General features: G+C 66.6%; 88 protein-coding genes, 4 pseudogenes and 1 riboswitch. Of the genes and pseudogenes, 50 read left to right on the top strand and 42 right to left on the bottom strand.

Annotated elements, in window-relative coordinates; translation table 11 throughout:
- Positions 1–231: 231 nt before the first annotated feature.
- From MKP05_RS15955 to MKP05_RS15930, 6 genes are all read right to left on the bottom strand, one after another.
- Complete coding sequence (locus tag MKP05_RS15955; RefSeq protein WP_240569229.1) at positions 232–1,473, bottom strand: NAD(P)/FAD-dependent oxidoreductase; 1,242 nt, start codon at positions 1,471–1,473, stop codon at positions 232–234.
- A 282-nt stretch (positions 1,474–1,755) separates the two neighbouring features.
- On the bottom strand, positions 1,756–1,932 hold the full coding sequence (locus MKP05_RS15950) for a DUF1289 domain-containing protein (RefSeq protein WP_240569228.1): 177 nt from the start codon (positions 1,930–1,932) through the stop codon (positions 1,756–1,758).
- Entirely contained in the window at positions 1,933–2,298 is a 366-nt protein-coding gene (locus MKP05_RS15945) for a hypothetical protein (RefSeq protein WP_240569227.1), read from the bottom strand.
- A gap of 58 nt (positions 2,299–2,356) precedes the next feature.
- Entirely contained in the window at positions 2,357–2,917 is a 561-nt protein-coding gene (locus tag MKP05_RS15940) for a tetratricopeptide repeat protein (protein WP_240569226.1), read from the bottom strand.
- Positions 2,914–3,447, bottom strand: a complete 534-nt coding sequence (locus MKP05_RS15935; RefSeq protein ID WP_240569225.1) for a hypothetical protein — start codon at positions 3,445–3,447, stop codon at positions 2,914–2,916. The genes MKP05_RS15940 and MKP05_RS15935 overlap by 4 nt, the downstream gene beginning before the upstream one ends.
- Entirely contained in the window at positions 3,444–3,932 is a 489-nt protein-coding gene (locus MKP05_RS15930; RefSeq protein ID WP_240569224.1) for a PAAR domain-containing protein, read from the bottom strand. The genes MKP05_RS15935 and MKP05_RS15930 overlap by 4 nt, the downstream gene beginning before the upstream one ends.
- Before the next feature lie 612 nt (positions 3,933–4,544).
- Here MKP05_RS15930 and MKP05_RS15925 point away from each other — a divergent pair.
- Positions 4,545–5,159, top strand: a complete 615-nt coding sequence (locus tag MKP05_RS15925; protein WP_240569223.1) for a LysE family translocator — start codon at positions 4,545–4,547, stop codon at positions 5,157–5,159.
- A 125-nt stretch (positions 5,160–5,284) separates the two neighbouring features.
- Here MKP05_RS15925 and MKP05_RS15920 read toward each other — a convergent pair whose 3' ends face one another.
- A complete protein-coding gene (locus MKP05_RS15920) occupies positions 5,285–6,283 on the bottom strand; it encodes an NADP-dependent oxidoreductase (protein ID WP_240569222.1) in 999 nt (332 codons plus the stop codon).
- A gap of 417 nt (positions 6,284–6,700) precedes the next feature.
- A complete protein-coding gene (locus tag MKP05_RS15915) occupies positions 6,701–7,000 on the bottom strand; it encodes a hypothetical protein (RefSeq protein ID WP_240569221.1) in 300 nt (99 codons plus the stop codon).
- Between the two features lie 353 nt (positions 7,001–7,353).
- Between MKP05_RS15915 and MKP05_RS15910 the strand changes: the two genes are divergently transcribed.
- Positions 7,354–8,133: a DUF899 domain-containing protein gene (locus tag MKP05_RS15910; RefSeq protein WP_240569220.1), complete on the top strand. Its 780-nt coding sequence runs from the start codon at positions 7,354–7,356 to the stop codon at positions 8,131–8,133.
- A 1-nt stretch (position 8,134) separates the two neighbouring features.
- Here the strand turns inward: MKP05_RS15910 and MKP05_RS15905 are convergent, their stop codons facing one another.
- A complete protein-coding gene (locus MKP05_RS15905) occupies positions 8,135–9,055 on the bottom strand; it encodes a LysR family transcriptional regulator (protein ID WP_240569219.1) in 921 nt (306 codons plus the stop codon).
- Positions 9,056–9,133: 78 nt separating this feature from the next.
- On the opposite strand from MKP05_RS15905, the gene MKP05_RS15900 reads away from it, so the two are divergent.
- From MKP05_RS15900 to MKP05_RS15880, 5 genes are all read left to right on the top strand, one after another.
- Positions 9,134–10,060: a DMT family transporter gene (locus tag MKP05_RS15900; RefSeq protein WP_240569218.1), complete on the top strand. Its 927-nt coding sequence runs from the start codon at positions 9,134–9,136 to the stop codon at positions 10,058–10,060.
- 317 nt (positions 10,061–10,377) lie between these two features.
- On the top strand, positions 10,378–10,896 hold the full coding sequence (locus tag MKP05_RS15895; protein WP_240569217.1) for a GNAT family N-acetyltransferase: 519 nt from the start codon (positions 10,378–10,380) through the stop codon (positions 10,894–10,896).
- 264 nt (positions 10,897–11,160) lie between these two features.
- A complete protein-coding gene (locus tag MKP05_RS15890) occupies positions 11,161–11,685 on the top strand; it encodes a helix-turn-helix transcriptional regulator (RefSeq protein ID WP_240569216.1) in 525 nt (174 codons plus the stop codon).
- A gap of 290 nt (positions 11,686–11,975) precedes the next feature.
- A complete protein-coding gene (locus MKP05_RS15885; protein WP_240569215.1) occupies positions 11,976–12,437 on the top strand; it encodes a YchJ family protein in 462 nt (153 codons plus the stop codon).
- Positions 12,434–13,273, top strand: coding sequence for a CheR family methyltransferase (locus tag MKP05_RS15880; protein WP_338072360.1), 840 nt, complete (start codon positions 12,434–12,436; stop codon positions 13,271–13,273). The genes MKP05_RS15885 and MKP05_RS15880 overlap by 4 nt, the downstream gene beginning before the upstream one ends.
- On the opposite strand, the pseudogene MKP05_RS15875 reads toward MKP05_RS15880, so the two are convergent.
- Positions 13,240–13,341, bottom strand: a pseudogene (locus tag MKP05_RS15875) (transposase); the annotation flags it as partial. The gene MKP05_RS15880 and the pseudogene MKP05_RS15875 overlap by 34 nt on opposite strands.
- Before the next feature lie 108 nt (positions 13,342–13,449).
- On the opposite strand from MKP05_RS15875, the gene MKP05_RS15870 reads away from it, so the two are divergent.
- Positions 13,450–13,950 (top strand): OsmC family protein, encoded by a 501-nt coding sequence (locus MKP05_RS15870; protein WP_240569214.1) that lies wholly within the window; start codon positions 13,450–13,452, stop codon positions 13,948–13,950.
- 229 nt (positions 13,951–14,179) lie between these two features.
- Here MKP05_RS15870 and MKP05_RS15865 read toward each other — a convergent pair whose 3' ends face one another.
- Positions 14,180–14,401 carry a helix-turn-helix domain-containing protein gene (locus MKP05_RS15865; protein ID WP_240569213.1) on the bottom strand — a complete coding sequence of 74 codons (222 nt, stop codon included), beginning with the start codon at positions 14,399–14,401 and terminating at the stop codon, positions 14,180–14,182.
- Complete coding sequence (locus MKP05_RS15860) at positions 14,391–14,762, bottom strand: winged helix-turn-helix transcriptional regulator (RefSeq protein ID WP_240569212.1); 372 nt, start codon at positions 14,760–14,762, stop codon at positions 14,391–14,393. Before MKP05_RS15860 ends, MKP05_RS15865 begins: the two co-directional genes overlap by 11 nt.
- 147 nt (positions 14,763–14,909) lie before the next feature.
- On the opposite strand from MKP05_RS15860, the gene MKP05_RS15855 reads away from it, so the two are divergent.
- The 3 genes from MKP05_RS15855 to MKP05_RS15845 all read left to right on the top strand — a co-directional run bounded on the left by MKP05_RS15855 (position 14,910) and on the right by MKP05_RS15845 (position 17,238).
- Positions 14,910–15,521 carry an NAD(P)-dependent oxidoreductase gene (locus tag MKP05_RS15855; RefSeq protein ID WP_240569211.1) on the top strand — a complete coding sequence of 204 codons (612 nt, stop codon included), beginning with the start codon at positions 14,910–14,912 and terminating at the stop codon, positions 15,519–15,521.
- 175 nt (positions 15,522–15,696) lie between these two features.
- Positions 15,697–16,572 carry a glutathione-dependent disulfide-bond oxidoreductase gene (gene yghU, locus MKP05_RS15850; RefSeq protein ID WP_240569210.1) on the top strand — a complete coding sequence of 292 codons (876 nt, stop codon included), beginning with the start codon at positions 15,697–15,699 and terminating at the stop codon, positions 16,570–16,572.
- Between the two features lie 231 nt (positions 16,573–16,803).
- Positions 16,804–17,238 (top strand): YciI family protein, encoded by a 435-nt coding sequence (locus MKP05_RS15845; RefSeq protein WP_240569209.1) that lies wholly within the window; start codon positions 16,804–16,806, stop codon positions 17,236–17,238.
- 54 nt (positions 17,239–17,292) lie between these two features.
- On the opposite strand, the gene MKP05_RS15840 is transcribed toward MKP05_RS15845, so the two are convergent.
- Positions 17,293–17,679, bottom strand: coding sequence for a septal ring lytic transglycosylase RlpA family protein (locus MKP05_RS15840; protein WP_240569208.1), 387 nt, complete (start codon positions 17,677–17,679; stop codon positions 17,293–17,295).
- A gap of 379 nt (positions 17,680–18,058) precedes the next feature.
- Between MKP05_RS15840 and MKP05_RS15835 the strand changes: the two genes are divergently transcribed.
- The 3 genes from MKP05_RS15835 (at position 18,059) to MKP05_RS15825 (ending at position 19,523) form a co-directional block, all read left to right on the top strand.
- Positions 18,059–18,451, top strand: coding sequence for an HIT family protein (locus MKP05_RS15835; RefSeq protein ID WP_240569207.1), 393 nt, complete (start codon positions 18,059–18,061; stop codon positions 18,449–18,451).
- 61 nt (positions 18,452–18,512) lie between these two features.
- Positions 18,513–19,175: an MBL fold metallo-hydrolase gene (locus MKP05_RS15830; RefSeq protein WP_240569206.1), complete on the top strand. Its 663-nt coding sequence runs from the start codon at positions 18,513–18,515 to the stop codon at positions 19,173–19,175.
- Positions 19,176–19,523 carry a nuclear transport factor 2 family protein gene (locus MKP05_RS15825; RefSeq protein WP_240569205.1) on the top strand — a complete coding sequence of 116 codons (348 nt, stop codon included), beginning with the start codon at positions 19,176–19,178 and terminating at the stop codon, positions 19,521–19,523.
- A 30-nt stretch (positions 19,524–19,553) separates the two neighbouring features.
- On the opposite strand, the gene MKP05_RS15820 is transcribed toward MKP05_RS15825, so the two are convergent.
- The 4 genes from MKP05_RS15820 to MKP05_RS15805 form a co-directional block, all read right to left on the bottom strand.
- On the bottom strand, positions 19,554–20,063 hold the full coding sequence (locus MKP05_RS15820; protein ID WP_240569204.1) for a hypothetical protein: 510 nt from the start codon (positions 20,061–20,063) through the stop codon (positions 19,554–19,556).
- 119 nt (positions 20,064–20,182) lie between these two features.
- Positions 20,183–21,727 (bottom strand): SNIPE associated domain-containing protein, encoded by a 1,545-nt coding sequence (locus tag MKP05_RS15815; RefSeq protein ID WP_240569203.1) that lies wholly within the window; start codon positions 21,725–21,727, stop codon positions 20,183–20,185.
- Between the two features lie 118 nt (positions 21,728–21,845).
- Positions 21,846–22,121 (bottom strand): hypothetical protein, encoded by a 276-nt coding sequence (locus MKP05_RS15810; RefSeq protein ID WP_240569202.1) that lies wholly within the window; start codon positions 22,119–22,121, stop codon positions 21,846–21,848.
- Between the two features lie 406 nt (positions 22,122–22,527).
- Positions 22,528–22,839: a hypothetical protein gene (locus MKP05_RS15805; RefSeq protein ID WP_110283092.1), complete on the bottom strand. Its 312-nt coding sequence runs from the start codon at positions 22,837–22,839 to the stop codon at positions 22,528–22,530.
- 726 nt (positions 22,840–23,565) lie between these two features.
- On the opposite strand from MKP05_RS15805, the gene MKP05_RS15800 reads away from it, so the two are divergent.
- On the top strand, positions 23,566–24,183 hold the full coding sequence (locus MKP05_RS15800; protein WP_276316643.1) for a transglycosylase SLT domain-containing protein: 618 nt from the start codon (positions 23,566–23,568) through the stop codon (positions 24,181–24,183).
- 70 nt (positions 24,184–24,253) lie between these two features.
- On the opposite strand, the gene MKP05_RS15795 is transcribed toward MKP05_RS15800, so the two are convergent.
- The 3 genes from MKP05_RS15795 to MKP05_RS15785 all read right to left on the bottom strand — a co-directional run bounded on the left by MKP05_RS15795 (position 24,254) and on the right by MKP05_RS15785 (position 26,343).
- Complete coding sequence (locus MKP05_RS15795) at positions 24,254–24,604, bottom strand: hypothetical protein (protein WP_240569201.1); 351 nt, start codon at positions 24,602–24,604, stop codon at positions 24,254–24,256.
- Positions 24,605–24,698: 94 nt separating this feature from the next.
- Positions 24,699–25,382, bottom strand: a complete 684-nt coding sequence (locus MKP05_RS15790) for a DUF6064 family protein (RefSeq protein WP_240569200.1) — start codon at positions 25,380–25,382, stop codon at positions 24,699–24,701.
- 25 nt (positions 25,383–25,407) lie between these two features.
- Positions 25,408–26,343 carry an aldo/keto reductase gene (locus MKP05_RS15785; RefSeq protein WP_240569199.1) on the bottom strand — a complete coding sequence of 312 codons (936 nt, stop codon included), beginning with the start codon at positions 26,341–26,343 and terminating at the stop codon, positions 25,408–25,410.
- Between the two features lie 106 nt (positions 26,344–26,449).
- Between MKP05_RS15785 and MKP05_RS15780 the strand changes: the two genes are divergently transcribed.
- The 10 genes from MKP05_RS15780 to MKP05_RS15735 all read left to right on the top strand — a co-directional run bounded on the left by MKP05_RS15780 (position 26,450) and on the right by MKP05_RS15735 (position 37,744).
- On the top strand, positions 26,450–26,893 hold the full coding sequence (locus MKP05_RS15780) for a DUF6789 family protein (RefSeq protein WP_146218661.1): 444 nt from the start codon (positions 26,450–26,452) through the stop codon (positions 26,891–26,893).
- A gap of 134 nt (positions 26,894–27,027) precedes the next feature.
- Complete coding sequence (locus MKP05_RS15775; protein WP_240569198.1) at positions 27,028–27,861, top strand: PhzF family phenazine biosynthesis protein; 834 nt, start codon at positions 27,028–27,030, stop codon at positions 27,859–27,861.
- 230 nt (positions 27,862–28,091) lie between these two features.
- Positions 28,092–29,480: an ATP-dependent RNA helicase DbpA gene (gene dbpA, locus MKP05_RS15770; RefSeq protein WP_110283096.1), complete on the top strand. Its 1,389-nt coding sequence runs from the start codon at positions 28,092–28,094 to the stop codon at positions 29,478–29,480.
- A gap of 15 nt (positions 29,481–29,495) precedes the next feature.
- Complete coding sequence (locus MKP05_RS15765; RefSeq protein ID WP_240569197.1) at positions 29,496–30,365, top strand: PA4780 family RIO1-like protein kinase; 870 nt, start codon at positions 29,496–29,498, stop codon at positions 30,363–30,365.
- A gap of 166 nt (positions 30,366–30,531) precedes the next feature.
- On the top strand, positions 30,532–30,900 hold the full coding sequence (locus tag MKP05_RS15760) for an SPW repeat protein (RefSeq protein ID WP_240569196.1): 369 nt from the start codon (positions 30,532–30,534) through the stop codon (positions 30,898–30,900).
- Between the two features lie 341 nt (positions 30,901–31,241).
- Positions 31,242–33,224 (top strand): putative bifunctional diguanylate cyclase/phosphodiesterase, encoded by a 1,983-nt coding sequence (locus tag MKP05_RS15755; RefSeq protein WP_240569195.1) that lies wholly within the window; start codon positions 31,242–31,244, stop codon positions 33,222–33,224.
- A gap of 83 nt (positions 33,225–33,307) precedes the next feature.
- Positions 33,308–34,054, top strand: a complete 747-nt coding sequence (locus MKP05_RS15750) for a creatininase family protein (protein ID WP_240569194.1) — start codon at positions 33,308–33,310, stop codon at positions 34,052–34,054.
- A 97-nt stretch (positions 34,055–34,151) separates the two neighbouring features.
- Positions 34,152–36,083 (top strand): ATP-dependent zinc metalloprotease FtsH, encoded by a 1,932-nt coding sequence (ftsH, locus tag MKP05_RS15745; protein ID WP_240569193.1) that lies wholly within the window; start codon positions 34,152–34,154, stop codon positions 36,081–36,083.
- A gap of 4 nt (positions 36,084–36,087) precedes the next feature.
- Positions 36,088–36,918: an alpha/beta hydrolase gene (locus tag MKP05_RS15740; RefSeq protein ID WP_240569192.1), complete on the top strand. Its 831-nt coding sequence runs from the start codon at positions 36,088–36,090 to the stop codon at positions 36,916–36,918.
- 238 nt (positions 36,919–37,156) lie between these two features.
- A complete protein-coding gene (locus MKP05_RS15735; RefSeq protein ID WP_240569191.1) occupies positions 37,157–37,744 on the top strand; it encodes a hypothetical protein in 588 nt (195 codons plus the stop codon).
- 82 nt (positions 37,745–37,826) lie between these two features.
- On the opposite strand, the gene MKP05_RS15730 is transcribed toward MKP05_RS15735, so the two are convergent.
- Positions 37,827–38,543: a YebC/PmpR family DNA-binding transcriptional regulator gene (locus MKP05_RS15730; RefSeq protein WP_240569190.1), complete on the bottom strand. Its 717-nt coding sequence runs from the start codon at positions 38,541–38,543 to the stop codon at positions 37,827–37,829.
- A 158-nt stretch (positions 38,544–38,701) separates the two neighbouring features.
- Between MKP05_RS15730 and MKP05_RS15725 the strand changes: the two genes are divergently transcribed.
- Together MKP05_RS15725 and MKP05_RS15720 are read left to right on the top strand one after the other, a co-directional pair.
- Positions 38,702–39,901, top strand: coding sequence for a M24 family metallopeptidase (locus MKP05_RS15725; protein WP_240569189.1), 1,200 nt, complete (start codon positions 38,702–38,704; stop codon positions 39,899–39,901).
- A 56-nt stretch (positions 39,902–39,957) separates the two neighbouring features.
- Positions 39,958–40,197, top strand: coding sequence for a hypothetical protein (locus tag MKP05_RS15720; protein ID WP_240569188.1), 240 nt, complete (start codon positions 39,958–39,960; stop codon positions 40,195–40,197).
- Here MKP05_RS15720 and MKP05_RS15715 read toward each other — a convergent pair.
- From MKP05_RS15715 to MKP05_RS15695, 5 genes are all read right to left on the bottom strand, one after another.
- Complete coding sequence (locus tag MKP05_RS15715) at positions 40,167–42,794, bottom strand: hypothetical protein (protein ID WP_240569187.1); 2,628 nt, start codon at positions 42,792–42,794, stop codon at positions 40,167–40,169. The two genes, MKP05_RS15720 and MKP05_RS15715, sit on opposite strands and share 31 nt — an antisense overlap.
- 58 nt (positions 42,795–42,852) lie before the next feature.
- Positions 42,853–43,719, bottom strand: coding sequence for a fimbrial biogenesis chaperone (locus MKP05_RS15710; protein ID WP_240569186.1), 867 nt, complete (start codon positions 43,717–43,719; stop codon positions 42,853–42,855).
- An 86-nt stretch (positions 43,720–43,805) separates the two neighbouring features.
- Positions 43,806–44,204 (bottom strand): DUF4402 domain-containing protein, encoded by a 399-nt coding sequence (locus MKP05_RS15705; protein WP_240569185.1) that lies wholly within the window; start codon positions 44,202–44,204, stop codon positions 43,806–43,808.
- Between the two features lie 146 nt (positions 44,205–44,350).
- Positions 44,351–44,794 carry a hypothetical protein gene (locus MKP05_RS15700; RefSeq protein ID WP_240569184.1) on the bottom strand — a complete coding sequence of 148 codons (444 nt, stop codon included), beginning with the start codon at positions 44,792–44,794 and terminating at the stop codon, positions 44,351–44,353.
- 55 nt (positions 44,795–44,849) lie between these two features.
- Entirely contained in the window at positions 44,850–45,407 is a 558-nt protein-coding gene (locus MKP05_RS15695; protein ID WP_240569183.1) for a DUF4402 domain-containing protein, read from the bottom strand.
- Positions 45,408–45,542: 135 nt separating this feature from the next.
- Positions 45,543–45,631: riboswitch (cyclic di-GMP riboswitch) on the bottom strand.
- A gap of 735 nt (positions 45,632–46,366) precedes the next feature.
- On the opposite strand from MKP05_RS15695, the gene MKP05_RS15690 reads away from it, so the two are divergent.
- Positions 46,367–46,795, top strand: a complete 429-nt coding sequence (locus tag MKP05_RS15690; protein ID WP_240569182.1) for a DUF1326 domain-containing protein — start codon at positions 46,367–46,369, stop codon at positions 46,793–46,795.
- Complete coding sequence (locus MKP05_RS15685; RefSeq protein WP_240569181.1) at positions 46,795–46,938, top strand: copper chaperone; 144 nt, start codon at positions 46,795–46,797, stop codon at positions 46,936–46,938. The genes MKP05_RS15690 and MKP05_RS15685 overlap by 1 nt, the downstream gene beginning before the upstream one ends.
- 37 nt (positions 46,939–46,975) lie before the next feature.
- Here MKP05_RS15685 and MKP05_RS15680 read toward each other — a convergent pair whose 3' ends face one another.
- On the bottom strand, positions 46,976–48,415 hold the full coding sequence (locus MKP05_RS15680) for an FAD-binding oxidoreductase (protein WP_240569180.1): 1,440 nt from the start codon (positions 48,413–48,415) through the stop codon (positions 46,976–46,978).
- A 203-nt stretch (positions 48,416–48,618) separates the two neighbouring features.
- On the opposite strand from MKP05_RS15680, the gene MKP05_RS15675 reads away from it, so the two are divergent.
- From MKP05_RS15675 to MKP05_RS15665, 3 genes are all read left to right on the top strand, one after another.
- Positions 48,619–49,647, top strand: coding sequence for an AraC family transcriptional regulator (locus tag MKP05_RS15675; RefSeq protein ID WP_240569179.1), 1,029 nt, complete (start codon positions 48,619–48,621; stop codon positions 49,645–49,647).
- Between the two features lie 89 nt (positions 49,648–49,736).
- Positions 49,737–49,955 carry a hypothetical protein gene (locus MKP05_RS15670; protein ID WP_110283116.1) on the top strand — a complete coding sequence of 73 codons (219 nt, stop codon included), beginning with the start codon at positions 49,737–49,739 and terminating at the stop codon, positions 49,953–49,955.
- 42 nt (positions 49,956–49,997) lie between these two features.
- Positions 49,998–54,347, top strand: coding sequence for an nSTAND1 domain-containing NTPase (locus MKP05_RS15665; RefSeq protein ID WP_240569178.1), 4,350 nt, complete (start codon positions 49,998–50,000; stop codon positions 54,345–54,347).
- Positions 54,348–54,353: 6 nt separating this feature from the next.
- Here the strand turns inward: MKP05_RS15665 and MKP05_RS15660 are convergent, their stop codons facing one another.
- Positions 54,354–55,346 (bottom strand): hypothetical protein, encoded by a 993-nt coding sequence (locus MKP05_RS15660; protein ID WP_240569177.1) that lies wholly within the window; start codon positions 55,344–55,346, stop codon positions 54,354–54,356.
- Positions 55,347–55,397: 51 nt separating this feature from the next.
- Positions 55,398–55,871: an RT0821/Lpp0805 family surface protein gene (locus MKP05_RS15655; protein WP_276316641.1), complete on the bottom strand. Its 474-nt coding sequence runs from the start codon at positions 55,869–55,871 to the stop codon at positions 55,398–55,400.
- A 245-nt stretch (positions 55,872–56,116) separates the two neighbouring features.
- Here MKP05_RS15655 and MKP05_RS15645 point away from each other — a divergent pair, with 245 nt between their 5' ends.
- Together MKP05_RS15645 and MKP05_RS15640 are read left to right on the top strand one after the other, a co-directional pair.
- Positions 56,117–56,641 (top strand): DUF4231 domain-containing protein, encoded by a 525-nt coding sequence (locus MKP05_RS15645; protein ID WP_219999910.1) that lies wholly within the window; start codon positions 56,117–56,119, stop codon positions 56,639–56,641.
- Positions 56,642–58,561, top strand: a complete 1,920-nt coding sequence (locus MKP05_RS15640) for an ABC transporter ATP-binding protein (protein ID WP_439108999.1) — start codon at positions 56,642–56,644, stop codon at positions 58,559–58,561.
- A 19-nt stretch (positions 58,562–58,580) separates the two neighbouring features.
- On the opposite strand, the gene MKP05_RS15635 is transcribed toward MKP05_RS15640, so the two are convergent.
- The 3 genes from MKP05_RS15635 to MKP05_RS15625 all read right to left on the bottom strand — a co-directional run bounded on the left by MKP05_RS15635 (position 58,581) and on the right by MKP05_RS15625 (position 60,521).
- On the bottom strand, positions 58,581–59,351 hold the full coding sequence (locus MKP05_RS15635; RefSeq protein WP_240569176.1) for a molybdopterin-binding protein: 771 nt from the start codon (positions 59,349–59,351) through the stop codon (positions 58,581–58,583).
- On the bottom strand, positions 59,344–60,225 hold the full coding sequence (locus MKP05_RS15630) for a cytochrome b/b6 domain-containing protein (RefSeq protein ID WP_240569175.1): 882 nt from the start codon (positions 60,223–60,225) through the stop codon (positions 59,344–59,346). The genes MKP05_RS15635 and MKP05_RS15630 overlap by 8 nt, the downstream gene beginning before the upstream one ends.
- A gap of 68 nt (positions 60,226–60,293) precedes the next feature.
- Positions 60,294–60,521, bottom strand: a complete 228-nt coding sequence (locus tag MKP05_RS15625) for a hypothetical protein (protein WP_181422011.1) — start codon at positions 60,519–60,521, stop codon at positions 60,294–60,296.
- 191 nt (positions 60,522–60,712) lie between these two features.
- Here MKP05_RS15625 and MKP05_RS15620 point away from each other — a divergent pair, with 191 nt between their 5' ends.
- Positions 60,713–61,465: a response regulator transcription factor gene (locus MKP05_RS15620; RefSeq protein WP_110283123.1), complete on the top strand. Its 753-nt coding sequence runs from the start codon at positions 60,713–60,715 to the stop codon at positions 61,463–61,465.
- Positions 61,462–62,952 carry a sensor histidine kinase gene (locus MKP05_RS15615; RefSeq protein WP_240569174.1) on the top strand — a complete coding sequence of 497 codons (1,491 nt, stop codon included), beginning with the start codon at positions 61,462–61,464 and terminating at the stop codon, positions 62,950–62,952. Before MKP05_RS15620 ends, MKP05_RS15615 begins: the two co-directional genes overlap by 4 nt.
- Positions 62,953–62,985: 33 nt before the next feature.
- Here MKP05_RS15615 and MKP05_RS15610 read toward each other — a convergent pair whose 3' ends face one another.
- Positions 62,986–63,963 carry a LysR family transcriptional regulator gene (locus tag MKP05_RS15610; RefSeq protein ID WP_240569173.1) on the bottom strand — a complete coding sequence of 326 codons (978 nt, stop codon included), beginning with the start codon at positions 63,961–63,963 and terminating at the stop codon, positions 62,986–62,988.
- 329 nt (positions 63,964–64,292) lie between these two features.
- On the opposite strand from MKP05_RS15610, the gene MKP05_RS15605 reads away from it, so the two are divergent.
- The 4 genes from MKP05_RS15605 to MKP05_RS15590 all read left to right on the top strand — a co-directional run bounded on the left by MKP05_RS15605 (position 64,293) and on the right by MKP05_RS15590 (position 70,850).
- On the top strand, positions 64,293–65,447 hold the full coding sequence (locus MKP05_RS15605; RefSeq protein ID WP_439109000.1) for an efflux RND transporter periplasmic adaptor subunit: 1,155 nt from the start codon (positions 64,293–64,295) through the stop codon (positions 65,445–65,447).
- An 86-nt stretch (positions 65,448–65,533) separates the two neighbouring features.
- Positions 65,534–68,707: an efflux RND transporter permease subunit gene (locus tag MKP05_RS15600; protein WP_240569171.1), complete on the top strand. Its 3,174-nt coding sequence runs from the start codon at positions 65,534–65,536 to the stop codon at positions 68,705–68,707.
- Complete coding sequence (locus tag MKP05_RS15595) at positions 68,700–70,112, top strand: efflux transporter outer membrane subunit (protein WP_240569170.1); 1,413 nt, start codon at positions 68,700–68,702, stop codon at positions 70,110–70,112. Before MKP05_RS15600 ends, MKP05_RS15595 begins: the two co-directional genes overlap by 8 nt.
- Before the next feature lie 27 nt (positions 70,113–70,139).
- Complete coding sequence (locus tag MKP05_RS15590; protein ID WP_240569169.1) at positions 70,140–70,850, top strand: hypothetical protein; 711 nt, start codon at positions 70,140–70,142, stop codon at positions 70,848–70,850.
- Positions 70,851–70,991: 141 nt separating this feature from the next.
- On the opposite strand, the pseudogene MKP05_RS21960 reads toward MKP05_RS15590, so the two are convergent.
- Positions 70,992–71,273 (bottom strand): annotated as a pseudogene (locus tag MKP05_RS21960) (C69 family dipeptidase); the annotation flags it as partial.
- A gap of 768 nt (positions 71,274–72,041) precedes the next feature.
- Between MKP05_RS21960 and aroQ the strand changes: the two are divergent.
- From aroQ to MKP05_RS15550, 8 genes are all read left to right on the top strand, one after another.
- Positions 72,042–72,647 (top strand): gamma subclass chorismate mutase AroQ, encoded by a 606-nt coding sequence (gene aroQ, locus MKP05_RS15580; protein ID WP_240569167.1) that lies wholly within the window; start codon positions 72,042–72,044, stop codon positions 72,645–72,647.
- A 173-nt stretch (positions 72,648–72,820) separates the two neighbouring features.
- Complete coding sequence (locus tag MKP05_RS15575) at positions 72,821–75,490, top strand: insulinase family protein (protein WP_276316640.1); 2,670 nt, start codon at positions 72,821–72,823, stop codon at positions 75,488–75,490.
- A gap of 281 nt (positions 75,491–75,771) precedes the next feature.
- A complete protein-coding gene (gene pqqA / locus MKP05_RS21955) occupies positions 75,772–75,846 on the top strand; it encodes a pyrroloquinoline quinone precursor peptide PqqA (RefSeq protein ID WP_102628408.1) in 75 nt (24 codons plus the stop codon).
- Between the two features lie 79 nt (positions 75,847–75,925).
- Positions 75,926–76,219 (top strand): pyrroloquinoline quinone biosynthesis peptide chaperone PqqD, encoded by a 294-nt coding sequence (gene pqqD, locus MKP05_RS15570; RefSeq protein ID WP_240569165.1) that lies wholly within the window; start codon positions 75,926–75,928, stop codon positions 76,217–76,219.
- The gene (pqqE, locus tag MKP05_RS15565; protein ID WP_240569164.1) at positions 76,188–77,330 is read left to right on the top strand and encodes a pyrroloquinoline quinone biosynthesis protein PqqE; all 1,143 of its coding nucleotides are present in this window, start codon (positions 76,188–76,190) and stop codon (positions 77,328–77,330) included. Before pqqD ends, pqqE begins: the two co-directional genes overlap by 32 nt.
- Positions 77,331–77,432: 102 nt before the next feature.
- Positions 77,433–77,936, top strand: a complete 504-nt coding sequence (locus MKP05_RS15560; RefSeq protein WP_240569163.1) for a urate hydroxylase PuuD — start codon at positions 77,433–77,435, stop codon at positions 77,934–77,936.
- 25 nt (positions 77,937–77,961) lie between these two features.
- A complete protein-coding gene (serC, locus tag MKP05_RS15555; RefSeq protein ID WP_240569162.1) occupies positions 77,962–79,050 on the top strand; it encodes a 3-phosphoserine/phosphohydroxythreonine transaminase in 1,089 nt (362 codons plus the stop codon).
- A gap of 60 nt (positions 79,051–79,110) precedes the next feature.
- Positions 79,111–80,046, top strand: a complete 936-nt coding sequence (locus tag MKP05_RS15550; protein WP_240569161.1) for a dihydroorotate dehydrogenase — start codon at positions 79,111–79,113, stop codon at positions 80,044–80,046.
- A 25-nt stretch (positions 80,047–80,071) separates the two neighbouring features.
- On the opposite strand, the gene MKP05_RS15545 is transcribed toward MKP05_RS15550, so the two are convergent.
- Entirely contained in the window at positions 80,072–80,821 is a 750-nt protein-coding gene (locus tag MKP05_RS15545) for an NAD(P)H-dependent oxidoreductase (protein ID WP_240569160.1), read from the bottom strand.
- A 92-nt stretch (positions 80,822–80,913) separates the two neighbouring features.
- Here MKP05_RS15545 and MKP05_RS15540 point away from each other — a divergent pair, with 92 nt between their 5' ends.
- Positions 80,914–81,771 carry a LysR family transcriptional regulator gene (locus MKP05_RS15540; RefSeq protein ID WP_240569159.1) on the top strand — a complete coding sequence of 286 codons (858 nt, stop codon included), beginning with the start codon at positions 80,914–80,916 and terminating at the stop codon, positions 81,769–81,771.
- A gap of 13 nt (positions 81,772–81,784) precedes the next feature.
- On the opposite strand, the gene MKP05_RS15535 is transcribed toward MKP05_RS15540, so the two are convergent.
- On the bottom strand, positions 81,785–82,171 hold the full coding sequence (locus MKP05_RS15535) for a hypothetical protein (protein ID WP_240569158.1): 387 nt from the start codon (positions 82,169–82,171) through the stop codon (positions 81,785–81,787).
- Between the two features lie 616 nt (positions 82,172–82,787).
- On the bottom strand, positions 82,788–83,180 hold the full coding sequence (locus MKP05_RS15530; RefSeq protein ID WP_240569157.1) for a hypothetical protein: 393 nt from the start codon (positions 83,178–83,180) through the stop codon (positions 82,788–82,790).
- Positions 83,181–83,651: 471 nt separating this feature from the next.
- Between MKP05_RS15530 and MKP05_RS15525 the strand changes: the two are divergent.
- Positions 83,652–83,825 (top strand): annotated as a pseudogene (locus MKP05_RS15525) (transposase); the annotation flags it as partial.
- Here MKP05_RS15525 and MKP05_RS15520 read toward each other — a convergent pair.
- The 5 genes and pseudogenes from MKP05_RS15520 to trxC form a co-directional block, all read right to left on the bottom strand.
- A pseudogene (locus MKP05_RS15520) lies at positions 83,800–83,904 on the bottom strand (aspartate racemase); the annotation flags it as partial. The pseudogenes MKP05_RS15525 and MKP05_RS15520 sit on opposite strands and share 26 nt — an antisense overlap.
- A 19-nt stretch (positions 83,905–83,923) precedes the next feature.
- Positions 83,924–84,352: a VOC family protein gene (locus MKP05_RS15515; RefSeq protein ID WP_240569156.1), complete on the bottom strand. Its 429-nt coding sequence runs from the start codon at positions 84,350–84,352 to the stop codon at positions 83,924–83,926.
- A gap of 112 nt (positions 84,353–84,464) precedes the next feature.
- Positions 84,465–85,172, bottom strand: coding sequence for a DUF899 domain-containing protein (locus tag MKP05_RS15510; protein ID WP_240569155.1), 708 nt, complete (start codon positions 85,170–85,172; stop codon positions 84,465–84,467).
- Between the two features lie 20 nt (positions 85,173–85,192).
- A complete protein-coding gene (locus MKP05_RS15505) occupies positions 85,193–85,690 on the bottom strand; it encodes a Lon-like protease helical domain-containing protein (protein WP_240569154.1) in 498 nt (165 codons plus the stop codon).
- Between the two features lie 77 nt (positions 85,691–85,767).
- Positions 85,768–86,205, bottom strand: a complete 438-nt coding sequence (gene trxC, locus MKP05_RS15500) for a thioredoxin TrxC (protein ID WP_240569153.1) — start codon at positions 86,203–86,205, stop codon at positions 85,768–85,770.
- Between the last annotated feature and the right edge of the window lie 225 nt (positions 86,206–86,430).

The following is an 86,430-nucleotide window of genomic DNA, read 5'->3' as shown; positions in this document are numbered from 1 at the left end:
AGGTCGTTAGGGTTTCACCCATGGCGGTTGGTCCTCCTGAATCAGGTTCTGCCAGGAACTCTCTGATTTATCAGTAGGATACCAACCGCCATCTTCATTTCCAGGGCTGCCCGGTGAATATCAGGGGCTGACGCCCCCGGAGTGCCTCGGCTATCGAACACCAGTCCAATCAGTACTGAAGCTTCATAAAACGGGCGCCTCAAGGGCGCCCGCTTTCGTATTACTTCACACTCAGAAGCGGTCGACGCGGAACGGGGCCATGTCCACCGCGGGTTCTTCGCCATCCATCATCTGGGCAAGCAGCTCACCGGTAGCCGGGCCCAGGGTAAAGCCCTGGTGGCCGTGGCCGAAGGCGAGCCACAGCCCCGCCTTGTCGGGGGCCGGGCCGATCACCGGCTTCATGTCGGGCAGGCAGGGCCGGGCCCCTTTCCAGGGCTGGCCGTCGCGACGCTTGCCCAGCGGGAACAGCTTGCGTGCCACCTTCTCGGCGGCGGCCAACTGCTTGTACTGGGGCGGCGAGTCCAGGTCGGCAAGCTCGGCGCCGGTGGTCAGGCGAATCCCGGCGCGCATCGGCTCGAGCAGGAAGCCCTTTTCGGCATCCATCACCCAGTGGTTGAGCTTGGCTCCCTCTTCCGCGGAGTAGTGCATGTGGTAGCCGCGCTTCACGAACAGCGGCACTTTCGTGCCCAGCCTCGCCAGCTGTTCTCCGGCCCAGGGCCCCAGGGCCACCACCACCTCATCTGCCTCCAGGGCCCCCTCGCTGGTCTTGACTCGCCAGCCGCCCTCTACCTGGAGCACGTCCTCGACGCTGGCCTGCATCACGCGGCCGCCCTGTTCCACAAAGCTGCGGGCGTAGGCCTGCACCAAGCCGCCCGGGTCCGAGACCATCCAGGGCTGCGTCCAGTGGATCGCCCCGATCAGCCCCTTGCCCAGATACGGCTCCTTGGCGTAGAGCGCCTCGGCGTCAAGCACCTCATACTCGACCCCGAAGCGCTCGTGGTTCTCCCTGGCCATTTCCTGGCGCTCCTCGAACTCCTTGCGGGTGCGGTAAAGCTCCAGCCAGCCGCCCTTGCGCACCAGCGCCTCGGCGCCGGCGGCCTCGATCATCGGCGCGTGGGCATCCTGGCAGCGCATGATCAGTGACGCCCACTCGTTTACTATGCGCTCGTAGCGCTTACCGCTCGAGTTCAGCCAGTAGTTCAGCAGCGGGCCCGCCGCGTTCATCATGCCGGTGGGGCGGTAGCGGATATCCACCTTGCGGTTAGGCAGCACCCGCAGCAGGGTGCCGACATCACGGGGGAAAGCGTAGGGGCGCACCGCCTCGCGCTGGATGATGCCGGCATTGCCGAAGGAGGTCTCGAGCCCCGGCTCGCGGCGGTCCACCAGCGTGACGTCATGACCGCGACGCACTAGATGCCAGGCCACTGAAACGCCGACCATGCCGGCACCAAGAACGATGATATTGCGGGTCATGAAGGTCTCCCTGCCGATGGATACAGAAAGCTCCGCCGCGGGGCAGAGCCTGTCAAGCAAGGAGTTTAGCAACGCTTCCCAGAAAATCGGATATGCGCTGATAATTAAGATGATGGTTCTATAGTAAGCTCAAAAGGCAGAATTATTGTTCGGAAAAATGAAGGAGAGATAGAATAATTGCCGATCCGTACTCCTGGGGTTGTCCAGTGCCTGCTCGGTACGTAGTCGGCGCACCCGCTTGCCGAGGTCTTCGCCCCGACGGCGCGCCTTCGCTAAGTGGATTCAATCACACGGGATCTTCTTCATGCGCTCTTCGGCGCGCTTCACCGTTTTCATCTTCTCCGGCCGCTTCATGGCTTTCCAGTGGCGTATCTCTTCCACCGTGCGGCCGCAGCCGGTGCACAGGCCTCCTGACAGTTGGCAAACGGAGACACAGGGGCTTTCGATCTTCTTCGCCATTCAATGCCTCGTTGGCTTGCTGCGTAGCCGACGCTGCCAGTCGCCGCCGTGTTCCCGCTGGCACGCTTCTTCGCTGTCGAAATCGAGATGCCGCGAGATGTCGCCGACATCGAGGCCGGCCTCGGCCAATGCCTCGGCGGTCAGGTCATCAATGTGGCGTCGGGCATCGCCCTTCAGGGCATTCGCCAGGTTGGGGTGGGTATCGAACACCCAGGTGACCACCAGGCTCTCGGGAAAGCGCTGGTAGTCGACCTCGTGTGTCAGCCAGCTAAAGCCGGGCAGCAGAGGCTTGGCATGCTCGCAGGCGTGGGTCAGTGAAGCGGTCAATCGTCGCTCCATCTTGCCGCGTTCTTTCTTGGCAATCATTCACTCTCCAAACTGTTCTGCCTGCCACGGTAGCGCTCGGCACCATAGGTCGTGCAGCTTACGGTAAAAACTGCCGAATCATCTCCTCCCGCTCCATCTTCAGCATTTCCCCCAACATCGGGTCAGCGTTTTCGCTGGCTTGCCACTCCAGCAATAGCGCTTCGGCCTCGGGCGATTCGGCCAGGCGGGCCGCCAGGATGTGATTGGCATCCGGGGGGGCACTCGCCTCGCTGGCGTAGGCGTTCTCCACTTCCTCGTAACAGGCCAGGGCTTCTGCCGTGGCTCCTTCCAGGCGCTCGTGCACCATGCAGCGCAGCAGCATTCCTTCCTTGTGCAGTTCCCCTTCCTGCAGCTCATCCAGGTCGTCCTTGGCTTCCTCATACCGGCCGAGGCTGGCGAGGAGCTGTGCACGGCTGTTGAGCAACGCGGGATCGTTGGGGTGTCGTTCCAGTCCTTCCTCGTAGATCGTGAGCACTTCTTCGAGCTGCTGCGTATCGCCGCGTGCTTCGACGAGGGCGGCGCCGGCACGCTCCAGGTAATGCGCCGGTGGCTCGCCGTTGACCGGTGAGCAGGCAGTGAGCAGCAGGGCGGCGATCGAGATGAACAGGATTTTCTTCACTGCGCTTCTACCTCGATCTCGAAGCCGATTTCTGACGTGCCGGAAGTCAGGTGCCCCGAGCCACTGGAGAAGAAGTAGCCGCCAATGAGTTGTAGCGTCAGGCGGCGGGGCGGCATGGGCAGGGTGAAGGTAACATGGCCGATGGGCTCGAAGTCATCTTCTGGCCAGGCGGCAACGCCTCCCCTGGCGAGATCCTGCTTGGCGATTTCCTGCATACCATCGCGCAGTGCGGCCGAAACGAACCAATCGACGGAACCGAGCCGGCTGGCAGCGGTTCTGCCCATGGCGCTAACGCTCAACGTATCGCCGCGTAGTGTCACATGCCCGCGCAGGTTATAGGAGGCGTGAACGCCTACCCCTTCCACGAGCAGGTAATCGGGCCTGACCTTGTAGAAGGGCTCGGAGAACTCGCGATACTTCAGCGCAGGTACTTCGATGTCCTTCGGCTCGGTTTCGGTGGTCAGCGTGGAGAGAAAGTCGCCGAGCAGCGTGTAGCCGTCTGCAGTGGGGCGGGTAGGTGCTTCGCTCATGCCGGCTGGCTCCCCTTGATGTAGACCTGGAGGTTCTCGGGCTTGTCGTGGTCGGGCACCAGGCGTGTCAGGCCCTGGGCGTCGCTGACGCCGCGGATCTGCTCGCCACCCTGCCGCACGATGAGATACTCCATGCCGGCGACGGGCTTGCCGGTGGCGTCGACGAGGCGAAAGCGCTCGTTGTAGCGCTTGGGCATCTCGGTGAGCAGGCTGGCAGCCGCCGCACGAGGCGAGCCGACCTCGGTGCTGCAGCCGGTAATGACCTGACCGCCGCAGGAAGTGGCGCTGCCATGTATGGCCGCAGGCGAGCCCTCCACGGCATACCAGGCCACCCCGGCGGTGATGGTGGCACCGCAGGAGCTCTTGTCGCCGACCCGGGCGATGGGAATGCCATCCACCTGGGCCATGGACGCACCGGAAACGATGCGATGCGGCCCGCCCTTGCAGGAGCAGGCCACCTTGTCGCCGATCTTCGCTAGATCCATGGGAGATTCCTTGCTCCATCGCGATGTGGCGAGTTTATGAGCTTTGTCTATGGCCGTGCCACCCGTTGGAGCGATCGCCACACATCTCCTACGCGTATGTAAGCGATTGCCCACACTGGTGCGATCGCAGGCGCAGGACCTGAGGGACGGCCCCTGGCGAATTCCTACATTTTTCTCGACGTTGATCGCTTGTGCGCCGAAAAAGGCGCCGAGGCCGCCCCTATGGGGTCAGACCCCAACCAAGTCACGAAGCCCATCATGGTGCGCCTTGCGAGCGGATTCGACGCCGCCGGGGTCTGACCCCATAGGGACCGGCAGCGCTGGCAGCCTGCCATCCATCCAAGCCCAACATATTGATAATGCCAGAAATATTTCTGGGGATGCCTCAGGAACGGCCCCGATTCCGAGAGCCTCAATGCCATCCACGGTGGTTCGACGTGAACGCACCATCGGGGGCCCGGCCGACGGATCACCACCCCGCGCCGGCTCATCCGCTTCAACGGCCTGATGGCCGTGTTGCTTTTCTCTGTGGCGGCAGTGATCCTTCATGATCATGTTCATTTGCCGATCGTCACGGACACGGCCCACTGAACGTCGCATGAGGAACGCGTTATGCCATTGGAACTCTGGCTCTCCTTCTGCCTGGCCTCGCTGTTGATCATCGTTTCCCCCGGTCCTGCCGTGGCCCTGCTGGTCGCCACCGGGGTCAACCGTGGGCGGCGGGCCGCCCTGGCCATGTTGCCGGGCTTCTTCGTGGGTGACCTGCTGGCCATGACCCTGTCGTTCGCCGGGGTAGGCGCGCTCCTGATGAGCTCCGCCGAACTGTTCCAGGTACTGAAGTGGGTCGGGGCCGCCTATCTGCTCTACCTGGGCATCAGGATGTGGCGCGAGGCCGGCCGACTGGGCGATCTGCAGCCTTCGGGCACGGACATCCGGCTCGGCACGGCCAAGGCGTTTCTCGTCACCGCGCTGAATCCCAAGAGCCTGGCCTTCTTCATGGCCTTCATGCCCCAGTTCGTGACGCCGCACCAGCCCCTGTTGCCGCAGTTGGCCATCCTGTTCTCAACCTTCCTGGTCATCGGCGTGCTCAGCGATCTCGCCTACACCTTCCTGGCCACCACCGGCGGCCAGCTGCTGAGTGCCCGGCTTCGCCGTATCCTGCACCGCACCGGAGCCGGCAGCCTGATCGGGGCCAGCGCCCTGATCGCCGCCATGCGTCGACCCTGAGGGGCATGGACGAGAGATAGCCGCTTAGGTGCCCTCGGCACTGGATGCCTTGAAGGAGTGGCCATCACCCCATGAGGTCTGCATCAGACAGTACGATCGCAGCGCCGGCTCATTGAGGGACGCGGTTACAGCCGTACCAGCATCTTGCCGGTATTGGCGCCTTCGAACAGCGCAAGGAAGGCGTCCGGCGTGCGCTCCAGCCCCTCTTCGACGGTTTCCGTGTAGTCGATCTCGCCCCGGGCGACCCGCGGGCCGACCTCTTCCAGGAAGCGCGGATAGTCGGCCCAGTGATCGAAGATGATGAAGCCCTGCATGCGCAGGCGCCGGATCAGCAGCATCGCGAGGTTGCTCGGCCCCGGTGCCGGCTCCTCGGCGTTGTAGTGGGCGATCATCCCGCACACGGCGATACGGCCGCCGGTACGCAGGGTGTTGAGGGCCGCTTCCAGGCAGACGCCGCCGACGTTCTCGTAGTAGACATCGAAGCCTTCGGGGCAGGTGGCAGTGAGTGCTTCGGTGAGCTGTCGGGTATCACGATCGCGGTAGCTCACCGCCTTGATGCCGTGGGATTCCAGCCACTCGAGTTTCTCGGGTGCCCCGGCGATGCCCACCACGGTGCCACCCCGGGCCTTGGCCAGTTGAACGGCCAGCGAGCCCACCGCGCCGCTGGCAGCGCTGACCAGCACGTTGTCGCCGTCGCGCATCTCGGCGATCCGGTTCAGCCCGGTCCAGGCGGTCATGCCAGGCATGCCGAGCACGCCTAGGTAGGCCTGTTCGGGTACCTCGATGCTTGGCAGCGGCTCCACCTGGTCACCCGGCAGCTGGGCGATGTCTCGCCAGCCGGCCATGTGCCGCACCTTGTCGCCCACGGCCAGGCGGGAGTCGCGGGACTCGATCACCTCGCCCACCGCGGCGCCTTCCAGCGGTTCGTCGATGACGAAGGGGTCGACGTAGGTCTTCACCCCGCTCATGCGCCCGCGCATGTAGGGGTCCACCGACAGCCAGGTGTTGCGGATGCGCACCTCGCCCTCGGCCAGGGCGGGAAGCTCGGTCTCGTGCAGCTCGAACAGCTCTCGGTGCGGCGTGCCCTGGGGAAAGTCGTGGATGGAGAAGTAGCGTGACTGCATGGTGTTTCTCCTTCATAAGACGATGAACACGCCAGTTTAGGGCAGCGGAGAAAAGAAGGACAGGTCCTCATTGTTGCTGATCCTGTGGCACTGAATCTCGTCTGCCCGCTATGGTGTTGCTATTGATAGGGCACAGGCTGGTAGGTGGCCGTATGGATCAGCGGATGAGCTTGATCACCCTAGGGGGGGGGTGATTTTCCCCATCGATGACCAGGGCAACACCTGGCTTGGTTGTGGTAATCAGGGGCAGTAGTGCTTGCAGTTTCGCTCTTGCGAGAGGCAAGGGCGGTAGGTTCGCATTCTGATACTTGGACAGGATAATAGTTTAAAAACCGCCACTTGCGGATCACTCCGGGTGGCGGTATTGCCTTGCAGGGCCTCCTCGGCCGCGATCGCCGCGGGAAGAGGTGGCGCCGTTCAGCTGCGCAGCTTGCGGACGTTGGATTGCGTCTTGGTGCTGTATGGCTTCAGCGCCGCTGCGGTGATTCGCGCGGGGTCGGCACCATTGGCCGCCGCCACTGCTGCTCGCTCGGACGCTGTGGCGTAAATCGTCGCCTTCTCCATCACCATGCCCATGGCTTCGGGGGCGGTCATGGCGCCGCTGGCCATCATCATGGTGCGACGGGCGATCACCTCAGCGGCAGAAAGCATCATCATGTTGTAGGAAGATGCGACCTTCATCCATGCGACCATCATGTCCATCGGGTTGTACTTCATTTCGTCTGGTACTCCTCATTCCTTTTACCGTCGGCTTGGTGCTTGTTCATGAACCCTGCTCCTGTGGATGGCGGATATCGCCGCCCGAACCTCGCCATGGAGTCATCGAGAAGCGGGGTAGGTTCAAGATAGCGTTGCCTGCGATCGGTGTCGGTGCGCTGACACACCCTCGGCATCCCGATGGCTTCCGTTATTGCCGATCAGGCGTTGCCAGTTCTTGGCCAGTGCGCCGACTTTCTGCAGTGATCGGTAAGCCCATCGGAATCCCGTCACACTTGTTACTCCCACCGTTCGGTCATCCGGCACTACGTTTGTCCCATGACCTCGATATCTGACGAAGGGAGGGCAAGACGATGACGACACACAAGACCGGAACACGCGAAGAGTGGCTGGCCGCACGACTTGAACTGCTCGAGGCCGAGAAGGATCTCACGCGGCGCAGCGACGAACTGGCGCGGTGGCGGCAGGAGCTGCCGTGGGTGCGGGTCGACAAGAAATACCGGTTCGAGACCGATGAAGGGAGTGCCTCGCTGGCGGATCTCTTCCAAGGGCGTTCGCAGCTCCTCGTTTACCATTTCATGTTCGGACCCGACTACGAGGCGGGCTGTCCCTCCTGCTCATCGATCGCCGATGGCTTCAACGGCTTTGCGGTTCACCTGGCCAACCACGATGTGATGCTGTGGGCGGTGTCGCGGGCGCCACTCGAAAAGTTGCAGGCATACAAACGGCGATTGGGCTGGACCTTTCCCTGGGCGTCCTCGCATGGCAGCGACTTCAACGGCGACTTCAATGTGTGGTTCTCCGAGCAGCAGCAGCGTGAGGGGAGCATCGAATACAACTACCAGCGCGAGCCGGTGGTGATTGAGTGGCGCGCGGGCCAGGAAGGCAGCGAGGGGGCGGAGGACCAGTTCGCCGCCATGTGTGGAACCGACTCGGCCACGTTCCAGCGCGATAGGCCGGGCATGAGCGCGTTCGCGCTCGAGGACGGCGTCATCTATCACACCTATTCCACCTATGCGCGCGGACTGGACGGCCTGTGGGGCATGTACCAGTGGCTCGACCGCGCGCCCAGGGGGCGCAATGAGACAGCGGGCGTCTGGTGGCGCCGCCACGATGAGTACGATAAGCGCTGAGTCAGGTGGTGGGGGGAGTTGGCGCGATAGAGCGTAGATCGGGCTTGATCAGCGCGGCGAACGCCTTGGCCGTGTCGCTGCCGTCGTCGGCCAGATAGATGTGGGTCCGGCCCAACGGTGGCAGGCCCCAATGCTCCGGCACTTCGACGAGATCGCGGTCGGCTAGCGATCCGGGCAGGGCCGCCACCGCGAGGTCCGCGCGCAGGGCGGCTACCTGGCCCATCGAGGTGTCGCTGGAATAGGCAACCCGATAGGACCGCCCGACCCCCTCCAGGGCGCCGAGGGCGGCGTCGCGCCAGGCACAGCCCATCTGGGCCACGGCAAGCGGCAGTGGGTCTTGCTCCACGGCACGGCCGCCGTCCCGCATCAACCAGCGGAGCTCTTCGGAATAGAGATCCCGCGCCGGGACCAGCGGTGAGCCTGCCTCGTTGAACAGGGCGAGATTGGCATCGCCTTCCGCGAAGAGACGTTGCACCGTTTCACTGGAATCGAGCCGGACGTCCACGCGAATCCGGGGATGCGTCTCGGCCATCCGCCGGAGTAGCCCCGGCACCAGAGAAACACCGAGGTCATGGGGAGCGGCGAGACGCAGGCTCCCGGACAACGGTGAGCCGTGGAACACCGCCATCGCCTCGTCGCTGATCCCGACCAGACGCCGCGCGAAGCCGAGCAGCACTTCTCCCTGGTCGGTCAGGCGGACGCGGCGCGCATCGCGATGCAGCAACCGGACGCCGAGCTGCTCTTCCAGCTTGCCGACCTGCAGACTGACCGCCGAGGGCGAGCGGTTCACGCGCGCCGCGGCGCGCCGAAAACTCCCCGTTTCGCAGATCGCAACGAAGGTTCGGGCGGCGTCTAGATTGAGCGTCCGGGTGGCGGGATGCGGATCGCCGCTCGGCCGGTTGGTTGAGGTTTCCTGATTCATTGACTGAGAACATATCGTTTTTCTCAACATCGGTCAAAGCCTACGCTCCTATCGGAAACGAAGCCGAAAGGAGTGGCTATGTCACCGTTACCGAAAGCGCGCGTGCTCGGTCTTGTCTGGGCCGCGACCGCCATCGCCATCTGGTCCGGGTCGCTGGTCATGTTGCGGCTCGGCGTGACGACGAGCCTGAATGCCTACGACCTGACCGCGCTTCGCGTCGGTGTCGCCGCGTTGGTCCTGGTGTCGGTCATCTGCCGGCGCGGCTTTGCCCTGGAGCGGCTGGGCGCTAGAGGAGTCCTGGCCATGGTGGTCGGCTTCGGGGCGCCGTATATCCTGCTCATCTCGCTCGGCCTGGGAACCGCGCCGGCATCGGCGGCCGGCTCCCTCAATCCCGGGGTGATGGCGGTCGTCTCCATGCTACTTGGCTGGAGGCTCTGCGGCGACGGGATCGGCCCCGCACGGGTCGCCGGGGTCGTGGCGATCCTGGTCGGTGCGTCTTTCTTTGCGGGTGTGCCAGGGGCGGAGACGGGGTCGGTCGGCCATCTGATCCTGATCTTCACCGGAGTGATGTGGGCGGGGTACGCGCTGGTCGTCCGCCGGGCCGGCATCCCGGCCCTGCACGCCACCGCCATCGTCGCCGTGGGCTCCGCCATCCTCTACCTGCCGGTCTACGTCGCGGTCCTGCCCACGCAACTACCCGCCGCCCCGATGCCCGACATCGTGGCGCAGGCGCTATTCCAGGGCGTGCTCGTCAGCGTCGTCGCGGTTTTCGCCTTCAACCGCTCCCGGGAGTTGCTCGGGCCGGTCGTGGGCGCGACCCTCCCGGCCCTGATTCCGCTGGTGACCCTGGGCCTCGGCGTGGTCGCATTGGACGAGGCGGCGGGCGCTCGAGACCTCGCCTCGGCGACGCTGATCGGCGTGGGTGTCGCACTGACCCTCACTGGCCACGCGCCTGGCCGTTGGCCCGGAATGGCCCTCTTCAGAAGAGTCTTCCGTGACGCCTGATGCGGAGGCGAGGTGCGCCCCGAACGTCTCCTCGTAGATCTCGCTGATCCAGTCGACGAACCCCCGCACGCGCGGCGACAGGCAGCATGGCGCCGACGGCAAGGGCCAGCAGGCCGCCGAGCAGTCTCCGACGCGACAGGGGGTGGGGTTCCGGGAAGATGGGCACCCCGGGAGGGCTTGCTGTTAGCAGTGTGGACGGCCTGCGGCGGCGGGGTGGCGTTCGGCTACGCTTAGGCCAGTGGAAATCGGGAGTCTTTCAGGGACAGACCCTCATGGCCTGAGGGAATGGGACACCTGCCGGTAAGGAGGTCTATCTCGTGACGACGACACCGCATCCCGTCATCCGCCTCGAAACGCCCCACGACGCCGAGACCATCGAGGCCGTCACCGTGGCGGCCTTTCGCGAGGCGCCACATAGCAGCCATACCGAGCAGCATATCGTGCGGGCGCTGCGCGAGGCGGGGGCGCTGAGCGTGTCGCTGGTGGCCGAGTGCGACGGCGAGGTGGTGGGGCATGTGGCGGCGTCGCCAGTCACCTTGTCGGACGGCTCACCGGGCTGGTTCGGGCTGGGGCCGGTATCGGTGCTGCCGGCGTGGCAGGGCAGGGGAATCGGCTCGGCGCTGGTGGCGGCGTGCCTGGCGCGCCTGCGGGAGCGTGGCGCCCGGGGCTGTGTGCTACTGGGTGACCCCGGCTACTACCAGCGCTTCGGCTTCCGCTCTCTGCCGGGGCTCATCCTGCCCGGCGTGCCGCCGGAATACTTCATGGCCCTCTGTTGGACCGACGAACGGCCCCAGGCGCGGGTGGCCTTCCATCCGGCCTTCGCGGCGACGGCCTGATCACCGGCGCTAATCCGAAATCAGGGACAGACCCTCATTCCCTCATGATGATACTGCGCACAAGGTTGTCAGTTGACAACCTGCCAAGATGCACCCTATGCTGGCGCCAGGAGCTTGGATGACGCGTTCTCGCCATAGCAAGAAGGAAGGCGAGGCTGCCTTGGTGAATGCCGCTGTGGCGAGTTCTGTATCGTGAGCGTGTGGAGCACGCCGTGTCGTCGACAACTGTACGGGTGGCCCATCCTCTGAGGAGGACGACAAACCATGACCCACTACGACTTTACGCTGAAATTTGCCGTTCCTGACGCGCTCGACATGGAGACGCTGGAAGCCCGCCTCTTTGAGGCGGGCTGTGACGATGCGCTGGTCGGGCTCGGGCAGAAAGGCCGTCTGGCTCTGGAGTTTTCACGTGAAGCGGCCTCGGCCCATGAGGCGATCACCAGCGCCATGGCGGATGTGAAGCGTGCCATACCAGAGGCGCGCCTGATCGAAGCCGGGCCCGACCTGGTAGGTGTGACGGATATCGCGGAGCTGTTCGCGTTCAGCCGCCAGAATATGCGCAAGTTGCTGCAGTCACACCTGGCGACCTTTCCGTTGCCGCTGCATGAGGGGCGCGCCTCACTCTGGCACTTGGCCGAGGTGCTGGAGTGGTTCCGTACCCACCAGCACAAGGCTATCGATGAGGCCCTGCGTGAGGTGGCCCGAGTCAGCATGCAGGCCAACGTCGCTCGCGAGACCCGTCGTCTGCCGCCAGAGGAGATCCAGCGCTTCGACGCGCTGGCCTCGTGACCGCTTCTCCCTTGCCTGGCCTGCCGCCCCTGACCTTCCCTCATTCCTGAAAGCGGAGCCGCTGCGTGACCCGGCACTACACAGAGAGATGAACGGTATGTCGGACTGGTTTGGGCTGGGGCCGGAGTACTTTATGGCTATCAATTGGCGCGACGAATGGCCCCAGCGGGATGTGGCCTTCCATCCGACCTTTGCGGGGACGGCCTGATTATCAGCGGCGACCGGTGAACCGGCTTGCTCTTGCGGCAACGGATGCCCTATACGGGTGGGACCCACCACACGAGGTTTGCATGACACAGCCCGACCGCACAGCCTGCCCCTGCGGCAGCGGCCGGCCCCTCGCCGGCTGCTGCGGGCGCTATCATGCCGGCGAGCCGGCGCCGACCCCCGAGGCGCTGATGCGTTCGCGCTACAGCGCCTTCGCTCTCGACCTCCCCGACTACCTACTGGCGACCTGGCACCCGAGCAGCCGTCCATCGAGCCTGGAACCGCACGCCGCGACCACCTGGAAGCGTCTCGAGGTGCTCGACAGCGGCGAGGAGGGCGAGCGGGGATGGGTACATTTCCGCGCCACCTTCCGCGAGGGCAAGCGCTGGTCGGTGCTGGAGGAGTCGTCGCGCTTCGTGCGCGAGGCGGGGCGCTGGTTCTATCGCGATGGCAGCCCCACCGTCCACCGACTCAAGCCCGGCCGCAACGCGCCCTGCCCGTGCGGCAGCGGGCGCAAGTTCAAGGCCTGCTGCGGCCAAGCATGAAGGATCAGGACTGCGTCGACTTGCTGCAGTGGGCCCTGCCCCGCCTCAACATGCGCTGGCGGGGGGTTCGCAAGGTCCGTCGCCAGGTATGCCGGAAGGTGCAGCAGCGCATGGACGCGCTCGCCATCGAGGACGTCGGCCAGTACCGGCAGTACCTGGACGCGCACCCGCAGGAGTGGCAGGTGCTCGACGGCTTCCTGCCCATCACCATCTCGCGCTTCTGGCGCGACAGGCGGGTCTTCGAGCTGCTCGAGCATCGCTTTCTCCCCGAGTTGGCCCGGCGGGCCCGGGAGGAGGGCGCCGCTGCCCTGGCGCTGTGGAGCCTGGGATGCGGCGCCGGGGAGGAGCCCTACACCTTCTCCATCCTCTGGCGTGAGCGCCTCCAGTCGCGCTTCCCCGGCCTGGGCCTGACGATCCTGGCCTCGGATATCGAGGCGCACCAGCTCGCTCGTGCCGAGCAGGCCTGCTACCCGGCCAGCGCCCTCAAGGACCTTCCCCGGCCGCTGAAAGGCGCCGCCTTCGAGCGCCGTGACGCGCTCTACTGCCTCAAGCACGAGTACCGCCGGGCCGTCGAGCTGGAGCGTCGCGACATTCGCGGGGAGTTCCCGGCTCGGCGCTTCCACCTCATTGCCTGCCGCCACCTGGCGTTCACCTACTTCAACCGGGAGCTGCAGTGCGACATCGCCCGTCGCCTGCATCGTGCCCTGCACCCCGGGGGCCTGCTCGTGCTGGGGAACAAGGAGGCGCTGCCGGAGGAGGTGCCTGGGTTCGAGCCCTCCCATGGGCAGGTCCGGGTCTACCGGCGCCGGGAAGGCGAGGATACGGAATACCCCTGATCGATCACCAGGCTCACCGCATCCGCCTTGAATTCATCGGAAAACCGACGTCGAGTCTTCTTGGTCATGAACACCTCCATTGCCTCCCTTATGAGGCTTATCGAGGTGTCCGCTCCAATTGAACCACTTCATTATGAGGCTTATCGGGATGAGGCTTATCGGGGTGTCCGCTCCAATTGGACCACTTCAAAGCGACAGGGATCTGGGAAGGCCACTCGGGACGCAGCACCGTCCACATCGGGCCCTACAAGCTCAACGACGAAAGGATTGATCGGCCGACGCGCCACTACACCATACCGTATGGCGCGTGGAAGGAAGTGGAGGAGATGGTCGGGTTCGTCGGACCGACCGATCGTGCCGAACCCGTGGAGATGGCCCTCGGCGCCGTGGCCGCCTGCTTGTCCAACAGCATCGCTCTCAACGCCCACCGGCACGGCATCAATCTCGGAGGCTTCGAGGTCAAGGTTTCATGCAATGTCGATCCGAGCGTGCTGTTTGAGGTGAAGGGGCCGGAAGCGCACACTTCGTGCATCCCGAAGATCACGTCGGAAGTTAAGGTCAAGGGCGATCTGAGCGAGGAGCAGCTGAAGACGATCGAGCGGCTCATCCAGCATTCGCCTGTCCACGGCATGATCGAGTACGCCAACGCGGTCGAGTCCAAAGTGACGAGGGCCTGAGCCAGTCCGCATACGGGCGGGGCGGCTGCCCCGCCCGAGCGCCGGCGCATCGTCGCGCAGCGCGACCCGGTTCAAGGCGCCGAGGGGATCACCCGCCGCGAGCGCCCGGGCCTCGGCCGTGATCAGCGAGTCCATCGGAATCCCGCCACCCTTGTTCCTCCCAGCGTTCGGCCACTTGGCACTCACTATATCTCATGGCCGGGAATCACCCGGTCCACACCTGTTCCCCCTAGGTGCGCGGACTGGACGGTCTCCGGGGCCGGTACCCGTGGCTCGACCCCACGAAGGCGGAGGGCGGCTGGCCGAGTGCCTTGCGAAACATGGTGGAGAAGGCGCTGGGGCTGTCGTAGCCCAGCTCCAGGGCAATGGCGGTGATCGAGGCGCCGGCCGATAGCCTGGGCAGCGCCGCCAGCAGGCAGGCCTGCTGGCGCCAGGCTAGCTCACTCTCCATCCCGATAACGCCTCCGTGCCTCGGCGATGGTGCGATGGTGGGCGTCGGCCCAGGTCACCAGGGCTTGCATCGGTACGAGAAAGGAGTGGCCGAGCTCGGTGAGGCGGTACTCCACGCGCGGCGGCACTTCCGGGTAGACCGTGCGGGTGATGAAACCATCCTGTTCCAGGTGCTTGAGGGTGCGCGAGAGCATCTGCTTGGAGATGTCGCCGATCTCACGCATCAGCGCGTTGAAGCGCTTGGTGCCGGGCTGCAGGGTAATGAGTATGAGCACGCTCCATTGATCGCCGATGCGGTCGAGCACGTCGCGGATCGGGCAGGGGTGATCGAATTCGATGCTCTCGGGTTGTGGGCGTGGCATGGCGGCTCCTTGGGCGCCCATGGGTCAGGGCGGTGTGACCGGGTCGCATGGCGGTGACTTCTTGCGCAGGGGCAAGAAGTACCATAGTTTGCCGCTTGGGTCTATTTGGTAGACCAGGTCTAGAATGCAAACCAAGGAATCCTAGCCATGGCTAACGTCGCTCTTATCGGCGCATCCGGCAACGCCGGTTCACGCATCCTCAAGGAACTCTCCGACCGCGGTCACACGGTCACCGCCATCGCCCGGCATCCCGACAGGATCGCCACCCTGCCCGGGGTAACGGCCCGCCAGGGGGATGCCAACGACCGGGCGGGGCTGGCCGACGCACTGCGCGGCCACGATGCGGTGATCAGCGCGGTGCACTTTGCCACCAGCGATGCCGATACCCTGGTCGGTGCGGTACGCGAGGCGGGGGTGAGGCGCTACCTGGTGGTGGGCGGTGCCGGCAGCCTGGACGTCGCGCCCGGCCAGCGCCTCATCGACCAGCCGGAGTTTCCGGCCGAGTACAAGGAGGAAGCGAGCGCTGGCGTGGCCTTCCTGGAGCGCTTGAAGACGGTCGAGGATCTCGACTGGACCTTCCTGTCCCCCTCGGCGCTGTTCGTGCCGGGGGAGCGCACCGGCACGTTCCGCCTCGGCAAGGATACGCTGCTGAGCAACGAGCACGGCTCCAGCATCTCCTTCGAGGACTACGCCATCGCCCTGGTCGACGAGCTCGAGCGGCCCGCTCACGTGCGGCAGCGCTTCACCGTGGGCTACTGATCCCCGCCGAGGGTCACGAAGGCCGCCCCGGGCACGCGGGTGTCCGGGGCGGCGCTTGGCCGCCTCGGGTCGCGGCTGAAACATTATCAGGCTATCGGTTGTCTGACTGAACGGAGAGGGCCCATCCGACATGAAGCTCGGCATGGGACCGCATCACTACCTTGAAGGAGCTGTCATGAGCCAAGCGACCGACTACACCCCGCCGAAGGTCTGGACCTGGGACAAGGAGAACGGCGGGGAGTTTGCCAGCATCAACCGGCCCATCGCCGGCCCTACCCACGAGAAGGCGCTGCCGGTGGGCAAGCACCCCTTCCAGCTCTATTCGCTCGCCACGCCCAATGGGGTGAAGGTCACGGTGATGCTGGAGGAGCTGCTGGCGCTGGGCTATCGCGATACCGAGTACGACGCCTGGCTGATCCGCATCGGCGAGGGGGATCAGTTCGGCAGCGGCTTCGTCGACATCAACCCCAACTCCAAGATCCCGGCGCTGGTCGACCGCAGCGCGTCCGAGCCGATCCGGGTCTTCGAGTCCGGTTCGATCCTGCTCTATCTCGCCGAGCGCTTCGGTGAATTCCTGCCCGGAAGCCTGGCGAAGCGCACCGAGACCCTGAACTGGCTGTTCTGGCAGATGGGCAGCGGGCCCTTCCTGGGCGGCGGTTTCGGCCACTTCTACGCCTATGCGCCCCAGAAGCTCGAGTACGCCATCGATCGCTACGCCATGGAGGCCAAGCGCCAGCTCGACGTGCTCGACCGGCGCCTGGCCGAGGTGCCCTATCTCGCCGGGGACGACTACAGCATCGCCGATATCGCCAGCTGGCCCTGGTACGGCCAGCTGGCGCTGGGCCGGCTCTACGACGCCGGCGAATTCCTGCAGGTGCAGGAGTACGCGCACGTGCAGCGCTGGGCGCAGGAGATCGATGCCCGCCCGGCGGTGCAGCGCGGGCGCATGGTCAACCGTACCTTCGGGGAACCATCGATGCAGCTCCACGAGCGCCACGATGCCAGCGACTTCGAGACGCAGACCCAGGACATGTTTGAGGCCATGAAGTAAGCCACGGACGGCAGCCGGATCGGGCGATGGTGAAGCGGGCCCGCTACCTTGAGGGTGGCGGGCCCGCTGCCGTTTGGTGTCAGCCGCCCGATAATGAGGGACAGCCCCCCAGGATCGACCGTGTCCCGCCCGGCGGTGCGGTGCCCCGCTGCGGTCGGTGAGGCTGACTGTCGATTGCCGGCCGGTCCATTCGACAAGGAAGGGAACGGCCCAACACGAGGAGAGACGAACATGCGATTCATGGTCATTGTGAAGGCGAGCGACGATTCGGAGGCCGGCAAGCTGCCGAGCCAGGAGCTGCTGGAGGCGATGGGCAAGTACAACGAGGAGCTGGCCAACGCCGGCATTCTCCTTGCCGGTGAAGGGTTGCAGCCGAGCAGCAAGGGCGCGCGCGTACGCTTCTCGGGCGACCGGCGCATCGTCATCGACGGCCCCTTCGCCGAGACCAGGGAGCTGATCGCCGGCTACTGGCTGTGGCAGGTGCAGTCGAAGGAGGAGGCCATCGAGTGGGTCAAGCGTTGCCCGAACCCGATGCCCGGCACCGAAGCCGAGATCGAGATCCGCCAGGTGTTCGAGGCCGACGACTTCGGTGAGGAGTTCACGCCGGAGTTGCGCGAGCAGGAGGAACGCCTGCGCGCCCAGGCCGCCGAGCAGCAGCAGCGCTGAGCGGTGCCGGTAGCGATGCCGCCGGCGAAGGGACGTCAGACGTCCGTCGGGGGCTCAATTCACCTGGGTGACCAGCACCGGGGCGGTGCCGCGGTGGAGCATGCCGAGCTTGCGCGCCGCGCGCTTGGAGAGATCGATGATGCGCCCCTTGACGAAGGGGCCGCGGTCGTTGATCAGCACTTCCACTTCCTGGCCGGTGTCCGGGCGGGTGACCAGTACCTTGGTGCCGAAGGGCAGGTCCGGGTGGGCCGCCGTCAGGGCCTGCTGGTCGAAGGGTTCACCGCTGGCGGTGCTGGCGCCCTGGAAGCTGTCGCTGTAGAAGGACGCGATGCCCTGCTGGGTCTCGGCGGTCGTGTCGTGGGCCTGCGCGTTGCCGGCCAGGCCGGCCGCCAGCAGGCCTGCCAGGGAGCAGGTGAGAATCGGGCGGAAGCGGTTTCCCATGGAGTTACCTCAGGGTTCTCGTGCGGCGGATCGCGCGTTCATCGAAGCGATGAGGTGCCGGTGGGCGTTAGCATGGTAACCGCCATGGCCGCCGCCGGCAACCCGGCGTGAAGATCGAGGATGTTGTCGACTGATCGAGGAGGTTCGTGAAACGGGGCGCCGTGGCCGTTGGGCGCGGGATCGACCGCACGACGCCCTGGTCATGCCCGGGGGCACGAGCGGCCATGGGGCCATCGTAGCGTCTCGCGCGGTCGTGGTGGGCGATGCCCTCGGGGACAGCCCCTGACGGCCGTTATCCGGTCGCTTTTCCTCTCTTGCCCTGCGAGATTGTCCCGGCCAGCTGTGGCATCTTGGGGTTTTCCGAGAGGAGACAGCCGACATGGCAACTCTCTTTACCCGCATCATCCAGGGCGAGCTCCCGGGTCACTTCGTCTGGGAGGATGAGCGGTGCGTGGCGATCATGACCCTCAACCCGATGAAGCCCGGTCATCTGCTGGTGATCCCCCGCCAGGAGATCGACCACTGGGACGACCTGCCGGCCGAGCTGTCCGCCCACCTGATGGCGGTGTCGCAGAAGCTCGCCAAAGCGCTCAAGCGCGCCTTCCCCTGCGAGCGGGTGGGGATGCTGATCGTCGGCCTGGAGGTGCCGCACGTGCATCTCCACCTGGTACCGCTCGACCGGATGCAGGATATCCGCGTGGAGGGCCTGGCCCAAGCCGAGGCCGAGGAACTCGCGGACGCCGCCGCCCGGATCCGCGCGGCCCTGGCTTGATCGAAACCTTGCTTGAGGTTCTAGGCTGTGGCGTATCGCTCGACCGAGAGGGATGTGAACCATGCAGCGTGTACAGCCAGACGTCTGGGAGACCGAAGTGGAGAGCCCCTTCCCGGGGCTCACCGTGCATGCCTACCTGCTCGTTCGCGAGGCGGGTAACGTGCTCTTCTACAATACCGGCCACCGCCACGAGATCGAGCGGATGGCGGAGCTGGGCGGCGTGGCCTATCAGTACCTGAGCCACCGTGACGAGGTGGGGGAGACCCTGACGCTGGTCCACGAGCGCTTCGGCGCCAGGTTGGCCGGCCACCTTGCCGAGCGTGACGATTTCGCCCGCGTGCGCACCCCGGAGATCCTGTTCGACAAGCGCGAGCGGCACCTGGACATCATCGAGGTGATCCCCACCCCCGGCCATAGCCCCGGCAGCACCTGCTTCCTGGTGGATTCCGCCCACGGCAAGCGCTACCTCTTCACCGGCGATACCCTCTACCGCACCAAGGATGGCGGCTGGCGCGCCGGCTTCATCCCCGGGCACAACACCCCGGAGGATCGGCACACGCTGGCCGAAAGCCTGCGGCTGTTGAAGACCCTCGAACCCGACGTGGTCTTCTCCAGCGCCTTCACCGGCGAGGCCGGTTTCCAGGAACTCGCCCCGGGGGAGTGGCCTGGCCTGGTGGATCGGGCGCTCGCCGAGTTGGCGGGGCAAGAGGAGGAGTCACATTGAATGAACAACAAGGGCACCGTTCGGCAGTACCTCGACGGCTTCAACGCTTCCGACCACGAGCGGATTCTTGCCTGCCTGACCGATGACGTCGAGTGGGAGCTACCGGGGGCGTTTCATCTCGTCGGCAAGGCGGCGTTCGATGGGGAAATAGAGAACGACGCCTTCGAAGGCAGCCCGGTCATCACCGTCACCCGGCTGGTGGAAGAGAATGACGTCGTCGTCGCGGAAGGCAAGGTGCAGACCAGGAAGAAGGGGGGCGACGTCCTGAACCTGGCATTCTGCGATGTCTTCCTCATGGAGCACGGGCTGATCAGGAAGCTGACCAGTTACCTGATGGAGGTGAAATAGCGCCAGTGCCGAGCGGGGAGAGGCGGACCTTCAGCGTTCTGTGCGACGCACCGTTCGGCTCCGCAGGCCGGTGAACGCGGTCTCCAACTCGCCGACGCTGGCGACGCCGCGTATGGCGTCGGTGCGCTGGCCCTGTTCATCGAACAGCACGATGGTGACCTCGTCGACCAGTTGCTCACCGGCGAAGCGCGCTCCCTGGGTGGTGTTGATGTTCACCACGCGCCAGGCGGGCGGATGTTCGATATTGGCCAGCGCCCGCTCGGCGTTGTCGCGCAGGCGACGGCTTGCCGAGCGGCGCTGATCGAACACCTGCACGGCGACCGGTTCGCCGCTGCCGATCACGCTCAGGTCGGCCAGCGCGCGGACGTCGCGCTCCTCGAGAATGAGCCAGGTCGCGGGCACGGCGAGGAGGGCCAGGGCGATCAGGAGACCGCGCACCAGGCGGCGAGGGCAGAAATGCCGTCGCGTCTTACCGGCGTGGGAGGGGGGCTTGCTCGAGGGCCCGGTCGGCTTGTGCCGCCTGTTCCTGGTTTTCGGCATGCGAGGCACCTCCTGGCGGAAAAGGGCCATTCCCTTGCCTATAGTGCCCAGTCGCACCGTCGCGGACAATATATCGCCGGCGCCCCCATCGGTTGGATGCCGAAGGAAGGGAAGGGAGTTCAGGAGGCGGCTTCCAGCTGTCGCTGGGCGATGGCCCTGGATTCCCGGTATTCCCAGGCCTCGGCAGCCATGGTCCAGTGCGCCTCGACATCATCCTCTTCGATGGCTTTTCGTATCCGAGCGATCGGCACCCGGAAGAACTCCTTGCGCGGGTTGACGCGATTGACCTGCTGCTCAGAGAACTGGCGGTGGAGCTCTTTCTCCAGAGCCGGAGCGTCATCCGAGTAGATCATGGCATGCACGTCGAACGAGAATGGGACGCTGGCATCTCCGAGTTCACGTACCCGGTCGAGAGGTTCGAGCCGGCGCGTCATGCCGATCTTGAATACATCCTCGCCGAATGAGCCGAGGTTGGAGATGATATAGACATGGCCGCGTTTGGTTTGCTGGGCCATGGAAAGGGCCCTCTGGCCCCGGGATTCGGCTTGCTCTAACTGCTGTTCGAGCTCTGCCAGGCGAGCCTGGAACTGGGCGCGTTCCTCGTCGTTGGCGCTTTCGAGCTGCGTGCGAGCCTCCTCCATGGCTTTGGCCAGCATGCGTTCTTCCTTCTCCGCTTGCTTGATGGCTCTCTCCATTTCGCGCCGGGCCTTCTCTTCCTCTCGCATTTGCTCGCGGATCTCACGTTGCTCTTCCTGTTCGATCCGGCGCAGTTCCATGGTGGCCACCGCCCACTTCAGTTCATCCAGACGTGCCTGGAGGTAGAGGTCGGTGATGCGGGCATTCTTGAACGCCTTGCCGTTATGGTTCACCACGGCACAGGCATCGAGTATGGCCTGTCGAAGCTTGCCGTAGTTGTCGTGTTTGACCTTGGAGAGGATGGAGTCGACCTTGCCGTTGAAGGCATCGACCGCGAAGTGGATGGCGTGCTCTCGACGCGTCCGCTCTACATAGTCGCAGTCGCCTGCGCGCCCGTTCCTGGCCATGTTGCGGCTGTGTTGACGGACCTGCTTGAGTTTCTCGCCAGCCTCCTTGTGTGAAAAGTCCTCGGCCAGGTCATCGAGCAGGCTGGCATTGGGGACGATATAGTCATCGTGGTAGCCCTCGATGATATTGCGCATGGCCTTGGCCGTCTGCTCATAGAGCTTGGCGTCTTCCACGGCCTTGAGTGCATTGCCGGCGGTCTCTTCGGCCTGTCGACGAGCGTCTTCGATGATCACGCGAGCCTGCTGGTCTGCCTTGGTGATGATGGCTTCGGCATTCTCTCTGGCCTCCTTGCCCTGGGCGCGACCTTCGCTGAGAATTCGTTGCTTCTCCTGTTCGGCCTCCTCCAGCAGGTGAGCGGCTGCCCGCTGGGCCTGCTGCTCGAGCAATCTTGCCTGCTCAGCGGACTCGAGGGCTGCATTCTCCGCTTGGTGTATCAGCACCTTGGCTCGTACGTTGGCGTCGTGCACTGCTTCATACTGCCAGAGATGCTCGACCGACTTCCGTATGTGCTCCTGGTCCTTCTGGCTGGCCCTGGCCTGTCGCCGATAAATCAGTGCCGCTACCCAACCCGATAGCGCCAGACAAAGTATGACAACCAGGACGATGGCTCCTTCCGACATGATGCCTCCCTGCGTGTTCTTCTTGGGGTATCCAGACGTAGCTTGCCACACTGTGCTCGCTTGACATGTAGGTGATCACCGACAAGAGAAAAGTGGCGCATGACGGTAGCTGGCCCCCTTAGTCGCTCTCTCCCCATGCGTGCAGGCCGCGGGCGACGAGATCGTCCGCCAACGCCCGGGCCGCCAGGGCGAACTCCACACGCGCCATTGCCAGCGCACTCAGGTCACGCGAGACGACTTCCCGTTCCACGCGATCCAGGCGCACCTTGGCTCTTGCCAGCCGACGCCCCAGTGCAGCATCGAGCCGGATGCAGGCAGGCGGCGTATCAGGCATCGGGAATAGCTGATCCACCAGGTCATCGGACAGCGCGCATGACATTCTCGAGACTTCCATCACATGAACTCCTCGGCTTCGCCCCGATCTCACCACCGAACTCCTTGATGCCGGCCCATAAACCGGAGATTCCTCAATGTGTGTCGTCGTGCCAGTGCTGCCCCTTGAAGCATCTGTATTGGGTCGAGAGAAGAAGGGAGAACTCTCTCCCGTGAATATAGTGTGTTTTTATGTAAGTCAAGAAGTGTTTCGGAGATTCGCCGTCGGGCAATGACGTCGTTGCAACTTTCCCGATGCAAGGCGGGAGACCGCTGGCGTCGGATCGTGCCGGAATTCAGGTCCGGGTGGCGAGGCGGCCCAGGGACGGGGTGCCATGGATATCGGGGTGGCCGACTATCCGACATGAAAACACCCCATCCGGCCCGGGGCCGAATGGGGTGCGGTAACTGCCGGCAACGTCATGCCCTCAACGCTGGTGCTCTTCCTCGAAAAGCTCTGCCTTGGCGTGACGCATGACGTCCTCGCAGGCGGCTTGATGGGCCAGTTGCAGGAGCAGGCCCTGGGTCACTTCGAAGCCCTTTCCCAGGCAGGTATCGATATCCTGGCGGCTCACTCGAGGGGAGACGTTGCAGTCGATCTTGATCGTCCTTCCGCCACCGTCCAGCCTGTCGGCGAACTCCCGGATGCGCCAGGCGATACGCGCTTTCCAGCTGGCCGATTCTTCCACGCCTTCGTTTACGCTAAACGTGCACTGCCATTCAGGTTTGTAGACCTTCATGAGAACCTCCCGTGCTGGCTTGAAAGAATGATCGATCGTGGTTTCTGCTCCGTAGTCCGTAGATAAATGTCTTGCCAGGCCATCATACAGGCTTTCCGCAGCCGGGATAGTGCAAGCAGCGTGAAAGCCGGCCATCGGTATCGGGCCGGCGCTGCTCGGCTCGATGCCCGGTAGCTGACCGAAGAGATCTTCGAGTCAATGATAGTAGCGGTTGTGGTGAGTCCGAGGGGACACGGCGGTGGCGCCCGATCAGGGCGCGCCTGATACGTCAGCGAAGGTAGCCAGCGATGGCCTCGTGGGCGGCGCGCTGCACCAGGGCCTGCTGGGCCCAGAACTGCAGCACTTCGGTGTCAAACGGGCGGGGTTGCGGTCGTGTGGTGTTCATGGTGTTGGCCCTCCTGAAGGGACTACACCACCCAGCGTAGACGCATTCTTGTTGCGGTGCAGCATTTTTTCTTGTGTCAGCAAGGCATCCATTAGCCAAGCGTGGTTGCAGGCCAGTGAATGCGGCATATCCACGGTGTGCGGTGCCAGACGATGACGCCTTCCCGGCTCTTGCTGCCCCTATCACCGCGCCTGGATGCACGAACCTGTATCCTGTCGGGGCGGTATCATGCAGGGCACAACGTCAGTGGCAGCTCGGGAGGGGGCCAGGTGGGAGTATCGATCGATCGGCACAGGAGCAGGCGAGGGGTTTTCGGCCATGGAGCGCGGGCAGGGCGGTGGTTGCTGATCGCAGCACTCGGTCTGCTGACCACCGGCTGTGCGATGCTGGCACCGTCGCCGCCGCAGGATCAGGGCAATATCTGCGAGATCTTTCGCGAACAGCCGCAATGGTATGACTACGCCCGTGATTCCCAGGAGACATGGGGCACCCCGATTGCCACACAGATGGCCTTCGTGAAGCGGGAATCCTCGTTCCGCAGCCACGTTCGCCCACCCAGGAAACGCATCCTGTGGATCTTTCCCGGCCCCCGCCCCTCGTCTGCCCGTGGCTATGCCCAGGCCCAGGACCCGGTGTGGGGGGAATACAAGGCCGACGCCGGCAGTACGTTCGCACGCCGCACCCACATGAAGCACGCCACCGACTTCATCGGCTGGTACAACGCGCGCACGCACCGGCAGCTGGGCATTTCGCTGCATGACCCCGAACGCCTTTACCTGGCCTACCACGAGGGTGCCGGTGGCTATCGACGCGGCACCTACCGGAACAAGCCCCGGGTGATGCGGGCCGCCAGCCAGGTCGGTGCCCAGGCGAGTCGCTATCGCGCCCAGCTGGCCGCCTGTGAAGCCGAGTTCCGCTGTCGGCACTTCTATCAGGTCTGGCCCTTCTGCCGGGCCTGAGGCGAGGCCGTGACCTTGCCCGCGTGACACATGCCGGCCGGTAGGCCGGCGTGCCCGGGGCGACAGGTGATCAGTCGATCTCCACCCACCCCTCATAGGCACAGCTCAAGCAGCGGAAGAACGCCTCGTAGCCGCTCTCGGCATCGGCGTTCGCCCTGATCGAGCCCTTCTCGAAGTGAAAGGTGCGCAGCGAACAGACCGGGCAGCGCCCGACTTCATGCCGTGGCGCCTTGGGCAGGGGGCGGCCTCGGTCTGAGGCGTTGACCTGCGGGGCCGATGCCTCTTCCATTGCGCGGTCGAGCTCTGCGCTCAGTTCCGCGGCGAGCTGACGGGCCTTCTCGGCCTGGTCGCTGCCGGCGAGATTCGCCAGTTCGGTGATCCGATCCTTGACGGATGTCAGCCGGGGCGTGATATCGGCCATCTGGGCTCTCCTGCGTGTCGATCATTGTCATGGCGCTTTCCGCCTGAGCATAACCCGTGGTGGTTGCTTCGACACGATACGTCACGGTGGGACACTATTCCGGGGGAGAGCCTCGCGGCCATAGCCGAGCCACCAGCGCCAGGCCCACGGCCAGCAGCGGCGGCCAGGCGCCCGCTGCACCCAGGATCGCGAGGGTGGTCCCGCTCACCAGGCACCACAGGGCGGGAATGACCAGCAGCGGCCAGGCCCGCTGCGCCGGGGAGGCCATGGCCGCCACCCCCAGGGTGGCGATGGCGAGCGGGTCGGGGGTGAGCCCCAGGACCTCGGCACCCTGGAGCCCGCGCCCGGCGGGCAGGGCCATGAGCGGGTGCAGGATCAACGCATGGACGAAGAGGGCGAGCCCCAGGCCGCGCGGCACGCTCCACCGTGCCGGCAGGCCAAGCCCGCCCTTCAACATGCCGAGGGCGATCAGCAGCAGCGCCTGCAACACGAACAGCGGGACGACATAGCGGATCCCCCAGTTGATGGGGGCATAGCGCTGCCACAGGAAGGCCCAGGCCACGAACACCCAGGCCACGGCGAGCAGGGCGGCGATCAGGCGGGTGCCCCAGGGGCGCGGGCGCAGCAGGGCGAACAGCATCGCACCGCCCAGCCCCAGGGCCAGCAGCTGCATGGGCCACAGCGCCTGGTTGTGCAGCTCGAAGAGCCGCTCATAGACCCGCAGGGAGAACATCAGGAGGTCCTCGGGGCGATAGCTCAGCCACTCGCTCAACCCCATCTCGCCCTCCTTACCCTGGCGTCACTCACAGCGCCCGCACGTGGTCGGCCATGCGTCGGCGCAAGGCATCGTCGGGCAGCGGCGTGCCGGCGGCGGCCATGTTCTCCCGCACGTGGTCCACGCGGGTGGTGGCGGGAATGGCGCAGCTCACCACCGGGTGGGAGATGATGAACTTGAGGATGAACTGCGCCCAGCTCTCGGCGCCGATCTCCGCTGCCCACGCCGGCAGAGGCTCCCTCGCCAGGCGTTCGGTCAGCCGCCCCTGCCGGAAGGGGCGATTGACGATCACGCCGATGCCGCGCTCCCTGGCCAGGGGCAGCAGGCGCTGCTCGGCCTCGCGGTCGACCACGTTGTAGGTCAACTGGACGAAATCCAGCGGTGCGTCGCGCATGATGCGCTCGACGCCGTCGTGGCGCCGGCCGTGGGAGGTGGTGATGCCCACATGGCGCACCTCGCCGGCCGCCTTCATCCCGAGGAGGGTCTCGAGATTCGCCTCCCAGGCGACCAGGTTGTGGACCTGCAGCAGGTCGAAGCGCGGCACGCCCCAGTCACGGCGCGACGCCTCGACCTGGGCCGGCCCGCCGGCGGGGTTCGAGGTCCAGATCTTGTCCGCTGCGTAGACTTGGGCGACGGCATCGAGTGCCTCCAGCCCGTGGCCGATGGTCGCCTGCGACGAGCCGTACATCGGCGAGGAGTCGATCATGCGCCCGCCCATGGCGAAGAACTGCGCCATCACCGCGGTGCACGCCTCGAGCAGCAGCGGGTCCTCGCCCACGTTGAAGGTGATCCAGCTCCCCAGCCCGACCAGTGGCAGCGGCTCGCCGGTGGACGGCACCTCGCGCATCTGGGGTCCCGGCTGCTGTGCCAGCGCCCCGAGCGGTGGCAGCGACGCGGCGGCCGCCACCGACAGCATCCCGCCCAGCAGCGTGCGACGCGACAGGGGGTGTGGATGATGGGTCATGGTCATCTCCTGCACATGCTGCTGAAAGCAGTGTAGTTGCCTGGCGTGGCGGCTCGCGTGAGCCGCCTATACTGTGATCACACTGTGACCTCCAGGGAGGTGTTCCATGCTTGCTCGTCTGGGTTATGGGATGGTGGCGGGGCTGGTGGCCACGCTGGTCATCTCGATGTTCCTGATCCTGCGCCTGTCGGCAGGGCTCATGCCCTGGTACAACCCCATCGAGATCATGAACCTGACGGCCCAGCGCGCGCTGGGCACGCCAAGCAGCATCTACGTGGGTTGGACCATTCACTTCGTGGTCGGCACGCTGATCTGGGGCACGCTGTTCGGCCTGTTCGAGTCCGACCTGCCCGGCGGCACCGATACGCGTCGTGGACTGGCGTTCGGCGTGATCGCCTGGCTGGTGGTGATGGTCACGGTCTTCCCCCTGGCCGGCTCGGGCTTCTTCGGCCTGGGGTTCGGCCTGATAGCGCCCATTTCCACCCTTCTGGGGCATATCGTGTTCGGGCTGGTGCTGGGGGCCACCTACGGCTGGCTGCGACGCCTGTAGCCAGTGACGTGCAGTAACGTGCGACGAGCCCGCCCCGGTGGCGGGGTCGTCGCGGCTCAGGCCGGTCGTCTCGCCATGAGCTCTTCCATTTCCCGCCCCAGTGGGGCCATGTCCCGATGCCCGGGAGTTCTCCCATGACCGCTACCCTCTATCGACTCGCCGCCTTCACCCGGGACCCCAGGGGCGGCAACCCGGCCGGCGTCTGGCTGGGCGACACCCTGCCCGACGCCGCCGCCATGCAGCGCATCGCCGCCGAGGTGGGCTATTCCGAGACGGCCTTCATCGCCCCGCTGCAGGGCACCCGGCGCACGGTGCGCTACTACAGCCCCCAAGCCGAGGTGAGCTTCTGCGGCCATGCCACCGTGGCCGCCGGCGTGGTGCTGGGGCGCCTGAACGGGGCGGGCACCTACGAACTGGAGACCGCCGTGGGCAGGGTGCCGGTGACGGTGAGCCAGGTGGAGGGCGAGTGGCGGGCCTCGCTGGTGTCGGTGGCACCCGAGCACCGAGCGGCAGCTCCGGCCCTGGTCGAGGAGACGCTGGCCATCCTCGGCTGGCAAGCGGCCGAGCTGGACCCGGGCCTGCCGCCGGCCAGGGCCTATGCCGGCGCCTGGCACCTGGTGCTGGCGGCGGTCTCGCAGGATCGACTCGACCGGCTGGACTACGATTTCGAGCGCCTCGAGGCGCTGATGCAGCGCGAGGACCTCACCACCCTGCAGCTCGTCTGGCGCGAGTCGGCGACCGTATTCCATGCCCGCGACCCCTTCCCGGTGGGCGGCGTGGTGGAAGACCCGGCTACCGGCGCCGCGGCGGCGGCGCTGGGTGGTTACCTGCGCGATGCGGGGCTGCTCGAGGCGCCCGCCCGGCTGATCATTCGCCAGGGCGAGGCGATGGGCCGGCCGAGCCGGCTCGAGGTGGACATCCCCGCGACCGGGGGCATCGTGGTCACCGGCACGGCGGTGGAGCTCTAGCGGCGGCGGGGCGCTGCTTTTGCAGCGCCTCCTCGCCGTCCGTCGACGGATCAGCCCCGAGCGTCAAACTAGCGGCGATAGCCCTGCTGCCTGACCGATATTTCGGTATTCTCCGGCCCTTTCTGTTATCATGCCCGCCTTCCCTTGCCATTCCCCCGACTCTCGCCTCCTGGCTCCCGCCATCGCTCGCTTGTCGCCCGGCTCCCGCCCTCTATCGCAGGTCTATTTCCGTGTCCGATTCCTCCTTTGATTCCCTGCCGCTGGCGCCGGAGCTGCTGGCCAACCTCGACTCGCTCGGCTACCACGCCATGACGCCGATCCAGGCCGAGAGCCTGCCGCTGATGCTGGCGGGGCGCGACGTGATCGCCCGGGCCAAGACCGGTTCGGGCAAGACCGCGGCCTTCGGCCTGGGGCTGCTCTCGCGGCTGTCGGTGACGACCTTCCGGGTGCAGGCGCTGGTGCTCTGCCCGACCCGCGAGCTGGCGGACCAGGTGGCCGGCGAGATCCGCCGGCTGGCGCGTACCCTGCCCAACGTCAAGGTGCTGGCCCTGTGCGGCGGGGCGCCCTTCGGCCCGCAGCTCGCCTCGCTGGCCCATGGGGCGCACGTGGTGGTCGGCACCCCGGGCCGGGTGGAGGAGCACCTGCGCAAGGGCTCGCTGACGCTGGCGGCGCTCGAGACCCTGGTACTCGACGAGGCCGACCGCATGCTCGACATGGGGTTCCAGGCGTCGATGGAGGCGATCGTCGCCGAGACGCCGGCCAGCCGGCAGACCTGGCTGTTCAGCGCGACCTACACGGACGGCATCAAGCCGATCGCCGAGGGCCTGATGCGCGAGCCGGCCACGGTGGAGATCGCCGAGGTCCACGACGCGACCAGCATTCGCCAGCACGTCTACCGGGTGGCGGACGAGCCGGCGCGCTTCGAGGCCCTGTGCCGGCTGCTGCTGCACCATCGGCCCGAGTCCAGCGTGGTGTTCTGCAACACCCGGCGCGAGACCCGTGAGGTCGCCGAGGCTCTCGGCGAGGCGGGCTTCAGTGCCCTGGCACTGCATGGCGACCTCGAGCAGCGCGACCGCGACCGCATCCTGGTACTGTTCGCCAACCGCAGCGCGTCGATCCTGGTGGCCACCGACGTGGCCGCGCGCGGGCTGGACATCGAGGCCCTGGACGCGGTGTTCAACTACCAGATCGCCCGCGACCTCGAGGTACACGTGCACCGCGTCGGGCGCACCGGCCGGGCCGGCGGCTCGGGGGTGGCCTGTACCCTGGTCACCGAGCAGGAGGGGTACCGGCTGGTGCGGCTCGGCGAGTTCCTGGGCGAGGCCCTCGAGGAGGGGCCACTGCCGGGTCGCGCCGTGCTCGAGCGGGACCCGCTCACCCCGCCCATGGCCACGCTGCAGCTCGACGGCGGCAAGAAGCAGAAGGTACGCCCCGGCGACATCCTCGGCGCCCTGACCGGCGAGGCAGGGCTGCGTGGCGACCAGGTGGGCAGGATCAAGGTGCTCGAGCGCAGCGCCTACGTGGCCGTGCAGCGCGGGGTCGCCAAGGCGGCCCTCGCCCAGCTGAGCACGGGCAAACTCAAGGGGCGCTCGTTTCGCGCCCGGCGCGTCAGCCGCTGACGGGAAAGGGGGAGCATGAAGATACCCAAGAGATTGCAGCCGCTGGTCGATGACGGCCTGATCGACGAGGTCGTGGCCCAGTTGATGAGCGGCAAGGAAGCGCAGGTCTATGTGGTGCGCTCGGGCGGCGAGCTGCGCTGTGCCAAGGTCTTCAAGGAGGCCAAGCAGCGCAGTTTCAAGCAGGCGGTGCAGTACCAGGAAGGCCGCAAGGTGCGCAACAGCCGCCAGGGCCGGGCGATGGCCAAGAAGTCCCGCTATGGCCAGAAGGAGCAGGAGCAGGCCTGGCTGAATGCCGAGGTGGACGCCCTCTACCGGCTGGCAAGCGCCGGGGTGCGGGTGCCCCGGCCCCATGGCTTCGTCGACGGCGTGCTGCTGATGGAGATGATCCATGATGCGGAGGGCTATGCGGCACCGCGGCTGGATGACGTCACCCTCGGTGCCGAAGAGGCCCGCGAACACCACACCCGGGTGATCGGCGAGGTGGTGCGCATGCTGTGCGCCGGCCTGGTGCACGGCGACCTGTCCGAGTTCAATGTGCTGCTCGATGCCCGGGGCCCGGTGATCATCGACCTGCCCCAGGCGGTGGACGCCGCGGGCAACAACAGCGCGGCGATGATGCTCGAGCGCGACGTCGACAACATGCGCGCCTACTTCGGCCGCTTCGCGCCGGAGCTGCTCGAGACCGACTACGCCAAGGAGATCTGGGCGCTGTACGAGTCGGGCGAGCTGCACCCGGAGAGCCGGCTGACCGGCTGCTTCGCCCATGACACCCGCCTGGTGGATGTCGATGACCTGCTGGCGGTGATCGAGGATGCCCGGGAAGAGCAGGCCGAGCACCTGGCAGCGTTGGCGCGCAGTGAACAGGATGACGCCGACGAGCGGTAGGGCGGTACCCCCTGACCCTCGGGAAGCCGGCCGCTAACGGGTCGCAGGGGCGCGGCAGCGACTGCAGGGGATTGAAAATCGTGCGGTCGTCCCCATGACAATTGCGTAGTCCCCCGGACTGCCCCGTGATGATGTCAACCGCGTGATCGGTTGGGAGGTAGGCGAGATGAGACCCTTGCAGATCAAGGAGCATTGGCGTGATTGGCTGATGTTGTTGTTCGGTGCCTGGTTGGTGGCGTCTCCCTTCGCCTTCGGGCATGCCATGGCCGACGCCGGGATGGTGATGTGGGTTCCGGTGCTGATCGGCGTCGCGGTGATCGTGTTTGCCGTCGCCGTGCTCAGGAAGACCCAGGTGTGGGAAGAGTGGATCCTGCTTGCCCTGGGGGCTGCGCTGATCGTCGCACCCTTCCTGCTCGGGTATGCCGGCGTCACGCTGGCGATGTGGAACAGCGTCATCATGGGTCTGCTGGTGGGTGGCGATGCCGCCTGGTCGCTGTTCGTGCTGACCCACCACGAGGGCAAGAAGACCGCCTGAGTCCGTCACGCCCATGATGTCATGACAAAAACCGGGGAAGGGGGGCAAGTGCCCCCCTTCTCTTCGTCGTGCGTCCTCCGGCCTAGCGCCCGCCGGAAGGGAGCAGCCATGGGCATGCCGGCGGGGTGGGCGGCTATCCCCGCCGATCGAGGGCAACGCCTCATCCCGCCGATCCTGAGGTAACTTGCATTCTCGATTCAGCTTTTGACGCCGGCGAGGTGGTCGTGCTATTGACGAGAGTCGCAATGTTTCCGCATCAGCATCGGTCAAGGTCGCATGGTCAGCACTAATAAAGGGCGGCTGGATTGATCGCGCGGGATTTGCCACCGTGAGAGTACCCCATGCAAGTCGCGACCCAGTTTGAGCCTCATGATCATGTCGTCCAGTTCTACGCGGACGAGACCTTCCTTGCCGATGTCGTGGCCGACTACCTTCGGGCCGGTGCCGCCGCCGGCGAACGCCTGCTGGTACTGTTGACGGCGCCCCATCTGGCGGCCGTGCTGCAACGGCTGGAAGCCGCAGGCCTGGACACCGGCGCCGCCATGTCGAGTGGGCAACTCGAGGCATATGATGCCGACCTCATCCTCGAGACCATCATGCGCGACGGCATGCCGGTCGAGGCGCTGTTCGAGCGGCACCTGCTTGCCGGCATCGAGGCCGCCAGCCCCGTGCCCACCCGCGCCTTCGGCGAATTGGTCAACCTGCTGTGTGCCCGGGGCAACGCCGAGGCGGCGGTGCGGCTGGAGGCGCTCTGGCACGCGGCCTGCCATCGCCTGCCGATGACCTTGCTGTGCGGCTATGCCCTGCAGCATTTCGATCGGCCCGAGGATCAGGCGGCCTTCGACGCCATCTGCGATCATCACTCCCATGTCTTGCCGGCCGAGCACTACAACCGGCTGGAGTCGCGGCAGCAGCTGCGCGAGGTCTCCCGCCTGCAGCAGCAGGTCCAGGCGCTCCACCACGAACGCGCCTCCCGCCGGCAGGCCGAGCAGAACCTGGCCGCGGTGCAGGAGTTGTGCGGCGAGATGCTGATGGAGCTGGCCGACCACGCCCTTCACGATGGGGTGACCGGCCTGACGAACCGCCGCCATGCCCAGCAGCGGTTGGCGGAGCTCATCGCCGATCTTCCCGGCCAGCGGGGCAGGGTGGCCGTGTTGCATGTCGACATCGACCAGCTCCAGGCCATCAACGAGTCGTTGGGCCTGGAGATGGGCGACTACTACCTGCACGAGACCGCCCAGCGCATCAAGCGCTGTCTGGGCGGCAGCGGGATCGTCAGTCGCCTCGGCAGCGATGAGATGATGGCGGTGCTGCCGGGCATCGAGCCGCTGGACGAGGTGCTCAAGGTCGTCGAGCGCCTGCTCGACTGGACCAGCAAGCCCGTCGAACTGGGTGGCCACAAGGTGGTCGCGAGCTGCTGTATCGGCATCAGCCTGTTTCCCGAGCATGGGCGTACGGTCGACGAACTGATGCGTCATGCCAATCGCGCCCGGCGCCATGCCCAGCGTCTCGGTCGTCGCCGCTACCATGTCTTCACCCCCGAGTTGCGCGACGACGACTTCGATCGCCTCGCCCTGCGTAGCGAACTCCGCGAGGCCCTGCCGCTCGGTGAGCTGGAGCTCTACTACCTGCCCACGCTGAGTGCACGCAGTGGCCAGGTCGTGGCCATCTCGGCACAGCCGCGCTGGCAGTCGAGCCGGTTCGGCACGATGGAATCCGCGCGCTGGATGTCGGTTGCCGAGGAGGCAGGCCAGGCGGCCATCATCGGCCAGTGGGTGCTGGCGAGGGCGTGTCGCCATGCCAAGGCCTGGATCGAGGCGGGCCTCGACCTGCGGGTGGCGGTGCAGGTCTCGACCGCCGAGCTGCTGGATGGCGAGATCGTCGACCGGGTCGGCGAGATCCTGGACCATAGCGGCTTGCCGGGCGAGATGCTCGAGCTCGAGCTGAGCGAGAGCGGCCTGATGCGTGCTCCCCAGCGGGCCGCGGCCATGCTCGAGCGGCTCAAGGCGCTCGGCGTGCGGCTGACCGTCGACGAGTTCGGCAGCGGACACTCGATCCTCGGGCACCTCAACCGCTTCCCGATCGATACCATCAAGATCCACAAGCCGTTCATCGCCGGCTGCCTCGACACCCCCCACCATCAGGCGATCATCGGGTCGATGATCGGCATGGCCCACCAGCTGGGGCAGCAAGTCATCGCCGGCGGCGTGGCGACCCGGGGGCAGGCCGATTACCTGCGCCAGCAGGGGTGTGATCTCCTGCGGGGGCCCCTCTGGTCGCGCATGGAGTACCGCGATGTCCCCGATGAGGAGGCTCCGGAGTAGCGCCATCGTGCCGGCACCCGGCACGGCATCCATCTATCTGGCATCATCGGTGGATCGCTTGACGGACAATCGAGGAGCTGCCCATGAGACTGCAACACGCCACCTGGCCGGAGGTGGAGGCCTATCTCCAACGCGAGAAGGGCATCATCGTGCCCATCGGCTCCACCGAGCAGCATGGACCGAACGGCCTGGTGGGCACCGATGCGATCTGCCCCGAGGCGATCGCCTGGGCGCTGGGCGAGCGGCACGGCGTGCTGGTGGGGCCGACCCAGGCCATCGGCATGGCGCAGCATCACCTGGCCTTCCCGGGGAGCCTCACCCTGCGGCCGAGTACCCTGATCGCGGTGCTGCGCGACACCATCGTCTCGCTGGCGCGCCACGGCTTCACCCATGTGTTCTTCCTCAACGGCCATGGCGGCAACATCGCCACCGTGAACGCGGCCTTCGCCGAGGTCCAGGCGGAGCGCAGCCTGCAGGGCCAGAGTGGCGAGCTCGAGCTGGCCCTGTTCAACTGGTTCGCCGGGCGGCGGGGACGCGAGCTGGCCGAGTCGCTGTACGGCGACGCCGAGGGCAGCCACGCCACGGCCTCGGAGGTGTCGCTCTCCTGGTTCGCCAGACCGGAAGCGGTGAAGCAGGTGCCGATGTCACCGCAGGTCGCCCCGACGGGCAGCGCCCAGTGCGATGCCGACGAGTTCCGCCGCCGCTTCCCGGACGGCCGCATGGGCTCGGACCCGTCGCTGGCCAGCATCGAGCACGGCGCCCGCTTCCTCGAGGCGGGGGTGGAGGACGCCTGGGAGGCCTACCGGGCCTTCGTCGGTGCGTCTCGCTAGCGGGGCCATTCGGTCGACACCGGCGATACGAACCATCTTGTAATCGCCGATGGCTGGCGTCATCTTCCCTTTGACACCGCTGAAGGACGAGACCGCCATGCCATCAGCCGACCTCTGGAAGTCATCGAAGGCCACTCGCCACAATGGGGGGGAGACTCCACCGTCGCACGGGCCGCGGGAACCCGCCCAGCCGCCTCGTCAGCAGTGGCTGCTGTTTCTCTGGCTCACCTTCGGCATCCTGCTGCTCTTCCACTTTCTCGATGCGGCCGAGCGACCGGTGCGGATCGAACTCGGCTACTCCGAGTTCCTCGAGGCGGTCGACGCGGGCCATGTGGAGCGCGTCACGCTGCGCGGTCAGGCGGTGGAGGGACGCTTCTCCGATGCCGGTCAACGCGCCCTGGGCATCGAGGCGCGCACCTTCACCACCATCCGGCCGGATGTGGCCGGCGAACGGCTACTGGAGCGGTTGGAGGCCGGTGGGGTAGCGATAGTGGCGCGTCCGGTGGAGCCGCCCTGGTGGCAGCGCATCCTGGCGGCGGCGCTGCCCTGGATCCTGATGCTGGCCCTGTTGTTCTGGTTCTGGAACCGCATGCAGGAACGCATGATATCGGGTGGTGGCCCGTTCAGCATGGGCAAGTCTCGGGCCCGCCAGATACGCAGCCAGGACAGCAAGGTACGCCTGGACGATGTAGCCGGTTCGGACAATGCCAAGCGTGAAGTCGTCGAGGTGATCGAGTTTCTCAAGGACCCCGGGCGTTTCCAGGAACTGGGGGCGAGGGTTCCCCGTGGCATCCTGATGATGGGACCGCCCGGCACCGGCAAGACGCTGATGGCCAAGGCCGTGGCCGGCGAGGCCGGGGTGCCCTTCTTCAGCATCAGCGGCTCCGAATTCATCGAGATGTTCGTCGGCGTGGGGGCGTCGCGGGTGCGAGACCTGTTCCAGCAGGCCAAGGAGCAGGCACCGTCGGTGATCTTCATCGACGAGATCGACTCCATCGGCCGTGCCCGGGGCACCGGCATGGGCGGCGGCCACGACGAGCGCGAACAGACCCTGAACCAGATCCTGGCCGAGATGGACGGCTTCGATGCCGACGAGTCAGTGATCGTGCTGGCGGCCACCAACCGGCCCGACGTGCTGGATCCAGCGTTGCTGCGTCCCGGCCGCTTCGACCGCAAGATCACCCTGGAAAACCCGTACCGCAACGCCCGGTACGATATCCTGCGCGTGCACACCCGCAAGGTCCCGCTGGCCGAGGATGTCGATCTGGAGCGGCTGGCTGAGCTCACCATCGGCTTCTCGGGAGCGGACCTGGCCAACCTGGTCAACGAGGCGGCGCTGCTCGCCGGTCGACGCCAGCAGCAGGTGGTGGACTGGGCCTGCTTCTCGGATGCGCGTGATCGACTGCTGCTGGGCGAGGCCAGGGAGGTCGGTCTGTCCGAGCGCGAACGCCACATCGTCGCCTATCACGAGGCGGGGCACGCGCTGCTGGCCTATTTGCTGCCTCATGCCGACCCGCTGGAAAAGGTCACGGTACTGCCGCGGGGCCGAGCCCTGGGGGTGACCGCCCAGGTGCCCAGTGAAGAACGCTACAATTATAGTGAGTCTTATCTGCGCGACCGCATCACCGTGATGTTCGGCGGTCGCCTGGCCGAATCCATCGTCTTCGGTGAGGTCAGCAGTGGAGCGGAGAACGACCTGGAGCAGGCCACCAAGCTGGCGCGGCGCATGGTGGCGCAGTGGGGCATGAGCGAGCGCATTGGCCCGGTGGCCTTCGGCCAGAGCCAGGAACACGTCTTTCTCGGCAAGGAGATCGCTCAGCCACGCGAGCACAGCGAGGCCACGGCGAACCTGGTCGACGACGAGGTGCGTCGGCTGTTGATCGGCCTGGAGACGCGCGGCCGCGAGCTGCTGGAGCGTCACCGCGAGGCACTGGATGCCCTGGCCAGCGCCCTGGAGGCGCACGAGACCCTGGAGGCGACGACGATTCGCGGACTGCTCGGCGAGCGGGTGGCCGAACCGATGAGGTGACGCCATGCTGCTGCGTTTTCTTGTCGGGCTGGTGCTGGTCTATGCCCTGGTGGTGTCGCTGGCCTGGGGCTTCCAGAGCCGGTTGCTCTACCTGCCGCACATGGGGCGCGAGCATGTCGGCACCCCGGCGGACCTGGGGCTGGCCTGGGAACCGGTGACGCTGTCGACCGAGGATGGCGTGGGCCTGGACGCCTGGTGGATACCGGCGGACGAGCCCCGCGGCGGCCTGCTGTTCTTCCACGGCAATGCCGGCAATATTTCCCACCGGCTGGCGTCGATCCGGCAGTTCCACCGGCTGGGGCTCTCGGTGCTGATCCTCGACTACCGCGGCTACGGGCGCAGCGAGGGCAGCCCCTCCGAGGCGGGCACGGCGCTGGATGCCCGCGCCGGCTGGCGCTGGCTGATGGAGGCCGGCCATGACCCCGGCGAGATCGTGCTGTTCGGCCGTTCACTGGGGGCGGCGGTGGCGGCGGAACTGGCCAGCACCCTGGCCGGCGAGACATCGCCGGCCGCGGTGATCCTCGAATCGCCGTTTCGCTCGGTGCCTAAGCTTGCCCAGCGGCTCTACCCCTTCCTCCCGGCGCGCTGGCTGGTGCGCTTCGACTACGACACCGAAGCCTACGTCACACGCATCGCGGCGCCGCTGCTGGTGATCCATAGCCGCGAGGACGAGATCATTCCCTTCGGCGAGGGCCTGGCGGTGTTCTCGGCGGCCGGCGAGCCCAAGCGGCTGCTGGAGATCCGCGGCGGCCACAACACAGGTTCCCTCGACAGCGAACCGGACTACTCGGCGGGGATCGATGCCTTCCTGCGCGAGGAGGCGGGGCTGCGGTGAACCGGATGTGCAGACGCGGGACCTGGTATTGCCCGAGCTCCGGTGCATCGAGCGCCTCATGCTCGTGCCTGATTTTTCCCATGAACCCGGCGCGTTTCGTCGCTTTTCCTGGAGGTGTCGGCGGGATGGGGCTGTACTATGTTGCCTGCCCGGCGGGTTGGTCAGGCGGGCATCCGGAGGGTCGAGGAGGGCTTGTCGGGAACCGGGGCGGTGATGCCGCTTAGGTCGGAAGGGACTCGTGGACAGGCACTCCACCAACGAGAAGGGGAAGGCGGTGAAAACTTTCACGGGTATGAAAGGACGGGTGGGCACGGGCACCCTGGCTATCCTGCTGGTGAGCTTGGCCGGTTCCGGTACTGTGCTGGCCGAGACGGACCTGAAGGCAGATGCCCTGAGTGCCGCCTGGCCGGGCATGCAGGAAGGGGCAAGGGTGGTCGACTGGGAGGGCAATGTCCTGCAGGAGGGCTCCAACGGTTTTACCTGCATGCCGACACCGCCGGTGCTTTCGGGCACCGCGCCGATGTGTCTCGACGAGCTATGGATGGAGTGGGCACAGGCTTGGCAGAACAAGGAACCGTTCACCGCCGAGTCGATCGGCGTGGCGTACATGCTGTCGGGTGATGAGGGCGCCAGCAATGTCGATCCCTATGCCGAGGGGCCCACCGATGACAACGAGTGGATCAAGGAGGGACCGCACCTGATGCTGATTGCCCCGGCGGAACTGCTGGAGAATTTCCCCACCGATCCGCACAGCGGCGGCCCCTATGTGATGTGGCAGGGGACGGACTATCAGCACCTGATGATTCCCGTGGCCGCCCGGGAGTAGACCTCGGCCGGCGCATCCGCGGCCTCGAAGACCCTTCCCGGCGCCCGATGGCGGGCCGCCGGAAAGGCGAGCGGTTGCCGCCTTAGAACTCGGCGTTGTGGAAGACGTTCTGCACGTCGTCGAGGTCGTTGAGGCTGTCGAGCAGCTTCTCGAACATGGCCACGTCGTCGCCCTCGACCGGGGTCATGGTCTGGGGCACGAACTGGATCTCGTCGATTTCGAAGTCGAGCTCGCCGAAGGCGTCGAGCAGCGCCTGCTTGGCCTTGGCGTACTCGGTGTGGGGGGCGAAGACGGTGATGAGGTCGTCCTCGTTCTCGATGTCGGTCACGTCGACATCGGCCTCCATCAGCGCCTCGAGGGTGGCTTCCTCGTCGTTGCCGGCGAAGGCGAGGATGGCGCAGTGGTCGAACATGTGGCTGACGCTGCCCGGCGTGCCGAGCTTGCTCTTGGCCTTGTTGAAGCAGGCGCGCACGTCGCCGAAGGTGCGGTTGGGGTTGTCGGTCAGGCAGTCGACGATGACCATGCAGTTGCCGGGACCGAAGCCCTCGTAGCGGGCCGGGGAGAAGTCCTCGCCGCCGACGCCGCTGGCCTTGTCCAGCGCCTTCTCGATCACGTGGCTGGGCACCTGGTCCTTCTTGGCGCGCTCGATCAGGCCGCGCAGGCTCAGGTTGCCGGCGGGATCGGTGCCGCCCTGCTTGGCGACCACATAGATCTCGCGGCCGTACTTGCTGTACACCTTGGTCTTGGCGGCGGCCGTCTTGGCCATGGATTCCTTGCGGTTCTGGAAGGCCCTACCCATATCGTTGTCCTGTTGCGTCTAACACGAGGCTGGATTCTACGAAACCGCACCGGACGCGAACAGGGATATTTTGCTCCCTGTCCGGGCGGCATGGGGCGAGTCATGGCTACACTGGCGAGAGTCTTCCCGAGATGGCTTCCCCCTTGCCGGAGCGCGTCATGGATCATCATGCCTATCGCCACGCCCTCGCCGAGCAGCTCGCCGAAAGCGAGCTGCCCTTTTCCCCCGCCGAGTTCGAGGCTCGCCGCCGGCGCGTGCGCCAGGCCATGCGGGCGGCGGGGCTCGAGGCACTGCTGCTCACCGATCCCGCCGACATCTTCTACCTGACCGGCTACCACACCTTCGAGGTCTCGGTGCACACCTGCCTGGTGGTCTCCTCCGATCGCCTGGTGCTGCAGGTGCCCTCCATCGAGACCGGTCCGGCGGTGGTCACCGCCTCGGTGGACGAGATCCTCGGCTATCGCTGGGAGGGCATCGAGGAGGTGATCGAGCCGCTGACCGAGACGTTGGCGCCGTTTCATGCCATCGGCCTGGATGCCTTCGGTACCGGCTTGCGCCATGGGCTGATCCGCGAGCTGCAGGCGCGCCTCGGCGCCGGGCGCTTCCGCGATGACGGCGGCGAACTGCTCGACCGCATCCGTATCGTCAAGTCGCCGGCGGAGCTCGACTGCCTGCGCGAGAGCGCGCGGCTCACTTCCGAAGGGCTGCGGGCGGCGATCGCGATCATCGAACCCGGCATCACCGACGACGCCGTGGCGGCGGAAGGCAGCCGGGCGCTGCTGGCCGCGGGCAGCGAGTTCATGAGCCTGCAGCCCATCGTCACCGCCGGCCGCCGCATCAGCGTCATCCACGTCAACCACAAGCGCAACGTGATCGCCGAGAACGAGCCGGTGTTCCTGGAGTTCGGCGCCGCCTTCCAGCGCTACACCGCGCCGATGATGCGTACCGCCGTGGCCGGCCGGGCGAGCCCGGAGATGCAGGCGCTGCGCGATGTCTGCCGCGCCATCTACGAGGCCCTGTGCGCCGAGATGCGCCCGGGCCATAGCTTCGACGCCGCCGCCCGGGCCGCCGAGGCGGTGCTGGCGCCCCACGCCGACCGGGTGTTCCACTCCGGGGTATTCGGCTACGCGGTGGGGGCCCAGTTCCCGCCCAGCTGGGTCGAGGGCACCGGCTATATCGCCCGGGGCCAGCACCGCGAGTTTGCGGCCGACATGGTCTTCCACCTGCCGCTCTGCCTGCGCCTGCCGGGCGAGTGGGGCATCGGCCTGAGCGACACCGTGCGGGTCACGCCGAACGGCGGGGAGGCGATCACCGACAACGACTGGCAGCTGCACGAGTGGGCAGCGGGCGGAGCCTGACGCGCGCGACGACCGCTGAGCAGGGTAGACGAACCACACCATCAGGAGGTGACACCATGCGAGCCGCGAAGGTGATGCTGGCCGGCCTGGCGCTCTCGGTGGCGGGCCTTGCCCCGGCCGACGAGTCCCAGCGTTTTCCCGACGTGGTCGGGGTCGAGGTGACCGAGGCCGGCGAGAACCGCTTCGACTTCGACGTGACCCTCTCGTCGCCCTACGACTCGCCGTCGCGCTACGCGGATGCCTTCCGCCACCAGGAGTCCGGCCGTCACTTCGGCAAGACCTGCCTCGAGTACTGAGCCGACGCCGTTGGCGATGATGGCAATACCATCAGATCGACACCGCTGATGAAGGAGCCATCGCCTGACACGGTCAGCTCCCTTGTGCCAGTGTCCGTCAGGCCCAGGCGTTGCAGTTGCTGCGGTGAGAGTCTCAACCGGTAATCCCCGGCGATTACCCCTGGCACAATATAGAAACCGTCCCAGCTGCTTGTTGTCCGGGCCACTACCTCTTGCTGGTCGTTCAGCAGTTCCAGCTTCAGATCACCGATACCGCGCTCGACACCATCCTCCAGCAGATAGACCGTGCCATCGATTTCTGTGGTCATGCGCACCGGGAACTCCAGGCTGGCCACGCTGCCCGGGCGCGGCACCAGCCTCAATCCCTCGATCGCTGGCGCCCATTGCGGGTCTATCAGCGTCGAGGTGTCTATCCCGATGTCGACATGCTGTTTCACAGGCAAGTGGTCGATATGGGCAATGCCCGCCGCATCCGTGCGGGCCTGGTGCCTGCCGCCGTTGACCATGAATCCAGCACCCTGCAGCGGCTCCTCATCGGCGTCCATTACGCCATTGTGATCGTCGTCCATGAACACGCGCACGGAAGCGGCGCCGCTGTTCGCCATGGGCCGGGCATCGAATCGCCAGTCGGAGCGCCGGTGATCCCGGCCCATGGCAATAAACAATTGCGCCCCCAGAGCGATCTCTCCCGTGTCGACGTAGCTGGCATTAACGCCCAGCCCGAAGCGGCCCAGGCTTTTGGTAAAGCCGGCGGTATAACGGGTTTCGGGGGACGCGAAGGTGTGGGCGATGCCCAGGGTCCCGCGATAGCCGTCTGCCAGATACTTATCGGCGGAGAGCGCCAACGAGGAGATGTCACGCTCAGAGCCCAGCAGGTAATCGATCTGACTGCGCAAACTCATATCGCGAACACGGCGGCTGACCTGCAGGCTGCCGGTAGCGTGCTCGATGTCACCGGAGGCGCGCCAGCGAAGGGTGTTGGTGAGGGCCGTGCGATGCACATAAGCGGAAACACGGGCGCTGACCTCGGTATTGGCCCTGCCGGACTCCCGCTCGTCCCGCGTGGCCTCGAGGGTTACGGGCATGCGCGAGCGAGACGTCAGCGGAAGGGAGCCGCTGAGTCGAAGCTCATCATGGCTGCGAATGGGATCGCTGTCGGCGGGGAACACCTCGCTGGTGAAATCGGTCAGGTGGATGCGACTCGCGTCCACGGCCACGCCGCCGATACGGGTCTGGACACCGAGCTCGGCCAGTGAACCACCGTCCTTCGCCTGGACAACGCCCCCGCCGAGACTCAGCGACTGCCAGAAGGTCCGTACCCCCAGGGTGGTATAGAGTTCCTCGTCCCCGCCCGCCGGTGCCCGGATCAGCCCGGCCGAGGCGGTCAGCGAGCGCGCGAGACCCAGGTCGAACTGGGCGATGGTTCGGGATTGCCCGTCGTCGTCCCGGTGCTCGGTCACGCTGTACTGGAAGTCGCCGGGGCGAACCATGGATTGATCCAGGGGGAAAGCGTACTGCTCTACCCGTGTCTGGCCCAGGGGACCGTTGAAAATCAGCCGGAAGTCATTGCGGCCATAGCTCAGGGGCTGGTCGTCGAAACGATAGCGGCCCTCGGCATCGGGCCGCGCAAAGCCCACCAGGGCATCATTGTAATAGAGTTCCACGTCCCACCCCGGCGGCAAGTCGCCCTCGAACGTCTGGCGGTCGAAGCTGGTGGGTCGTGTCAGGGGGCGATTGCTCAACGTCACCCCCTCGCCCCTGATACCGCGGGTGATATTTTCTACGCTGGAGGTCGAGTGACTACCGAATCGGAAAGACCGGGCATGCAGCGGGCCCAGCAGGTTTCCGCCGGGGTCGTGGCGCTCGAGCGTGGCCCGCACTTCCGGCGAAGGGGCCTGTTGGCGGCTGGAAAAGTAGAGCGAGGACTCCATGCCCAGCAGATCCCCCGTGAGGTAAGCGGTATAGGCCGCGTCGCTCTGGGGTCTGCCATTGGTGCGCCGCAGTTCGGTGGTCAACGTCTGATCGATGAACGGCATGCTCAGCAGCCGGTACGGCTGCTCGTGGCGGGGATAGCCGGGATCCTCATAGCCACCACGCGTTCCGGCACGATCCCCGAGGCGTTCCCGAGCGAGGCGGGCCTGCAGGGGCAATGCCTCGAGGGCATGAACGCGCAGGGAGAGGCTGGCACGGTCGATCTCGAGTGCCAGCGGTAGCCAGTGTTCGAGCAGGGACACCGCAACGTAGATATCGTCCGGCTCCGCCAGCACCAGCGCCGGATCGACGGTCTCGGTCTTCCCGGCCCGGGTAACGCTGGCGTTGTCCAGGTTCAGGCTGAACCCGCGATCCTCGCTGAGGATAAAGCCGCTGGCGGAGCCTTCCCTGGGCTGGGTCTGGATGGCGATGGTCAGCAATCTTGCCAGCTCGCCCAGTGGCAGCAGGGTATGCTCACCCACCTCATAGGCAGGGATGGCGCCGGACAATACGGACTGCTCCAGGCGCACTTCCAGCAGCAGGAACTCCGGCTCCCTGGCCGGCTCCTGGGCCGGCAGGACTGGGGCGTAGGCCAGCAGCACGAGCCATAACGCCAGCACGGCCAACTGACTGGCCCGGTGGGCGGTAGCGGATCTCATATCCGTGCGGCATAGCGCCAGGAAACTATAGCGATAGCACCGCCTCGGCCAGCAGCCTGCCGCCGTCCTCCGCCTGTTCCCGGTAGGTGACGCGCAGGGTGCCATTGCTGAGGGGTAGGCCACTCGGCGGTTGCAGGGCAATGCGCGCTCGGCGCAGGGGGTTGGGGGTATAGACCGCCACCCCATTGGCGCGGCCGATGACCTGCTCGGCTCCGCCTCCCGGGGTGAAGCTGACGGTTAGATCGCCGTAGACAGACTGCGTACCGCTACGCTCCATCTGCAGCGCAAGCAGCGGCGCCCCGTTCGATGATCGCTGCAGTTCGAGCTGGGTCAGCGAGACGCTAACGTCGGTGCCGCCATGACGCACGATCACCGGGATGGAGGCGCCGATCAGCGCCGTCAGTTGGATGCCTATCTCTTCATCGGCGGCAGAGCCACGGGTCTCGATGCTACGACGGCCCCGGGTCTCGGGCTGTTGTGCGAACAGCAGGTGCGAGCGATACTCGCCGGCCGCCAGATCGGCAGGCTTGCGCACCATGATGCGGACCGTCTGCCCGGCGCCGGGCTCGAGGGTCACCTGGCGCGGCGAGTAACGCAGCAGAGTATCGGCAAACTGTTCACCCGGCAAAGGCTCGTCAACTTCGGAGAAACCGCCGGTGGCACTCATGCGTCGGTTGACCAGGGAAATGCGATAGGTGGCACTCTCGGTGCCGTTGTTGATCAGTTCCAGCTGGGCCGAACGCTGGTTGCCCTCGAAGACGATGCGAGTCGGATAAAGCATCAACTGGGCCAGCGCATGACTGGCCGGCAACACGAGTAGCAGGGCGCACAGGGTGAAGCGGAAGAGGAACGTCTTTCCACGCGCTTTCCGGGTCAAGGTCTTGGGTATCATGGTGGAATCCATTTATCGATTGATTCGTGAGTCCCGGATGGCACAAGGAACCACGGGCGCCACCCGGTCGCGGCGCTCGAGAGGCATCAGTTGTAGTTCACGATCACGCTGAAGGTGCCGGCATAATCCCCTGGTGCCTGGGCAAAGCCGACATTGAGTGTTCCCCCGACCGTCAGGGCCTGGGACCCACCCGCGCTCAGCTGGCCGCCGGCCCCGGAAGGGGCACTGGTAAAGTCGTTGATGACCATGTCGCTGCCCGGGCCCGTCAGTTTCACGAAATCGTTGCCGGGCAACTGGATCGTATAGGTCGCCTCGGCATCGCCCGACACCGTAAACTCGGCGGCAAGGCCCTCGCTCGAGGGGATCAGCCATACATCGCCGCCCGCGCTGCGCACGCCGCTGGGGCTGACCGCGACCGAACCGCCACTGCCGGCCACGAAGCTGCCGAACGACAATCCCCGGGTATTCTGGATCTCGATATCCACCGCCCAGCTTTTGCCAGCCAAAAGAAGAATTGCCAGGACAACACCAGCCGTGATCCTTGGACAACCATGTCTCATCGCAATGCCCCCGGTTTCTGGTGATGTTGGCCTAGTTGCCTAGTTGCCTAGTTGCCTAGTTGCCTAGTTGCCTAGTTGTAGAGCACAGTGATGCTGACATTGGCCGTGCCGGATGGGCCTCCCTCGACAGCCTTGAACCCAAGGCCGCTGACCGGGTCTCCCACGAGCATCCCATCATCGGTCCTGGCCATGATGCAGTCGGCCAGGCTTCCGGTGGCTTTAATGCAGCCCTCAGTCACGACGGCCACGGAGATGGATGTTTCAGAGGGACGAGGACCACCATCCACCCCGGATGGGCCTGCTCCCGGAAGGCGTATGATCAGATCCCCCGTCGTGCCGCTGACGAAGGCGCTGGTGGAGACGACCTGGAGGGTACCGCCGATGGTGACGGGCGCAGTGACGGAAGCACTGGCACGAGCGGTCGCGCTGCGTGCCTCGACGTTGGCGGAAATGACGCAGGCGCTAACCAGTGTCAGTACCCAACCAGCGGTGGAGCCTCTGAAAGCACTTTGCATGACCCCACCCTGGTCTTCGCCGGTCTAGCACCCGGCTCGACATGCCAGTGAAAGGTTAGTTGTACTCTACCGTTGCCGACACATCGCCGGTATAGGTCCCGGCTACCTGACCTGCAGCCACATCCAGCATGCCACCCAGATAGATGGATTGCGCACCCGCTGTAAGTGTGCCGCCTGTCACTTCGCCCGTGGTGGCGCCGCCGGCGGTGAGCTCACTGATTCTTGTCAGTGCCATGGTCTCCGACGCTCCGCCCGTGTTGGTCAGCTCGGTAGCGCCGCCCCAGGTAATACCGTAGGTGGCGGCACCGTCACCGGTGACGTCGAATTGGGCGGCGGTCGGAGAGGAATCCACGCTCGAGAGAATGACGCCCCCCGATGCGGTTCGGGCACCGCTTGTTGAGACAGTCACGGTGCCGACGGCGGCACCAGGGGCGAACTTGCCAAAAACCAGGTCCGCCGACTTTTCGATCGCGATGGGTACGATGACGGTGCTCGTCGCCGAGGTTGTCGCCTCCGCAGCAAAGCTGTTGGATGCCCCGAAAGCCCCCAGTGCGACGACGGAAGCCAGCGCGGTACGGCGAAAATTCTTGCGAATGAAAGCAGATGAGCTCATTTATCAATTCCCTGTTAGCCATTGCCACGGTCGTTTACCGTCGACGATGGCTTGAGTTAGCACCAGGCAGGGGGACCCGTTAACACTGCGATGGGGGCGGGCATGGAGAAAAGCGTGCTCGGAGCCAAAGGAAATGTCGGCGGTCCCGCTGTCTTGGGGCTGTTACGCCCGGTAGACCGGTGACTTTGCGTCCCCGCCTTTCGACGGGTTTGCCTTTTTCATTTTCCGACAAATCGGTGCAGGCACCGGGCTGTCGGGAGCCATATCACCCTTGGGTGGGTTGGCTTAAGCGAAGTGTGACTGAAAGGTAACCTTTCCACAAGCGGATTCTCTGCAAGATACCCAATTCATGACTTACGTCAATTGCTTCAGATGGTATCTGATTGTTTTTGTGAGAGAAAGTGATGTCGGTAGCCGTATCACCCTTGGGGGGTTGGCTTAGGCGAAGTGTAACTAAATGGTAACATTTCCGCGGGCGGATTCTCTGCAAGGTAGCCATTTCATGACTTACATCAATTGCTTCAACTAGTATCTGATTGTTTCTGTGGGGGAAAGATTCTTGGCCAGCTGTTTTACAGCAGCAAGGTCAGTGGTCATGCTATTCCTGTAAGGCATACCCTACCCGTGGGTTCATCCCTTCCTGATTTCAGTATCAGATGTATACGATTGAAAAGAAGGTCTCCGGACAACGACAATAGGCCGATAACTGTCGGACCCCAGATGATGTCTATTGCCTCAGCTCATGATGTTGCTGTGGGGCTGTACTTATCACTTGCATTCAGGGTTTATGCCGTGCCGGGACAGCACCGCTCCGGGCTCGCTGCACGGTGACTCGCGACACCGAACGGGACGCTATACTGGAAGCCCGGGCAGCGATGTGCCCGATCCACACCGTGTCACTTTCGACATCGGCACGGATGCGCCCAATGATTCCCGGGTCCAGCGACGGGAGAACCGCCATGATCGATTGGAGCATCGAATCCGTCACGTTCGGCAACTGCAACTGCGACTACAACTGCCCCTGCCAGTTCGAGTTGCGCCCTACCCGTGGTCACTGCCGGGGCTTCGAAGTGGGGCAGATCGAGCAGGGCCATTTCGGCGACACCAGCCTCGACGGCCTGCGCTGGGCCCTGCTCTATGCATGGCCGGGGGCGATCTTCGAGGGCAACGGCACCATGCAGGCGATCATCGACGAGCGCGCCGACGAGCGTCAGCGCCAGGCGCTGATCGCGGTGCTTCACGGCGAGGAAACCGAGGAGGCCAAGACCCATTGGTGGGTATTCCATGCCATGTCGAGCAGCATCCACGAGCCGCTCTTCAAGCCGATCGACCTCGAGATCGACATCGAGCGGCGGACCGCGAGGGTCGCGAGTTCGTCGCCGGGGTGATGAACGTGCTGTGGATCGCCGGGCTCACCCTGCTGGTGCTGGTGGAGAAGGTCGTGGCGCACGGCCACTGGCTGGGCCGCGCCCTGGGTGTCGTACTGATCGCCTGGGGAGGGGCGACACTGGCCCTGCTGCCGGCCGGCTAAGGGGCCCGCCCCGACGGGGGCGGGCCCGGGCCCTGGGTCATGCCGTCCTGGCCAGCGCTGCGGGGGTGATGTTGGGGTTCATGCGGAACAGGTTGTCGGGATCGAACTGCTGCTTGAGCTGCTGGAGCCTGGCGTAGTTCTGGGCATAGGCGCTGTCGACGCGGCCCTCCTCGTCCTCGGTCAGGAAGTTGACGTAGCCGCCGCCGGTGGCGAACGGCGCGGTGTCGCGGAATACCCGGCGCGCCCAGTCGCGCACCTTGTCATCCTCGGCGGCATCCTGCCACCGGCCGTGCACGTTCATCACGAAGTTGGCGTCGCGTCCGGCGTAGGCGGTGTCCGTCTCCGCGACCTCGCCCATGGCACCGCCGAGCTGGGCGATGAAGGCCTCGCACTCGGGGCCGGGCAGGGTCGAGGCGCCGTGGATCACCGCGTCGATCAGCTCATCGCCGATCTCGGCGAAGTTATGGGACTTCCAGTAGTTGCGTGCGCCGGGTGCCAGCAGGGGATCGAAGGCGGTCTGGAAGCCGGCATAGGGCTGCGTGCCGAGCATGCTGCCGACCGGTTCGCCGAATTCGAGCACCCTGGCGGCCAGGCGCTCGCCCTCCGCGGGGTCGCCGTTGTGGACCAGGGCGAAGACCACGACCTCCTTGCCATGGATCGATTCGGGCAGGAAGGGCAGGGGCGGGGCCTGGCGCAGTACCGCCCAGACGCTGAGCTCCCGTGGCGTGCCGGCGGTGAAGTCGCGCCAGGCTCGCAAGACCCGTTGCGCCTGGGCAAAGGGGTAGACGACCAGGCCGGCGTACACCTGGGGGCCGACGGGGTGGAGCCGGAACTCGAAGGAGGTCACCACGCCGAAGTTGCCGCCGCCGCCGCGAATGGCCCAGAACAGCTCGGGCTCCTGGGTGGCCGAGACGACTCGCAGTTGGCCGTCGGCGGTCACCACATCGGCGGAGAGCAGGTTGTCGATGGTCATGCCGTACTTGCGGGTCAGCCAACCGAAGCCACCGCCCAGGCACAGACCGGCCACTCCCGTGGTGGAATTGATGCCGAGCGGCGTCGCCAGTCCGAAGGCCTGGGCCTCGTGGTCGAAGTCGCCGAGCAGCGCGCCGGCGCCGACCCGCGCCGTGCGACTCTCCGGATTGACGCGCACGGTACGCATCGGCGACAGGTCGATCATCAGGGCGCCGTCGGCGACGGCGTTGCCGGCGATGTGGTGGCCGCCACTGCGTACGCTCAGCAGCATGCGGTGGGTGCGGGCGAAGTCGACCGCATTACGCACGTCCTGGGCCCCGAGGCAGCGGGCGATGAGCGCCGGGTGGCGGTCGACCATGCCGTTCCAGACGCGACGTGCCGGCTCGTAGTCCGCATCGGCGGCGGTGAGTACCCCGCCACGAATGCCCTGGGCGAGGACGTCGAGCTCATCGGGCGATAGCGAGGCACGGCTGCCGTCGAGGGTCTGGTAGGTCAGGTGTTGCATGGTTGTTCTCCTTGTCGATCACGCTCGCAACGGGCAGAGGATCGATGTTGCGAAGTAAAGTATGGAGAGCCGCGCGTCAGCCTGACTGACCGGAACTCCTCGGCACTTGACCGGGAGTCCGGTTTGTCATGGCGGCACGGTGGATCGTCCGCAATACTGGTTCAGGTAGTCGTTATCCCTTTCCCACCACCCGCGAGGCGGCCATGAGCCAGGACACCTTGTCTCAGGTGCTGCGCAGCGTCCGCTTGCGAGGGGCGGTGTTCTATCACGTCGAGGGCAGTGCCCGTTGGGTGAGCGAGTCGCCCCCGGCGGCCGAGGTCGCCACGCTGATCATGCCGGGGGTCGAGCACGTGATGGCCTTCCATGTCCTCACCCACGGGGAGTGCTGGGCCTCGGTGATCGGCGCGTCGCCGGTGGCCCTGGGCGAGGGTGACGTAGTGATCTTTCCGCGGGGCGACCCACACGTCATGTCGAGCGAACCGGGCATGCGCGGCACGGTGGACCTGACGCCTTACGGGTTGCCGCGACCGGAGCAGTTGCCGTTCTTCGCCAGCCGGCAGGGCGAGTCCCTGTCGATGTCGCGCCTGGACCGCGGGAGCGAGCGGCACGGTGCGACCCTGGTGTGCGGCTTCTTCGGCTGCGATGCGAATCCCTTCAACCCGCTGCTCGCCAGCCTGCCGCGCCTGCTCCATGTCCGCGCCAGGGCCGGCACCGATGACGACTGGATCGCTCACTTCATCCGCTTTGCCCTGTCGGAGTCGACCCACAAGCGGCCCGGTGGCGAAGCGCTGCTCGAGCGGCTCAGCGAGGCGATGTTCGTCGAGTTGATGCGTCGCTATCTCGAGGAGATGCCGGCGGGGCGATCGAACTGGTTCGCCGGGCTGCGGGATCGCCACGTGGGCCGCGCCCTGGCGCTGCTGCATCAACGGCCGGGCGATGCCTGGACGATCGACAAGCTCACCGACTACATCGGCCTGTCGCGCTCGGCCCTGCACGAGCGCTTTGCGCGCTTTACCGGCCATGCGCCGATGCACTACCTGGCCAAGTGGCGCATGCAGGTGGCCGCCGGGCTGCTGCGCCAATCGAGCGCCTCGGTGGCCGCGATCGCCCTGGAGGTCGGCTACGAGTCGGAGGCCGCGTTCAGCCGCGCCTTCCGGCGGGAAACCGGCCTGCCCCCGGCCACCTGGCGGCGCGAGCAGACCCGGCTGGCCGAGCGGGAGTCACTATACTGAGGGTTCGAAGCGGGGGGCCGGCCCTCCCGCCTCTTGCCGCAGCGCCGGTTGGCGCCTGCGACGCCTCAGCCCGTCTGTTGGAGGACGTCATGACTCAGACCGTCACGGCTGCCTATGGCAGCTCCATGAAGGCCACCAATGCGTACGATGAACTGGTGTCCGAGGGCTTTCCACGCGAGAAGCTGTTTCTCGACAAGGAGACCAACCAGGTGAAGGTGATCATTCCGGACGCCTCGAAGCCCGAAGCGGAGGAGATTCTCCGGCGCCATGAGCCGAGCGAGGTCTGGGCGCGACCGTTCGAGGGTTGAGGGAGGACCTGTCCCGGTTGCCGCCGGAGGGGTTGCCACGGGATGGGACAGCTGGCGCAGGCCGCCTTCGGCATCGCGACGGAACACGGGGGCTGGGTGATGAGCACGCTTTTCATCAGCCACAGCAGCACCGACATCGCGGCGGCCCGCGAGATGGCCGACTGGCTGCAACGGCACGGCCATCATTCGTTGTTCCTGGACTTCGATCCCGAGCACGGCATTCCCCCCGGGCGCGACTGGGAGGCGGAGCTTTACCGTCGTCTGCGTGCCTGCCAGGCCCTGATCGTGTTGTGCAGCGAACCCGCCATGGCGTCGTGCTGGTGTCTCGCCGAACTGAGTCACGCCCGTGCCCTCGGCAAGCGGATCTTCCCGGTACGCATCGCGCCCTGCCAGCTGCGTCCCCAGCTCGCGGAACTGCAGGTGATCGACCTGGTCAAGGAGCCGGAAGCGGGCTTTGAGCGGTTGCGCCAGGGCTTGATCAGCGTCTTCGACTGGGATCGCCATCGTCCCCCCTATCCCGGCCTGATGGCCTTCGAGGAGGTCGATGCCGCCATCTTCTTCGGCCGCGACGCCGAGACCCAGCAGGCCCTGGATCGACTCCAGCAGTTGCGACACTTCGGCGGCCCGCGCCTGTTGCTGTTCCTGGGCGCCTCGGGCAGCGGCAAGTCGTCGCTGGTGCGTGCCGGCATCATGCCGCGGCTGCGGGCCGTCCCCGACGCCTGGACGGTGATCGGTCCGATCCGGCCCCGCGACCGCCCCCTGGATGAGTTCACGACGCAACTGCGCTCCGGGCTCGCCGACGACGGTGGGGTATCCGAGGAGGTGCTGGCCCTGGCGTCTGGTGCCGAGACGGCGTCCCAACTGCTGCCGAGGGTGCAGCGGGAGCTGCGGCGGCGGCCCGGGCGGGCGAACTCGACCCTGGTGCTGGTCATCGATCAGCTCGAGGAGTTGCTGTCGGATTCGCCCCAGGCCGAGCAGCTCATGCGGGTGCTGGCCCCCGTCCTGCGGGATACCGGCACGCCCGTGCTCGTCATTGCCACCCTGCGCTCCGACTTCCTCGGTGCCCTCCAGGACCACCCGGCCTGGCGTGACGTCCCCCTGCAGCCGCTGACCGTGGAACCCCTGTCGATGGAGGGCTTCGCGGCGGTCATCGAGGGGCCGGCGGAACTCGCCGGTCTCGAGCTCGAGCCCGGCCTGGTGCGTGCCATGGTGGCGGATACCGCTACCCAGGATGCCCTGCCCCTGCTGGCCTTCACCCTGCGTGAGCTGTGGGAAGCCGGTGGCGAGGACGGGCGTCTCACCCTGGCCGAGTACCGCGACCGCCTCGGCGGGCTGCACGGCTCGGTGGCCAGGTCGGCCGAGGCGGTCCTCGACGCCGCCGCACCTTCCCGGGAGCAGTGGCAGGCGCTGCGCATCGCCCTGTTCGATCTGGTGCGACTCGACGAGGAGGGGCGCTATACGCGTCAGGCGGTGCACTGGGAGGCACTGCCCGCCATGAGCCACCCACTGCTCGAGCGTTTCATCCAGGCACGCCTGCTGATCGCCGGCAGCCATCACGGGGTGCGCACCCTGGAGGTGGCCCACGAATCGCTGTTCCGGGTCTGGCGGCGGCTCAACCGCTGGCTGGAGGACAACCGCGAGGCACTGCGGGTTCGCGACGGACTGCGGCGTGCCGCCAGCGAGTGGGACGTCGGCGGCCGTTCCGCCGAGCTGCTGGTCCACCGTGGCAACCGGCTGGAAGCGGCGCGGGCGCTCACCGGGGCCGGGGCCTTCAGGCTCGACGCCATGGAGAGGGACTACCTGCAGGCGTGCCGCTGGCGGGAGTGGATGAGACGTGGCTGGATCACGGCCGCGTGGCTGGCACTGCTGTTGGGCGTCATCGGTCTGTCATGGTTCGCCTGGTCGCTGCATCAGCAGGAACGCATCACTCGGCAGGGCCTGGCCGACCTGCACTGGGCCAATGGGGTGAGCGCCCGCGATCGCGATGGTCGTCCCCTCAAGGCGAGCCACCACTTCATGCAGGCCGCGGAGCTGGCACTCGACCCGGAGCGCGCCGCAAGCGCCCACTGGGCCGGCGTACGGCTGGGGAGCGGACCGGTCCTGGCGGGCGCGATGGACCTCGGCCCGGTGCTGATGCTGGCCGCCTTCGATGGCGACGATGACGCCGGTGACAGGGTGCGACTCTGGGGCAGCGACGGCGGCCACCAGGCCTGGTCCTGGAGTGACGGCGCCGCCCCGCCGCTCCTTGGCCCGGGCGGGCGCACGGTGCAGACCTTCTCGCCCGGGGGGCAGCCCTGGACGCGGCGAATCGTCCTCCGGGGGGACGAGCGCGGCACCGAGATTCGCGATCGGCGCAGCGGAGCCCTGCTGGTCACGCTCCCGCCGGCGGTGGAAGGCGTCTGGATCGGTGGCGTCGACGAAGCCACGGCGGTGAGTGTGCACCGCGGCGGTGACGCGCGGATATGGGACCTGACGAGTGGCGACTCCCTGGGCGAATGGCGCCATGCCGCGGGGGTGGCCGGGGTGGCCATCTCGCCGAGCGGGGCGCGCCTGCTGCTGTGGACCCGCAGTGGCGAGGCGGTGGTCTGGAGCGTCGACGCCGCCGAGGTGGTGGCGCGCCATGCCGGCGATATCCTCGGTGGCGCCCTCGGCCGGCAGGCGCACGAGGTGGTGCTCTGGAACCGGGAGGGCCGCCTGTGGCTGCCTGCGCTGCCGGCCTTCGAGCCGGCAGCGGCGGAGGGCGGGCGCTGCAGCCCGCGGGCCATCGGCGCACGCTTTCTCGACGACGCGCGTCGCCTGCTGGTCTGGAACCATGGCGCCTGTGGCACCGCGCGACTGTGGGATCTCGAGACGCAGCGCCCCGTCGGTGCGGTGGTGCGCCATGAGGACGAACTCGCCCCACCCCTGGTCCAGGGCAGTCGCTTCCTTACCTGGCATCCGGGCGGCGGGTCGGCCCGCCTCTGGGACGGCGCGACCGGTGAGCCGGTGGCCACCCTCGAGGCCCCCGTGACGGGCGCTCGCTTCGCCGGGGGCAATCGCTTGCTGACCTGGAGCGGCAGCGATGCCCGGCTCTGGTCGAGCCTCACCGGAGAGCCGCTGGGCCTTCCGTTGCGCCATGCGGCGACGGTCAGGGAGGTGGTGGCCAGCGAGGATGGGCGGCGCCTGCTCAGTCGAGGCAGCGACGGCAGCCTGAGGTGGTGGCAGACGCCGCCCACCGAGGCAGCGGCGACGCGGCGGTTTCCGGCCGAGGTGCTCGATGCCGCCCTGGTGGCGGACGAGCCCCTGGTCCGGGCCGTCACCCTCGACGGGCATGTCCACTCATGGTCAGCGATCGACGATACCGTGCCGGAGCGACAGCGGCTGGATCCCGAGGCCGTCCTCGCGGTATTCGCCCCTGAGGGCCGCCGCCTGTTGACCGCGGGCGTGCACGGCGACGTGCGGCTCTGGAGCTGGGAGGACGACGCCTTCCGGGCCTTGGCGGCGCCGGGCGGGACCGCGGGCGACGGTCCCGTGGCCGGGGTGGTGTGGAGCCCCGATGCCGATCGCCTGTTGTTCTGGGGGGAGCGGGGGTGTACCGCCTGGCTGTGGCGCGTCGGCAGTGCCCGCTCGGTGCCGATCGAACCAGACGCTGAGGGGGCGGAGTGCCGCCTGCGCGGCGCGGCCTTCGTCAACGACGAGCGCGCGCGGTTGCTCACCTGGGGAGAGGACCGGCGGCTGCGTCTCTGGGATGTCGAGGCACGCGAGCCGGTGTTGCTGCGGACCCTGCTCGAGGGGGCGCTGGTCCGCCATGCCGAGTTCGACGCTGGACGCCTGCTGGTCACCACCGGCGACGGTGGCGTTCATCTCTCTTCCGTGCAGGAGACTTCCGGGCAGGACGGCGACGAAGCCGATAGGGCCTTCCATCACGAGGCAGCCCAGGGGGCCCGACGGCATGCCGACACCGGCAGGGTCCTGAGCTGGGGGGGCGGCAGTGTGCGCATCTGGGAGGCCGACGGCGCCGCGCTGCTCGCCTCCCTGGCCCCCGGGGGCGATATTGCCGGCGCGGCCTTCGTGCCGGGCGGGGAGCGGGTGCTCAGCTGGCAGACCGAGGGACGCGTGCAACTCTGGGACACGGTCAGCGGCCATCCGCTGACCCCCGCCCTGCGTGGGGGCGGCCCTGCCCCGGCGGGGATCGACAGTGACTTCGGGACATCGGCGATCCGGCTGCTGGTCACCGCAGGCGCTCGTGCCACCCTGTGGCGCCTGCCCCCCTTCCACGCCTCGCCGTCCCGACCGGTCCGCCGACAGCAGGTGCTGACCGGCACCCGCCTGACGTCACCCGGCGAAGTGGAGGTCCTGTCGGCGGCGGCCTGGCGGCGGCTCGCGACCGACCTCGCCGGGTCGGGGGAGTAGGGGAGATCAGGGTGACACTTTGACGCGCGAATCCGACCAGGCGGTGATCCAGCCTTCCGTCGGCGCCCAGGCGCGTATCTTGAGCCGATGCGTCCCCGTGGAGATGCGCTGGCCGGCGTCGCGTCCGTCCCATTGCCGTGGATCGATGCTGCGCCCGGCGGCCACGCCACCGGGGATCGGTGCCTCGTTGACGAAGAAGTGGCGCTCGCCGTCATTGGCCGGCTCCACGCGCATGAACTCGGCCACGGCACTGGGAAACTCGGAGTGCGAGAAGAAGCGGTAGGAGGCCTGCTCACGCGCCTGGGCGCGAATCAGGCGGGGCAGGAACGACACCTCCTCGATGGCCACCGAGCCCACGGCGCGGGGGCCGCAGCCGAGCGCCAGGACCCGGAACGAGGGCTCCATGCGCTCGCCGCTCATGTCGGTCGCGGTCACGGCGATGGCGGCGGGGCGCTCGCTGTCGCCGAACGCCGGCGGCAAGTGGAACTGCAGGCGATGGCGCCCCGTCTCGTCCGCACCGAAGGGGATCCGCAGGGTGTAAACATCGGGGACCCCCCGGGCGCTGATGCGCAGGGTGACCATGACCGGCTGCAGGTGGGCGAAGTCCAGTACGAACGGCCAACCGCCCCGCACCATGCCGATGGCGGCGAAGGCACTGGTGTTGTACCGGGGCGCGAACTCCGGGCCTTGCTGCTGCAGCTGCACCAGCATGTCACGCTCGCCTTTGGTGGGCTTGGGTGGCTGCACGGCCTGGCGGCGCTCCCGCAGCCAGCGAATCAACAGCGCGGACGCCGCGGCGCCGGCCACGATGGCCGGTACCGTCCAGTCGCTACTGCCGTTACCCGACGGTTCCCCGGTGGTGCCGGTATCGTCCTGGCCGTCGCCGTCGGGGAAGACGTCGTCCTGCGCCGCGGCCAGCGGTGATACCGCCAGCACGGCAGCCAGCAGGCAGGCGAGAAACCGCTTCCACCGGTGATGTCCTGCATCGACCCTGTTCATGAGCACTCACCTAGCCTGTCGGAGTAACTCAGCGTTGAGTACGACAGGCGGCTAGACCGTGGACCACTCCTGGTCGTCCGGCCGACGGCAGGCCGTGCCATCGGTACGGCGGGGCTCACCGTCGACGACGACCTGCATCTCGAAGTGGCGGCACTGCTGGTCGCCCCGCTCGAAGGTCTCCCGTGGCGTCATGGTGAACTCGTTACCGGTCTGGGGATTGCGCCACTTCTCCGATGTGCCGTCTGGTGTGCGATCGAGCGCGGCGCTCATGGCCCGCTGATCCTCACGGGTCAGCCGGATGCCGATCTCCCTGCCGAGCCATGCGCCCAGCCCCGCACCGATCAACATGGCGGCGGTCCGCCCGGAACCGCTACCGACCTGTGAACCCAGCCCGGCACCGATGAGGGCCCCCAGGCCTGTGCCTACTCCCTCGCCGGTACTGGTGGTCTGGCAGCCGCCGAGCAGGAACAGCCCCAGCAGCACCACGGACAGCCGGCGTAAGATCCCCCGTATCGAAGCCGCCATGGTCGACCTCCCATTGGGTGGTGGGCCCCGTCAGCGACGAACCGCCGCCGCCATCGTGGAGGAGTGCGGAGATCCTGCTCGAGGCGTGCTTTCGAACTCTCTTCTACCCAGTATTGCACCCCGCCTGCACTTACTCCATGTCGCGGGCACCGGGCTGCTATCTTTAGCCGAAGAGGGGGCTCGTTAGCCGGATGAGGGTGCCTCTGCCCCTCTACGCCCAGGGGCCATTGCCGCCGGAGGGGGCCGTGGACGACACCGAACCCGCTGATCACAGCGATTCGCCAGCCATCGACGGGCCCTTGCCGGACGAGGCCTTGCGGCGGCGCGCCGAGTGGTGCCGACTGGAAGACCAGCTCGCCTGGTACGGGCAGCGCAGCCGATATTGTCGCCGCTGGCACAAGATCCTGCGCCTGGTGCAGGTGGCATTCGCCGCCACCATTCCGGTGCTCTCGCTGGCGGATCCGCCGCTGGCCCGTTGGCTGACCGCTCTGCTCGGTGCCTCGATCGCGGTGCTCGAAGCCACCGAACAGATCAATCAGTTCGGCCCGCTGTGGATTCAGTACCGTGCCACCGCCGAACACCTGAAACACGAGAAATTCCTGTTGCTCGCGGCCGCCGGTCCCTACCGCGACCTGGGCCGTGCGGAGGCGCTGCGATTGCTCGCCGAGCGGGTGGAGGAGCATGTCTCCAGCGAGCATGCTCGCTGGGTTCGTAGTGCAGAGAAGAGCCTGTCTCCCCGGCGGCGTGTGATAGGGAGAAAGGCGGAGTGAATGCCTGACCTGATGATCGGTGATGTCATGTTCCGTTACTTCGAAACTCTGGTGAACCCCTATCCCGCGGGGAAACCCGAGACGCCCCCCCGGGGGCTACTCGCCTTCATCCTGCACTTCTCGCGCCCGGTGCTGCCGCTGCTGCTGGCCATGTCGCTGCTCACGGCGCTGGTGTCGGCCACCGAAGTGCTGTTCTTCAGCTACCTGGGCGAGCTGGTGGACTGGCTGTCCGGCGCCGAGCGCGAGGGCTTCTTCGCCGAGTACGGCTGGCGCCTGGGGGGCATGGCGGCCCTGGTGGTGATCGGCCTGCCGCTGCTGGTACTGCTGCAGTCACTGCTCACCCACCAGAGCATCTTCGGCAACTACCCGATGATTGGCCGCTGGCTGGCGCACCGCCACATGCTCGGCCAGAGCATGGCGTTCTATCAGGACGAGTTCGCCGGGCGGGTGTCGCAGAAGGTGATGCAGACGGCGCTGGCGATCCGCGAGACGGTAATGAAGCTGCTGGGCCTGCTGGTCTATGTGGTCATCTACTTCGCCGGTGCCATGCTGCTGATGGGTAACGCCGAACCCTGGCTGATGCTGCCCCTGGTGGCCTGGCTGGCCGGTTATATCGCCATCATGTGGGTCTTCGTGCCGCGGCTGCGCGAGGTCTCCATGGCCCAGGCCGACGCCCGGGCGAGGATGACCGGCCGCATCGTCGACAGCTACAGCAACATCCAGACCATCAAGCTGTTCGCCGACACCCGCCGCGAGCAGGCCTACGCCCGCGACGCCATGGAGCAGTTCATGGCCACCGTGCACCGTCAGATGCGCCTGGCGACCCTGCTGTCGGTGAGCCTGACGCTGCTCAATTCGCTGCTGCTGACGAGTGTCGCCAGCATGGCCATCGGTGCCTGGTATTTCCAGGCCATCTCGCTGGGTGCCATCGCCGTGGCCATCGCCCTGGTGATGCGTATCCGCTTCATGTCCGACTGGATCCTGTGGGAGGTGGCGGGGCTGTTCGAGAATATCGGCACGGTGCAGGACGGCATCAACACCATCGCCCGGGAGCCGGCGGTCAAGGATCGCATCGGGGCGGAGGAACTCGTCGTGCCGCATGGCGAGATCCGCTTCGAGACACTGCAGTTCGGCTATGAACGCCCCGATGGTCAGGGGGTGCGTGTCTTCGACGGTCTATCGCTGAGCATCGCTCCCGGCGAGAAGGTGGGGGTGATCGGCCGCTCCGGGGCCGGCAAGTCGACCCTGGCCAACCTGCTGCTGCGCTTCTATGACCTGGAAGGCGGGCGCATCCTGATCGACGGCCAGGACATCGCCGAGGTGGCCCAGGAGTCACTGCGCCAGCAGATCGGCATGGTCACCCAGGATACCTCGCTGCTGCACCGCTCGGTGCGCGACAACATCCGCTACGGCAGCCCGGAAGCCAGCGAGGAGCAGGTCCAGGAGGCGGTGCGCCGGGCCCATGCCGATACCTTCATCGACGATCTGGTGGACCTCAAGGGGCGTCGAGGGCTGGATGCCCATGTGGGGGAGCGCGGGGTCAAGCTCTCCGGCGGCCAGCGCCAGCGCATCGCCATCGCGCGGGTGCTGCTCAAGAATGCGCCGATCCTGGTGCTGGACGAGGCCACCTCGGCACTCGATTCCGAAGTGGAGGCGGCGATCCAGGAACAGCTCTATACGCTGATGGAGGGCAAGACGGTGATCGCCATCGCCCACCGGCTGTCGACCATCGCCATGCTCGACCGCCTGGTGGTGATCGACGAGGGGTGCATCGTCGAGAGTGGCACCCATCAGGAGCTGCTGGCTCGCGATGGCCTCTACGCCGCCCTGTGGCGGCGCCAGTCCGGCGGCTTCCTGGGGCTCGATATCAACGGCGAGGCGGTCGAGCAGCAAGACGATGCGGTGGGGGTGGGATCCTGAGCCTGGCCGGTGCAGCCACCTAGATCCCCGCCCACCACTGATAGCCACGATCCTCCCAGTAGCCCCCTCGGCCCCGGCCGAGGTGGGCGAAGCCCTCGACCAGTTCGACGCGCATCACGTACTTGGCCATCTTGTAGCCGAGCTGACGCTCGGCCCGCAGCCGTAGCGGGGCGCCATTGGCGATGGGCAGATCGGCGCCGTTCAGGCCATAGGCCAGCAGCGTCTGCGGATGATAGGCCTCGCGCATGTCCAGGCTCTCGTAGTAGGGATCTCCGCCGCGGTAGCGGTCCGCGCAGTGAAAGACCACGAAGCGCGCTTCGTCGCGAACGCCCACCCGCTCCAGCAGGTCGCCGAGCACCACGCCGGTCCACTGGCCGATGCAGCTCCAGCCCTCGACGCAGTCGTGTCGGGTGATCTGGGTCCGCGATGGCATGGCCTTGAGGTCGTCGAGGGAGAAGGTCTGCGGCGTGTCGACCAGGCCGCCGATCGCGAGGCGCCAGTCGCGAAAGCCGTTGGCCGCCAGGCGTCGGTACGCCTCGTCGCGGGGATTCGTGGTGCCGTTGGCGCGGAAGGTCGGGGCGATGTCGGCGGGCGAATACTCCCGCGCCAGCGCCTCGCGGGAGGCCAGCAGGCGCTGGGCCCGCTGGGTCAGCGAGCCGGTGGCATCGGACAGTTGACGCATGGTGTCGCTGCGCGACAGCTGGTCGCAACCGGTCAGCAGCAGGGCGCTGCCGGCCAGGGCGGCCCGTGCCAGGAAGCGGCGGCGCGCCGGGTCGGTGGGACTAGTCATCCTGGGCCTCCTTCTCGGTGGGCAGCACATAGCGCCCGGTGATCATCGAACGCAGGTTGTTGACGACGCCGGAGACGAGCACCAGCACGATATGGATCAGGAAGAAGCCGACCAACGCCAGGGCGCACAGGAAATGGATCGTACGCGCGCTCTGGCGGCCGCCGAAGACGTCCAGCAGCCAGGGCCAGGCGGCATCCATGGTCGGTGACATGGTCAATCCGGTCAGCACGACCAGCGGCATGACGACGAACAGCACCAGCAGGTAGGCGAGCTTCTGCAGCAGGTTGTAGTGGCGTGCTTCCTCACCCCGCGGAAAGCGCAGCCGCAGGTGCTCGGTCACGACATGACCGAGGGTTCGCCATTCGTGCCGGCGCGGCAGCAGGCGACGGCGCAATTGGCCGCTGAGTACCAGATACAGCAGGTAGGCGATCAGCAGGGGGGCGAAGATCCAGCCGGCCAGGAAGTGCCACTGGCGCCCCGCGGCCAGCCAGCGCGGGCCGGGCAGGGTGGCCCAGGCGGGGAAGGCGCGCCGCTCGCGCGCCTCGGCGGGGCCGGAGACGCCCAGCACCCCGGTGGTATCGAAGCGATGGCCGCCGACCCGGGTGATACCGCGCAGCTCGCCGTCGCCGCCGCTCACGGCACGGATCGATAGCGCCGGGGCGTCGAACGAGGAATCCTTGCCCCAGTACAGGGCCGGGTGGGCATTGAAGATCTGCAGGCCGCTCATCAGCAACACCACCAGACAGGCCGCATTGACCCAGTGCCAGAGGCGGGTGAAGGCGCCATGTCGCCGGATGACCACCGGCGCCTGGCCGGCAACAGGCGCGGAGGAGCTGGAGGAGCGTTTCAGGAATTGCATGGTCAGGAATCGCATGGGGTACCTCCCCGGGGCGAGGCCGGCCGGCGATCATTCGGGATGCACCGGCCGGCAGGGGCCGAGTCTCACATGGCGTCGTCGTCTTCCATCATCTCGTCGTCTTCCTCCATCATGGATTCTTCTTCCATCATGGGCTCCTCCTCGTCCATGGCGTCGTGCTCCATGGTCTCTTCCTCCATGGTCTCCTGCGCCATGCCGTCCTCTTCCATGGGGTCGTCTGCCAGGGCGGTGGTCGGCAGCAGCAGGGCGGCGCCGAGCAGGGCGGCGAACAGTGTGGTCCTGGGATGATTCATCGGTTTGTTCCTCCAGTCGGGGATGGGCCGCCACCGGTCATGTCGCAGCGGCAAGGCTCACGCTAGCCAGGCGCCGCCGGCGGTTCATCACGGAACCATCACGACGTGGTATCTTTTTTCGTGATGGTTTCGTGATGCTCGAGCGCGGGCGTGGCTCTAGAGTGGGCAGGGGCAACGGGCGGGAGTCGGCGATGAGCTATCGAATCCTCTGTGTCGAGGACAATCCCGAGATCGGCAGGCTGCTTACCGAATCGTTGGCGGCGGCGGGGTATGCCTGCGACTGGGTCCGCGACGGCGAGGCGGCGCTGGCGCTGCTGGGCGCCGAGGCCGCGGGAGTACGCTATGACCTGGTGACGCTGGACCTGATGCTGCCCGGGATGGACGGCCTGGAGGTATGCCGCCGGCTGCGCAGTCGCGACAGCCTGACGCCGGTGCTGATGGTGACCGCCAAGGCCGCGATCCGCGACGTGGTGGTGGGGCTCGAGATCGGCGCCGACGATTACATCACCAAGCCCTTCGCCATGCCGATCCTGCTGGCCCGGGTGCAGGCCCTGTTGCGCCGCGGCCAGCGCCAGGCGCCCACCGGTGACGGCATCGTTGCCACCCCGCCGCTGGTCTGCGGCCCGCTGGTGATCGATGCCGGCGAGCATCGGGTATACCTCGATGGCAAGCCGATCCAGCTCACCGCCAAGGAGTTCGCGCTCCTCTCGCTCTTCGCCCGCCATCCCGGGTACAGCTTCAGCCGCGGCGAGCTGCTCGACCACGTCTGGGGTGAGGAATTCGACGGCTATGACCATACCGTGAACACCCATATCAACCGCCTGCGCAACAAGATCGAGGCCGACCCGGCCAGGCCGCGCTTCATCGAGACCGTCTGGGGGGTGGGCTATCGCTTCAGCGAGACACCGGAAGGCCAGGGCCCGTCGGGTGCCGAGCGTCCATGAAGGCACTGATGCGCCGCATCGGCCGCCTGAGTCGCAGCCTCTATGCGCGCATCGTGCTGGTCTATCTGACCAGCCTGCTGCTGCTGTCGGTGGCCACCGCCTGGATCGCCATCAGCCAGTTCAACCAGCTTGGCCGCGAGCTCCAGCAGCGCCTGGAGATCGACCTGGCCGAGAACCTCGCCGAGGTCATGCAGCCAGCGCTGCATCAGGGCGCCGACAGCGCCGCCGCCCGGGACATGGCCCGGCATATCGTCTCGATCAACCCCTCGCTGTCGCTGTATGTGCTCGACGAGCGGGGACGGGTGATCGCCGACTACGCCGAGCCGGCCTGCGGCCTGGGGCGACGGGTGGACACCCGGGCGCTGGAGACCCTGCTCGGTGACGAGCCGATGCTGCCGGTGCTGGCGATGTCGCCCTGCGGACAGCAGCCCGGGGTGTTTTCCGTGGCGCGCATTCGCCACGGCGAGCAGGGCGGCTCTGGTGACTTCCCGGGCTTTCTGTATGCCGACCTCGACAACGCCGGCCACGCCTCGATGTTCGCCATGCTGCGCACCAGTTCCATCCTCCGCACCCTGGTGGTCGCCGGCCTGATGGCGCTGCTGGTGTCCGGAGTCTTCGGCCTGGTGTGGTTCGCCCTGTTGACCCGGCGCTTCTCGCGGTTGACCGCAGCGGTACAGCGTTTCGCCGACGGTGACTTCGGACAGCGCATCGCCGCCCCCCGCGACGACGAACTGGGGCGCCTGGCCCGGGCCTTCAACGACATGGCCGGGACCATCGAGGCGCAGCTCCAGGCACTGCGCGAAACCGATCGCCAGCGCCGTGAACTGGTCGCCAACCTCTCGCATGATTTCCGCACCCCGCTGACCTCACTGCGCGGCTATGCCGAACAGTTGCTGGCCATGGTAACCGTCGAGGAGGAGGGCCGTCGGCGGATGCTGACGGCGATCCTCGACAATGCCGATCGCCTGACCCGCCTGGCGCAGCAGCTCTCGACCCTGGCGCTGCTGGATGCCTACGACAAACCGCTGCTACGCGAGCCGTTCTCGCTGGCCGAGCTGGCCCACGACATCGTCGGCAAGTTCCAGCATCAGGCCCGCGAGGCGGGCATCTTGCTGACGATGGACTGCGATCCCTCGCTGCCCCGGGTCGACGCCGACCTGGGCCTGATCGACCGAGTGCTATCGAATCTGATCGACAATGCCCTGCGCGCCACCCCGGCCGGGAAGTGGGTGCGCATCGAAACCGATGTGCGGCCGGAGGGCGTGCGGCTGGCGGTCATCGACAGCGGTGTCGGCATCGCTGCGGAGGAGCTGCCGCTGGTGACCCAGCGCTTCTACCGCACCCGGGCCAGTCTCGCCAGGGGCGAGGGCTCGGGGTTGGGGCTGTCGATCGTACGCGAGATCTGCGAGCGCCACGGGGCGGCATGGAAGATCGTCAGCTCGCCGGGGGAGGGTACTGAGGTGAGCGTCACCCTGCCCCGTGCCTGAAAGGGGGCATGAGAGGTGGCGGGCCCGTACGGATCAGGCCGTCTCGTCTGCGGCGGCGGCCGACACCTCGGGTTCGGGACGGACAGGCGGTTGCCACAGCTCGGCGGGTGGCAGGCTCTCGATGCGCATGCGCTCCACGACGAAGTCGACGAAGGTGCGCACCTTGGGGGATATGAGGCGTCCGCCGGGGAATACCGCATTCAGCTCCACCTCGGGCCCCTCCCAGCCATCGAGCACCCGGCGCAGTCGCTGCTCCTCCGGGCCCAGGCAGGCGACGATCTCGCTGGTCAGCATCAGCCCCTGCCCCTCGACCAGCAGCCCGCGCAGCACGAAGGGGTCGTTGGCGATGGCGATTGGGTCGATCTCGACCTCCTCCTGGCGCGCCTCCTTGCGCAGTTGCCACAGGTAGCGCTGGCCGCGCTGGTCGGTGGACTTGGCCAGGGCAGGGTGGTGGGCCAGCTCCGCGGGCTCCCGTGGCTCGCCATGCATGGCGATGTAGCGGTCGCTGGCGTAGACGAAGGAGCGGTAGCGCGCCAGGGGACGGGCGACCAGGGTGGAGTCCGGCAGCGGGCCGACCCGCAGTGCGACGTCGATCTGGTTGGCCACCAGGTCGAGGCGATCGTTGGAGAGCACCATCTCGATGCGCACCTGGGGGTGCTGCGCGCGAAACTCCCGCACCAGGACCGAGGTGAACTCGGTACACATGGTGAAGGGCGCGGTGACCCGCAGCCAGCCCCGCGGACTGCCCTCGAGCCGCTGGACGGCGCTCTCCGCCTCGCCGAGATCCTGGGCGATGCGATTGCAGTAGTCGAAGTAGACGGCACCGGCCTCGGTCAGGCTCAGCTTGCGGGTAGTACGGTTCAGGAGACGGGCTCCCAGACGCTGCTCGAGGCCCTGTACCTTGCGACTGACCGTCGTCTTGGAAAGGTGCAACTGATTGGCCGCCGCGATGAAACTGCCCTGTTCCACGACCTTGGCGAATATCAAGGCGTCGTTGAGATCCTGCAACATCGTCGTTGTCCTGTGCCGTGCTCGGAGATTCAGGGGAGGGAATACAGGAGTGGGGGAACGGCTGCACGGTGACTGTTCCGTCAACGGGACAGTATTTCCCTGACGACCCGACTAATCAAGTTATCGAGATGGCTTTATGGTGACGCACTGCATCAGGTTGCCGGTTGTCGATTTCCCACTCCATCAATCGACTGGATAGAGTCCACGGCAATTCAACTGCCAGGCCCAATGATAAACGGCGGAGTATTCCGCTATTCCGAGTCGATAGATAGAGGTCACTCATGAACGTCCACAAGATGTTCCATCGCGTGAGTCCCGGGCGAACTTTCATGGTTACCGCCATGTTCGCGGGACTCCTGTTCCTGGCCGGTTGTGACAGTCAGGCAGACAGTGCGCAGCAGGCACCGCCTCCCCCCCAGGTCAGCGTGGCCGATGTGGTGGTCGAGGACGTGCGTTTCTGGGACGAGTTCACCGGTCGCATCGAGGCGGTGGAGACGGTGGAGCTGCGCCCGCGGGTGACGGGGTACATCGAGAGCATCCACTACACCGAGGGCCAGAGCGTCGAGGCGGGTGAGGTGCTGTTCGTGATCGACCAGCGCCCCTACCGGGCCGAGCTGGCACGGGCCGAGGCCGATCTCGAGCGGGCGCGAGCTCGGGCCGAACTCGCCCGCAGCGAGGCCGCCAGGGCGGAGACCCTGGCCCAGACCCGCGCCATCTCCCGCGAAGAGCTGGACCAGCGCCGGGCGGCGGCGGCCCAGGCCGAGGCCGATATCCTGGCGGCGCGGGCGGCGGTCGACACGGCGAGCCTGAACATGGCGTTCACCGAGGTCCGGGCCCCCATCGCCGGGCGCACCGGCCGGGCCCTGGTGACCGTCGGCAACCTGGTCTCGGAGGCCACGCCGCTGACCAGCATCGTCTCCCTGGACGAGGTCCACGTGCACTTCTTCAGCGACGAGCAGACCTACCTGCAGTACGACGCCATGGCCCGCAACGGCGAGCGCGCGAGTTCCCGCGACGAGCGCACGCCGGTGCGGGTCGGGCTGGCCACCGATGTGGGCTATCCCTACGAGGGCGAGGTGGACTTCGTCGACAACCGACTGGACGCCGCGGCGGGGACGATCCTGACGCGTGCCGTGCTCGACAACGGCGACGGGCGTTTCGCGCCCGGCATGTTCGCCCGGGTGCAGCTGCTCGGCAACGGTGCCGACGACGCCATCCTGATCGACGACAAGGCGGTGCTGACCGACCAGGACCGCAAGTACGTCTACGTGGTCGACGACGAGGGCCGGGCACAGCGCCGCGACGTGGAGCTCGGGCGCATGGCCGAGGGACTGCGGGTGGTGGCGTCCGGCCTCGAGCCCGGTGACCGGGTGGTCGTGCGCGGTGCCCAGCGGATCTTCTTCCCGGGGATGCAGGTGGCGGCCGAGAGCGTCGACATGCGCGGGCCGACCGGCGCCGCCGGAGAGCTGGCCGCCACGCGCTGAGTGTCACGACTCCAGCGATCACCCTAACCCCTGAATGACGTCCTCGGGGCGGACGCCCTGTGTCCGCCCCGGGAGGGAGTCCTGCCATGGATTTTGCGAAATTCTTCGTCGACCGCCCGATCTTCGCCGCGGTGCTGTCGATCCTGATCTTCATCGCCGGGGCGATCACCATCCCGCTGCTGCCGGTCAGCGAGTACCCCGACGTGGTGCCGCCCACGGTGCAGGTGCGGGCGGTCTATCCCGGCGCCAACCCCAAGGAGATCGCCGAGACGGTGGCCACGCCGCTGGAGGAGGCGATCACCGGGGTCGAGAACCTGATGTACATGAAGTCGGTGGCCGGCTCCGACGGTGTGCTGGCGATGACCCTGACCTTCCGTCCCGGCACCGACCCGGACGCGGCCCAGGTACAGGTGCAGAACCGGGTCAGCCAGGCGCTGGCCAGGCTACCGGAGGAGGTGCGGCGCCAGGGGGTGACCACCGACAAGCAGTCGCCCGACCTGACGATGGTGCCGCAGCTGACCTCGCCGGATGGCCGCTACGACAGCACCTATCTGCGCAACTACGCGGCGCTGCACGTGCGCGACGAGCTGGCGCGGCTGCCCGGCGTCGGCCAGGCGATGCTGTTCGGCGCCGGCGACTACGCCATGCGGGTGTGGATCGATCCCGACCGGGCCGCCGCGAGGGGGCTGACCGCCGGCGATATCCTGGCGGCGATCCGCGAGCAGAACGTGCAGGTCTCGGCGGGCCAGCTCGGCGCGCCGCCGACGCCGGAGGCCTCGGACTTCCTGATCTCGATCAACGCCCAGGGGCGGTTGACCACCGAGGAGGAGTTCGGTGACATCATCGTCCGGGCCGGCAGTGACGGCCAGATCACCTACCTCTCCGATGTGGCCCGGCTCGAGCTCGGCGCCGCCGAGTACTCGCTGCGCTCGCTGCTCGACAACGATCCGGCCGTGGCGATCGGTATCTTCCAGGCGCCGGGCTCGAACGCCATCGCGTTGTCCGACGCGGTGCGCGAGAAGATGGAGGAGCTGGCCGAACGCTTTCCCGAAGGGGTGGAACACGAGATCGTCTACGATCCGACGGTGTTCGTGCGCGACTCCATCGAGTCGGTGATCAAGACCCTGCTCGAGGCAGTGCTGCTGGTGGTGCTGGTGGTGACGCTGTTCCTGCAGACCTGGCGTGCCTCGATCATCCCGCTGCTGGCGGTGCCGGTGTCGATCGTCGGTACCTTCGCGGTGCTCTACCTGCTGGGGTTCTCGATCAATACCCTGACGCTGTTCGGCCTGGTGCTGGCGATCGGCATCGTGGTCGACGACGCCATCGTGGTGGTCGAGAACGTCGAGCGCAACATCGCCGAAGGGTTGGCGCCGCTAGCGGCGGCGCACCAGGCGATGCGCGAGGTGAGCGGGCCGATCATCGCCATCTCGGTGGTGCTGTGCGCGGTGTTCGTGCCCATGGCCTTCCTCGAGGGCGTCACCGGCCAGTTCTACCGCCAGTTCGCGGTGACCATCGCCATCTCCACGGTGATCTCGGCGATCAACTCGCTGTCGCTGTCGCCGGCGCTGGCGGCGCTGCTGCTCAAGCCCCACGATGCCCCCCGGGATCGCTTCTCGCGGCTCATCGACGTCCTCTTCGGCTGGTTGTTCCGCCCCTTCAACCGCTTCTTCCACGCCGGCTCCGAACGCTACCAGGGCGGGGTCTCGCGCAGCCTGCGCAAGCGTGGCGTGGTGTTCGGCGTCTATGTCGTCCTGCTGGCGGCCACCGGGCTGATGTTCCAGGCGGTGCCGGGGGGGTTCATCCCCACCCAGGACAAGATGTACCTGATCGGCGGCACCAAGCTGCCCGAGGGCGCGTCGCTGGACCGCACCGAGGCGGTGATCCGGCGCATGACCGAGATCGCCCTGGAGACGGAAGGGGTCGAGGCGGCAGTGGCGTTCCCCGGCCTCAACCCGTTGCAGTTCACCAATACGCCCAACTCCGGCACGGTGTTCTTCGGCCTGGAACCGTTCGGCGATCGCCAGCGCAGCGCCGAGGAGATCAACGCCGAGCTCAACGGCAAGTTCGCCGCCCTGCAGGAGGCCTTCACTTTCGCCTTCATGCCGCCGGCGATCCTCGGCCTCGGTTCCGGTTCGGGGTTCTCGCTGTTCGTCCAGGACCGCGCCGGCCTCGGCTACGGTGCCTTGCAGGATGCCGTCGACGGCCTCAGCGGTGCCCTGGCGCAGACGCCGGGGATGGGCTATCCGATCACCTCCTACCAGTCCAATGTGCCGCAACTCGACCTGCACGTGGACCGGATCAAGGCCAAGACCCAGGGGGTGCCGCTGACCGACCTGTTCGAGACGCTGCAGGTCTACCTGGGGTCGGCCTACGTCAACGACTTCAATCGCTTCGGCCGGACCTGGCAGGTGATCGCCCAGGCCGATGGCGGCTTCCGCCTGGACGCCGAGAACATCGATCGCCTGCGCACCCGCAACGTCAACGGCGAGATGGTGCCGATCGGCAGCATGATCCATGTCAGCGAGACCTTCGGGCCGGATCCGGTGATCCGCTACAACGGCTACCCGGCCGCCGACCTGATGGGCGAGTCCGATCCGCGCCTGCTCTCTTCCAGCCAGGCACTGGCGGTGGTCGAGGGCCTGGCGCCGTCGGTGTTGCCGGCCGGCATGACCTTCGAATGGAGCGATTTGAGCTACCAGCAGGTCAACCAGGGCGGCGCCGCCCTGGTGGTCTTCCCGCTGGCGATCCTGCTGGTGTTCCTGGCGCTGGCCGCGCTCTACGAGAGCTGGACCCTGCCGCTGGCGGTGATCCTGATCGTGCCGATGTGCATGCTCTCGGCGCTGATCGGGGTGAAGCTCACCGGCGGCGACAACAACATCTTCGTGCAGGTCGGCCTGGTGGTGCTGATCGGCCTGGCGTGCAAGAACGCCATCCTGATCGTCGAGTTCGCCCGCGAGCTGGAACTGCAGGGCCGGGGCATCGTCGAGGCGGCGCTGGAGGCCTGCCACCTGCGCCTGCGGCCGATCATCATGACCTCGATCACCTTCACCGCGGCGGTGGTGCCGCTGATGCTGGCCAGTGGCGCCGGCGCCGAGGTGCGCCAGGCGCTGGGCACGGCGGTGTTCGCCGGCATGCTCGGCGTCACCCTGTTCGGCCTCTTCCTGACCCCGGTGTTCTACGTCGCCCTGCGCAAGCTGGTGACGCGTGACGCTTCCCCGTCCCGGGAATCCCTGCCAGCGGAGGGCGAATACCGTGCGTAACCAGCTGCTGATGCCCGTGCTGTTGACGCTCACGGCCTGCGCCGTGGGCCCCGACTATCGATCGCCCGAGTTGCCGGCGCCCGAGGCGCTGGTGCGTGCCGACGAGGCGCTCTATTCGGCCGACCCGGTCGAGGCCGAGTTCTGGCCGCGCTTCGAGGATCCCTTGCTGACGCAACTGGTGGAGGAGGCCCTGGCCGCCAACCACGACCTGCGTATCGGCCTGGCGCGCTATGACAGGAGCCGGGCGTTGCTGCGAGAGTCACGCCGGGACCTGGGGCCGACGGTCACGGCCGAGGGTGGTGTGGCGAATCAGCGCCTGAGCGCCGACCAGATGCCGGGTGTCTCACGCGCCGACCGCGACAGCGACAGCTTCGATACCGGCGTGGCGGCCTTCTGGGAGCTGGATTTCTTCGGCCGCGTGCGCCGCAGCGTCGAGGCCCAGCGCGCCGACGCCGAGGCCTCGGCCGCCGACCTGCGCGCGCTGCAGGTGGTGGTGGTCGCCGAACTGGTGGACAACTACTTCCGGCTACGCGGGCTGCAGGCGCAGCTCCGGGTCGCGCGGGCCAACGCCGACAACCAGCGCGAGTCGCTGGCGCTGGTGGACGCACGCCTCGAGGCGGGTCGCGGCACCGAGTTCGACAGCGTGCGCGCCCGGGCCCAGCTGGAGAGCACGCTGTCGCGCCTTCCGGCCCTCGAGGGAGAGATCGCCGCGACGATGCACCGCATCGCCGTGCTGGCGGGCAAGGAGCCCGCGGCACTGGTCGCGGTCCTGGAGGCACCGACCGAGCCGCCGGTCCTGCCGAGCCGGGTGGCCACCGGCCTGCCCAGCGAGCTGTTGCGCCGGCGCCCGGACATCGCCGCCGCCGAGCGCCGCCTGGAGGCCGCCAGCGCTCGCATCGGCGTCGCCACCGCCGACCTCTATCCGCGCTTCACCCTGGGCGGGCTGCTGGGGACCCAGGCGGCCAGCAGCGGCGACCTGTTCGCTCGCGACAGCGAGACGCGGCTGATCGCGCTCGGCATCGACTGGTCGTTCCTCGATGCGGGACGGGTCCGCGCCCGGATGGCGGCCGCCGATGCCGACGCCGCCGCCAACCTGGCCCGTTACGAGCAGACGGTCCTGGCGGCGCTCGAGGAGACAGAGACCGCCCTGGCCCGCTACGCCCAGGCGCTGCGCGAGCGCGAGCACCTGGTCGACGCCGCCGAGGCCAGCGCCGAGGCGGCGCGCCAGGCCCGGGTGCGCTTCGAGGTCGGGGTCATCGACTTCCTGGAGGTCATCGACGCCGAGCGCTCGCGGCTCGAGGCCGAGGACAGCCTGGCGCGCAGCCATACCCGCTCCGCCACGGCCCTGGTCGGGCTCTACAAGGCGCTGGCGGGTGGCTGGGAGGAGACCGGCCAGCGCGGGTAAGGGTGCCTCCCGCCCACGATATTCGTCATGGACCCCATGGGCTCGTGGGTAGTCGTCGAGCGTTGCGTCATGGCAGTGGATCATGGCGCCCCAGCCGTGGCGGGCCATGGGCTGACTGGTGGCGGGAGTCGTCTCGCCCTCGGGCCGTTCGCCTTCGGGCATGCGGATGCCGTACCGGGCGCGGGTCTCGCGCTCGACCGTGCGGACCAGGTCTTCGCCGAGCGCCAGGCTTTCCAGCAACCGCCGCTCCACGTCGTCGGTCAGGTGGGCCCGCGCCTGCTCATCCTGGCCCGCGTCGAACAGGCCTGCGGCATGCTGCTCGACGCCGCCTCGCTCCTCGATCAGGCCCTGTTCGAAGGCCTCGATCTCGCCGGTCACCGGACGCAGGAAGTCGGTCGGATGCTCGCAGGTATGGTAGAGCAGCCGCTTGAAGGTGCGCGTGGCATAGCGCGTCGCCTCCAGCGGCCCGTAGTCCGGGTCGATGAAGTGCGAGTCGGCGTCCTTGGTCATGTAGCGGTGCTGCTTGAACTCCGGTGGCACGTCTTCCGCGCCGACGGGAATCGCCACGAAGGGCGTGGTGATGGCACTGGTCACGGCTACCCACAGGGTCTGCAGCTCGGGGTGGACATCGGGACGCAGGTGGGCGACCTGGCCGTAGCCCGCGAAGTCAGTCGACCAGCGCGGGTCGCGTACGTAGGCCAGCATGTCGGCCAGGCTCAACGGCGCCATCTCGCGTAGTTCCGCTTCCCGTGCCGGCGGATGGCGTGCCTCGGTATAGAAGGCCGGATAGGTGTCGCCCGGATCCTCCGCCGGGAACGGCTGGCCGTAGACCTCCTGCAGGTCGAGGGTCTCGCCCTCGCCGTCCCACCAGCCCTGCTCGCGGGCAAAGTCGATGAAGTTGTCGGAGGCCAGGTAGTCGTCGTGCCGTTCATGGTCGACCGGAAAATCGTGAATATAGCCCGGGTACAGCACCCGTATCGTCTCGGCTCCCAGGCGTTCTGCCGCCCACAGCCCCTCGCCGCCGGCATAGTTGATGAATACCCACCCCTCGTCGGCATCGGCGATAAGGTGCGAGTTGCCGCCGTAGGTCGAGAACCCGTGCGCATCGATCAGGCCGCCGATGATCTCAACCGCCTCGCGCGCGGTGGTGGCGCGCTCCATCGCCGCCCGGGCCAGGTCGCTGTACTGCGGGCCGCGCTGCGGGGTCTCCTCGGCCGCGGCTTCCGACATTTCCACCAGTTCGGGACGCGACGGCGACCAGATGTCCCGCGCCGCCACGCCATGCTCGTTCAGTCCGCCATTGGTCAGCGGGGGCGGGAAGCCGGCGAACTCCGAGTAGTGCGAGGTGATGTACTTGTAGGTGGTATCGGCCTGGGGGATCTCGATCAGCTCGCCCGGGATGCGCGCCTGATCGGTCACACCGACCCGCCAGGTTGCCCCCTGCGGATGCGTCTGGCGCGGCACGATCTCGATCCAGTGGCTCGAGGGTTCATGGCCGAAGCCGGCCAGCAGGGTGGCGCCGTCCTCGGTCAGGGCGTTACCCACGTAGATGCCGAGGCTCTTTTCATTGGGGTGCCCCGGCGTCCCTTCGCCCGGGGGCATCTGGGGTGGCGATGCCGCCGATGCCGCGCCGGCAACGGCCCATGACACCAGCAGTGACAAGACCGGCACGGGCCGGTCACCCACACCGAGCCAGTGACTCATGACACTATCCTCCCCTCGCTGTCTGCCGGGGGCAGCAGCTCGTGTCGTGGTTGCGGGACGATCACCCGAAAGGTGGGCAAGGGGGGTAGGGGTGTCAAATGGGGGGAGCGGTGCCACTCGTTTCGGGGCTGGGCGACCCGATGTGCAACGCCGGGTGAGGAGGAGGCCGGCTCGGTGATTTCTTGCCACAATGGCTCTGAATCCACTCGCAAGGGAGTTGCCCCGATGTTCCGTTACCGCACAGGAAGGCGTCCCTCGTCGCTCTCTCCCCTCCATGCCCTCGCCCTGGTCGTCCTGATCCTCCTCGCGGGTTGCCAGATGCAGCCCCCGGAGCCCGTCGACGAGGACAAGATGGCCATTGACCGGATGCTGTCGTTGATCGATGAGCGGCTCGACGTCGCGGAGGACGTGGCCAGGGCCAAGTGGAACTCCGGGGCCGCCATCAATGCCCCGGAACGCGAGGCGCAGCTCCTCGACCGGGTCGCGGACGAGGCGAGCGAGGCCGGGGTCGACGAGGCCTTCGCCCGGGAGTTCTTCGAGAAGCAGTTCGACGCCAGCAAGCAGATCCAGCGTCGGCTTCAGCTTCGGTGGGTGCAGGAAGGACGGGGACCGTTCGCCAATCCGCCGGATCTCGCCGAGGAGGTCCGGCCGGTGCTCGATCGCCTGACCCCTCAGCTCATCGATTCGTTGAGCGACATGCAGCGGATCGCCCGGGTCGAGGGCGCGGGCCGTTACCTGGAGGCGCGTGCCCGGGTGCTGGTCCAGGACGACTTCGATGGCGAGCCGCGCGCCGTGGCGCTGAGACCCCTGTTCGAGGTCATGGCGCGGTAGCCGGGTGCGGCGGCTCCCTGGGGCCGGTATCGAGCCACCGCCCAAGCCGCCGCCTCATGACGCTCGAACCACTCGGGTTGTGATACCGTTTCCGGTGGGCAGGGCTCGCCGCCCCCCTTCGATGATGGGCCACCGATCGCCTGCCGCCAGCCCCTCACCCGGAATCGCCCTCGATGATCCATACCCCACCAGGCGACCGTCGCCAGTGCCGATCCCTCACCTTGCCAAACGGGCTCAGGATCCTGCTGCTTGCCGATCCTGCCGCCGACCAGGCGGCGGCCGCCATGAGCGTAGGCGCCGGGAGCGGCCAGGAGCCTCCCGATTGCGCGGGGCTGGCCCACCTGCTGGAGCACATGCTGTTCCTGGGCACGGAAAAGTACCCGGCGCCGGAGGATTTCCCGGCCTATATCCAGGGGCATGGCGGGCGCTATAACGCCACGACGGAGCTCGATCAGACCCGCTACTTCTTCGAGATCCCGCCGGCGCGGCTGGCCGATGCCCTGGATCGGTTCGCCCAGTTCTTCATCGCGCCGCGCCTGAGCATGTCGGCCATCGAGCAGGAACGTGAGGTGATCGATGCGGAGTATCGGGCACGCTTACAGGACGACGAGCAGCGGATCCTGGGCGTCATCAAGCAGGTGCTCGATCCGGCGCATCCCGCCAGCCGTTTTCTCGCCGGCAATCGGGACACCCTGGGGGCGGCCCCCGAGGTGCTGCGTCGGGTCCTGGTGGCCTTCCGGGAACGCCATTACACGGCCGCCAACCTGCAACTGGTGGTCGCCGGGCCGGCGTCGCTGGACAGCCTGGAGCGGCAGGTACGTCGCTATTTCGCCGACATTCCGTCCGGGACGATGCAGGAGTCGGCGGCCCATCCGCCCCTGCTGCCGCCGGGGAGTCTCCCCCTGGGGCTGGAGCTGCAGCCGACGCATCGCTGCCATGAACTGCGCCTGTGCTTTCCGGTGCCCGCCCCACGGCCCGACGATTACCAGCAACCCTGGGAGTCCCTGGGGCAGCTACTCGCGTTCCGCGGCCCCGGCAGCCTGCATGACCGGCTCATGGAGCGGGGGTGGCTCACGGACATCGACTGTTCGGTGCTGCTGGATACCCGCCCACAGGCGCTCTTCCAGATCAGGCTGAGCCTCACCCCCGACGGCATGGGCCACACCCAGGCCATCACGGCGGCGGTGTTCACCTGCTTGCGGCGCATCGAGGCGGACGGCATCGCCGCCTGGCGCCATCGGGAACGACAGGTACTGGTCGACCAGGGCTTCCGGCGCGTGGCAACGGCGTCTGGCATGGAGTTCGTCAAGTCGCTGGCCCACCAGCTCCACCGCTATCCCATCGCAGAAGCCCTGCGCGGCCCCTACCGGCTGGATGACTTCCAGCCCCGCGTGATCCACGATTGCCTGGCCCACCTGGTCCCGAGCAACCTGCTGGCGCTGACGATCGATCCCGCGGCCCGGGCCGATCGCACGAGCCCCTGGTTCCCGGCGCCCTACCGGATCGTGGGAAGGCTCGAACCCGAACCCGGGGGCGTCGAGGGGGAAGAGACTGCCGACTTCACGCTGCCGCCGCCCAACCCCTTCGTCATGGCGATACCCCCTATCGCACCGGACACGAGCGCCTCGCCCGTGCCCCGCCTGCTTCGCGACACCGGGCCGTGCCGGATCTGGTACCAGCCGCTCGCCCGGGAGGCGGACGCCCGAACCGATCTGTACCTGAACCTGGTGGCGGCCCAGCCGGCGACCACCCTGAGCGCCACCGTCCTGACCGAGCTGCTGATCGCCTGGCTGGAACGGGAGCTGGCCGGCGAGCTGCAGCAGGCACGGCTTGCGGGCCTGCAGGCGACGCTGAGTCGCCATCACCAGGGCATCACGCTGAAAGCCAGCGGGTTGCCCGCGCAGCTCGAGAGGCTGCTGCAACGGCTGGCGGGCTGCCTGACCCGCACCCCGATCACGGCGGTCCGCTTCGGCCAGGCCCGGCAGGTGCTGCAGGCACGCTGGCGCCAGCAGCGGCACGACTATGCGTTCCGTCGCCTGCTGCAACTGCCCGCGGCACGACTGGGCTACGGCTTCAGCGAAGAGGAGCGCCTGGCCACGCTGGCAACGGTTCAGCCGGAGCAGCTGCAGGGCTTCCGACACGAGCTGCTGGACGCCGCGGGCCTCGACGGCCTGATGGCGGGCAACCTGGACCGGCCGCAAGCGCAGCAGTTGGCCGCGGTGCTGGAAGAGCGCCTGTTGATCGGTGACCGGCTACCGGCAAGGCGCCAGCCACCGGCGGTCATGCCGCTGCAGGCGGGGCAGGCCTACCACTATCGGCTCGAGGCGAGCCATCCCGACAGCGCGGTGGCGCTGTACCTGCCGGCCCCCGATGCCTCGCCGCTGCAGGAGGCCCGTTATCGTCTGCTGTCCACGCTGCTGCACGATGCCTTCTTCCACCGGCTGCGCGTCGAACAGCAGCTGGGCTATGTGGTGTTGGCCCGCTACCTGCCCCTGCATGACCGCCCGGGGCTGATCCTGCTGGTGCAGTCGCCCTCGCTGTCGGTCACCGAGCTGCAACGGCAGATACGCCACTTCCTGACGGCGCCCGACAGGTCGCCGCTCGGGCTCGATCCCGAACGCTTCGCTCACTACCGCGAGGGCCTGCTGCAGACCCTGGGGGCGCAACAGCGGCAGCCTGCCCATCGGGTGGAGCTGTACTGGTCCTGCCTGGCCGCGGGCGATACCCGTTTCCAGCAGCCCCGGCAGCTGCGGCAGGCCGTCGCCGACCTGACCCTCGCGGAGCTGCAGCGGTTCTACCGGACGCAGCTGCTGTGCTCGCCCTGGGTCTGGCTGCATACCTGACCCCAGAGGGGTGGCCTCGGCACTTTTGTTGGCGGACACGCGGCCAGCGTCGGGATATTCGTGGAAAATCGCCAGGGTCGAACGTTATTGACCGGATTTGACCGTGGTCAACTGCTAAGCAATAGAGAACTGTTTGTCCAGTTAAAGGCTGAAAAGTTGCGACCAAGGGAGGTTGGTTCTACTTCCAAGGTTCTATACATGCATTTGTTTTGCCTCTCTAGCCTTGGTAAGGCAACGCCATCGGTTGCAACAACAAATAGCCAAGAGATCAGGAGGTTTTCATGCAATGGGTTGATCCGGAATTCTGTGATCTGCGTCTGGGCTTTGAAGTCACGGCCTATGTCTATGTGCGCTGACTATATCCACTAAATGAGTCGCCGGGAATGGCTCATGGTCATTCCCGGGTCAGGTCCGGATAATAATGAGGAGAAGGGGATGACAACGCATCATCAGGTTCGCATGAGCGACACTTGTGTCATCAGTCCTACCTTTCTCTTTCGGTGGGAAGAGTCCCAGGATGCCCATGTGCTTCTCTACCCCGAGGGCATCGTCAAGCTGAACGAGACAGGCGGCACCATCCTGAAGCATTGCGATGGCGAGTCGACCGTCGCCGAGCTCGTCGACAAACTCAACGAGCGCTACAACACCGATCGTGAAGCCATCACCCAAGGCGTCATCAAGTTCCTGGAGGTGTCCCATGCCAAAGGCTGGATCCGCGTTACGTCTTGATGGTGATGGCAAGCCCATCTGGGTGCTGCTCGAGCTCACCTACCAATGCCCGCTCAAGTGCGTTTTCTGCAGCAATTCGCTGGATTTCGACCGCTACCGGGAGGATGAGCTGAGCACCGAGGAATGGAAGGGCGTGATACGCGATGCCCGCAGGATGGGCGCCATGCAGATCGGTTTCTCCGGGGGCGAGCCCACCTTGCGCAAGGACCTCGAGGAGCTGGTCGGCGAGGCCCATGATCTCGGCTATTACACCAACCTGATCACGTCCGGGATCGGACTCACCTCGAAACGCCTGGCGTCACTCAAGGAGGCGGGGCTCAAGCACATCCAACTGGGCTTCCAGTCCAGTGACCGTCACACGGCGAACATGCTGGCGGGGGTGGAAAGCTTCGACAGGAAATTGACGATCGCCAAGGAGATCAAGGCACACGGTTTTCCCATGGTGTTGAACGTCCCCATCTCTCGCCACAATATCGCCCAGGTACCCGACATCATCGATCTGGCCAGCGAACTGGGCGTGGAGTACCTGGAGCTGGCCAATATCCAGTACTACAACTGGGCGCTGCTCAACCGGGACCGGCTGCTGCCGACCCGCGAGGAACTGGAGTGGGCAGAAGCGGAGGTGAACGCGGCCCGTGAGCGCCTGGGCGACTCGCTGACCATCTTCTTCGTCATCCCCGACTATTACGAAGGCCGCCCCAAGGCGTGCATGAACGGCTGGGGCTCCATTCACCTGACCATTGCGCCGGATGGCGCGGCCCTGCCCTGTTCCCAGGCCCGCACCATCGACACCCTGGAGTTCCCCAATGTCAGGGAACACAGCCTCGAATGGCTGTGGCGGGAGTCTCCCACCTTCCAGAAATTCCGCGGCAATGACTGGATGAAGGAGCCCTGCCGCAGCTGTGACGAGAGGGAGCAGGATTTCGGCGGCTGCCGCTGTCAGGCGCTGCTGTTGACGGGAGACGCCGCCAATGCGGACCCCGCCTGCAGCAAGTCCCCGCACCACCATCTCATTCGGCGGGCCATCAACCAGGCTGAGTGCGCGGAAAAGCACGAGGGCTCACTGATCGCCCGCCAGGGCGGCCATCACCTGGGGAGAAACGTGACATGAAACTGCCGCACGACTCCCTCGGGGGGACCCTGGTCGCCGGGATGACACTGACTCTCGCGCTGTACCTGGTTGTCCGGATGCTGGTTTAGGAGCCGTACGCCCATGATTCTTGCACTGCTCGACTTCGTGTTCCGCTGGGCGCACTTGATCTTCGCGCTCGTCTGGATCGGTCACAATTACGCCAACGTGGTGAAGCATCCCACCTTCACGCCGCTCAACGGCGAGGCGAACGAAGCGCAGCGCACCGCGTCACTGGAGGCGCGGATGCAGCGCGAACATGGCACCTTTCGCCATGCCTCCATCGTGGTCTGGGTATCCGGCATGGGCATGCTGTGGTATCGGGGCTGGCTGGGCGACGCCCTGCTGCTCGACGGGCCCTATGCGGTGATCGGCATGGGGGCCTGGATCGGCACCCTGATGCTGCTCAACCTGTGGTTGGTGCTCTGGCCCCACCAGAAAAAGGTGCTGGGCTTCGTGCCGGCGCCGATGGAGGAGCGGGTGCGCTGTTCACGAATCACCTTCCTGTCGTCACGCACCAATACGATCCTGTCGATTCCGTTACTGTTCTTCATGGCGGCCAGCGGGCATGGCCTGCACCTGTTCTGATGGTCAGCAGACGAGTGGCAAGCGAATGATCTCCTCACCCGTTTACAACTTCGCCGCCGGCCCTGGCATCATGCCCCGGGAGGTCCTGTTGCAGGCCCAGCAGGAGTTGCTGGATTGGCGGCAAAGCGGCATGTCCGTCATGGAGATGCCCTTCACCGGCGAGGAGTTCCAGACCATCATGCGGCAGGCCCGGCAGGATCTTCGCGAGCTGCTCGGCGTGCCTGCCGACTACCGCATCCTGTTCCTGCAGGGTGGCGCCTCGGCGCAATTCTCACTGCTGCCCATGAACCTGCTGCCCCCCGGGGCCACGGCGGACTATGTCGACACGGGGCACTGGTCCCGCAAGGCGATCGAGGAGGGCAGCCGTTACGCGCGGATCAATGTCGCCGCCAGCGGGGCGGACCACAACTACCGCCATGTCCCCGCTCAGGCAAGGTGGCAACTGGATCCGGGGGCGGGCTACTGCCATATCACCAGCAACGAAACGGCCGATGGCCTGGCGTACCACTGGCTGCCGGATACCGGAAACGTGCCGCTGGTCGCCGACATGACGTCCGATTTCCTGTCACGTCCCATCGCCATCGAGCGTTTCGGGGTCATCTATGCTGGCGCGCAGAAGAACATCGGGCCTGCCGGGCTGACCATCGTCATCATCCGTGACGACCTGATTCAACCGGCGCGGCCGGAGACCCCCTCCGCCTTCAGCTACCGGGTTCAGGCCGAAAGCGAGGGACGGTTCAACACGCCGTTGACCTATGCGGTCTATATTGCCGGCCTGGTGTTTCGCTGGCTGAAGCGCCAGGGCGGGCTGGGCGCCATCGCTGAGCGCAATCGGCGCAAGAGCGACAGGCTGTACGACGCCATCGACGGCAGCGACGTTTACGTCTGCCCCCAACGTGCGGCGGACAGGTCGCGCATGAATGCCTGCTTTCACCTGGCCGACGCCTCGCTGACGACCGAGTTCCTGCGGCAGGCCCGGCAGCAGGGGTTGCTGAACCTGCAGGGCCATCCGGCCGTCGGGGGGCTGCGTGCCAGCCTCTACAATGCCATGCCCGACGCGGGCGTCGAGGCGCTGATCGCCTTCATGCAGGCGTTCGCCGCACGGCACACCTGATCGCCGTGCCCGGCCGCTGGCCGGCAACGGTTGCCTGACTACCACTCCCGGGTTGCCCCCATGTCCCGACGCCTCATGACCGCCTTGATGCATCGCAGGCCCCAACTGGGCCGCCGGCTCGCCTTGGCCCGGGCCAGGCTGAGCGCCCGGGCCCCGTGGTGCTTGATCGACCGGGAGGCGCTTTTGGCAACCACCGCCCCGGTGCAGGCCATGGGGCTGACCTTTCCGAACCCGCTCGGCATCGCCGCCGGTTTCGATAAACGGGGCCAACTGGGCCGGCACGCGGGGGGCCTGGGATTCGGCTGCATCGAAATCGGCACGCTGCACCCGCGGGATGCAGAACTACGCGTTGTCAGCGATCGTGTGTCCCTGGCCACCGGCACCATCCTGGGGATTAACATCGGGATGAGCCCCGAGACAGAACCGCCCTATGCCCAGCATGACTATCTCGTCGGTCTGCGGGCGGTATGGGGCCAGGCCGACTATGTCGCCATCAACCTGTGCAGCCCCCAGGCGGCCGAACTGCTGCACCCGACCCGGAGGGAGATCTTGGACAGGCTGCTGGTCGCCCTGAAGCGGGAGCAGCGGGCCCTGACCGCGCTGTCCGGCCGCTACGTGCCCCTGGCCGTGAAGATCAAGCTGGGGCTCGAGGCCGCCGAGTTCCCCGAGGCCGTGCCCCGCCTGGCGGCACTGCGCTTCGATGCGCTGATCGCGGCGCTCGATGGCGGACCGCCGGCCACGCCGCAGCGCTATGCCGACTGGCAGGGGCCGGAACGGCAACGCCGGGCCTGCGATCGGATCGAGCGGCTTGCCGTCGCGCTCTCGGGGCGCCTGCCGATCATCGCGGTGGGCGGGATTCGCTCGGCCCAGCATGTCGCCGGGCGGCTGCGTGCCGGTGCCACCCTGGTGCAGCTGCACGACGCCCTGGTCTACGAGGGACCCTGGGTCGCCCTCGCCATTCAGCGAGCGGGAGCCCGGGGTGCCGGGGACACCTGAACGGGAGCGTGTGCGACGGTGCCGCTCAGGGGCGCCACCGGGCCGGATGCTCGTCCCTGAGCACGCCGTGCTCGTCCCAGTCGTCCCAGCCGCTGAAGGGAATCGGGCTGGCCTCCTCGAGGGTGGCCAGCCGCCGGGCCCAGTTCGCCTTCGCGGTCTCGAGATGGGCGCAGAAGTCCGCTTCCGCCTGGTAGCTGAGCCCGCCGCCCTGGACGCCGTAGGTGGCCTGTGGCGCCAGCACGCTCATGCCCAGGTAGTAGAGCGAGCAGTGCATGGGCCACATCAGGGTCGCCATGTCGCCGCCGCGGCCGTGCCGCGTGAAGGCCGGCGCCGGCGAACCGGTGGTCACCGAGCAGATCGCACGCTTGCCACGAAAGCGCCCGCGATCGTAGCGCATGCTCCCGGAGTAGGCCCCGCCATAGACGCAGACCCGATCGAACCAGCCCTTGAGCATCGCCGGCAGGCCGTGCCACCAGAGGGGAAACTGCAGGATCACCAGGTCGGCCCGCTCCAGCCGGGCGATCTCGCGCCGCACGTCGTCGGGGAGGGTGCCGGCGTTGAAGGCGTGGCGCTGCTCGGTCAGCGGCAGGAACGTCTCCGGCTCGGCGCGCTCGACGAAGTGTGCCGGGTGCTCGACGGGGTCGAACCCCTCGGCGTAGAGGTCCGAGACCTCGACGCTGTGGCCGAGGCGCTCGAGAGTCTCCACCGCCACGTCCTTCAGGGCGCCGTTGAACGAGCGGGGCTCGGGGTGGCAGTAGACGATCAGGGCATGCATGGCGAGTCATCTCCTTGTCGCGAGGGTTGAACCCGCAGGCTAGCCTCAGCGATATGGAACAGTAATTCCCTATTCATGAAAGTGGAGCTTGCATGAATGAACAACATCTCGGCTGGGATGACCTGCGCGTGGCGCTGGCGATCGCCGAGGCGGGGTCGCTGTCGGGGGCCGGACGCCGGCTGGGGCTGAGTCATGCCACGCTGTTCCGGCGTCTCAATGCCATCGAGCGACGCCTGGGGGTCAGGCTGTTCGAGCGGGCACGAACCGGCTATTCGCCGACGGCGGCGGGGGAGGAGCTCGCGGCGACGGCCGCGCGGGTGGAAGCCGAGGTCCTGCGCGCCGAACGGCGCCTGGTGGGGCGCGACCTTCGGCTATCGGGAACGGTGCGGGTGACCACCACGGATACCCTGCTGATGGGCCTGCTGTCGCCGATCCTGGCCGACTTCCGTCGGGCCCATCCGGACATCGTGCTCGAGGTCGCGGTTTCCAACCAGCTGTTCAACCTCTCCCAGCGCGACGCCGACGTGGCGGTGCGGCCCTCGTCGTCGCCACCCGAGCATCTGGTGGGGCGGCGGGTCGGCAGCATCGCCCAGGCGATCTATGCCCGGGCCGACGGGGCGGGGGACGCCGCCGCCTGGATCGGGCCGGATCGCCACCTGGGCTATGCGCCGCTGGAGGCCTGGATGGCCGACAAGGGAGCCGACGCCCACTGCCGCTACCGCGTCGATACCCTGCTCGGCATGCTGGCCGCCGTGCGCGACGGCCTGGGCCGCGCCGTGCTGCCCTGCTACCTGGCCGACGCCGAGCCGTCGCTGACGCGCCTCGGCGAGCCGATTCCCGAGCTCGCCACCGAGCTGTGGCTGCTGACCCACCCCGACCTGCGCCGGGTGGCGCGTATCCCAATGAAAGAGCCCCTGCGAGAGGTAGGGGCCCTGAAGGTCATCAAGTAAAATGGAGTCTTTTTTAATAGTCGTAGCCATTCATGAACGGATCATTGATCGGGTCATTCCGCTGGCTCGGGCTATTCAGCATGACGGGAGTGGTGGTTATATGCCCCCTAAAGGCAGGCTGGGTTATGTCTCGGGGATCATTGACCGGATCACTCCGGAAGCTTGGGCTAAGATCTTTCGTAACGAGACCGTTCTCCGTCACAGGACCCCGAAAGGCCGCTTGGGTTATGTCTCGAGGATCATTGACCGGATTGCTCCGGAAGCTGGGGCTGATCATGTCCTCGCCGATAACGATCACCGCCGGCAGGGCCACCTCATCGGACAACGCCAGCGGACTGATCATGAGGCCCATGGAAACGCCGAGAATGCCAAACTTCTTGATAAGATTCGTGGAAATCATGATGCACCTCCCACTTCGTTTCAGTTCAGGATAATGGTCAGGAGCACGGAGTGTGTTCCATGTAGCTTGGTAGAGGGAGGTGAAGTGAATCTTACAAAAAATTCTCGTATTATAAATAACATTGTATTCTATGGGGTGGGTAAAATGTTATGTAAGGTTCGTGCTGGTTTCGTCGCCCGCGACTCCCACTCCGAGGATCGACTGCCGACTGGGCGAACGACCGACGGGCTGGTCGGCTTCACACCTGTCCGTAGCGTCCGGCCTCCTCGCCCAGCCAGCGGCGTAGGGTGTGCAGAAACCAGGGGATCATTCCACCGAGGCGCTGGCGAGCCGTCTTCCTGCACCGTGATCGAGTATCGCCAGCCGTCCGGCGGCGAACCGTCCAGATCGGTAATGAAACCATCCTGGATGCTACGCTTATCGCCCTCGATTTGGGTCGCTCCTCCAGTTTCCGGGTAGGCTTCGGATGAACAACCTACCGAGAGATCACACCTAGCGTATGATGATGACGCGAAGCGATGGAAAGCGATCCCGAGTGAGAGCAGAACATACCCAATGAAAGAGCCCCTGCGAGAGGTAGGGGCCCTGAAGGTCATCAAGTGAAATGGAGTCTTTTTTAATAGTCGTAGCCATTCATGAGCGGATCATTGGCCGGATTACTCTGGAAGCTTGGGCTAAGATCTTCCGTAGCTAAACCGCTCGCGGTCACAGGACCCCGAAAGGCCGCTTGGGTTATGTATCGGGAATCATTGACCGGATTACTCCGGAAGCTTGGGCTAAGATCTGCCGTAGCGAAACCGTTCGCCGTCACAGGACCCCGAAAGGCCGCTTGGGTTATGTCTCGAGGATCATTGACCGGATTGCTCCGGAAGCTGGGGCTGATCATGTCCTCGCCGATAACGATCACCGCCGGCAGGGCCACCTCATCGGACAACGCCAGCGGACTGATCATGAGGCCCATGGAAACGCCGAGTATGCCAAACTTCTTGATAAGATTCGGGGAAATCATGCTGCACCTCCCGCTGCGTTGCAGTTCAGGAAAAATAGTCAGGAGCACAGTGTGTGCTCTATACAGCTTAGTAGAGGGAGGTGGGGTTATCTTACAAAAGCTTTCGGATTGTAAATAATGTTATGGTCTATGGAGTGGATGAAATGTTATGTAAGGTTTGTGCTGATTTTATCGACTAATAAATTAGTGCCAGTATTTTCTGGCTCGCTGTATGAAATCCTGAATCCGTGAACCCGGCACCCCGGAATGCTGCTAACCCACTGACGTGCATGGTAACGTAGCCAAAACAGCCATTCACCCGTACTGCGCCATGCCCAACGTCAAATTCCGCGCCAGTGGTCGTGCCCTCACCCCTTCATGAGGGTGGCCTGAAAACGAAGATAGCGGATGGTATTCTCTTGAGAAATCAGTGCGTTCCGCCAAGAACCTGATTCAAGAGGACCATCCGCTAGGGGTGAAACTGTATCCACCATGACGCCCTCCTTCAATGGCTCTGTCCGCGTCGAGCTGAGCGGCCAGCGCACCACCAGCGACAGCGGTGCCTTGCTCCTGCGTGAAGCCCTCGACAGCAGCGGAGTCATCGCCGCGCTTGGGGACCATCTGGTCGATCCACGTGATCCGCAGCGTGTCCGTCACTCGCTGGCCTTGCCCCCTCGTTGAGCGCCCGGTAGTAGCTGACGGTGGACTCCCAGCTCATGCCGCCAAGCAAGCCAATGGTCTTCATGGAGATTCCGTGCTCCTCGTCACTCCTCGATTTCCCAGACAGGGTTCCAGGCCACTTCCCACAGATGGCCGTCGGGATCCTGGAAGTAGCCGGCATAGCCGCCCCAGAAGGTCTCGTGAGCGGGCTTGGTGATCGTGGCGCCGGCGCTTCTCGCCTGCTCCATGACGCTATCGACCTCTTCCCGGGAGGCGACATTGTGCGCCAGGGTGAACTCGGTCGCGCTCGGCGCGCCCATCGGCAGGTTCGCGTCATTGGCGATACAGCGGCGCGGCCAGACCCCGAGCTTCAGCCCGCCCTGCAGCTCGAAGAACGCCACGGCCCCGTCGCCTTCCTCGAACTCCTCGCCGACGATGCCGGGCGTTTCCAGGCCGAGGTCATCGCGATAGAAGCGCAGCGCGCGTTCCAGATCGTCGACGCCTAACGTGATCAGCGTGATACGCGGTTGCATGTGATGCTACCCCTGTTCGTGACAAATCATCCCCGGGCAAACCCCGGTGAGGTGAAATTCAGGGTAGATCAAGTTGTCTCTGCGGGTAGTGCCCGGTGTCCGGGGCGTTCGTTCACGACTCGTACTCGTCGTGGCGACGGTTCCAGGCATAGGGGGCGGTCTGGGGCCAGCCCGCTGGTGACTCTTCCCAGGTCTCCTGGCGGCCGTAGGGCGTCAGGTCCAGGTAGGTCCAGTGGCTGCCCAGGTACTCGACGCCGCGCCGACCGGTGAAGTAGGTCCGGTAGATACGCTGGCCGTCGCGCAGGAAGACGCTGACCCCGTGGCGCTCGCCGCGGTCGGTGTCCGGAGCGCAGCAGTCCTGGCTCGTCACGCCCATGTCGAGGTTGAAGTCGCTGCCCAGGGAGGAGTACCAGGGCGGATGCCGCCAGCCCATGCGCGCCCGGTAGCGTTCCAGCTTTGCCAGGGGTGCGCGGGAGACCAGCACCAGGCTGGTGTCGCGGGCGTGCAGGTGGGCGGGATGGCTCATGGCATCCACCACCCAGGAGCAGCCGTCGCAACCGGCCTCCCAGTCGGGGCCGAACATGAAGTGATAGACGATCAGCTGCTGTCGTCCCTCGAACAGGTCGAGGAGACTCGCGGTGCCCGCTGGCCCCTCGAAGGTGTACGCCTTCGTTACCTCGACCATCGGCAGTCGTCGGCGCTCGGCGTTCAATCTGTCACGAGCGCGGGTAAGCTCTTTTTCCTTGGCGATCTGGCGCTCTAATGCGGCCTGCCACTCGTCCATCGAGACGATGGGTGGTAGCGGATGGGGGGCAGACATGGGAGACCTCCTCTGGCGATTCAGGTCAGGTTGAGCTGCCACGACACGCCGAAGCGGTCGTTGAGCCAGGTGAAGCGGGCGCTGAAGCCGTAGTCATCGGGCGGCATCAGCACCTCTCCACCTGACGATAGCGGGGGGATGGTGTCCCTGAGCTCCTCCGCCAGCTGCTCGAGGTCCGCCCGCAGCCCTCGCCCCATGCCCACCGGCATCGCCAGGTAACGCGGCCGGGCGGGGGCGTCGAAGTTATGCAGGTAGCAGGCGTCGGCGGGCGACGGGCCCTGCTTCGCCCGCTCGGCGAGGAAGCGGCTGACCAGACCGTGGCGGCCGTGGTCGGGCGAGCCCAGCACGAACAGGTTGAAGCCGTCGCTGCGGATCGCCGTGCCGAAGCCCAGGGCGTCGTGGGCGCGCGGATGGCGAAAGACCGGCTCGAGGGAGTCCAACTCGCTGGTCACCTCGAAGTCGAAGGCGTCCTCCGCACACTCCCAATAGACCTGGATGACGTCGAGCGGCTGCACCATGCCCTTCCTCCTCTTCCATCATGACCAGTATGGAGGAGGCGGCCGGGGCGTGCCCGATGCTGGGCGAGGTACCGCGACTACACCAGGTGCGGCTCGAGCCAGCGCCTCAGCTGCGGGCCCTGCACCGCCCCGGCCTGGCGGGCGATCTCGCGCCCCCCGTGAAAGACGATCAGGGTGGGAATGCTGCGGATCCCGAAGCGCCCGGCCAGGGTCGGTTCGGCCTCGGTATCGAGCTTGGCGAAGCGGATCCGCGGCTCCAGCTCGGCGGCGGTCTGGGCGAAGAGCGGCGCCATCATCTTGCAGGGCCCGCACCAGCCGGCCCAGAAGTCCACCACAACCGGCAGTTCGCTGCGCTCGACCAGGGCGGCGTAGTTGGCGCCGGTGAGTTCCAGGGGCGCGGCGGTAAACAGCGCCTGCTTGCACTTGCCGCAGCGCGGCGCGTCGGCCAGCCGCGTCGCGGCCACACGGTTGATGGCCAGGCAGTGGGGGCAGGCCAGTTGCAGCGAATCGGACATGGGAGAGCTCCGGCGAGGTGGCGGTTGATTGATTGGGGGTATGGAGGCGCACCCAACCCACTTCAACCCGCCTCTTTCATCAGGCCCTTTGCTGAGCAGCACTTCCGGCATCTCAGCAACGCTCAGCCAGTTCCTCCACCATCTCGCTACCGAGCAGCGAGATTCTGATAGTGCGAGGCTTTTGAATCCCTGACTTGTCATTCCCATAGGCTATGAATCGCTGTC

Source organism: Halomonas flagellata (genome assembly GCF_022487945.1).
GTDB classification, from domain to species: Bacteria; Pseudomonadota; Gammaproteobacteria; order Pseudomonadales; family Halomonadaceae; genus Halomonas; species Halomonas flagellata.
The sequence above is the reverse complement of the archived record's forward strand: the minus strand, read 5'-3'. Positions and strand labels throughout refer to the sequence as shown.

Coding starts and splice junctions, on each gene's coding strand:
- MKP05_RS15955 (WP_240569229.1), bottom strand. CDS start 1,473: ATGACCCGCAATATCATCGTTCTTGGTGCCGGCATGGTCGGCGTTTCA.
- MKP05_RS15950 (WP_240569228.1), bottom strand. CDS start 1,932: ATGGCGAAGAAGATCGAAAGCCCCTGTGTCTCCGTTTGCCAACTGTCA.
- MKP05_RS15945 (WP_240569227.1), bottom strand. CDS start 2,298: ATGATTGCCAAGAAAGAACGCGGCAAGATGGAGCGACGATTGACCGCT.
- MKP05_RS15935 (WP_240569225.1), bottom strand. CDS start 3,447: ATGAGCGAAGCACCTACCCGCCCCACTGCAGACGGCTACACGCTGCTC.
- MKP05_RS15930 (WP_240569224.1), bottom strand. CDS start 3,932: ATGGATCTAGCGAAGATCGGCGACAAGGTGGCCTGCTCCTGCAAGGGC.
- MKP05_RS15925 (WP_240569223.1), top strand. CDS start 4,545: ATGCCATTGGAACTCTGGCTCTCCTTCTGCCTGGCCTCGCTGTTGATC.
- MKP05_RS15920 (WP_240569222.1), bottom strand. CDS start 6,283: ATGCAGTCACGCTACTTCTCCATCCACGACTTTCCCCAGGGCACGCCG.
- MKP05_RS15915 (WP_240569221.1), bottom strand. CDS start 7,000: ATGAAGTACAACCCGATGGACATGATGGTCGCATGGATGAAGGTCGCA.
- MKP05_RS15910 (WP_240569220.1), top strand. CDS start 7,354: ATGACGACACACAAGACCGGAACACGCGAAGAGTGGCTGGCCGCACGA.
- MKP05_RS15905 (WP_240569219.1), bottom strand. CDS start 9,055: ATGAATCAGGAAACCTCAACCAACCGGCCGAGCGGCGATCCGCATCCC.
- MKP05_RS15900 (WP_240569218.1), top strand. CDS start 9,134: ATGTCACCGTTACCGAAAGCGCGCGTGCTCGGTCTTGTCTGGGCCGCG.
- MKP05_RS15890 (WP_240569216.1), top strand. CDS start 11,161: ATGACCCACTACGACTTTACGCTGAAATTTGCCGTTCCTGACGCGCTC.
- MKP05_RS15885 (WP_240569215.1), top strand. CDS start 11,976: ATGACACAGCCCGACCGCACAGCCTGCCCCTGCGGCAGCGGCCGGCCC.
- MKP05_RS15880 (WP_338072360.1), top strand. CDS start 12,434: ATGAAGGATCAGGACTGCGTCGACTTGCTGCAGTGGGCCCTGCCCCGC.
- MKP05_RS15865 (WP_240569213.1), bottom strand. CDS start 14,401: ATGGAGAGTGAGCTAGCCTGGCGCCAGCAGGCCTGCCTGCTGGCGGCG.
- MKP05_RS15860 (WP_240569212.1), bottom strand. CDS start 14,762: ATGCCACGCCCACAACCCGAGAGCATCGAATTCGATCACCCCTGCCCG.
- MKP05_RS15855 (WP_240569211.1), top strand. CDS start 14,910: ATGGCTAACGTCGCTCTTATCGGCGCATCCGGCAACGCCGGTTCACGC.
- yghU (WP_240569210.1), top strand. CDS start 15,697: ATGAGCCAAGCGACCGACTACACCCCGCCGAAGGTCTGGACCTGGGAC.
- MKP05_RS15845 (WP_240569209.1), top strand. CDS start 16,804: ATGCGATTCATGGTCATTGTGAAGGCGAGCGACGATTCGGAGGCCGGC.
- MKP05_RS15840 (WP_240569208.1), bottom strand. CDS start 17,679: ATGGGAAACCGCTTCCGCCCGATTCTCACCTGCTCCCTGGCAGGCCTG.
- MKP05_RS15835 (WP_240569207.1), top strand. CDS start 18,059: ATGGCAACTCTCTTTACCCGCATCATCCAGGGCGAGCTCCCGGGTCAC.
- MKP05_RS15830 (WP_240569206.1), top strand. CDS start 18,513: ATGCAGCGTGTACAGCCAGACGTCTGGGAGACCGAAGTGGAGAGCCCC.
- MKP05_RS15825 (WP_240569205.1), top strand. CDS start 19,176: ATGAACAACAAGGGCACCGTTCGGCAGTACCTCGACGGCTTCAACGCT.
- MKP05_RS15820 (WP_240569204.1), bottom strand. CDS start 20,063: ATGCCGAAAACCAGGAACAGGCGGCACAAGCCGACCGGGCCCTCGAGC.
- MKP05_RS15815 (WP_240569203.1), bottom strand. CDS start 21,727: ATGTCGGAAGGAGCCATCGTCCTGGTTGTCATACTTTGTCTGGCGCTA.
- MKP05_RS15810 (WP_240569202.1), bottom strand. CDS start 22,121: ATGGAAGTCTCGAGAATGTCATGCGCGCTGTCCGATGACCTGGTGGAT.
- MKP05_RS15805 (WP_110283092.1), bottom strand. CDS start 22,839: ATGAAGGTCTACAAACCTGAATGGCAGTGCACGTTTAGCGTAAACGAA.
- MKP05_RS15795 (WP_240569201.1), bottom strand. CDS start 24,604: ATGGCCGATATCACGCCCCGGCTGACATCCGTCAAGGATCGGATCACC.
- MKP05_RS15790 (WP_240569200.1), bottom strand. CDS start 25,382: ATGGGGTTGAGCGAGTGGCTGAGCTATCGCCCCGAGGACCTCCTGATG.
- MKP05_RS15785 (WP_240569199.1), bottom strand. CDS start 26,343: ATGACCCATCATCCACACCCCCTGTCGCGTCGCACGCTGCTGGGCGGG.
- MKP05_RS15780 (WP_146218661.1), top strand. CDS start 26,450: ATGCTTGCTCGTCTGGGTTATGGGATGGTGGCGGGGCTGGTGGCCACG.
- MKP05_RS15775 (WP_240569198.1), top strand. CDS start 27,028: ATGACCGCTACCCTCTATCGACTCGCCGCCTTCACCCGGGACCCCAGG.
- MKP05_RS15765 (WP_240569197.1), top strand. CDS start 29,496: ATGAAGATACCCAAGAGATTGCAGCCGCTGGTCGATGACGGCCTGATC.
- MKP05_RS15760 (WP_240569196.1), top strand. CDS start 30,532: ATGAGACCCTTGCAGATCAAGGAGCATTGGCGTGATTGGCTGATGTTG.
- MKP05_RS15755 (WP_240569195.1), top strand. CDS start 31,242: ATGCAAGTCGCGACCCAGTTTGAGCCTCATGATCATGTCGTCCAGTTC.
- MKP05_RS15750 (WP_240569194.1), top strand. CDS start 33,308: ATGAGACTGCAACACGCCACCTGGCCGGAGGTGGAGGCCTATCTCCAA.
- ftsH (WP_240569193.1), top strand. CDS start 34,152: ATGCCATCAGCCGACCTCTGGAAGTCATCGAAGGCCACTCGCCACAAT.
- MKP05_RS15740 (WP_240569192.1), top strand. CDS start 36,088: ATGCTGCTGCGTTTTCTTGTCGGGCTGGTGCTGGTCTATGCCCTGGTG.
- MKP05_RS15730 (WP_240569190.1), bottom strand. CDS start 38,543: ATGGGTAGGGCCTTCCAGAACCGCAAGGAATCCATGGCCAAGACGGCC.
- MKP05_RS15725 (WP_240569189.1), top strand. CDS start 38,702: ATGGATCATCATGCCTATCGCCACGCCCTCGCCGAGCAGCTCGCCGAA.
- MKP05_RS15720 (WP_240569188.1), top strand. CDS start 39,958: ATGCGAGCCGCGAAGGTGATGCTGGCCGGCCTGGCGCTCTCGGTGGCG.
- MKP05_RS15710 (WP_240569186.1), bottom strand. CDS start 43,719: ATGATACCCAAGACCTTGACCCGGAAAGCGCGTGGAAAGACGTTCCTC.
- MKP05_RS15700 (WP_240569184.1), bottom strand. CDS start 44,794: ATGCAAAGTGCTTTCAGAGGCTCCACCGCTGGTTGGGTACTGACACTG.
- MKP05_RS15695 (WP_240569183.1), bottom strand. CDS start 45,407: ATGAGCTCATCTGCTTTCATTCGCAAGAATTTTCGCCGTACCGCGCTG.
- MKP05_RS15690 (WP_240569182.1), top strand. CDS start 46,367: ATGATCGATTGGAGCATCGAATCCGTCACGTTCGGCAACTGCAACTGC.
- MKP05_RS15685 (WP_240569181.1), top strand. CDS start 46,795: ATGAACGTGCTGTGGATCGCCGGGCTCACCCTGCTGGTGCTGGTGGAG.
- MKP05_RS15680 (WP_240569180.1), bottom strand. CDS start 48,415: ATGCAACACCTGACCTACCAGACCCTCGACGGCAGCCGTGCCTCGCTA.
- MKP05_RS15675 (WP_240569179.1), top strand. CDS start 48,619: ATGAGCCAGGACACCTTGTCTCAGGTGCTGCGCAGCGTCCGCTTGCGA.
- MKP05_RS15670 (WP_110283116.1), top strand. CDS start 49,737: ATGACTCAGACCGTCACGGCTGCCTATGGCAGCTCCATGAAGGCCACC.
- MKP05_RS15665 (WP_240569178.1), top strand. CDS start 49,998: ATGGGACAGCTGGCGCAGGCCGCCTTCGGCATCGCGACGGAACACGGG.
- MKP05_RS15660 (WP_240569177.1), bottom strand. CDS start 55,346: ATGAACAGGGTCGATGCAGGACATCACCGGTGGAAGCGGTTTCTCGCC.
- MKP05_RS15655 (WP_276316641.1), bottom strand. CDS start 55,871: ATGGCGGCTTCGATACGGGGGATCTTACGCCGGCTGTCCGTGGTGCTG.
- MKP05_RS15640 (WP_439108999.1), top strand. CDS start 56,642: ATGCCTGACCTGATGATCGGTGATGTCATGTTCCGTTACTTCGAAACT.
- MKP05_RS15635 (WP_240569176.1), bottom strand. CDS start 59,351: ATGACTAGTCCCACCGACCCGGCGCGCCGCCGCTTCCTGGCACGGGCC.
- MKP05_RS15630 (WP_240569175.1), bottom strand. CDS start 60,225: ATGCGATTCCTGACCATGCAATTCCTGAAACGCTCCTCCAGCTCCTCC.
- MKP05_RS15625 (WP_181422011.1), bottom strand. CDS start 60,521: ATGAATCATCCCAGGACCACACTGTTCGCCGCCCTGCTCGGCGCCGCC.
- MKP05_RS15620 (WP_110283123.1), top strand. CDS start 60,713: ATGAGCTATCGAATCCTCTGTGTCGAGGACAATCCCGAGATCGGCAGG.
- MKP05_RS15615 (WP_240569174.1), top strand. CDS start 61,462: ATGAAGGCACTGATGCGCCGCATCGGCCGCCTGAGTCGCAGCCTCTAT.
- MKP05_RS15610 (WP_240569173.1), bottom strand. CDS start 63,963: ATGTTGCAGGATCTCAACGACGCCTTGATATTCGCCAAGGTCGTGGAA.
- MKP05_RS15605 (WP_439109000.1), top strand. CDS start 64,293: ATGGTTACCGCCATGTTCGCGGGACTCCTGTTCCTGGCCGGTTGTGAC.
- MKP05_RS15600 (WP_240569171.1), top strand. CDS start 65,534: ATGGATTTTGCGAAATTCTTCGTCGACCGCCCGATCTTCGCCGCGGTG.
- MKP05_RS15590 (WP_240569169.1), top strand. CDS start 70,140: ATGGACCCCATGGGCTCGTGGGTAGTCGTCGAGCGTTGCGTCATGGCA.
- aroQ (WP_240569167.1), top strand. CDS start 72,042: ATGTTCCGTTACCGCACAGGAAGGCGTCCCTCGTCGCTCTCTCCCCTC.
- MKP05_RS15575 (WP_276316640.1), top strand. CDS start 72,821: ATGATCCATACCCCACCAGGCGACCGTCGCCAGTGCCGATCCCTCACC.
- pqqD (WP_240569165.1), top strand. CDS start 75,926: ATGACAACGCATCATCAGGTTCGCATGAGCGACACTTGTGTCATCAGT.
- pqqE (WP_240569164.1), top strand. CDS start 76,188: ATGCCAAAGGCTGGATCCGCGTTACGTCTTGATGGTGATGGCAAGCCC.
- MKP05_RS15560 (WP_240569163.1), top strand. CDS start 77,433: ATGATTCTTGCACTGCTCGACTTCGTGTTCCGCTGGGCGCACTTGATC.
- serC (WP_240569162.1), top strand. CDS start 77,962: ATGATCTCCTCACCCGTTTACAACTTCGCCGCCGGCCCTGGCATCATG.
- MKP05_RS15550 (WP_240569161.1), top strand. CDS start 79,111: ATGTCCCGACGCCTCATGACCGCCTTGATGCATCGCAGGCCCCAACTG.
- MKP05_RS15545 (WP_240569160.1), bottom strand. CDS start 80,821: ATGCATGCCCTGATCGTCTACTGCCACCCCGAGCCCCGCTCGTTCAAC.
- MKP05_RS15540 (WP_240569159.1), top strand. CDS start 80,914: ATGAATGAACAACATCTCGGCTGGGATGACCTGCGCGTGGCGCTGGCG.
- MKP05_RS15535 (WP_240569158.1), bottom strand. CDS start 82,171: ATGATTTCCACGAATCTTATCAAGAAGTTTGGCATTCTCGGCGTTTCC.
- MKP05_RS15530 (WP_240569157.1), bottom strand. CDS start 83,180: ATGATTTCCCCGAATCTTATCAAGAAGTTTGGCATACTCGGCGTTTCC.
- MKP05_RS15515 (WP_240569156.1), bottom strand. CDS start 84,352: ATGCAACCGCGTATCACGCTGATCACGTTAGGCGTCGACGATCTGGAA.
- MKP05_RS15510 (WP_240569155.1), bottom strand. CDS start 85,172: ATGTCTGCCCCCCATCCGCTACCACCCATCGTCTCGATGGACGAGTGG.
- MKP05_RS15505 (WP_240569154.1), bottom strand. CDS start 85,690: ATGGTGCAGCCGCTCGACGTCATCCAGGTCTATTGGGAGTGTGCGGAG.
- trxC (WP_240569153.1), bottom strand. CDS start 86,205: ATGTCCGATTCGCTGCAACTGGCCTGCCCCCACTGCCTGGCCATCAAC.